This window comes from Sphingomonas sp. 7/4-4 (assembly GCF_027941955.1).
Classification (GTDB): Bacteria; Pseudomonadota; Alphaproteobacteria; order Sphingomonadales; family Sphingomonadaceae; genus Sphingomonas.
The window spans coordinates 1,148,902-1,260,217 of the sequence record NZ_CP115960.1; the positions used below are offsets into that span (position 1 = coordinate 1,148,902).

The 111,316-nt window shown below is 64.8% G+C and carries 107 protein-coding genes, 3 tRNA genes and 17 pseudogenes (2 of these 127 running past the window's edge); 68 read left to right on the forward strand and 59 right to left on the reverse strand.

Annotated elements, in window-relative coordinates:
- Positions 1-113: the 5' portion of a TonB-dependent receptor domain-containing protein gene (locus PIB19_RS05815; RefSeq protein WP_271240041.1), read on the reverse strand. The gene continues 2,581 nt to the left of window position 1, outside the view; only the first 113 of its 2,694 coding nucleotides appear in the window; its start codon is at positions 111-113; its stop codon lies off the left edge, out of view.
- A gap of 80 nt (positions 114-193) precedes the next feature.
- Positions 194-1,777, reverse strand: coding sequence for a hypothetical protein (locus PIB19_RS05820; RefSeq protein ID WP_271240042.1), 1,584 nt, complete (start codon positions 1,775-1,777; stop codon positions 194-196).
- Positions 1,778-2,113: 336 nt separating this feature from the next.
- On the opposite strand from PIB19_RS05820, the gene PIB19_RS05825 reads away from it, so the two are divergent.
- Positions 2,114-2,845 carry an MBL fold metallo-hydrolase gene (locus PIB19_RS05825; protein ID WP_271240043.1) on the forward strand — a complete coding sequence of 244 codons (732 nt, stop codon included), beginning with the start codon at positions 2,114-2,116 and terminating at the stop codon, positions 2,843-2,845.
- 214 nt (positions 2,846-3,059) lie between these two features.
- Here PIB19_RS05825 and PIB19_RS05830 read toward each other — a convergent pair.
- From PIB19_RS05830 to PIB19_RS05845, 5 genes are all read right to left on the reverse strand, one after another.
- A tRNA-Val gene (locus tag PIB19_RS05830) sits at positions 3,060-3,134 on the reverse strand.
- 103 nt (positions 3,135-3,237) lie between these two features.
- Entirely contained in the window at positions 3,238-3,510 is a 273-nt protein-coding gene (locus PIB19_RS05835) for an HU family DNA-binding protein (RefSeq protein ID WP_056613928.1), read from the reverse strand.
- Positions 3,511-3,641: 131 nt separating this feature from the next.
- Positions 3,642-5,474, reverse strand: coding sequence for an endopeptidase La (gene lon / locus PIB19_RS05840; RefSeq protein WP_443018706.1), 1,833 nt, complete (start codon positions 5,472-5,474; stop codon positions 3,642-3,644).
- The gene (locus PIB19_RS23505; protein WP_443018707.1) at positions 5,405-6,097 is read right to left on the reverse strand and encodes an LON peptidase substrate-binding domain-containing protein; all 693 of its coding nucleotides are present in this window, start codon (positions 6,095-6,097) and stop codon (positions 5,405-5,407) included. Before PIB19_RS23505 ends, lon begins: the two co-directional genes overlap by 70 nt.
- A gap of 182 nt (positions 6,098-6,279) precedes the next feature.
- Positions 6,280-6,633, reverse strand: coding sequence for a hypothetical protein (locus PIB19_RS05845; protein ID WP_271241076.1), 354 nt, complete (start codon positions 6,631-6,633; stop codon positions 6,280-6,282).
- Here PIB19_RS05845 and PIB19_RS05850 point away from each other — a divergent pair.
- Positions 6,544-8,042: pseudogene (locus PIB19_RS05850) on the forward strand (M1 family metallopeptidase). The gene PIB19_RS05845 and the pseudogene PIB19_RS05850 sit on opposite strands and share 90 nt — an antisense overlap.
- Positions 8,042-9,136, forward strand: a complete 1,095-nt coding sequence (locus PIB19_RS05855; protein WP_271240044.1) for a hypothetical protein — start codon at positions 8,042-8,044, stop codon at positions 9,134-9,136. Before PIB19_RS05850 ends, PIB19_RS05855 begins: the two are co-directional and overlap by 1 nt.
- On the opposite strand, the gene PIB19_RS05860 is transcribed toward PIB19_RS05855, so the two are convergent.
- The 3 genes from PIB19_RS05860 to PIB19_RS05870 all read right to left on the reverse strand — a co-directional run bounded on the left by PIB19_RS05860 (position 9,137) and on the right by PIB19_RS05870 (position 11,916).
- On the reverse strand, positions 9,137-9,736 hold the full coding sequence (locus PIB19_RS05860; protein ID WP_271240045.1) for a hypothetical protein: 600 nt from the start codon (positions 9,734-9,736) through the stop codon (positions 9,137-9,139). It lies immediately after the preceding gene.
- Between the two features lie 135 nt (positions 9,737-9,871).
- Complete coding sequence (gene clpX, locus PIB19_RS05865; RefSeq protein WP_271240046.1) at positions 9,872-11,137, reverse strand: ATP-dependent Clp protease ATP-binding subunit ClpX; 1,266 nt, start codon at positions 11,135-11,137, stop codon at positions 9,872-9,874.
- A 146-nt stretch (positions 11,138-11,283) separates the two neighbouring features.
- Complete coding sequence (locus tag PIB19_RS05870; protein WP_271240047.1) at positions 11,284-11,916, reverse strand: ATP-dependent Clp protease proteolytic subunit; 633 nt, start codon at positions 11,914-11,916, stop codon at positions 11,284-11,286.
- Between the two features lie 384 nt (positions 11,917-12,300).
- Here PIB19_RS05870 and PIB19_RS05875 point away from each other — a divergent pair, with 384 nt between their 5' ends.
- The 3 genes from PIB19_RS05875 to PIB19_RS05885 all read left to right on the forward strand — a co-directional run bounded on the left by PIB19_RS05875 (position 12,301) and on the right by PIB19_RS05885 (position 14,876).
- On the forward strand, positions 12,301-12,966 hold the full coding sequence (locus PIB19_RS05875; RefSeq protein WP_271240048.1) for an NAD-dependent epimerase/dehydratase family protein: 666 nt from the start codon (positions 12,301-12,303) through the stop codon (positions 12,964-12,966).
- A gap of 38 nt (positions 12,967-13,004) precedes the next feature.
- Positions 13,005-13,328, forward strand: coding sequence for a hypothetical protein (locus PIB19_RS05880; RefSeq protein ID WP_271240049.1), 324 nt, complete (start codon positions 13,005-13,007; stop codon positions 13,326-13,328).
- Between the two features lie 234 nt (positions 13,329-13,562).
- Complete coding sequence (locus PIB19_RS05885; protein WP_271240050.1) at positions 13,563-14,876, forward strand: hypothetical protein; 1,314 nt, start codon at positions 13,563-13,565, stop codon at positions 14,874-14,876.
- Here the strand turns inward: PIB19_RS05885 and PIB19_RS05890 are convergent.
- Positions 14,837-15,769 (reverse strand): glycosyltransferase family 2 protein, encoded by a 933-nt coding sequence (locus PIB19_RS05890; RefSeq protein ID WP_271240051.1) that lies wholly within the window; start codon positions 15,767-15,769, stop codon positions 14,837-14,839. The two genes, PIB19_RS05885 and PIB19_RS05890, sit on opposite strands and share 40 nt — an antisense overlap.
- A gap of 99 nt (positions 15,770-15,868) precedes the next feature.
- On the opposite strand from PIB19_RS05890, the gene PIB19_RS05895 reads away from it, so the two are divergent.
- Positions 15,869-16,459, forward strand: a complete 591-nt coding sequence (locus PIB19_RS05895; protein ID WP_271240052.1) for a DUF4328 domain-containing protein — start codon at positions 15,869-15,871, stop codon at positions 16,457-16,459.
- Between the two features lie 71 nt (positions 16,460-16,530).
- Here the strand turns inward: PIB19_RS05895 and tig are convergent, their stop codons facing one another.
- Positions 16,531-18,180, reverse strand: coding sequence for a trigger factor (gene tig, locus PIB19_RS05900; protein WP_271240053.1), 1,650 nt, complete (start codon positions 18,178-18,180; stop codon positions 16,531-16,533).
- A 266-nt stretch (positions 18,181-18,446) separates the two neighbouring features.
- On the opposite strand from tig, the gene PIB19_RS05905 reads away from it, so the two are divergent.
- The 3 genes from PIB19_RS05905 to PIB19_RS05915 all read left to right on the forward strand — a co-directional run bounded on the left by PIB19_RS05905 (position 18,447) and on the right by PIB19_RS05915 (position 19,827).
- Positions 18,447-19,178: a hypothetical protein gene (locus PIB19_RS05905; RefSeq protein ID WP_271240054.1), complete on the forward strand. Its 732-nt coding sequence runs from the start codon at positions 18,447-18,449 to the stop codon at positions 19,176-19,178.
- Positions 19,179-19,183: 5 nt separating this feature from the next.
- On the forward strand, positions 19,184-19,684 hold the full coding sequence (locus PIB19_RS05910; protein ID WP_271240055.1) for a hypothetical protein: 501 nt from the start codon (positions 19,184-19,186) through the stop codon (positions 19,682-19,684).
- 60 nt (positions 19,685-19,744) lie between these two features.
- Positions 19,745-19,827: transfer RNA gene (locus PIB19_RS05915), tRNA-Leu, on the forward strand.
- Between the two features lie 151 nt (positions 19,828-19,978).
- Here PIB19_RS05915 and PIB19_RS05920 read toward each other — a convergent pair.
- Positions 19,979-20,182, reverse strand: a complete 204-nt coding sequence (locus PIB19_RS05920) for a hypothetical protein (protein WP_271240056.1) — start codon at positions 20,180-20,182, stop codon at positions 19,979-19,981.
- A gap of 580 nt (positions 20,183-20,762) precedes the next feature.
- Here PIB19_RS05920 and PIB19_RS05925 point away from each other — a divergent pair.
- On the forward strand, positions 20,763-21,551 hold the full coding sequence (locus tag PIB19_RS05925; protein ID WP_271240057.1) for a hypothetical protein: 789 nt from the start codon (positions 20,763-20,765) through the stop codon (positions 21,549-21,551).
- A gap of 1 nt (position 21,552) precedes the next feature.
- Here the strand turns inward: PIB19_RS05925 and PIB19_RS05930 are convergent, their stop codons facing one another.
- From PIB19_RS05930 to PIB19_RS05945, 4 genes are all read right to left on the reverse strand, one after another.
- The gene (locus PIB19_RS05930) at positions 21,553-21,879 is read right to left on the reverse strand and encodes a hypothetical protein (protein ID WP_271240058.1); all 327 of its coding nucleotides are present in this window, start codon (positions 21,877-21,879) and stop codon (positions 21,553-21,555) included.
- Positions 21,880-22,076: 197 nt separating this feature from the next.
- Positions 22,077-22,445 carry a DCL family protein gene (locus PIB19_RS05935; protein WP_271240059.1) on the reverse strand — a complete coding sequence of 123 codons (369 nt, stop codon included), beginning with the start codon at positions 22,443-22,445 and terminating at the stop codon, positions 22,077-22,079.
- A complete protein-coding gene (locus PIB19_RS05940; protein WP_271240060.1) occupies positions 22,408-25,023 on the reverse strand; it encodes a DEAD/DEAH box helicase in 2,616 nt (871 codons plus the stop codon). The genes PIB19_RS05935 and PIB19_RS05940 overlap by 38 nt, the downstream gene beginning before the upstream one ends.
- Positions 25,020-25,943: a HamA C-terminal domain-containing protein gene (locus PIB19_RS05945; RefSeq protein WP_271240061.1), complete on the reverse strand. Its 924-nt coding sequence runs from the start codon at positions 25,941-25,943 to the stop codon at positions 25,020-25,022. Before PIB19_RS05945 ends, PIB19_RS05940 begins: the two co-directional genes overlap by 4 nt.
- Here PIB19_RS05945 and PIB19_RS05950 point away from each other — a divergent pair.
- Both PIB19_RS05950 and PIB19_RS05955 read left to right on the forward strand, forming a co-directional pair.
- Entirely contained in the window at positions 25,899-26,774 is an 876-nt protein-coding gene (locus tag PIB19_RS05950) for a tyrosine-type recombinase/integrase (protein WP_271240062.1), read from the forward strand. The genes PIB19_RS05945 and PIB19_RS05950 overlap by 45 nt on opposite strands.
- Before the next feature lie 248 nt (positions 26,775-27,022).
- Entirely contained in the window at positions 27,023-27,238 is a 216-nt protein-coding gene (locus tag PIB19_RS05955; RefSeq protein ID WP_271240063.1) for a hypothetical protein, read from the forward strand.
- A 19-nt stretch (positions 27,239-27,257) separates the two neighbouring features.
- Here the strand turns inward: PIB19_RS05955 and PIB19_RS05960 are convergent, their stop codons facing one another.
- The 4 genes from PIB19_RS05960 to PIB19_RS05975 all read right to left on the reverse strand — a co-directional run bounded on the left by PIB19_RS05960 (position 27,258) and on the right by PIB19_RS05975 (position 31,087).
- Positions 27,258-27,764 (reverse strand): hypothetical protein, encoded by a 507-nt coding sequence (locus PIB19_RS05960; protein WP_271240064.1) that lies wholly within the window; start codon positions 27,762-27,764, stop codon positions 27,258-27,260.
- Positions 27,765-28,775 carry a MobQ family relaxase gene (gene mobQ / locus PIB19_RS05965; protein WP_271240065.1) on the reverse strand — a complete coding sequence of 337 codons (1,011 nt, stop codon included), beginning with the start codon at positions 28,773-28,775 and terminating at the stop codon, positions 27,765-27,767.
- A 273-nt stretch (positions 28,776-29,048) separates the two neighbouring features.
- The gene (locus tag PIB19_RS05970) at positions 29,049-29,624 is read right to left on the reverse strand and encodes a hypothetical protein (protein ID WP_271240066.1); all 576 of its coding nucleotides are present in this window, start codon (positions 29,622-29,624) and stop codon (positions 29,049-29,051) included.
- Positions 29,621-31,087 (reverse strand): type IV secretory system conjugative DNA transfer family protein, encoded by a 1,467-nt coding sequence (locus PIB19_RS05975; RefSeq protein WP_271240067.1) that lies wholly within the window; start codon positions 31,085-31,087, stop codon positions 29,621-29,623. Before PIB19_RS05975 ends, PIB19_RS05970 begins: the two co-directional genes overlap by 4 nt.
- A gap of 122 nt (positions 31,088-31,209) precedes the next feature.
- Between PIB19_RS05975 and PIB19_RS05980 the strand changes: the two genes are divergently transcribed.
- The 3 genes from PIB19_RS05980 to PIB19_RS05990 all read left to right on the forward strand — a co-directional run bounded on the left by PIB19_RS05980 (position 31,210) and on the right by PIB19_RS05990 (position 35,089).
- Complete coding sequence (locus tag PIB19_RS05980; RefSeq protein WP_271240068.1) at positions 31,210-31,518, forward strand: hypothetical protein; 309 nt, start codon at positions 31,210-31,212, stop codon at positions 31,516-31,518.
- 30 nt (positions 31,519-31,548) lie between these two features.
- A complete protein-coding gene (locus PIB19_RS05985; protein ID WP_271240069.1) occupies positions 31,549-32,244 on the forward strand; it encodes a hypothetical protein in 696 nt (231 codons plus the stop codon).
- 868 nt (positions 32,245-33,112) lie between these two features.
- Positions 33,113-35,089, forward strand: a complete 1,977-nt coding sequence (locus PIB19_RS05990; RefSeq protein WP_271240070.1) for a hypothetical protein — start codon at positions 33,113-33,115, stop codon at positions 35,087-35,089.
- Positions 35,090-35,348: 259 nt separating this feature from the next.
- Here the strand turns inward: PIB19_RS05990 and PIB19_RS05995 are convergent, their stop codons facing one another.
- Genes PIB19_RS05995 through PIB19_RS22835 form a run of 3 tightly spaced genes read right to left on the reverse strand, consistent with a single transcriptional unit; the run spans position 35,349 to position 36,893 of the window.
- Complete coding sequence (locus tag PIB19_RS05995; protein WP_271240071.1) at positions 35,349-35,714, reverse strand: hypothetical protein; 366 nt, start codon at positions 35,712-35,714, stop codon at positions 35,349-35,351.
- A complete protein-coding gene (locus tag PIB19_RS06000) occupies positions 35,711-36,424 on the reverse strand; it encodes a hypothetical protein (RefSeq protein ID WP_271240072.1) in 714 nt (237 codons plus the stop codon). Before PIB19_RS06000 ends, PIB19_RS05995 begins: the two co-directional genes overlap by 4 nt.
- Positions 36,425-36,473: 49 nt before the next feature.
- Complete coding sequence (locus PIB19_RS22835) at positions 36,474-36,893, reverse strand: TrbC/VirB2 family protein (protein WP_336297266.1); 420 nt, start codon at positions 36,891-36,893, stop codon at positions 36,474-36,476.
- Between the two features lie 243 nt (positions 36,894-37,136).
- Between PIB19_RS22835 and PIB19_RS06010 the strand changes: the two genes are divergently transcribed.
- The 8 genes from PIB19_RS06010 (at position 37,137) to PIB19_RS06045 (ending at position 43,581) form a co-directional block, all read left to right on the forward strand.
- Complete coding sequence (locus PIB19_RS06010) at positions 37,137-37,319, forward strand: hypothetical protein (RefSeq protein ID WP_271238682.1); 183 nt, start codon at positions 37,137-37,139, stop codon at positions 37,317-37,319.
- A 54-nt stretch (positions 37,320-37,373) separates the two neighbouring features.
- Positions 37,374-38,075 (forward strand): hypothetical protein, encoded by a 702-nt coding sequence (locus PIB19_RS06015; RefSeq protein WP_271240073.1) that lies wholly within the window; start codon positions 37,374-37,376, stop codon positions 38,073-38,075.
- Entirely contained in the window at positions 38,069-40,201 is a 2,133-nt protein-coding gene (locus tag PIB19_RS06020) for an RHS repeat domain-containing protein (protein WP_271240074.1), read from the forward strand. Before PIB19_RS06015 ends, PIB19_RS06020 begins: the two co-directional genes overlap by 7 nt.
- Positions 40,202-40,278: 77 nt before the next feature.
- Complete coding sequence (locus PIB19_RS06025; RefSeq protein ID WP_271240925.1) at positions 40,279-41,460, forward strand: RHS repeat-associated core domain-containing protein; 1,182 nt, start codon at positions 40,279-40,281, stop codon at positions 41,458-41,460.
- 13 nt (positions 41,461-41,473) lie between these two features.
- A complete protein-coding gene (locus PIB19_RS06030) occupies positions 41,474-42,091 on the forward strand; it encodes a tetratricopeptide repeat protein (RefSeq protein ID WP_271240075.1) in 618 nt (205 codons plus the stop codon).
- Between the two features lie 100 nt (positions 42,092-42,191).
- Positions 42,192-42,374, forward strand: a complete 183-nt coding sequence (locus PIB19_RS06035) for a hypothetical protein (RefSeq protein WP_271240076.1) — start codon at positions 42,192-42,194, stop codon at positions 42,372-42,374.
- A gap of 371 nt (positions 42,375-42,745) precedes the next feature.
- Complete coding sequence (locus PIB19_RS06040; RefSeq protein WP_271240077.1) at positions 42,746-43,279, forward strand: antirestriction protein ArdA; 534 nt, start codon at positions 42,746-42,748, stop codon at positions 43,277-43,279.
- 2 nt (positions 43,280-43,281) lie between these two features.
- Positions 43,282-43,581 (forward strand): hypothetical protein, encoded by a 300-nt coding sequence (locus tag PIB19_RS06045; RefSeq protein WP_271240078.1) that lies wholly within the window; start codon positions 43,282-43,284, stop codon positions 43,579-43,581.
- A gap of 84 nt (positions 43,582-43,665) precedes the next feature.
- Here the strand turns inward: PIB19_RS06045 and PIB19_RS06050 are convergent, their stop codons facing one another.
- Positions 43,666-44,061: a GNAT family N-acetyltransferase gene (locus PIB19_RS06050; protein WP_271240079.1), complete on the reverse strand. Its 396-nt coding sequence runs from the start codon at positions 44,059-44,061 to the stop codon at positions 43,666-43,668.
- 110 nt (positions 44,062-44,171) lie between these two features.
- Complete coding sequence (locus tag PIB19_RS06055) at positions 44,172-44,456, reverse strand: type II toxin-antitoxin system TacA family antitoxin (RefSeq protein WP_271240080.1); 285 nt, start codon at positions 44,454-44,456, stop codon at positions 44,172-44,174.
- Between the two features lie 156 nt (positions 44,457-44,612).
- On the opposite strand from PIB19_RS06055, the gene PIB19_RS06060 reads away from it, so the two are divergent.
- The 3 genes from PIB19_RS06060 to PIB19_RS23510 all read left to right on the forward strand — a co-directional run bounded on the left by PIB19_RS06060 (position 44,613) and on the right by PIB19_RS23510 (position 46,375).
- Positions 44,613-45,443: a hypothetical protein gene (locus tag PIB19_RS06060; RefSeq protein ID WP_271240081.1), complete on the forward strand. Its 831-nt coding sequence runs from the start codon at positions 44,613-44,615 to the stop codon at positions 45,441-45,443.
- A 359-nt stretch (positions 45,444-45,802) separates the two neighbouring features.
- Positions 45,803-45,988, forward strand: a complete 186-nt coding sequence (locus tag PIB19_RS06065; protein ID WP_271240082.1) for a hypothetical protein — start codon at positions 45,803-45,805, stop codon at positions 45,986-45,988.
- Positions 45,989-46,021: 33 nt separating this feature from the next.
- The gene (locus PIB19_RS23510) at positions 46,022-46,375 is read left to right on the forward strand and encodes a DUF6894 family protein (protein ID WP_443018708.1); all 354 of its coding nucleotides are present in this window, start codon (positions 46,022-46,024) and stop codon (positions 46,373-46,375) included.
- Here the strand turns inward: PIB19_RS23510 and PIB19_RS06070 are convergent.
- A complete protein-coding gene (locus PIB19_RS06070; RefSeq protein ID WP_271240083.1) occupies positions 46,311-46,928 on the reverse strand; it encodes a peptidylprolyl isomerase in 618 nt (205 codons plus the stop codon). The genes PIB19_RS23510 and PIB19_RS06070 overlap by 65 nt on opposite strands.
- A gap of 1 nt (position 46,929) precedes the next feature.
- Positions 46,930-47,265 (reverse strand): metalloregulator ArsR/SmtB family transcription factor, encoded by a 336-nt coding sequence (locus tag PIB19_RS06075; RefSeq protein WP_271240084.1) that lies wholly within the window; start codon positions 47,263-47,265, stop codon positions 46,930-46,932.
- Between the two features lie 85 nt (positions 47,266-47,350).
- Here PIB19_RS06075 and PIB19_RS06080 point away from each other — a divergent pair, with 85 nt between their 5' ends.
- Together PIB19_RS06080 and PIB19_RS06085 are read left to right on the forward strand one after the other, a co-directional pair.
- The gene (locus PIB19_RS06080; protein ID WP_271240085.1) at positions 47,351-48,247 is read left to right on the forward strand and encodes an acyl-CoA desaturase; all 897 of its coding nucleotides are present in this window, start codon (positions 47,351-47,353) and stop codon (positions 48,245-48,247) included.
- Entirely contained in the window at positions 48,241-48,666 is a 426-nt protein-coding gene (locus PIB19_RS06085; protein ID WP_271240086.1) for a hypothetical protein, read from the forward strand. The genes PIB19_RS06080 and PIB19_RS06085 overlap by 7 nt, the downstream gene beginning before the upstream one ends.
- On the opposite strand, the gene gatB is transcribed toward PIB19_RS06085, so the two are convergent.
- The 4 genes and pseudogenes from gatB to PIB19_RS06105 form a co-directional block, all read right to left on the reverse strand.
- Complete coding sequence (gatB, locus tag PIB19_RS06090; RefSeq protein WP_271240087.1) at positions 48,644-50,143, reverse strand: Asp-tRNA(Asn)/Glu-tRNA(Gln) amidotransferase subunit GatB; 1,500 nt, start codon at positions 50,141-50,143, stop codon at positions 48,644-48,646. The genes PIB19_RS06085 and gatB overlap by 23 nt on opposite strands.
- Before the next feature lie 88 nt (positions 50,144-50,231).
- Positions 50,232-51,715, reverse strand: a pseudogene (gene gatA / locus PIB19_RS06095) (Asp-tRNA(Asn)/Glu-tRNA(Gln) amidotransferase subunit GatA).
- Positions 51,712-51,999, reverse strand: a complete 288-nt coding sequence (gatC, locus tag PIB19_RS06100) for an Asp-tRNA(Asn)/Glu-tRNA(Gln) amidotransferase subunit GatC (RefSeq protein WP_056614001.1) — start codon at positions 51,997-51,999, stop codon at positions 51,712-51,714. The pseudogene gatA and the gene gatC overlap by 4 nt, the downstream one beginning before the upstream one ends.
- Before the next feature lie 42 nt (positions 52,000-52,041).
- Positions 52,042-53,826, reverse strand: a complete 1,785-nt coding sequence (locus PIB19_RS06105) for a DUF4153 domain-containing protein (RefSeq protein ID WP_271240088.1) — start codon at positions 53,824-53,826, stop codon at positions 52,042-52,044.
- A gap of 229 nt (positions 53,827-54,055) precedes the next feature.
- Here PIB19_RS06105 and PIB19_RS06110 point away from each other — a divergent pair.
- From PIB19_RS06110 to PIB19_RS06125, 4 genes and pseudogenes are all read left to right on the forward strand, one after another.
- Positions 54,056-55,158: pseudogene (locus PIB19_RS06110) on the forward strand (DUF3089 domain-containing protein).
- Positions 55,159-55,267: 109 nt separating this feature from the next.
- Positions 55,268-55,732: a Holliday junction resolvase RuvX gene (ruvX, locus tag PIB19_RS06115; protein ID WP_271240089.1), complete on the forward strand. Its 465-nt coding sequence runs from the start codon at positions 55,268-55,270 to the stop codon at positions 55,730-55,732.
- Between the two features lie 143 nt (positions 55,733-55,875).
- On the forward strand, positions 55,876-56,865 hold the full coding sequence (locus PIB19_RS06120; RefSeq protein WP_056614012.1) for an aspartate carbamoyltransferase catalytic subunit: 990 nt from the start codon (positions 55,876-55,878) through the stop codon (positions 56,863-56,865).
- Positions 56,862-58,082, forward strand: a complete 1,221-nt coding sequence (locus PIB19_RS06125) for a dihydroorotase (RefSeq protein WP_271240090.1) — start codon at positions 56,862-56,864, stop codon at positions 58,080-58,082. Before PIB19_RS06120 ends, PIB19_RS06125 begins: the two co-directional genes overlap by 4 nt.
- A gap of 156 nt (positions 58,083-58,238) precedes the next feature.
- On the opposite strand, the gene PIB19_RS06130 is transcribed toward PIB19_RS06125, so the two are convergent.
- From PIB19_RS06130 to PIB19_RS06145, 4 genes are all read right to left on the reverse strand, one after another.
- Entirely contained in the window at positions 58,239-58,769 is a 531-nt protein-coding gene (locus PIB19_RS06130; protein WP_271240091.1) for a hypothetical protein, read from the reverse strand.
- 227 nt (positions 58,770-58,996) lie between these two features.
- Positions 58,997-60,376, reverse strand: a complete 1,380-nt coding sequence (locus tag PIB19_RS06135) for an SPOR domain-containing protein (RefSeq protein ID WP_271240092.1) — start codon at positions 60,374-60,376, stop codon at positions 58,997-58,999.
- 11 nt (positions 60,377-60,387) lie between these two features.
- Positions 60,388-61,020, reverse strand: coding sequence for a hypothetical protein (locus PIB19_RS06140; RefSeq protein ID WP_336297267.1), 633 nt, complete (start codon positions 61,018-61,020; stop codon positions 60,388-60,390).
- A 10-nt stretch (positions 61,021-61,030) separates the two neighbouring features.
- Positions 61,031-61,744 (reverse strand): ParA family protein, encoded by a 714-nt coding sequence (locus PIB19_RS06145; protein ID WP_271240093.1) that lies wholly within the window; start codon positions 61,742-61,744, stop codon positions 61,031-61,033.
- A 175-nt stretch (positions 61,745-61,919) separates the two neighbouring features.
- Between PIB19_RS06145 and PIB19_RS06150 the strand changes: the two genes are divergently transcribed.
- The 3 genes and pseudogenes from PIB19_RS06150 to PIB19_RS06160 form a co-directional block, all read left to right on the forward strand.
- Complete coding sequence (locus PIB19_RS06150) at positions 61,920-62,861, forward strand: SPOR domain-containing protein (protein ID WP_271240094.1); 942 nt, start codon at positions 61,920-61,922, stop codon at positions 62,859-62,861.
- A 56-nt stretch (positions 62,862-62,917) separates the two neighbouring features.
- The gene (locus PIB19_RS06155) at positions 62,918-63,748 is read left to right on the forward strand and encodes a MipA/OmpV family protein (protein ID WP_271240095.1); all 831 of its coding nucleotides are present in this window, start codon (positions 62,918-62,920) and stop codon (positions 63,746-63,748) included.
- Between the two features lie 25 nt (positions 63,749-63,773).
- Positions 63,774-64,076: pseudogene (locus PIB19_RS06160) on the forward strand (VOC family protein); the annotation flags it as partial.
- Between the two features lie 153 nt (positions 64,077-64,229).
- On the opposite strand, the gene PIB19_RS06165 reads toward PIB19_RS06160, so the two are convergent.
- Both PIB19_RS06165 and PIB19_RS06170 read right to left on the reverse strand, forming a co-directional pair.
- Complete coding sequence (locus PIB19_RS06165; protein WP_271240096.1) at positions 64,230-64,556, reverse strand: DMT family transporter; 327 nt, start codon at positions 64,554-64,556, stop codon at positions 64,230-64,232.
- The gene (locus PIB19_RS06170; protein ID WP_271240097.1) at positions 64,553-65,197 is read right to left on the reverse strand and encodes an FMN-dependent NADH-azoreductase; all 645 of its coding nucleotides are present in this window, start codon (positions 65,195-65,197) and stop codon (positions 64,553-64,555) included. The genes PIB19_RS06165 and PIB19_RS06170 overlap by 4 nt, the downstream gene beginning before the upstream one ends.
- A gap of 98 nt (positions 65,198-65,295) precedes the next feature.
- On the opposite strand from PIB19_RS06170, the pseudogene PIB19_RS23515 reads away from it, so the two are divergent.
- The 11 genes and pseudogenes from PIB19_RS23515 to PIB19_RS06220 form a co-directional block, all read left to right on the forward strand.
- Positions 65,296-65,424, forward strand: a pseudogene (locus PIB19_RS23515) (helix-turn-helix domain-containing protein); the annotation flags it as partial.
- Between the two features lie 181 nt (positions 65,425-65,605).
- Positions 65,606-66,124 carry a LysR substrate-binding domain-containing protein gene (locus PIB19_RS06175; protein ID WP_271240098.1) on the forward strand — a complete coding sequence of 173 codons (519 nt, stop codon included), beginning with the start codon at positions 65,606-65,608 and terminating at the stop codon, positions 66,122-66,124.
- A gap of 99 nt (positions 66,125-66,223) precedes the next feature.
- A pseudogene (gene trpD, locus PIB19_RS06180) lies at positions 66,224-67,217 on the forward strand (anthranilate phosphoribosyltransferase).
- Positions 67,214-67,983: pseudogene (gene trpC, locus PIB19_RS06185) on the forward strand (indole-3-glycerol phosphate synthase TrpC). The pseudogenes trpD and trpC overlap by 4 nt, the downstream one beginning before the upstream one ends.
- Positions 67,980-68,462, forward strand: a complete 483-nt coding sequence (gene moaC / locus PIB19_RS06190) for a cyclic pyranopterin monophosphate synthase MoaC (RefSeq protein WP_271240100.1) — start codon at positions 67,980-67,982, stop codon at positions 68,460-68,462. The pseudogene trpC and the gene moaC overlap by 4 nt, the downstream one beginning before the upstream one ends.
- Before the next feature lie 81 nt (positions 68,463-68,543).
- Positions 68,544-69,497 (forward strand): PilZ domain-containing protein, encoded by a 954-nt coding sequence (locus tag PIB19_RS06195; protein ID WP_271240101.1) that lies wholly within the window; start codon positions 68,544-68,546, stop codon positions 69,495-69,497.
- Positions 69,498-69,572: 75 nt separating this feature from the next.
- Entirely contained in the window at positions 69,573-69,926 is a 354-nt protein-coding gene (locus PIB19_RS06200) for a hypothetical protein (RefSeq protein ID WP_271240102.1), read from the forward strand.
- Complete coding sequence (locus PIB19_RS06205) at positions 69,923-71,134, forward strand: molybdopterin molybdotransferase MoeA (protein WP_271240103.1); 1,212 nt, start codon at positions 69,923-69,925, stop codon at positions 71,132-71,134. Before PIB19_RS06200 ends, PIB19_RS06205 begins: the two co-directional genes overlap by 4 nt.
- Positions 71,135-71,190: 56 nt before the next feature.
- The gene (gene lexA, locus PIB19_RS06210) at positions 71,191-71,868 is read left to right on the forward strand and encodes a transcriptional repressor LexA (protein WP_271240104.1); all 678 of its coding nucleotides are present in this window, start codon (positions 71,191-71,193) and stop codon (positions 71,866-71,868) included.
- A gap of 127 nt (positions 71,869-71,995) precedes the next feature.
- The gene (locus PIB19_RS06215; protein ID WP_271240105.1) at positions 71,996-73,069 is read left to right on the forward strand and encodes a helix-turn-helix transcriptional regulator; all 1,074 of its coding nucleotides are present in this window, start codon (positions 71,996-71,998) and stop codon (positions 73,067-73,069) included.
- 95 nt (positions 73,070-73,164) lie between these two features.
- Complete coding sequence (locus PIB19_RS06220) at positions 73,165-73,608, forward strand: hypothetical protein (protein ID WP_271240106.1); 444 nt, start codon at positions 73,165-73,167, stop codon at positions 73,606-73,608.
- A gap of 258 nt (positions 73,609-73,866) precedes the next feature.
- Here the strand turns inward: PIB19_RS06220 and PIB19_RS06225 are convergent, their stop codons facing one another.
- A complete protein-coding gene (locus PIB19_RS06225) occupies positions 73,867-75,996 on the reverse strand; it encodes a ComEC/Rec2 family competence protein (protein WP_271240107.1) in 2,130 nt (709 codons plus the stop codon).
- Positions 75,997-76,075: 79 nt separating this feature from the next.
- On the opposite strand from PIB19_RS06225, the pseudogene gltX reads away from it, so the two are divergent.
- Both gltX and PIB19_RS06235 read left to right on the forward strand, forming a co-directional pair.
- A pseudogene (gltX, locus tag PIB19_RS06230) lies at positions 76,076-77,504 on the forward strand (glutamate--tRNA ligase).
- 26 nt (positions 77,505-77,530) lie between these two features.
- Positions 77,531-78,814: a citrate synthase gene (locus PIB19_RS06235; RefSeq protein ID WP_271240108.1), complete on the forward strand. Its 1,284-nt coding sequence runs from the start codon at positions 77,531-77,533 to the stop codon at positions 78,812-78,814.
- Here PIB19_RS06235 and PIB19_RS06240 read toward each other — a convergent pair.
- Positions 78,790-79,693 (reverse strand): annotated as a pseudogene (locus tag PIB19_RS06240) (LysR substrate-binding domain-containing protein). The gene PIB19_RS06235 and the pseudogene PIB19_RS06240 sit on opposite strands and share 25 nt — an antisense overlap.
- 151 nt (positions 79,694-79,844) lie before the next feature.
- Between PIB19_RS06240 and PIB19_RS06245 the strand changes: the two are divergent.
- Positions 79,845-80,183 carry a hypothetical protein gene (locus tag PIB19_RS06245; RefSeq protein WP_271240109.1) on the forward strand — a complete coding sequence of 113 codons (339 nt, stop codon included), beginning with the start codon at positions 79,845-79,847 and terminating at the stop codon, positions 80,181-80,183.
- A 40-nt stretch (positions 80,184-80,223) separates the two neighbouring features.
- Here PIB19_RS06245 and PIB19_RS22840 read toward each other — a convergent pair whose 3' ends face one another.
- The 7 genes and pseudogenes from PIB19_RS22840 to PIB19_RS06275 form a co-directional block, all read right to left on the reverse strand.
- Complete coding sequence (locus PIB19_RS22840; RefSeq protein WP_336297268.1) at positions 80,224-80,862, reverse strand: sensor histidine kinase; 639 nt, start codon at positions 80,860-80,862, stop codon at positions 80,224-80,226.
- Between the two features lie 172 nt (positions 80,863-81,034).
- A pseudogene (locus PIB19_RS22845) lies at positions 81,035-81,622 on the reverse strand (PAS domain-containing protein); the annotation flags it as partial.
- Positions 81,534-82,736, reverse strand: coding sequence for a DUF2336 domain-containing protein (locus PIB19_RS06255; RefSeq protein WP_271240110.1), 1,203 nt, complete (start codon positions 82,734-82,736; stop codon positions 81,534-81,536). The gene PIB19_RS06255 and the pseudogene PIB19_RS22845, both read right to left, overlap by 89 nt.
- Positions 82,737-82,771: 35 nt before the next feature.
- A complete protein-coding gene (locus tag PIB19_RS06260) occupies positions 82,772-83,812 on the reverse strand; it encodes a hypothetical protein (RefSeq protein ID WP_271240111.1) in 1,041 nt (346 codons plus the stop codon).
- Entirely contained in the window at positions 83,788-83,946 is a 159-nt protein-coding gene (locus tag PIB19_RS06265) for a hypothetical protein (protein WP_271240112.1), read from the reverse strand. The genes PIB19_RS06260 and PIB19_RS06265 overlap by 25 nt, the downstream gene beginning before the upstream one ends.
- A 36-nt stretch (positions 83,947-83,982) precedes the next feature.
- Positions 83,983-85,179 (reverse strand): exo-beta-N-acetylmuramidase NamZ family protein, encoded by a 1,197-nt coding sequence (locus tag PIB19_RS06270; protein WP_271240113.1) that lies wholly within the window; start codon positions 85,177-85,179, stop codon positions 83,983-83,985.
- Positions 85,176-85,715 (reverse strand): DOMON-like domain-containing protein, encoded by a 540-nt coding sequence (locus PIB19_RS06275; protein WP_271240114.1) that lies wholly within the window; start codon positions 85,713-85,715, stop codon positions 85,176-85,178. The genes PIB19_RS06270 and PIB19_RS06275 overlap by 4 nt, the downstream gene beginning before the upstream one ends.
- Positions 85,716-85,747: 32 nt before the next feature.
- Here PIB19_RS06275 and tyrS point away from each other — a divergent pair, with 32 nt between their 5' ends.
- The gene (gene tyrS / locus PIB19_RS06280; protein WP_271240115.1) at positions 85,748-86,974 is read left to right on the forward strand and encodes a tyrosine--tRNA ligase; all 1,227 of its coding nucleotides are present in this window, start codon (positions 85,748-85,750) and stop codon (positions 86,972-86,974) included.
- A 99-nt stretch (positions 86,975-87,073) separates the two neighbouring features.
- On the forward strand, positions 87,074-87,397 hold the full coding sequence (locus PIB19_RS06285) for a PilZ domain-containing protein (RefSeq protein ID WP_271240116.1): 324 nt from the start codon (positions 87,074-87,076) through the stop codon (positions 87,395-87,397).
- A 1-nt stretch (position 87,398) separates the two neighbouring features.
- Here PIB19_RS06285 and recG read toward each other — a convergent pair.
- Positions 87,399-89,458, reverse strand: a pseudogene (gene recG, locus PIB19_RS06290) (ATP-dependent DNA helicase RecG).
- A gap of 71 nt (positions 89,459-89,529) precedes the next feature.
- On the opposite strand from recG, the gene PIB19_RS06295 reads away from it, so the two are divergent.
- Both PIB19_RS06295 and mfd read left to right on the forward strand, forming a co-directional pair.
- Positions 89,530-89,796, forward strand: a complete 267-nt coding sequence (locus PIB19_RS06295; RefSeq protein WP_271240117.1) for an FAD assembly factor SdhE — start codon at positions 89,530-89,532, stop codon at positions 89,794-89,796.
- A gap of 97 nt (positions 89,797-89,893) precedes the next feature.
- Positions 89,894-93,351: pseudogene (mfd, locus tag PIB19_RS06300) on the forward strand (transcription-repair coupling factor).
- Between the two features lie 21 nt (positions 93,352-93,372).
- On the opposite strand, the gene PIB19_RS06305 reads toward mfd, so the two are convergent.
- From PIB19_RS06305 to PIB19_RS22860, 4 genes and pseudogenes are all read right to left on the reverse strand, one after another.
- Positions 93,373-93,516, reverse strand: a complete 144-nt coding sequence (locus PIB19_RS06305; protein ID WP_271240118.1) for a hypothetical protein — start codon at positions 93,514-93,516, stop codon at positions 93,373-93,375.
- On the reverse strand, positions 93,492-93,773 hold the full coding sequence (locus PIB19_RS06310) for a hypothetical protein (protein ID WP_271240119.1): 282 nt from the start codon (positions 93,771-93,773) through the stop codon (positions 93,492-93,494). The genes PIB19_RS06305 and PIB19_RS06310 overlap by 25 nt, the downstream gene beginning before the upstream one ends.
- A pseudogene (locus PIB19_RS23520) lies at positions 93,770-94,473 on the reverse strand (EAL domain-containing protein). Before PIB19_RS23520 ends, PIB19_RS06310 begins: the two are co-directional and overlap by 4 nt.
- Positions 94,431-95,072 carry a GGDEF domain-containing protein gene (locus PIB19_RS22860; RefSeq protein WP_336297270.1) on the reverse strand — a complete coding sequence of 214 codons (642 nt, stop codon included), beginning with the start codon at positions 95,070-95,072 and terminating at the stop codon, positions 94,431-94,433. Before PIB19_RS22860 ends, PIB19_RS23520 begins: the two are co-directional and overlap by 43 nt.
- 113 nt (positions 95,073-95,185) lie before the next feature.
- Between PIB19_RS22860 and PIB19_RS22865 the strand changes: the two genes are divergently transcribed.
- From PIB19_RS22865 to PIB19_RS06340, 7 genes are all read left to right on the forward strand, one after another.
- Complete coding sequence (locus tag PIB19_RS22865; RefSeq protein ID WP_336297271.1) at positions 95,186-95,437, forward strand: hypothetical protein; 252 nt, start codon at positions 95,186-95,188, stop codon at positions 95,435-95,437.
- A gap of 9 nt (positions 95,438-95,446) precedes the next feature.
- Positions 95,447-95,770 (forward strand): hypothetical protein, encoded by a 324-nt coding sequence (locus PIB19_RS22870; protein WP_336297272.1) that lies wholly within the window; start codon positions 95,447-95,449, stop codon positions 95,768-95,770.
- A 61-nt stretch (positions 95,771-95,831) separates the two neighbouring features.
- Complete coding sequence (gene moaA / locus PIB19_RS06320; RefSeq protein ID WP_271240120.1) at positions 95,832-96,845, forward strand: GTP 3',8-cyclase MoaA; 1,014 nt, start codon at positions 95,832-95,834, stop codon at positions 96,843-96,845.
- The gene (locus PIB19_RS06325; RefSeq protein WP_271240121.1) at positions 96,842-97,609 is read left to right on the forward strand and encodes an NAD kinase; all 768 of its coding nucleotides are present in this window, start codon (positions 96,842-96,844) and stop codon (positions 97,607-97,609) included. Before moaA ends, PIB19_RS06325 begins: the two co-directional genes overlap by 4 nt.
- Before the next feature lie 75 nt (positions 97,610-97,684).
- A tRNA-Asn gene (locus PIB19_RS06330) sits at positions 97,685-97,759 on the forward strand.
- Positions 97,760-97,801: 42 nt separating this feature from the next.
- A complete protein-coding gene (locus PIB19_RS06335; protein WP_271240122.1) occupies positions 97,802-98,053 on the forward strand; it encodes an AbrB/MazE/SpoVT family DNA-binding domain-containing protein in 252 nt (83 codons plus the stop codon).
- Complete coding sequence (locus tag PIB19_RS06340) at positions 98,050-98,451, forward strand: type II toxin-antitoxin system VapC family toxin (protein WP_271240123.1); 402 nt, start codon at positions 98,050-98,052, stop codon at positions 98,449-98,451. Before PIB19_RS06335 ends, PIB19_RS06340 begins: the two co-directional genes overlap by 4 nt.
- On the opposite strand, the gene PIB19_RS06345 is transcribed toward PIB19_RS06340, so the two are convergent.
- Positions 98,448-98,771 carry a KTSC domain-containing protein gene (locus PIB19_RS06345; RefSeq protein WP_271240124.1) on the reverse strand — a complete coding sequence of 108 codons (324 nt, stop codon included), beginning with the start codon at positions 98,769-98,771 and terminating at the stop codon, positions 98,448-98,450. The genes PIB19_RS06340 and PIB19_RS06345 overlap by 4 nt on opposite strands.
- Between PIB19_RS06345 and PIB19_RS06350 the strand changes: the two are divergent.
- From PIB19_RS06350 to PIB19_RS06360, 3 genes and pseudogenes are all read left to right on the forward strand, one after another.
- Positions 98,721-99,735: pseudogene (locus PIB19_RS06350) on the forward strand (adenosine deaminase). The gene PIB19_RS06345 and the pseudogene PIB19_RS06350 overlap by 51 nt on opposite strands.
- Before the next feature lie 34 nt (positions 99,736-99,769).
- Positions 99,770-100,369: a phosphoribosyltransferase gene (locus PIB19_RS06355; protein ID WP_336297273.1), complete on the forward strand. Its 600-nt coding sequence runs from the start codon at positions 99,770-99,772 to the stop codon at positions 100,367-100,369.
- Between the two features lie 95 nt (positions 100,370-100,464).
- On the forward strand, positions 100,465-100,977 hold the full coding sequence (locus PIB19_RS06360; protein WP_156404839.1) for a CC0125/CC1285 family lipoprotein: 513 nt from the start codon (positions 100,465-100,467) through the stop codon (positions 100,975-100,977).
- Between the two features lie 149 nt (positions 100,978-101,126).
- Here the strand turns inward: PIB19_RS06360 and secA are convergent.
- The 3 genes and pseudogenes from secA to PIB19_RS06375 all read right to left on the reverse strand — a co-directional run bounded on the left by secA (position 101,127) and on the right by PIB19_RS06375 (position 105,442).
- Positions 101,127-103,872: pseudogene (secA, locus tag PIB19_RS06365) on the reverse strand (preprotein translocase subunit SecA).
- A gap of 113 nt (positions 103,873-103,985) precedes the next feature.
- Complete coding sequence (locus PIB19_RS06370) at positions 103,986-104,246, reverse strand: hypothetical protein (RefSeq protein WP_271240125.1); 261 nt, start codon at positions 104,244-104,246, stop codon at positions 103,986-103,988.
- Positions 104,247-104,803: 557 nt separating this feature from the next.
- Entirely contained in the window at positions 104,804-105,442 is a 639-nt protein-coding gene (locus tag PIB19_RS06375) for a TonB family protein (protein WP_271240126.1), read from the reverse strand.
- Positions 105,443-105,514: 72 nt separating this feature from the next.
- Between PIB19_RS06375 and argJ the strand changes: the two are divergent.
- From argJ to PIB19_RS06390, 3 genes and pseudogenes are all read left to right on the forward strand, one after another.
- Positions 105,515-106,734, forward strand: a pseudogene (gene argJ, locus PIB19_RS06380) (bifunctional glutamate N-acetyltransferase/amino-acid acetyltransferase ArgJ).
- Between the two features lie 204 nt (positions 106,735-106,938).
- A pseudogene (locus PIB19_RS23525) lies at positions 106,939-107,041 on the forward strand (SEC-C metal-binding domain-containing protein); the annotation flags it as partial.
- Between the two features lie 78 nt (positions 107,042-107,119).
- On the forward strand, positions 107,120-107,584 hold the full coding sequence (locus PIB19_RS06390; RefSeq protein ID WP_271240128.1) for a GFA family protein: 465 nt from the start codon (positions 107,120-107,122) through the stop codon (positions 107,582-107,584).
- Here PIB19_RS06390 and PIB19_RS06395 read toward each other — a convergent pair.
- Positions 107,526-109,460: a TonB-dependent receptor gene (locus PIB19_RS06395; RefSeq protein WP_271240129.1), complete on the reverse strand. Its 1,935-nt coding sequence runs from the start codon at positions 109,458-109,460 to the stop codon at positions 107,526-107,528. The genes PIB19_RS06390 and PIB19_RS06395 overlap by 59 nt on opposite strands.
- 141 nt (positions 109,461-109,601) lie before the next feature.
- Between PIB19_RS06395 and PIB19_RS06400 the strand changes: the two genes are divergently transcribed.
- Entirely contained in the window at positions 109,602-110,432 is an 831-nt protein-coding gene (locus PIB19_RS06400; protein WP_271240130.1) for a LytTR family DNA-binding domain-containing protein, read from the forward strand.
- Here the strand turns inward: PIB19_RS06400 and mobA are convergent.
- The gene (mobA, locus tag PIB19_RS06405) at positions 110,429-110,944 is read right to left on the reverse strand and encodes a molybdenum cofactor guanylyltransferase (protein ID WP_271240131.1); all 516 of its coding nucleotides are present in this window, start codon (positions 110,942-110,944) and stop codon (positions 110,429-110,431) included. The two genes, PIB19_RS06400 and mobA, sit on opposite strands and share 4 nt — an antisense overlap.
- Positions 110,944-111,316 carry the 3' portion of a uroporphyrinogen-III C-methyltransferase gene (gene cobA, locus PIB19_RS06410; protein ID WP_271240132.1) on the reverse strand. Its footprint extends 407 nt past the window's final position, so 373 of the gene's 780 nt are visible here — the last part of the coding sequence; its start codon lies beyond the right edge, outside the window — the gene reads right to left on this strand; it ends in the stop codon at positions 110,944-110,946. Before cobA ends, mobA begins: the two co-directional genes overlap by 1 nt.

A 111,316-nucleotide genomic window follows, 5' to 3' on the forward strand; every position in this document is an offset into this window, starting at 1 on the left:
GCGCCTGATCCGCTGGCCGGGTCTGCCGGCGTCGATTGCGCGCGTGCGACGGCCGGCGCGACGAGCGCCGTCGAGAGAACCAGCAGCCGGGCGAGCCGAAGCGGCTTCATCATTGCAATATCCCCATCTTCATATCGGAAAGGGGCGGGACACCAGCCGGAGCCAGGTCCCGCCCCAAACATGCATTCGTGCGTCAGGTGGTCGGGATCGAAGTGCAGTTCCCGCTGTTTCCGGTGCCGAACGAGAGCGTGGCGCTGTTGCAGGTCCAGCCCTGGAACCACGTATCGGTCGCTCGCGCTGCGCCGACGAACGTCGTGGCATCGAAGAACGCGCTCAGCGTGCTCGCGTTGAAGGCCGCCACCGCGGCTTCATTGGCGCCGTTGAGGAAGCCGCCGGTGAGCGTCGGAGTGAAGGCGTCGTTGTTGCCGTTGGCGCCGCTGCCGAACACGCCTTGGACGTCGGTGGCGGTCACGCCGTTCGCACCCAGGTACTTGGTCGCCGCGCACTGCATCACCACCGACCGGAAGATCGGAGGACCGGCCTCGTCGGTGGCTGCGTTGGCTGCCTGGATCGTATTGGCGCGGCTGATGCGCAGGCATGGGAGTTCGGGGCTCACCACCACCGAGTTCACCAGCGTGTAATCGGTGCCGCCGCGCAGCAGGATCGCGGCGAGATCGGCACCGGTGGTCGAGCGCTGGATGAAGGTAGCGTTCGAGACGCGGGTGTTCTGGCGCGGAGTCTGCCCGTCGAAGGCGTTGTCGGTATCCGCCTCGATCATCGCATCGCCGATGCCCGCCCGCTGCGCCGCAATGACATATTGCGCGTTCAGCTTCACGCCGGTGTCGGAGTCGAGATTGTCGTCCTCGGCGCCGACCGAAATGAAGTACTTCAGGTTGACGTTGCCGCCGAAGAACTCCGCGCCGTCGTCCGAGCTGTTGAACGACATGATGTGATCGAGCTGGGTGCCGGTGCCGACACCTTCGGTGGTAAGCGACTGGAGCTCGGCATCGGCCGAGAGGACATAACCCGAATAGCGGATCTGCACATAGCTGAGGCGGCCGCTGTTATCGGTATTGGTCGCGCCGCCATACAGCGCCGGATCCACCGCGCCTTCGGTCTGGCGCTCGCAGCCGACGGTACCCGGCGTCGCGCCCGGTGCGGCGCAATCGGTGATCTGCGCGCGACCCATCAGCACTACGCCGCCCCACTGACCCGACGAGGTGTCGGTGTTGAGGCCGAGGATGTTGTCACGGCTGGTGAAGATGATCGGCGTAGTGGCGGTGCCGACCGCATTGATCTTGTTGCCGCGATTGACCGCGAGCCACGACACGCCGGTGCCGCCGAACACGATTGCACCGGGCTCGATGCTCAGCGTCACGCTTCGCTCGCCGGCGACTGCCGTGGCGCCGAGATCAGTGCCGACATCGACGCGGCCGCCGAGGCGATAGAGCAAGCCCGCGACCTTCGGGAGGTTGACGCTCGCGTTGATCCGCGCAGGCAGCGTGCAGACGCGCCATGTGCCCGTCGGGCCGGTGATGGTGCCCGAGTCGGTCAGCCCCTGCGGATCCGCGATCGTCGGGCAACCTGTGGCCGGCGTCACCAGCGCGGTGCCGGGCGTCGGAGTGGGGGTCGGCACCGGCGTCGGCGTCGGATTGTTGATGATGACGTTCCCGCCGGTCCCGGGCGAAGCGATGTCGTTGGCGCCGTCACAGGCCGAGAGCGCGAGTCCCGCGCAGCTGGTCATCAGGATAAGGCTGAGGCGTTGGAAGCGGGCCATAAAGTCTCCGTTCCGGCGGAATGCCGGGTTGCGCGTGTGTGCGAATGGACGGGATCGACTCGGTTCCCCCTGCCGATCACGAACGCTGCGCTAGGAGGCTTGCGTGACTCGTCCGCGAGAGTTTGAAGACTCTCGCGCGACAGTCGAATGACAATCAGGTTACGATGTTGCAGGTCCGCAACGAGCATGACCCCGCGAGCCCGAGGCGAAATCCTGCCTTGCCGCGCCCCCTGGATCGACGCGCCATGAGCCAGGCTAATGGCTCTCGCGAGAAATGGTGGTTTGCGCCGCCGTCCCTGCCGCGGTCATTTCGCCGACGCAAAGGGAGATTATGACATGTCCATTCAAGCCGTGCTTGCCGTCATGCTGCTGTCGTCGTCGGCACCCGCACAACAGGCCGACGATCCGCTGCTTCGCCCGATCGCTCCCGAAAGCGCCGCGAAATGGCTGGGGCCGGAGGCGCCGATCCGTGTGTTCGGCAATTTCTATCTGGTCGGCTTCGAGGGGCTCAATGTCGGACTGATCGACACCGGTGCCGGGCTGATCCTGATCGACGGTGCCGTGCCGCAGGGCGTTCGGGCGATCGAGGCGAACATCCGCAAGCTCGGCTTCCGGGTCGAGGATGTGAAATACATCCTGAGCACCGAGCCGCATTACGATCACGCCGGCGGCATCGCGGCGCTCGCGCGCGACAGCGGGGCGACGGTGGTGGCGGGCGCGGCGGCCGCGACGGTGCTGCGCGGCGGCACCGATCCGTCGGACGCGCAGGTCAGCTGGCTCGCACCCTTCCCTGCCGTATCGCGGTTGCGCACCGTTCGCGACGGCGAGCGGCTCCGGCTTGGCGGAGTAACGATCACCGCCCGCGCCACGTCCGGTCACACTCGGGGAGCACGAGCTGGACATGGCGAAGCTGCGAAGGCCGCCAGTGCCGCACGATCGTCTTCGCCGCGAGCCTCAATCCCGCAGCGCCGCCGGCCTATCGCTTTTCCGATCCCGACCATGGCTGGCTGGTCGCGTCGTTCCGCCGGTCGTTCGCCGCGATGCGCCGCATGCCCTGCGACATCCTGATCACTGCGCACCCGAGCCAGTCGGGGGAGCCGAGAAACGCCGGCGCTTCGCCCAGGGGTCGAAACCCAATCCCTTCATCGATCCGGACGCGTGCCGGGCTTATGCGCAGGATTTCGCGGCGGCGCTCGACGAACGGCTGGCGCAGGAGCGCGCGCCGGGGATCAAATAGCCACGAAAAAGCCCGCCGATCGTGCGACCGGCGGGCTTCTCTACATGGTGGGCGCGGCAAGGATTGAACTTGCGACCCCTGCGGTGTGAACACAGTGCTCTACCACTGAGCTACGCGCCCTTTCGCCCTGGGTCCTGGAACCCTTCGGCGGAAACGGGAAGCGGGCCTTTAGGCGGTGCGGGGTGCGCTTGTCCAGCCCCCAAGGCCCTGCTTTCCCGTCGGATCAGTTGACCGAATCCTTGAGGCCCTTGCCGGCCTTGAACTTGGGCTGGTTCGACGCCTTGATCGTCATCTCCTCGCCGGTGCGCGGGTTGCGGCCGGTCGACGCCTTGCGCTTGCTGACCGAGAAGGTGCCGAAGCCGACGAGGCGCACTTCGTCGCCCTTCTTGAGCGAAGTCGAGATCGCATCGAACACCGCTTCGACGGCCTTGGTGGCGTCGCCCTTGCCGAGGCCGGAGGTCTCAGCGACCGTCCCGATCAGCTCTTGCTTGTTCATGCTGGTGGATTCCCCTGAGTGAGTGCATCGAAAAATGAGTCGCGGCGGCAAGCCGAGCGCGCCAGTCAGCACGCGACCGCCGCCGCTGTCAAACCCTCAGCGGCGGATTTTGCCGCAAAAGTTACGCGTCCTCAATGATGAACGGCGTCGCCGATCCCGGGCACATGCGCCGGCGGCTGGGCCGCCAGCTCATCGGCATCGGTCCAGTCGATGGCCGTGAGCGGCTCGGTCAAAGCGAGCCGCAGCACTTCGTCGACATGGATGACCGGAATGATTTCCAGCCCCTCGCGGATGTTGGCGGGGATCTCGACGAGGTCCTTCTCGTTCTCGCCCGGGATCAGCACCGTCTTGATGCCGCCGCGCAGCGCCGCGAGCAGTTTCTCCTTGAGCCCGCCGATCGGCAGCACCCGGCCGCGCAACGTGACCTCGCCGGTCATGGCGATGTCCTTGCGTACCGGAACCCCGGTCATGGTCGATACGATCGCAGTGACCAGACCGATGCCCGCCGACGGACCGTCCTTGGGAACCGCGCCTTCGGGCAAGTGGACGTGCACATCCTTACGCTGGAACAGGCTCGGCTTGATGCCATAGGTGGGCGCACGCGCGCGAACGAAGCTGAACGCCGTCTCCACGCTCTCCTTCATCACATCGCCCAGCTTGCCGGTCGTCTTGATCGCGCCCTTGCCCTGAACGGTGACGCTCTCGATCGTCAGCAGTTCGCCGCCCACTTCGGTCCAGGCGAGACCGGTGACCGCACCGATCTGGTGCTCCTCCTCCGACAGGCCGTGGCGATATTTCTGCACCCCGGCATATTCGTGAAGATTTTCGGGGGTGATGGTGACGCTGGTCTCCTTGCCCTCGAGAATCTTCCGCAGCGCCTTGCGCGCCAGCCTGGCGATCTCGCGCTCGAGCGTGCGGACGCCTGCCTCGCGCGTGTATTTCTGGATCAGCTCGCGCAGCCCCTCGTGCGTCAGGGTGAACTCGCCTTCCTTCAGCCCGTGCGCCTCGATCTGCTTCTCGATCAGATGCCGTTCGGCGATTTCGAGCTTCTCGTCCTCGGTATAGCCTTCGAGCCGGATGATCTCCATGCGGTCGAGCAGCGGCTGCGGCAGGTTGAGCGAGTTCGCCGTGCACACGAACATCACGTCCGAGAGATCGATGTCGATCTCCAGATAATGGTCGTTGAACTTGTTGTTCTGCTCGGGGTCGAGCACCTCGAGCAGTGCCGAGGCGGGATCGCCGCGGAAGTCCTGGCCGAGCTTGTCGATCTCGTCGAGCAGGAACAGCGGGTTCGAGGCACCGGCCTTGCGCAGGTTCGTCACGATCTTGCCGGGCAGCGAGCCGATATAGGTGCGGCGATGGCCGCGAATCTCGGCCTCGTCGCGCACGCCGCCCAGCGACTGACGGATGAACTCGCGACCGGTCGCCTTGGCGATCGACTTGCCGAGCGAGGTCTTGCCCACGCCGGGAGGCCCGACGAGGCACAGGATCGGCCCCTTCAACTTGTTGGTGCGCGCCTGCACCGCGAGATATTCGACGATGCGGTCCTTGACCTTCTCGAGCGCATAATGATCGCCGTTGAGGACGGCCTCGGCTTCGACCAGATCCTTTTTGAGCTTGGACTTCTTGCCCCAGGGCAGGCCCAGCAGCACGTCGAGATAGTTGCGCACGACGGTCGCCTCGGCGCTCATCGGCGCCATGGTCTTGAGCTTCTTGAGCTCGGCGGTCGCCTTGGTCCGCGCTTCCTTCGAGAGCTTGAGCGTCGCGATCTTCTGGGTGAGCTCGGCGATCTCGTCGCCGTCGCCCTCGTCGCCTTCATTGCCCAGCTCGCGCTGGATCGCCTTCAACTGCTCGTTGAGATAATATTCGCGCTGGGTCTTCTCCATCTGCCGCTTCACGCGGCTGCGGATCTTCTTCTCGACCTGCAGCACGCCGAGCTCGCCCTCCATGAAGGCGAACACCATTTCGAGGCGCTTCCGGGGTCCTTCTCGACCAGCAGCGACTGCTTGTCGGCGACCTTGACCGCGATGTTGGCGGCGACCGCGTCGGCGAGGCGCGAGGGATCGTCGAGCTCGGCGAGCTGGACCGCGGTCTCGGCGGGCAGCTTGCGGTTGAGCTTGGCGTAATTCTCGAACTGATCGACCACCGAGCGCATCAGGGCCTGGAGCTCGGCGCTCAGATTGTCGGGCGTGATCTTGCTCACCTTCTCGCCCAATTCGGCGGCAGCGCTTTCCAGCTGCGTGTCGCCTTCGTCGACCGGGTTCACGGTCGCGGTTAGGAAAGGCCCGGATTCGTCGACCGTCTCGAGCGTGCCGCGCTCCTTGCCCGCGACGAGCACGCGCACGGTGCCGTCGGGAAGCTTGAGCAGCTGGAGCACTTCTGCCGAGACGCCGGTGTCGTACAGGTCTTCACGGCCGGGATCATCCTCGGCGGGATCGAGCTGCGCGACGAGGAAAATCTCCTTGTCGTCGGCCATCGCGGCTTCGAGCGCGGCGACCGACTTGTCGCGGCCCACGAACAGCGGCACGATCATGTGCGGGAAGACGACAATGTCGCGAAGCGGCAGGACGGGATAGGACTGCTTCATGGATACTCCTGGGCCCGAGCGGCCCTCACATTCCACTATATATGGTGCCTGCGCCAGCCGCATCAATCGTCGTCCATTGATTGGCTGTGGACTGTCGTTTCCGGCGATGCGCCGACCCGCTGAAACGGCGCGACGTGGCGCGTGCGGGCGCATTGGCTATATCCGTCCCCGACAACCCGATTTTACGCTCGCGACGGCGGATGCGCCGTCGAGCGCGCCTGATGGAGAGACCTATCCGCATTCGCCTGCTGCTCGCCGCTTCCGCCCTTGCGCTGACCGCCTCGCCTGTCCTCGCGCAGATCAAGCCGGGCGAACCGCCGATCACCGAAATCACCAAGACTTCGGGCGGCCCGATCGATCCCGAACGTGCGGCGCTGCGGCTCGAGCATGTCGACCTCGCGATCGAAGTGTTTCCCGATACGCAGACGCTGCAGGGCGTCGCCACGCTGACGCTTGCCACTTCGGCGCCGCAGCGCCGCCTGCTGATCGATCTCGACAAGAATTTGCCGGTGAGCGCGATCAGCGTGGACGGGCAACCGCTGGCCCGCACCAGCTGGTCCAATCCCGAAGGCCGGCTGACCATCGCCCTTCCCGCGACGCTCGCGGCGGGAGGCCGGGCAATGGTCAGGATCACGTATGGCGGCACGCCGCACGTCGCGGTGCGCGCGCCGTGGGACGACGGCATCGTCTGGTCGAAAACCCCGAAGGCAAACCCTGGATCGCGACGACCGCCGAGGGCTATGGCTGCGACCTGTTCTGGCCGTGCCTCGATTTCCCGGCCGGCGAGCCGGCGAAGGTCGACCTCCACATCACCGTGCCCAAGGGCCTGTCGGCGCCATCCAACGGCGTGCTGCAAAAGGTCGATACGCTTCCCGACGGCCGCACGACCTGGCATTGGCATGCGCGCAGCCCGAACCCGTATTCGGTGGTGCTCAACGTCGCGCCCTATGTCGAGATCAAGGGCATCTACAAGAGCCGCTTCGGCGGGACGATCCCGCTATATTACTGGCATCTGCCCGGCCGCGAGGTGAAGGCCAAGGGCCTGTTCGCTGAATTCGCGCCGACGCTCGATTTCTTCGAGGCCAATGTCGGCCCCTATCCCTGGTCCGACGAGAAACTGGGCGTGGTCGAGACCCCGCATCTCGGCATGGAGCACCAGACGATCAACGCGTACGGCAACAACTACGCCAAGGACGCGACCGGCTTCGACTGGCTGTTCCAGCACGAGCTCGCCCACGAATGGTTCGGCAACCAGATGTCGGCGGCCAACTGGGACGATTACTGGCTCCACGAAGGCTATGCCCAGTACATGCAGCCGCTCTACGGCCGCTGGCGGGAGGGCGAGGCGCGCTATGCGGTGATGATGGAGAAGTTCCGCAACCAGATCGAGAACAAGGCACCGATCGTCTCCGGCCGGATCATGACCGAGGAAGAGGTCTATGAGGAGGAGAAAGGCGGCCCCGGCGGCGACATCTACGTCAAGGGTGCCTGGGTGCTCCACACGCTGCGCAACACGATCGGCGACAAGGCCTTCTGGGAAGTCACGCGCTGGCTGGTCTATGGCCGGCCCGACCCGAAGCCGGGCAATTTCCAGCCGCGCTTCGCCACCACGCCCGAATATATCGCCATCGTCAATCAGGTGACCGGCAAGGATATGGCCTGGTTCTTCCATGTCTATCTGTATCAGGCGGCGCTTCCCGAGCTGATCGAGACGCGCGAAGGCGACCGGCTCACGCTCCACTGGAAGACACCCGGAAACAGGCCCTTCCCGCTTCCGGTCGAGGTGCAGATCGACGACAAGGTCGAGACTGTGGCGATGACCGGCGGCACCGGAAGCATAGCCGTGCCGGCGGAGGCGCATGTGATCGTCGATCCCGCCTCGCGCATCCTGAAGCGCTCCGAAGCGGTCGAGGCCGCGCAGCGTGAACCGCGCCGCAGCGAGTGATGACGAGACTCCGGCTCTTCGCCGCCGCCTTGGTTGCGTTGGCGTTCCCGGCCACCGCCTCCGCGCAGCTTTATGAGGGCAAGGCCGGCAGCGCCCCGATCATAGTCGAGCTCGACACCGGCGATGGCGCGCCGAGCGGCCGCTATTTCTATCGCAGCACTCGCCTCGATATCGCACTCGACGGCGAGCGAGACGCGGACGTGCTCAAGCTGAGCGCACGGCTTACCGGCGACAGCCTCGTTCTGAGGCGTTCGGGCAGTGGCTGGGCGGGAACGCTGACCACCGCCAAGGGCAAGGCGCTTCCGGTCTCGCTCACGCCGGCCGTGCCTCCCGCCGCGCCGGCCGGCGCTCCCACGAATCTCGATGGCTATGATCGCATGCAGCTCGCGGGGCTGCGTCTCGAACCCGGCCCCGCCGAGCGCATCGGTACGCGCACGATCCGCTGGTACACCGAGCGTCGGTCTGGAACCCGGCTGTTCCGCATCGAAGGCGGATATGCCGCCGCGGCGCTCCACAAGATCAACGCCGCACTGACGGTGACGCAGTGGGAGCATGTTCGCAACTGGTTCGGCTGCCCGGGCTATGAGGGCGGCGCGGGCATCGATTCGGACGAGGCCGGGCCGGTCTATCTCGATGATTCCTGGGTCAGCTATCCATGGCTGACGAGTTGGGGCTGCGCGGGCGCGGCGCATCCCGATTTCGGAGTGCAGGGCGTCATTTTTGACGCGCGGACCGGCAGCGAGGTCAAGCTCGATGATCTGCTGCACTTCGGAAAGACGCCGCCGCCCGAGCGGTCGGACGCCTGGTACGCCTACCGCGGCGCGGCTTTCGCTACAGGATTGGTAGCGCTGCTCAAGCGCTATCATCCCGCGCAGATGGCGGCCCCGAAAGACGACGGCTGCAGCTATGACGACTCGGATGTGTGGAGCTTCCCTCAGGCCTGGTTCACGCCGGACGGCTTGTTCGTCGCGGCTTATTTCGCGCGTGTCGCGCGCGCCTGCGACGCTCCCGAATGGGCAGTGATCCCGTGGCGAGCGCTGAACGGTCCGGCCGCGCGGCGCCCTACCGCACGGCCTGCGCTTCGACCCCGGTGATCAGACCGGGCGGAGGACCCTCGCCAGGACGTAGGCGAAGGCGATCTGCCACGGCGTGTATATCTTGAGCGGCTGGATGATGTCGCTGGCGGACGAATCCCCGGTCGCACCGGTGGTGAGATACAGATACAGGCAGAAGCTGCCGACGGCGCCGAGCAGTACGGTGCCGAATGCCTCGAAGGTGAGGCTCGAGCCCTTGCGGACCAGCCCGAAGATCGCGCAGAGCAGAAGCGCGCCGCCGCCGCCCACGGCACCGCCGACGAACCCGCGCAGGAAACCCACTTCGTCGCCGCGCATGCCGCTGACGGTCATCAGCGCGACATAGTGCATCAGCGTGAAGCCGAGGAAGAACACCAATGCCTTGACCGCGAACCGGTGCTGCCGCTCGCGCCAGACGAAAGGCAGGCCGAACAGCGGCGTTATCCAGACCGCGCCGTTGTCGATGTGGAAATAGACCACCAACGCCAGGCCAATTGCGTACAGGACATGCCCAAGTACCAGCCATTTGAAGGTTTCGAGCGCGGCCGGGTTGAGCGCCAGATCGAACGGCGAACGATACTCGCGAGGATCTTCGTCATCGAGGATGGCTACATCGGACATACGTCACCTCTCCATCTCTTCTCCTGCGGAGATGGTGCGCCTTGCGGACGAGTCGGTCAAACAAAAGCGGCCGGAAAGGTATCTTTCCGGCCGCTTGTGCAGTGTTTTGGCAACAGAAGTTCAGGCGGCGCGCTCCTATGCGGCGCTGCCGGTCTTTTCCTTCTTGGCGTAGATGCGGACCGGGTCCTTGCGGCCCTCGACCACGTCCTTGTCGATCATCACCTCATCGACGCCGTCCATTCCGGGCAGGTCGAACATCGTGTCGAGCAGGATCGCCTCGAGGATCGAGCGGAGCCCGCGCGCGCCGGTCTTGCGATCGATCGCCTTCCTGGCGACCGCGACGAGCGCATCGTCGTTGAAGCCGAGCTTCACGCCCTCCATCTCGAACAGCTTCTGATACTGCTTGACCAGCGCGTTCTTCGGCTCGGTCAAGATCTTGACCAAGGCGTCGATGTCGAGGTCCTCGAGCGTCGCGATCACCGGCAGGCGGCCGACGAACTCGGGGATCAGGCCGAACTTGAGCAGATCCTCGGGCTCGGTCTGGCGCAGCACTTCACCCGTGCGCCGCTCTTCCGGCGCGGCGACATAGGCGCCGAAGCCGATCGACTTGCCCTGCAGGCGATCGCCGATGATCTTCTCGAGCCCCGAGAACGCGCCGCCGCAGATGAACAGGATGTTGGTCGTGTCGACCTGGAGGAATTCCTGCTGCGGATGCTTGCGGCCGCCCTGCGGGGGAACCGAGGCAGTCGTGCCTTCCATCAGCTTGAGCAAAGCCTGCTGGACGCCCTCGCCCGAAACGTCGCGGGTGATCGAAGGATTCTCGGCCTTGCGGCTGATCTTGTCGATCTCGTCGATATAGACGATCCCGCGCTGCGCCCGCTCGACATTATAATCGGAGGCCTGGAGCAGCTTGAGGATGATGTTCTCGACATCCTCGCCGACATAGCCGGCTTCGGTGAGCGTCGTCGCATCGGCCATGGTGAACGGCACGTCGAGGATGCGCGCCAGCGTCTGGGCCAGCAGCGTCTTGCCGCAGCCGGTGGGGCCGACGAGCAGGATGTTCGACTTGGCGAGCTCGACATCGGCACCCTTGGCGCCGTGGTTGAGCCGCTTGTAATGGTTGTGCACCGCGACCGAGAGCACGCGCTTGGCCTGCTTCTGCCCGATCACATAATCGTCGAGCACGTCGCAGATTTCCTGCGGCGTCGGGACGCCACCGTCCTTCTTCGAGACAAGTGCCGACTTGGTCTCTTCGCGGATGATGTCGTTGCAGAGCTCGACGCACTCGTCGCAGATGAACACGGTCGGTCCGGCGATGAGCTTGCGCACCTCGTGCTGCGACTTGCCGCAGAACGAGCAGTAGAGCGTGCTCTTGGAGTCGCCGCCGCTGAGCTTGGTCATTCAATCCATCCTTTACGCGCCGGACGCGTAGCCACTACCCGCCATCCTACACGCGGGTTCCCGTCCGGCAATCCATAATCCGCCCACAGCAAGCGGTTGTCGCCGCCCGAAGGCTTTCGCCCGCGGACGGCTATAACTCAATAATCTTAAGCAGCTGCTGCGTCGTCAGTCGGCTGCGGCCGCTTATCGTATACCTCGTCCACCACGCCGAACGCCTTGGCCTCATCGGCCTCGAAGAAGCTGTCACGGTCCATGACCTGCTCGATCCGTTCGAGCGGCTGGCCAGTATACTGAGCATAGAGCGCATTCATCCGCGCGCGAATACGGAGAATCTCCTTAGCCTGGATCTCGATGTCCGAGGCCATGCCTTGCGCGCCGCCCGAGGGCTGGTGCAGCATGATGCGGGCATTGGTCAGCGCGACACGGAGGCCCGGCTCGCCCGATGCGAGCAGGAAGCTGCCCATCGACGCCGCCTGACCGATGCACACCGTGCCGACGCGTGGACGGATATATTGCATGGTGTCGTGGATCGCCATGCCGGCGGTGACCACGCCGCCCGGCGAGTTGATGTACATCCAGATGTCCTTCTTCGGGTTCTCGGACTCGAGGAAGAGCAGCTGGGCAGTGATCAGCGAGGCCATATGGTCCTCGACGCCGCCGGTCACGAAGATGATGCGCTCGCGCAGCAGGCGCGAGAAGATGTCGAAGCTGCGCTCGCCGCGGCTCGACTGTTCGATAACGATGGGAACGAGACCGCCGGTAACGGGATCAATGGTCATCTGACCGGAAAGCGGATGCATGCGGGATTTTCTCTTGGATGGTTGCCCAGACGCCCAACATCGGCGCTCGGCTCGCGCGGCGCAAGGGGGCAACGCGGTAAACCACCGATGGGGCCTGCCTGACACGCCAGCTTGACACGGTTGACACGAAACGGGCTTTTTCCGGCTGTCGTTGACACGCTTCCTCTCCTGCATCCCGTTGTCACGCGTAACCGACGTGCCTGATACGCGCCGGCTATGCCCCTATGAGGCGACACGTACGCGACAGCCGTTTGCCCTCGAAGGCGGTTGCGACCTCGTGGCATCACACGCCGACGCAAGCGGGACCGCAGCACGCCAAATCCTACATTGCAAGGTAGCCCTGCCGCGCCCACATCGTTTCGCATGAGCAAGGTTCTAGTCACCGGCGGCTCCGGCTTCGTCGGCAGCCATGTGATCCTGCAGCTGCTGGCCGCGGGACACGAAGTCCGCACCACGGTGCGCAGCCTGTCGCGCGAAGCCGAGGTGCGCGCGACGCTCGCCGCGGCGGGCGCGGATGCCGGCGACCGCCTATCCTTCTTCGCCGCCGATCTGGAAAAGGACGATGGCTGGGCCGAGGCAGTGGCGGGCTGCGACTATGTCCATCATGTCGCCTCGCCCTTCCCGCCTGCCCAACCCAGGGACGAGCAGGAACTGATCCGGCCGGCGCGCGAAGGCACCTTGCGGGTGCTGCGCGCGGCCCGTGACGCGGGCGTGAAGCAGATCGTGGTCACTTCGTCCTTCGCGGCGGTGGGTTATGGCCATGGCCAGCGCGACACGCCCTATACCGAGGCGGACTGGACCGATCCGGACGGCCCGGCGGTGCAGCCCTATATGAAATCCAAGACGCTCGCCGAGCGCGCGGCGTGGGATTTCATCGCCCGCGAAGGCAACGGCATGGAGCTGGCGGTGGTCAATCCGGTCGGCATCTTCGGCCCGGCGCTGAACGGCGACCTTTCGACTTCGATCTTCCTCGTGAAGACGATGATCGAAGGGAAGATGCCGGGCACCCCCGGCTCTATCTGGGCGTAGTCGATGTTCGCGACGTCGCCGATCTCCACTTGCGCGCGATGACTGATCCGGCGGCCGCGGGCGAACGCTTCCTCGCCGTCGCGGGCGAGGCGATGTCGTTCTACCAGATGGCAGCGGTGCTGCGCGAGCGAATGGGAGCCGCCGCTGCGAAGGTGCCGAAGCGTCAGCTACCCGACTGGCTGATCCGCCTGCTTGCGATCTTCAATCCGCTGGCCCGCGAAGCGGTGCCCCGGCTGGGGATCAAGGCAAATGCGAGCAACGAGAAAGCGCGCCGCGTGCTGGGTTGGACGCCGCGATCGAACGAGGAAGCGATCGTCGCCAGCGGCGAGAGCCTGATCGCGCTGGGCCTGATCGGGCGCTAAACCTTACCGACATTCGACTAACTTGCCTCCCCTCCCTTCTAGGGAGGGGCTGAGGTGGGTGCGCGCGTCTGCGCGCCTGAAAGAATCTCTGACTTCGCAGCAAAATGGCACCGGCTGGGGCATCGAGCCCCAGCCGGTGCCACCACCCCTGACCCCTCCCTAAGAGGGAGGGGAAGAATGGAATATCGGACACGCGCTAAGGCATTTTCCATCCTCTCCCGCTATCGAGGCGCGATGGGGACGAGAGCCACGATTTCGGATGAGCGGCGTTTCGCGCTGTGGCTGCTGCTCGGCGGGCTGGCGCTCAGGCTGCTGCTCCTCCAGGTTCGGGATGGCGGACTGACCGCCTTCTATGGCGGCGGCGAGGCCACGCGGATCGCACTCGCGCTCGCGCGCACCGGCACCTTCGCCGACGCCTATTATGAAGGCTATGGGCCGACCGCGCATCTGCTGCCGATCCTGCCCGGCATCGCGGGCTTCCTCTTCTGGCTGTTCGGGCCGCTGAGCGTCCCGGCCAACCTGGCATTGCTCGGCTGGTCGCTGCTCCAGACCTTCGCGAGCTATTGGCTGCTGCGCCGACTATTCCAGCGCCTCGGGATGGATGCGACGGCGATCCGCTGGGGGCTCGCTTTGCTCTGCCTGGTGCCGGTGTTTCAGCCGCAGGAGACGATCGACTTTCGCTATTGGGAGGGGGCCGCGGCAGTGACGCTCGCCGCGATCAGCCTAAATCTGCTGCTAGCGCTCGACGAACGCACGCACATCGGCTGGCGCGCCCTGCTGCTCCCGGCAGCACTCGCCGCATTGACCTTCTTCGTCAGCCCCGCCGCCGGGCTCGGCATCTATGCCTGCTGGGGATTGTTCGCGCTGCGCCGGCTCGGCCTGGCCAAGGCGCTCCAGTTCGGCGGGTTGTGCGCGGCCGCGCTCGCATTGCTGGTGGTGCCCTGGGCGATGCGCAACGCCGTGATGGTCGGCGAGCCGGTGCCGCTGCGCAGCAATTTCGGACTGGAAATCGCGATCGCCAATCACCCCGCCGCCGTTTCCGGCGATAGGCCCGCTGAGACCTTCGCCGAGCGGCTGGTGGCGATACACCCCTATCACGGCCGCGCGGCACGCATTGAACTCGCCCGCGAGGGAGGCGAGATCGCTTATGCGCGGCACCTCGGCACCGAGACCAAGGCGTGGATCGCCGCGCACCCGCTCGACTTCGCACGGCTCAGCGCGCGCCATCTCCACCAGTTCTTCTTCCCTTCGCCGTGGCAGTTCTACTTCAGCAGCCGGGAGGAATTGCGCACGCCCCGCGCGATCCTGCTGTCGCTGGTGAGTCTGTTCGGGCTGCTCGGGCTCGGCGCCGCGATCTATCGGCGCCAACGCGGCTATGGCTGGCTCGCAATCTATATCGCCGGCGCGGCTTTGCCCTATGCAATCGTCCAGCCGATCCCGCGTTATTCCTATCTCGTCTACGGGATGCTCGCCTTCCTCGCGGTGGAGGCGCTGCTGCGCGCCGGGCGCTATGTTGTCGGCAAGGTCGGCCCCGGCACCGCCAGATAGGCCAGCCGCCGCATCTCGCGGCGCCCGCGCACCACGGTGTCGAGGATCAATCCGGTGAACAGGTTGAGGAAGGCGAGGATCATCAGCCCGGTGGCGAGGAGCGCGGTCGGGAAGCGCGGCACCAGGCCGGTCTGCAGATAGGTGATCGCCAGCGGCACCGCGAGCAGCACCGACATCATCGCGAACACCGTGGCGATGAAGCCGAAGAACAGCATCGGCCGCTCGATCCGGTAGAGCACCGCGATCGTCTTCGCGATCCGGTATCCGTCACGCCAGGTGTTGAGCTTCGACGCCGACCCCTCGGGCCGTGCGAAATAGCGTGCCTCCACCTCCCCGACCGGCATCTTGAGTTCGAGCGCGTGGACGCTGATCTCGGTCTCGATCTCGAACCCGGACGAGAGCACCGGAAAGCTCTTGACGAAGCGGCGTGAGAACACCCGATAGCCCGAGAAGATATCGGTGAAGCTGCGCCCAAACAATTGCGCCAAAAGTCCGGTCATCGCGCGATTGCCGAGGACATGGCCGCGGCGATAGGCCTCCGCCGCTTCATGCACGCGAGTGCCGACGATCATGTCGAGCCCCTCCTGCACCAGCCGATCGACCATCGCCGGCGCGACGCTCGCGTCATAGGTCGCGTCGCCATCGGCCATCACATAGATGTCGGCATCGACATCGGCGAACATCCGCCGGACGACATTACCCTTGCCCTGCATCCGCTCGCTGCGGACGATCGCGCCCGCCGCGCGCGCCACCTCGATCGTGCGATCGCGGCTGTTATTGTCGTAGACGTAGATGGTGGCACCCGAAAACGCTTCGCGGAACCCGGCGATCGTCTGCGCGATCGCGGCTTCTTCGTTGTAGCAGGGCAGAAGGACTGCGATTCTGGCGTTCATTGTCCCGCCATAGGGCTGCGATCGGCACCGTTCGACATATTTGTTCTTTGACTTTCCCCCATCCCCGCAGCGATCATTCGGCATCGCAAGGGGAAAGCAATGGGAATACGCGATCTTCGGATCCTGACGCTGATCGTCGCCATGATGGTGGCGATCGAAGCACTTTCAACGCCGATCATATTGCTGGCCGCAGAGCTGTTTCCCGACGGCTATGTGGAAAATGTGGTCCCAATCGCCACGCAGGTCGATCTCGCAGTAACGGTGTTCACACTGCTGACCTACGCCGTTTTCGGCCGCTGGATCTATGTGGCGGGCAGGAACCTGGTCGAAGCGGGATACCAGGATCTGGAATTCACCCCGGGATCGCGAATCTGGTGGTTCGCGGTGCCCTTCGCCAACCTGGTGAAGCCGTATCAGGGCATGCGCGAGCTGTGGAACGCAAGCCATGGCGAGAGCGACTATACGATCGGCAACGGGCTGGTCGGGGCATGGTGGGCGCTCTGGCTCGGCCATGGCTTCCTTGCCACCATCCTGCGGGTCTCTGCGGGGACGGACGCCGGCGCCGGACCGTTTTGGCTTCAGTCCGCCGCCGATATCGCCGTCGCGGTCGTCGCGATCGTCATGCTCCGCCGCATCGCCGAGGCGCAGACCAAGCTCGGCACCGGGGAGCTGGCCGAAGTCTTCGCCTGAGCTGAAAAAGCAAGGCCCGCCGCTCCGGTGAGAGAGCGGCGGGCCCGATGCTTTTACCGAGGCAGAAAGGCTCAGTCGGCCTTCTTCTTCGCCGGAGCCTTCTTCGCCGCCGGCTTGGCCGGAGCCTCCGCCTTCTCGGCCTTGGCGGCGGGCGCCTTCTTGGTCGCGGCCTTCTTCACCGGCTCGGCCTCGACGAGTTCGTCGCCGGGCGCGGCGGGCTCGATATCGGCCTTCTCGACCTTTTTCGGCTTGGCTGCAGCCTTCTTCGCCGGCTCCTCGGCCTTGGCGTCGTCAGCCTTGGCTTCCTTTGCGGGCTTCTTGGCGGCGGCCTTCTTGGCCTTGGGCTTGTGATTGTCGTGATCGTGGGTGTGCGTGCCGGTGTCGAAGCCCTCGTCGCTCTCGATCGCGGCTTCCAGCTCTTCGCGAGTCACTTCGCGGTCGCTGACCTCGGCCTTGTCGAACAGGAAGTCGACGACCTTGTCCTCGAACAAGGGCGCGCGCAGCTGGGCGGCCGCCATCGGCTCCTGCTGGACATACTGCATGAAGCGCTGGCGATCCTCCGGGCCGTATTGCTGCGCGGCCTGCGCGATCAGGCGGCTCATTTCCTGCTGCGAGACCTCGACGCCGTTGGCGGTGCCGATCTCGGAGAGGAGCAGGCCCAGACGCACGCGGCGCTCGGCGATCTTGAAGTAATCGTCGCGCTCGCTCTCGAGCTCGGCGAGCGCGGCGGCCGGATCGGGCTCGTGCTCGGTCTCGTGGACGAGCTGGTGCCAGATCTGCTGGAACTCGGCGTCGACCATCGACGGCGGCACCGGGAAATCATGGCCGGCGGCGAGCTGATCGAGCAGCTTGCGCTTCATATAGGTGCGGGTCAGGCCGTTGAGCTGCTGCTCGATCTGGCCCTTGAGGAGCCCCTTGAGCTGCTCGAGATCCTGCAGGCCGAGCTGCTTGGCGAAATCGTCGTCGATCTTCGTCTCGCCGGCGGTCTTCACCGCGGTGATCTTGAGGTCGAAGGTCGCGGGCTTGCCGGCGAGATCCTTCGAGCCGTAATCCTCCGGGAAGGTGACGTTGATCGTCTTCTCGTCGCCGGTCTTCACGCCGACCAGCTGGTCCTCGAAGCCCGGGATCAGGCGGCCCGAGCCGATCTCGACCGACATGCCCTCGCCGGTGCCGCCCTCGAAGGCGACGCCGTCGGCGGTCTTGCCGACGAAATCCATGGTGACCTGGTCGCCGGTCGCGGCCTTGTGCTTGGCCGGGGCGTCGTCCCAGCCCTTCTGGTTGCTGGCGAGCTCCTTGAGCTGTGCGTCGACCGCGGCGTCGTCGGCCGGAACGGTCAGGCGCTCGAGCTTGAGGCCCTCGATCGACGGCGTCGGCACGTCGGGAAGCACTTCGAGCTCGACCTTGATCTCAGCGTCCTTGCCGGGGGCATATTCGCCCTCGAGGCTCACCGCAGGCTGCATCGCCGGGCGGAGCTTATGGTCGACGAGCAGCTTCTGCACGCCTTCCTGGATCGAATTGTTGAGCGCGTCCTGCGCGAGCGCCTCGCCATGCATCTTGCGCACGAGGTTAGCGGGGACCTTGCCGGGGCGGAAACCGGGCATGCGGACCTGCGGGGCGACCCGCTTCACTTCGGCATCGACCTTCTTGTCGATGTCCTTGGCGGTGATCTTGAGCGTGTAAGCCCGCTTCAGGCCCTCGTTCAACGTCTCGACAGTCTGCATCAGTTCAAGCTTCCAAAAAGAATGAGATCGCGGCGCCGGGACGCTGATCAAGAGCGACGGTGCCTGGTGCGGGCGAAGGGACTCGAACCCCCACACCTTTCGATACCAGAACCTAAATCCACTCTATATACGACATATTAACTATTTAATCGTATGATCTCAACTAGTTCCATCTATCGCCATCCAAGCCAGCCTGGACACAGTCCAGACACAGCCACACATGGACCTAGCCGCCGAAGCGGCGCTCATAACGAAGGGAGCTGCCCATGACCAGCCATGAAATGTTCGGAGGAAAGGTGCAGCTTTACCGTCGAGGCAACGTGTGGTGGCGGGCCGCCCGCGTTGGCGGCAAGCGCTTCCGCGAGAGCACCGGTCACACCCGGCTCGACTTGGCCGAGCATGTCACCGAGGAGTGGTATCTCGACCTGCGCGGCAAGCTGCGGAATGGCGAGCTTGAGCCGGACGAGCGGACCTTCCACTCTGCCGCCGAGGAATATGTTCGCGAGATGCGGGTGCTCACCATCGGCATGCGCAGCGAAAAATATGTCGAGTACCTCGAACTACGCCTGAATTGCCATATCCTGCCTTACTTCGGCGCAATGGGCCTCTCGAAGATCACCAAGAGCGTCAGCCAATCCTATCTGGTGAAGCGCATCGAGGAGACAATCGCCAAAACCGGCCAGCGTCCCGCGCGGAGCACTCTGCTGCAAGAGATCGTTCATGTTCGGCAGATTCTGAAATTCTCCGAGGGCAAGGGCTGGATACCCTATGTGCCCAGCCTTTCCTCCGAGCTGCTGAAAAAACCAAGACCAGCAGGCGCGCATGGTTCTCGCCCGAAGAGTACGATCAGCTTCACAAGGCTACCCGTCGCCGCATCACCAAAGGAACGCGCCGGGGATGGAAGACCCATTATGAGGATTTGCACGATTATGTGCTGTTTCAGGCAAACACCGGCCTACGGCCCGACGAAGCAGCCAATCTCGAAATCCGCGATGTAAAGATCGTGTACGACTACGAAACCAAGGAAACGATCTTGGATATCGACGTGCGCGGCAAGACCGGCGTCGGCTACTGCAAGAGCACGGCCAACGCCGTTTATCCGTTCCAGTGCCTACGCGACCGGCGCATGGGCGAGCTTCGGATCGACAACCCCGGCATGCCACAGGAGGAGTTGGAGGCTCTATTCCGTCACACCAAACTTTTCCGCCCCTTCAAACGCGAGCTTTTCAACAAAATCCTTCGCGAAGAGGGCTTGAAGCAGGACCGCGATGGCCAGCCACGCACGGCTTACAGCCTTCGCCACACCTATATTTGCTTCCGGTTGATGGACCGGGCCAACGTTCATCAGATCGCCAACAACTGCCGCACCAGCGTCGAGATGATTGAGATGCACTATGCCGCGCATATTCGCGACCGCCTCCTGGCATCGGAAATCAATACTCGCCGCCCCCGTGCAGCAAGGAAAGGCAAGAAGCAAACCCCCGGCGAACAGCCGACCACGTAATCCACACGCCTACGATTTGCTTGCTAGCATCCCCTGCCCCGCTATAGGCTGCCCGACTTCGCGGCTATGGCGGAATTGGTAGACGCACTTGGTTTAGGTCCAAGCGGGCAACCGTGGGGGTTCGAGTCCCTCTAGCCGCACCATCCCTACTTTTGGTGCATGAAGATGCACCCACGGCGGGTCTAGAGCAGGAAGCTGCGCGCCCCGCCGTGCGCGAAGGACGGCCTGGAGAGGCCGCCCGGTGGTCAATAGTCGCACCGAAGGGGCGCGACCATCGCAAACCAACGAAACCGACTACCGCCTTTCAATCGCGGGGTTCGTCGCCCCGCACTTCTCGCATTCGACCAACTCGGCCTTGGGGCCGGTCACATAGATCTTGCCTTTGAAGCCGTCCCATTCGGCACCCCAGCGGTTCCAATCGTCGGACCACTGCCGAATGCCGCCCGTCGCGCCGCATCCGGCGCAGGTCAGGTCATAATGGTCCCATTCGCGGCTCATGCCGCCACCATAGCCGCCGGGTGATCGGCGGCAAGCGCCGGGGCGCTAACCCTTCCGTCGCTGGTTGAGCGCGCGCAGCGTGCGGCGACGCCAGCGCATCACGGTAATCCGCTCTTGAATGGCCGCAGCCATTCGGTTGATGATTCCGCAATGATGACAGTGGCAGCAATCCCAAGTGCAATGATCGTGGTCATCGTTTCCTCCTTCGCGCCGCGCGGAATGCGCGACGGTCAGGGAGCCAAGAGGCTGACCGGCCAAGCAGATCGGTCACAGGCCCCGCCCCGAAGGGGATGGTGCTGCACGCAGGAAGCTCATCGCCTTGACCGGTCGGCGCGGTCAGCCAGTGAACCGCCCAACCGTCCTCGCCTTTCCGTGCGCCGAAGGGGAAACGAGCCCACGGGCCATTGCCGGGCCAAATGCCCCGCCATTAGGGAAATATTAACCAAATTTTAGCGGTTTTCCGTGTATCCTTGACGCTGGTTCACCCGTGCGCGAGAAATCTATAGTCGCCAACATTACAGTTTCATCGGACGATCATGCGGCGCAGCCGGATGACCCGGAGGCTAGCCTCCGCGCCGAATTGCTCGGCCAGATCGTCGCGGCGCAGTTCGATCTTGAAGCCGTAGTAGCCGAACTGTCCCGCACTGGCGGCAATCCCGGCGACGCCCAGAACCAGCTTCAATTCCTGAGCAGCTTGCAGCGCACGGTTGGCACCGCCAACCCGGTTGCCCTGGCGCAGATGCGCAGTGAGATCGCCGCGACCGTCAGCGCCGCCCAAGCCGTGGCAGCGCAGGGCCGTACCGCTGCATCGCCGGATGACAAGACCGCCGATCTTGCCGAGACGACCGCGAACACCCGTCGCACCATCGGCGACATCAGCGAGAAGCTGTTCGAGCGCAAAGTGCTCGATCCGTACCTCACCTTCGCCTCACCCGAGGACGAAGCCGAGTTCCGCCGCCGCGAAGCTGAGCGCCAAGAATATGTCCGCCGCGAACTGGCCAAGGGCACACCGGAGGGCGCGCTCAACGCTTCAAACGCCGCCGTCGCCCAGCTTGAAGACGCTCGCGATCACGGAGCTGACCGCAGCCCCGATTTCGATACCCTCCTCAGTAGCGCGACTGTGGCGCGCGACCAGCAACGCGCCGCGATAACGAACGCCGGCGTCTCCACATCGACGAACAATCAGGAAGCCACGAACACTCCGCAGCCGACGTCCTCGGCCAACTCGTCAACGGAACTCGATGATGTGGCGGCCACGCTGCTTGCCGCTGGCGTGTCCCTACCCACGATGAACAGTGCACCGCTCAATGCTCATGGCCTGAGCGACGTGGCGTCACTCGGACCGGCAACTACGTCGCGAACCGTCTAGGTCAGAGCATCCCTAGCCGGATGCAGTCGGCCCGCGTCCGTTGAAAGTAGCCATCGTCGCGCAACATCTTGTCGCCTTCGACATAACCGTTCCGTGTGATGTCGGCGGCGACACGGTCGCTGGAATAGCCAAGCCGCACACTCATTGCCTGCGCCGCGTTATAAGCCCGCCGCGCCGCCTCTCGCAGAGCGACGTCATTTTGATGGTTGGGATTGTAGCGGGGATCGCCCACGGCAACTGTGTTCGCCGTAAAACACCGGAGCGCGTAGCTATAGGCCCGCTGGTTAGGATCGGCTTGCTGAGCTTGGACGCCAGCAGGCAGGACCAAGCAGGTAGCTCCAAGATAAATCGACAAATTACGCACGACATGAGCCCTCCCAACGGGCTCAGAATCTGCCACCGTGCAACATTTTGGGCAATTTTGTTGCAGGAATGAATATTTAAAATCAGTGACTTAGATTGGAGAAGGCTTTGTCAGCCTTTCGCCCAAATTCCGTCGCTCAACAGACGGAGGACGAGCAGCGATCATCCACTAACCGGCCTTACGTTCCCGTACACGCAGGCCCTGTGCGCAAATTTCTCAGTGCTGCCATCTGTGCGGTTTACCCAGAAGCACTTTGTACCGAAATCGGCGGTCCGGACGCTGAACCCAGCTATGCCGCATCCAATTTTTTCATCGCCCTCGGGATGGCGATTGAGGGCAGCCACTAAAACCTTTGAATCCGCCGCATCCACCTTGTCGCCCACGTCATATTTGTGAAGCATCGTATTCAAGTAAGCGACTGCGTCACCTTTCTTGGCGAAGTGTAGGTCACCTAAGATAAATGGCTTCGCTGGCATGAACACCCCTCCCGTATCAAGAACTCTGCGATGTATTTTGACCAGATTGATCACTCACAATTAGCTTTTCGCGAATTTCACGGACGATGATAGCTGGAATATCCATGGCTTCAAATTGAGCATCCCGCTCAGTGACCCATTGCAGACAGCCTTCTTTGGTAAGATCGTCCCTAGCTATTTTCTCATATAGCGTCACCGCGCTCATACGGGATAAGCCAAGTTCCATCAGCGACAGCAAAGTACGCGTGGAAACGCCAAACTCCAGCTGTGTCCCGATGTCGAGGTCGTTGTCGATCAGATCTTCGCGGCCAATCTCTCGCAGATGGACTTGGAGGATATCCATGTATGCCGAGAGATATTTCGGGGCTCGAAAGCGAGCGATCTGCTCGACCAGCTCCATCGTTTGTCGGATAAGCGTGGGCAGGACGTAAGGGCGGCTATGTGTCCGATGGTAGTCGATGTTTTTTCTTATCATCGCTGCGAGGGAAAACCCCTTCAGCCACTGCACGACAATCAAAGCGTGGAGTGGAATCAAACCATCCGGCATAAATGCGGGATAGAGATGCTCGTTAATCCGGCGCATGATTGTCACAAAGCGATCGTAGCTGTCTTGGCTTTCAACCGGCGCAGGTATCAAGTTTTCGACTTCGTTTTTATACGCGCGAAACGCATCCAGCAAACTTTGAAGGCCCAGAGCGCTCACGCCGGGATGTCGTTCTGCAGTCTCCGAACCGATCTCGATCTTGCCTGCCAGCGCGGCTAGTTGCTTTTCGATCTTCGCAATGGTGGCGGAATTGTGTCGCTTTGCGAAACTCGCCTGCGCGATAGAACCCAGCCGCAAGTAAGTGGCCAAAAGATACGCCCCAACCTGTTCATATTGGCCGGTGTCGGCCAGTTCGGGCAACGGCGTATCTGCGCGTCTTTCCAAGTAATCGGCCATGCCGTCACCCGTTTCCAGGACCGCATCGCTCTCACGTTTAATCGGATATCGCGAACGAACAGGGACGCCGTTGGGCCATGCCGTGGTGTCGTCCGGATCAACGCAAACAATGTTGCCCTGAAATTCATTTCCCCATCGCCCAGCTCGACCGGCAAGGTTCCAGAAATCATGAGGCTCCATTGGGTGCCCGATCCCTTTGCGCGGACCGCGCACGACGATTGTTCGGCAGGATAAATTGACACCCTCGATCAAGGTCGAAGTGCATACGAGAAAGCGAATTTTCCCGCTGCGGAAAAGACGTTCAACCTCCTGCCGGATCAAAGAGGGCATGTTGCCATAGTGAAAGGCCACGCCCTGTTGAACGAGCGATGCCAGCGCAAAATTGGGATGGACGCCTTTCCGCGCCAGATCGGCGAGTTCGAGGAGTTCCTTGTCCGTACCATCGATCGGTGGAATCAACTGTGCGATCAAAGCAGCGACATCTTCGGCGTCGCCTGCCCGATTGGCATAGACCAGTGTGCCGCCACGCTCGCCAACCGCTGCGGCGATAAAAGCAAGTTTCTTGGTAAGAGTACCGGGCGAGCTACCTAGCTGCAACACGCCGATGGGCTGTGAAGTGCCCCCTTGGCGCATTGAAAGATTCCAGAATTTGGGCTTGCGCGGCACCTGCTCGGCAACGATCAAATTTTGGATGACCGTAGGAGAGTCGCTATCAACAGCGGCGGTCTTCGCGGTGCTGGGGGCGTCGGCCAACAACTCTTCAGGGTTCTGCGTGGCCGGACTGATAAACACGACCTTGAGATTGGTGTTCGCGCGTTCGAGCCGCTCAATGGCATCCTGCAGGATTACGCCCCGCTGATTGTCTCCAATCTTGTGGGCCTCATCGACGATCAGCAAGTCAACAAGAACATCATCACCCAAAGCATTTGCCAAGAGGTGGAGACGCTCTTGCGTGAAAACGAGGACGAGCTTGTTCCCGCCCGCCCTCGCAGCGTCATATTTCTCCCGAAGAGGGATAGAAGAAACCTCGATCTCGGCTCCCTTGCCGAGCAGCAACGCCAGGTTCGTTTCGATCTCTGAAACGAGCGCGCGTGTTGGCGCGAGATAGACTGAAACGCACGTGTCAGCCGAGCGCATGTGATTGATCAACCACTGCAAAACGAGGAAGGTTTTGCCTGAGGCGGTCGGCGCGGATGCGGACAGCCAATTATTGCTGTTCGCGTTATCCCAAAAGCGCTGCTGGAAGTCGTTGACCTGCAGCCAGCTCCCACTTGATTCCACGAGTACCGAATGATCCAATTGGCGACGCTGGACCTCCATCCGCAGGCCCAGTCCCAGCCGCCCCTCTAGATCGCTCTCCAGCAATTGCCGGTCATTTGCCAGCGCCACAGCCCGGAAGTTGGTAAGCTTGTCGAGAAGAACGGCCCCTGCATCTTTCACCGGCTGCGTGTTCGCCAACGTGACCGCGCCTGTGGCGATGCGAAGAGCTACTTCCTGATGCGGGCGAGCCTCAGATCGCGCTAAAATACTGCCCGCAAATAGCAGGCGATGCCAATCGATTTCCTTCGCGTCTTCATCCGGCTCCGCTGCTAGGTTGTCGAGTTCTGTCCTGACAATGCGGCGCGTAAGCACATCAACATCACCCTTGATGCCCTCATCCATCAACCATGCGGTCAAATCGTTGAGGCTCATTCGGTAAGCCCCATTGCCTTGAGGAAAGCCTGCCGAAAGCCATCCGCCGACGGAAGCGGGATGCAGAGCAATTCGATTTCGATTTGATCTAGTTTCTCTTCGGCGAGCCGTGTGCCTATGCGCGCTTTCAGCTTTTCGAGTTCCTCCCGAGCTGCCTTGGCGATCTCGTCCGCTACCCCCTTGGTGCCGTCCCCAGGATAGAAAGCTGCGTCGAAACCGATAAGGGCAATCCCGCAATACTGCACACGCTTTGACTGCTTGGAATCTTTGTTAAAATACTGCTTGAGAGCCGCCGTTAGAGTCGGATCACTCAGATCGGCCTTATCACTTAGCAGGATCAAATCCTGCTCGCGCTCCGCGGCCTCGTGGTCGGGCTCAATCAAGAAGGGCGCGATAGAAGCAAGGCACTCTTTGATTCCCTCGCTGGCATCTTTGTAAATTTTGGATTCGCCCCAGAAAAGCTTCAGAATCCCGTCGTCAGTCACCCCTGCATAAACCCCGTCTGCACCGTGATAATGCACCCGGGTGTCCGTCTTAAGGTCCATTTTGCAGAGGATTTGCGGAAGCTTCAGGAAGCGCTCGGCCAGCAAAAACAATAGCATTTCACCGCCTTCGCCCGTCCGCGCGAGATCGGTGAAGGAGCGCTTAGCCTGCTCATGCAGTGCGGCGACTGCTTCATTGCTCTTATATTTTTCGTCGCGCTCCTTGGCCGCGGCCATCTTTGAGCGGGGTATTGCGTAGCTGGTCACCGCGTTGCGCATGAACTCAGCAAGCCGATGAGGCTGGATACGCCCGTTACCGTCCACCGTTAGACAATGACAATGAATCTTGACGAGATGACCATCTAGAACGACATCGCGCTCGACGAGTTCAAGGTGAACTTCGAGCGCCTCCGGGTCGCCGGTGAGTGCGGCATTCAAATCTTCTGCGGTGATCTCAGACAGGTCGCCCCCAATCTTATCGTGGCCGGCTCCGGACCGGTTGCCATATTCTATGCAATTCGGCGGGCCGTGTCCCAGAGGTATTTTATAAGGCTAATATCGCGCCGCTTTCCGCGAGATTGCGCCTGCCCGTCTCCCGAACTCCGGCAAAGCATCGCCTTCAGATCGAAAATTTATGCTCGCAACCCTATTGCCCATAATGTTGCACGGGAGCGCGCGGTGCCTCGGGACCACGGTACAGATTGGCAAATCTACGACAGTAATGGGCGACGAAAATATCTCAGCGCTGGCGAACGCGAACGCTTTTTGGGTCAGATCGACAGCTTAGCTGCGGATCGGCGGGCGCTCTGTCTCGTCCTGGCCTACACCGGCTGCCGTGTCTCAGAAGCGCTCGCGATCACCCGCCATCATATTGACGCTGATCGGTGCGCTATTACCTTCCGCACGTTGAAACGACGCAAGATCGTGTTTCGCGCCGTCCCGATTCCACGGCCGCTTTGTGACCTGCTGTTGGCGCTCGCCACAAATCATGATGGCCGTATCTGGCCGATTCATCGTGCAACAGTTTGGCGATGTATCCGCGAGATCACGGAACAGTTGCGCATTGCCGGACCAATGGCGTGTCCGCGCGGCCTGCGGCATGGATTCGGCATTCACGCAGTCAGCAACAACGTGCCGCCCAATCTAATCCAACGATGGATGGGGCATGCCTCACCCACGACGACGGCGATCTATCTCGACGCCGTTGGTGCCGAGGAGCGCAACTTCGCGAACCGAATGTGGCCCGCCCCACTGCGCCGCCACGATTAAAGGCCTTCGTTCTCCATCCATCGGCTTGAACAGCACCACGCACGGCTTCTTGTGTGGTCGTTTTGGCACTGGCCCGCACCGGGTCAAGTCAGTGCGCTTCCGCGCCCGGCACAAGGCCGGGGCTTGTGCAGCTTCTCCCTGTCGGGCGCGCGTCCCGCGCGGACTGGACCCGGCGCTCGATAGCCAGCGCGCGCCTCTCCCCACGAAGCCGCGGCGTGGTGCCGCAGCCCAACCAAAGGGAGACCATCATGACCAAGCAGACCAACAGCAACGCAACCAAACCCACCCATCGCCTCTATCGCGTCGAGGGCACCGGCAAATCCGCCAAATGGACCGAGATCGGCGCGGCCTGGCCGAACAAGGATGGCGAAGGCTTCTCGATCACCTGCGGCGCGGTGCCGCTGCAAGGCCGTATCGTGATGCGCAAGGTCAAAGCTCGCGCACCGAAGCAGGAAGCGGCATAGCTGCCGACGCCGCCGCGCCTCATCCGCGCGGCGGCGTTTCCATCCCGGCACGCCGGATGGCGGTGACGACTGGCCCATCCGGCAACGTGGCCCAGACCTGCGCGGCATATTCGAGGACGACCAGCACGGTGCCTTCGGCGATGCGGCGCGCCAGCTCGTCGAGGCCGCGTCCTTCCAGCACGAATTGCCGCGTGCCGAAGTCGAACGACACGAAGCGGTCGCCGATATACTCCACCGCTTGCAGGCTGGGGTAACTCAGGCCCCAGCCCTGCCAGAGGCCGGAGCGCGCCTCGAATCGGCGCAGCCCCAGCATCAGCGACGGGCGTGACCGCCCGCGCTGAAGCAGCCACGGCTTGTAAGTCGTGAGATCGTGCGACGGGGCGGTGTCGTCCAGCGCCGCATCGGCGGGTGGCGGCGGCGACGCGGCCGGTTGGCCGGGTGCCGCCCCGCGCGGCTGCTCGAACATCGCGCGCCAGTTGCCCGTTTTGTTTGGATCAGGTTCCCAGCCCCCTCCATGCGTGCTCATCTAGCGCTCCCTTTCCGGGGCGGGCGGCTCGCGCTGCGGCTCTTCGCGCGCCGGGGCCAGCCGCTCGATCTGCCGGTCGAACCAGTCATGGAAGCGCTGGAAGGTCTGCGCCGCCTCGACCGCAAAGGGCGCTTGCTCGAAGCGCCCGAGCGCTTCCTTGGCGCGCTCCTCGACGCCGCGATAGAAGCGGGCGTATTGGAACTGCCCGAACCGCTCCTGCATCACCCCGCGCAGTTCCTTCAGGTGGAACGCCAGCCGCAATGCGGGTTCGGGCAGGCGCGACAGGCCGCGCTCCAAATAAGAGCGCCGGTCGATGCGTTCCGCCGACCCGGCGCGCTCGAGCGCGGCATTGGCGGTCACCTCCCAGCTTTCGCGAACCCGATCATAATAGGCGATGCTGTTCCAGCTATCGGGGTTGCTTTCGACCATCACGGTCCGCCCGTCCGCATGGGTGCGACCCGTCGGGTCCGGCACCCAGTCGTGGCGAACCTTATTGCCAAACCCATCGGCATCCATGGGGCGCATCGTCAGCATGACATGCGCGTGCGGCTGGTCGAGCCCGTCGCTCGCCGTTTTGTTATGCCAGCACACATCGGCGATCATGCCGAGATCGACGAAGTTGCGCTTCACGAAATCCCGCACGAGCGAGATCCGCTGCGCCGGATCGAGCTCGCGCGGAATCATGATGCGGACCTCGCGCGCGGTCTGGCTGTCCTTCCTGCGCTCGCGCCGGTCGGCCATGTTCCATAACGCTTCCCGGTCGAGCCTTCGTGCCCATGCCGGGGCATTGTCGGGCAACATGATTTCCTTGTGCACGACGCCGCCCTTGCGAGTGTAATCGTGGGTAATGCCTTGGCGATCGTCGCGTAGTTTTTCGCCGGAGCGATAAGCGGCGGCAGCGACCGGGCTCTGGTTGGCCGAGCGCTTAATCTGCGTCACCCGCATGCTATACAGTGCCATCGGGCACCCCTGTAGGCCTTCGTTAGCCCATCGTTTATTGTTGCGAATCATTCTCAAAAGAAGGAAGTTCCGCGGAACAGTGCACAGCTACGTTGACCACCAGAAGTTGTGGTCAACGTGCACTCCTGCGGAAGGCTTTTTGAGCATTCAGAATGCGTAACGATGGTTAACAAATTGCCGCCAAGCTCTTGAAACAGACTGTTTCCTAGAGCTTGACAACGAACCGGCGAGGCCGGTCGGTTGGGTCCGCTCCGGGGCCGGACCGGACGCGGCAGGGGTGATGCCGATTGGCGAAATGCAACCCCAGATGGTGGTTGGCCGGGGTCATTTGCGGGTGGCCTCGATGGCGTCCCAGCTATGGGCTGGGAGGATACCGTAAGCGCTTTTCAGGTCCGGCACCGGCATGGCGGGCCGGGTCACGGCGACGCGCACCGGCTCCGTTTGCGGGGTCGCTTTCCGGGTCCGGGCGCGGGGTGACTTCGCTCCGCCGGCGCGCTTCACCAGCGCCATGATGCCGGCGACGATCGCGGCGAGGATGCCACCGACCACGACGACGCCACCCAGCGCCGCGCCGCTGCCCGCTTGCATGGTGCCACTCTCGGCGATGGCGAACCCGCCGACGACCAGCACTGCGATTAGCGCGGCCACGAGGCGCGGCATCGGCGAGCGGGCCGCCTTCGGCTCGCCCATGCTGTCCCATGCCTTTTGCCAGCGGCGATACTGGTTCATCGTGTTCTGGGCCTTCACCGTCCACATCAGGCCGATGATTGCGCCGACCCCGACCACGATGGCGCCGGGGTGCTGGACCCACGCATAGATAGCGAAGCCGCACAGCCCCATGATCGGCGCGGATACCAACGGATGCCCGATGAAACGGACGCGGGTGGGAGGCTCCCTCATTGCGCAAACTCCACATAGCGGGACGGGCCACCGGACGCGGCAAAGCGCTTGCCTGCCTGCACCCAAAGCGCGCCGACCCTGTTTCCATTGGCGGGGCCGCCGGTCTTCAGCCCGCTGGCGAAGAACCCGGCCGGTACGATGTCATCGACCGTTTCGCTGTAGCCTTGGCTGGTGCCCTGGCTGCTGCCGTGGCCACGGTTGCGCGACCAGCCATCGTTGCCGCTCTCCGAGCCGTTGCGACCCCAGCTCGGGTCCATCGACCAGCCGAACCCGCCGACATGGCCCATGAAATTGCTGTCACTGGCCTCGCGCGACCAGCCTGAGCCCTCATTCATCGCACTGCCGTAGCTGGTGTTGGTGCCTTCGCTCTCAGAGTACGAAGCGCGTCGCTGGACCGCCTTGCCGATGGTCTGCGATGCCCAGGCGTTGGTCGTGACGCACGAATTGGCGCAGAAGATGCGCACACCCATGTTCGCAATCAGGTGATGCGCGCGGTCATGGGCATTGGGGCCGCCCAGTTTGGCATACAGACCCGGCAAGGATTGCGTCAGCGCGATCGTCGAACACAGCGACGAGCGCGACAACGCCAGAAACTCGCCATACCGGCTGGTCACGACCTCCTGAAACTCGTCGATGTAGAAGAACACCAGCCGTTCGCGCTGACTTGGATCGAGCGCATTGCGACTCAGCACTTCGGTCTGCGCCGCATCGATGAACAGCATCTGCCCGATCAGGCCATCCTCGCCGTGGGTCGCCCTGGGCATGTCGAGTACGATGATCGCGCCGTGGAAGCACAGCGCGGGCACGATGTTGGTCTCGCCGCAAAACGCCTCGCCGAGCCAGCCGTGGTTCAGCCGGTCGAGCATAGTGAAACCTGCGACGATCGAGCCGCGTAGCTTGCCGTCCATTTGGGCATACTCGCGCCAGAATTCCATCAACCGTTCACCGGTCGCATTGTCCATGCCTTCGGCCGCCGCAGTCATCACTGCGAAGAAGAAGGACTCACGTTGCCAAGCTTCGCTTTGCATCTGCTCCAGCGAGGTCGGCGCGCTACGTGCGAAGGCCAAGATGTCACGCAGCCGCAGCGTTCCGGTGGCGAGGTAGACCGACGGCAGCGTATTGCGCAGCACGCGCTTCAGCTCGTCGAGCCAGAAGGCTTCGCCGTCACCACCGCGCAAGGCGCTCGCGTTGCGGATGATCTCGACATAGCGCATGACCTCCTCGATCACGCTGTTGATCCCGCGCGGGCCGTAGCGCGCAAGCGCATAGGCCAGGACATTGAATGCGCCGTTGCGTCCATTCCACCGGATGATAGAACCGCCACGGCCCGCCTTCTGCAGGATGGCGCAAACTTCATCCGCTTCTGAGGGCTTGGCGCAGGCGATGACGCCGCCAGCCCCGAGTTTGGCCAGCCCGGTAAGTGCGTTGTGGCCAGGGCCGCTGGTTTTTCCGCCGCCCGTCACGCCGGTGACAAAAAATTCTGCGTAAAATCGCGGACGGTCGCCGCGTCGCCGTTGCCGAGGTCCAGCACCGGCACATCGAGTATGTTCTGTGCCATGAGAATTCTCCCTCAGCGTTCCATGCCTTGGTCGCGTTCGTTGCCGTGGATGTCGCGGTCGCCATGTTCGGCCTGCCGCGATGCGTTCGATGGTCCAAAGTGGCGCTGGAACCAGCCAAGCCCTTCGCCGGGGGATTTCTCCCCGGCGCGCCGATGGTGATATTCTGCGAACGCGGCGTGACGATCTTGCCGTATGTCGGCTCTTCGACCACGCGCTGTCGTATGTCGGCGACGGCGGCACCCAAGGCCCGAAACAAGCTACTCATCGAAGGTCGCCGCACAGGCGTTGCAAAGGTGACGGCACCGCAGGAAGTTTTGGATCCGCACAGCCGCTAGCCGCGTCAGCACATCAGCAGCCGCCGCCATATGGCCGAGCCTGCGCAGCATCTTCGCGCCGCGCGCCGCGCGCTTGAACGGCGTTTCGTCGATAAGATTGGAACGAAAATCATCACTGCCGCAGTTCGGGCACATGATGATCCGGCTGACCTCTGGCGCACTATCGCCGTGCGCATGGGCGTACCGGGCGCTCATTGGGCATACCCGCAAGCCGGGCATTTCCAGCCCCGGAAATGGTTCACCGCCTCCACACCGGCCCAGACCAGCAATGCGCTGACGGCATGGGCTGGCCGCCCGGCCTGCTTGGCTGCCAGCGCACCGCCCGCGATCTGGTCGAACGGCACATTCTCAAATTTTTGCGACACGCAGGGCGTCCCGCACCGCTTGCATTGGCACATGGTTGTTTCTCCGCTATCGATGGATTTGCTTCCGGCTGATCGCATCAGCCGAAGGGAACGTGACGAGGCGTTGCACCGCCCCGTCACGCCGCCACGCTCAGCTCCGCTTGGAGTCGAGGATGGCCCTGATGATTTCGATGATGATGTGCATCAGCATGATCGCATTCCTTCCGAATTGCCGACCTCACTGCGAGGCCGGTGCGGAAGAAGTGCGGGAGACGTTGTTTTCAGGAAAGAAAACGGCCGAAAACGGCCGAAAACGACCTTAATCGATGGAGGTTTGGGTGGCGGCTCAGCGGTCTCGCACACGAGCACGCGGGGCAAGTGACAAGGCGTGGTCAACAGCTTCTTCGACCGCCATCAAATCGGGAAATTCCAAGACCCCGTCATTGCCAAATCCAAGAAGTTTCGTGACCTTCTCCACGGCCTCTTGTTCGCTCTCGTTCCGCGCACTCCCATCAACATAGGAGAGGGCATAGTGATGATCGGTTTCGTCATCACTCCAGTATTCCGTAAGGCACACATTGGCGATGGTCGGACTTACACCACATCGTGTGGCCAACTCCGACAATTTGCTTAAAACCCAAGTCTCACCACTGAAAAATGCTCTCGTGTTTCCCATAACAGCCAAAATTGGTTCATCTATATTTCCTCATATCTCCATCGAACTGTCCAGCAGAATGAGTGGCGACAGAGCAATCTTCCCGGAACCGTCACAATTCCCTACAGGGTAAGCTGCGTCTTTGGGTGGGAGGTTTATGGAGCAGTGACGAAAGGTTCGAGACCGCTCCCGTGTTCGCCGGATTATCCGATCGACGGCAATTATTCCGACCTTCTCGCATGGCATCTGTTCTATTGGGGAACTCGGCCCGATGGGAACACGACCGTAAACGGTAAGCCATGGGATAGGAACGAATTTCGCCTGAAAGCCTTCGCCGCCAATGCGCAAGATACGGCGAGAACCAGTCTCAATCATTGGCTTGGCGCCAGAAGCGCCCCGGAAGCGACCGGAGGCAATGGTCTAGTTAAAAAGGCTCTCTTTGGAGCGAGATCGAGCATTCGACGCTTGGGCTAAAGACCTAGATGAGGCTTGTGAACGATCGTCGAGAGGACGGAACAAGAGAACAAGGAAATTCCCGGACCCGCCACCTGTCGTATCGCCTACGGCGTCCATCCCCCGGCCCACCGCGCATTTCATGGGGCGCGATGATGAGCGCGATGCGCTCGCCCATATCCTCGCATCGGAAAGCTCATCCGCCACCTTGATCCTGGGTGGCCCCGGCATCGGCAAGACCGAGCTGACCAAGGCCATCGCCCATCATCCCGATGTCGCCGCCCGCTTTGGTGGCCACCGCTATTTCGTCGAGCTTGAAAACGAGCACTCAGCGCGGGACATGCAGGCCGCCATCATCCGCGCGCTCGGCTGCGATCCGCAATATGGCTTTCAGGCGGCCCTTAGCACCCTGCAGGGTAAGCAATCCTTGCTGATCCTCGATAACCTCGAAACCCCATGGCTGTCGCACGACCAGCGGCACGCGACCGAGCAAGTGCTGGCCGATCTTGCTGCAATTCCCGGCGTCGCAATTCTAGCTTCTTTCCGGGGGCGGGATGCAGTCGGAGGTCTCCGCTGGGTGGAGCATCCTTTGACAGAATTGCCGCGAACTGACGCTATCCAGCTTTTCGCCTTGATCGCCGGCCAGTGGGCGTTGGCCGATCCTGATCTCGGCAATTTTACCTATACGTTGGGCGGCATTCCGCTTGCCATCGAGTTCGTCGCGCGGCGAGCTTATGGTCGGTCCAGTTTGGCAGCGCTCTGGAAGGAGTGGGAGCGGATAGGTGTCAAGCTGGCAGAACATCCCGACTTCGACGCAGGGCGGCTGACCTCGGTGCCCCATTCAATCGAACTGTCTCTGCAATCGGAACGAATAACACCCCCGGCCTTACGCCTGTTCTACATCTTAGGAAATCTGCCCGATGGCCTTGCCCATGAAGACCGTGACGCTCTGATTGGTGAAGCCGCCTTCGATGCCGAAGAACGACTTTACCGTGCAGGCCTGGTCATCGAGCGAGCCGGGCGTATCGTTTTGCTCCCGCCTGTTCGGGATCATGCCCTGCGACGCACCCAGTCGTCCTGCGAAGACGATACGACATGGATCAAGCACTTTATTGGCTTGGTCCGACGTCTCGGAGAAACCATAGGCACGATGCGCGGTGACGGTGCGTTGCCGCGCCTCTCCTCGGAGTACGATAATATCGAGGCCGCCTTTCGAGCGGCGATTGACTATGATCTATATGATGAAGCCATGGCCGCGTTACGAGGCTTTGCTAACTATGCTCATCTCGCAGGGGCTTCCACAACCATCTTCAGCGATTATGCGCCGCTTTGCCATGCAAGAGGCGACATACTTGGTGAAGCTCAGTGCTTAAGCGGCATGGGGGACCAGCATCTTGGCGGCTGGGACCTCAAATCCGCTCGGGAAGCCTTTGAACGCGCGCTTCCCTTTACGAAGAGGTGGGTGATATGGCCGGTGAGGCGTATTGCCGGAGAAGTCTTGGCTATACGTTCTCTGACGATCCCGCAAAGCGGGATGCTGCGTTTGAACATTCGCTTGCGCTATCTCGGCAGATCGAAGATGCGCTGGGTGAAGCTCATTGTATCCTGGAATTCGCCGTTTTCGCGACCTTCCGCTCGGACGACGATGCGGCCCAAGGCCACTTTAGCGAAGCGCTGTCCCTCTACAGGCAAGCGGACTATGCACTCGGACAAGCAAATTGTCTCGATGGCCTTGGTGAAATCGCACTTCGCCGTTCTGATCCCGAGGCGGCACGCGCGGTCTTTAAGGAAGCCCTCCGCCTTTTTGAGATCGTCGGGAACAGAGGTGTGGTGGGTTCCTACGCAGAAAGACTGTGCGAGCTCTGAACGATTTGCGACGAGCTATTTCTACCGAGAGTTTCGCTCAATGCTGTTGCGCGCCGCCGGCACCCAGGGCGGCAGCACGGACCAGATGCGCCCAGCTTCCGATAGGTGGTGCCGCGTTGAGACTCGGCGGATCGTATTGTCGTCGCTGGGCAGCGTCGGGGATAGGTTCCGCCACTGCGCATGCCACGCCTCGGCAAATGCCTCCTCGGCCGGGGCCGCGCCGGATGCCGCTAGCTCCTGTCCCCGGCGATAGACCCGCTCTTGCAGCGCTTGGGAAAGGCTCATTTCCTCTTCGAGCTTTCCCATCGTTTCCGGGGTCAGTCTGCCTGCTTCAGTTTCGCGCATGACCCATTGCATGGTTTGGCTATAAGCCCCGCTCTGGGCGATGAACTCGTCCGCCAGCGCCTTGTCGGCAAGGTCATCGCTCGCGATGATATAGTCGATCCAAGCGACACTGCGCTCTTCTTCCGACACTCGCCATCTCCTGATCGCGCGCTGCATGGCCGTTCCCTTCAGGGAGTGTTTTGGTCGGGAGCGGTTTTACGGAAGACGTAATACTCTTCGGTCAACTTCGACGCAGGCTTTCCATCCTGGAACGAAGCAAAATCGTCATGGATATAGTCTCGGCTCTCCACGAGAGTACGTGGATGGGCAACCAGTTGCCCCGTGGTTGGGTCGTTGGTGAACCCGACATGCTGCTCGCTGCCGTCCGTTTTGAGCGTGCCTTGCGCGATGAGATCCAGCATCGGTCGGATGGCGTTCAACGCTATCGGGCCGATTTCCGCACCGAACCTGAGTGGCCGGGTCAGCATCGGATAGAGCAGCGATCCGAGACTCATGGGCGTGGCGAAGAACCCATCCGCCCCGGCGGAGTTCACCCCGCATACATTGCCCGCCCAGTTATAGATCGGCCCCCACTCATGCCGTGCCGGATCGTGACGTCGAAGGCAAAACAAGGGCCAGCGACGAAGCCCGATGAAAATTGCTTGGTGAAGACCCGCTGGACGGTGCCTTCGGTTGCGAAAAGATGATGGGCGTATGCCCCGTGCCAATCGAATGTACCGGCCTTGACCTCGGCAAGGTCGATGCCCTCTTCAGGGTAGGTAAACTCCGAATAGCCGAGGCTAAGCACCTTTTCGCCAATCGACGGGATGTCGAATGACAAGGGCGAAATGAGTGTCTGGATCTCCCCGCCATATTGTGGGGAAGCGAACACCACATCCGTTGGAGAAGCCCCGTCGATCTTGCGCAACGGCCACAACGTCAAGTGCATCACGTCATTTTCAAGGCGGTGGTGGAGGACATAGAGAGCATGGCCGTCGCTCAGATCGTGCGCGCCCTCCGGCCTGCCGCGATTGATCTTGTGCGCAAAGCGCGGATCGCGAGCCATGATCTGCTCAATATTGTGGGTGGCAGTCACCATGAAATGGAGCTTGCCGGTCGTGAATGCCGTTCCGATGGGAAAGAGCCGCCCGTGGACGCCGATAAAGAGCGGCATCACCCCTTGCGAGATCGGATGGCCCCACGCTGGAAGTTCCCATTCCCGGTCCTCCGGCGAGTTCCGGTATTCTCTTGGATTCATGCGCATGGGGATAGGAATGGTTCCTCACCATCGACTGGGGAAAGAGCAAGCCCTGTCACTTCGGCACCGCGGCGCCAGCATAGGGATCGTAGTCGGCCGGACGTTGCGGGCGCGTGTTCAACCGCGACAGGTCGGCAGGGAGCGGTGGCGAAGAGGCGAGGACCGACGCGCTCCCGCCGCCCGCGAGGTCTCGCAGGCCAGCCACGATGCCCGGTGCCCCGAAGAGGACGAAACACCCAACGATGACGGTTACGGCCCGGCGGAGATCGACGCGCCCGCTGAGTGCCATGAACCCTACGCTTGCGACGGATATTACGGCAACGGTGGTTGCGACCGTTCCGAGCAGCGTTCCTTCCAGCCATTGCACGGCACGCAAGATCACACTCGATCCGGCCGGATCGTCCAAAGAAGCCGTGTAGGCCCAGCTTGTCACCGGGAGCCGCGAAAGCGCTGCGGAGAAGGCATAGTTCAGCACAAGACGTTCGTGCGCCGGACCTTCCGGCGGGGCAAGCGCAGTTTCAATACTAACCGTGCACGAACCGGATTTAGGCGTTGCGCCTTATGCCAAGTTACGCTCTCATTGTAATCGAAACAAAAGCGATTCGCCCCGGGCGCAGGCGAACATTCCCATTATTGCGATTACAGGCTTTGCGGTTAATCGAAGGGGGTCGGTATGCGTATCTTGCGCCTGGGCATTGTTTTGGCGTCCTGCGGTTTCGTGACCGCACAAGCAGGCGCCTCCGAGACGATCACCTACACCTATGACGCCAAGGGCCGGCTCATCAAGGCCGAGCGATCGGGCGCAGTGAACAACGGCGTGAAGTACGAATACACGCACGACAAGGCGAACAACCGCCGCAACCTCAAGGTCACCGGCTCGCCCAACCCACCGCCGCCCTGATCGATTGCTCACCGCAGGCCGCGGTACCATTCGATCTATGAAGGGGATTTCGTGATGGGTTCTTTCCACTCGCGACGCGTTGCGCTGCTGCTTTCGACCATTCTGGCTGCGGGAATCGGTTTTCCGGCATTTGCACAAACGGGGTCACCGCACCCCAATCTTGACGCAAACGGAGTCGATCTAACCACCGGGCAACATCAACTCGAACTGAAGGTCGCTTCACTCGGCTCCGGCTCGACGGAATTGCCGCTGATCATTTATACCGGCGAAAGCGACAACTGGTCGAACATTACCCTGTACAAGGAGCTGAACAGCGGCGGCACCCGCTACAGCGTCGTCCTTGGGCCGAGTTATGACAACTTCATCCTCGGCAATCCTCAATCGATTCGCGGCACCGGTGCAACGCTGACCGACAACTGGGAGTCAGCAACATACAAGACCCTGGACGGTACGGTCATCGAATTTAGCAACCCGTTAGGCTTCGGCGGCGGCACATCGAACTTATGCGATTCGAACAATACCAATTACTGCCACCTCCTGCCGATCAGCATCACGCGCAAAAACGGCATGGCAGTAAATCTGCAATGGGAGATCGAAAGCCAATGCGCAGACGTGCCCTTAGGTGAGCCTGGACGTGATTGCACGCACACCTGGCGCCTCTCCTCGGTGAGCAACGCGTCAGGGGAGATCATCTGGACGTACGTGGGGGTGCCGTGGGCTCCCCGAGTTGGTTCCGTCGTACCAGCGCAGTGCTGAAGAATGGCGCGACGACCGTCGGCACTGTTACCTATGGCACTCCGTCCGGTGGCGTCTACACGGTCACCACGCCGGGCGGGAAGACATGGCGCATCACGGGCTCCGAGGCGATTACCGCGCTCCGCAAGCCCGGCGCTACAAGCGACACGCTGACGGTGAGCCGCGATGCAAACGGCAAGGCCAACTCGGTCACTCGCGACGGCATCACGACGGCATACAACTACTCGGTCTCGGGTAATACCGCGACGATGGTGGTGACGGATGCCCAGTCGCACGCCACCACGATAGTCTCGGATATCGCCAAGTTCCGCCCGACCGCCATTACAGATGCCTTGGGCAAAACGACCTCGTTCAGCTACGACAGCCTTGGGCGGCCCACCGAGGTCACTTATCCTGAAGGCGACAAAATTCAGTATGGCTATGACGGCCGGGGCAACCTAACCGAGACCCGCCGCAAGGCGAAGCCGGCATCGGGGTTGCCAGACATCACCACGACCGCAAGCTATCCCGCAAGCTGCACAACGCCTTCGTGCAACGAACCCGACACAACCACAGACGAGCGCGGCGGTGTTACCAACTACGGTTATGACGGAAACACTGGGTTGATCACCAGCGTGACCTCGCCCGCACCCACTCCCGGCGCCAATCGACCCCAAACGCGATACAGCTACACTGCCACGGGAGTCTCGCTGCTGACTGGCGTGTCGCAGTGCCAGACAGGTGTGGCTCCCGGCTGCGTTGGCACAACTGATGAAGTCAAAGTTGCGGTCGGCTATGACGCTAATCTCAATGTAACGAGCACGACCATCGCTGCCGGAGACAACAGCCTTGCGGCGACCACTACCCAGAGCTGGGACCCCGCCGGTAATCTGCTGACAGTCGACGGCCCCCTGCCTGGTAGTGAAGATACCGTCACCTATCGCTACGACGCTGATCGCCAGCGCGTTGGCGCAATCTCACCCGACCCGGACGGTGCAGGTTCGGCGAAACGCCGAGCCGCTCGTACAACGTACAACAGCATTGGGCAGCCCACCGTCGCCGAGCTCGGCAATGTCAACGGGACCAGCGATTCCGATTGGGCGACGTTCGCGTCGGCGCAACAAGAGACCTCGGCCTACGACGCAAACGGTTTCAAGACCAGCGACACGGTCACAGGTAGCGGCGGCACCTATCAGGTGACGCAGTACAGCTACGATGCAGTCGGCCGGCTCGACTGCACCGCGCTCAGAATGAACACCGCTACCTGGGGGAGCCTTCCGGGTGCTTGTTCGCCAGCGACGGCAGGAGCGGCGGGCCCCGATCGAATTACTCGTAACACCTATGATCCGGTCGGCAGGATCACCACGGTTCAGACTGCCTATGGCACTGCCGACCAGTCCGACGAGGTGACGGCCGGCTATACCAGCAATGGCCAGCTCGCCAGCGTCACCGATGCCGAGGGCAACAAGACCAGCTACGAATATGACGGCTTCGACCGGCCGTCGATCACGCGCTATCCGGTAACGACGGTAGCCGCGGGTGCGAGCTCGACCACCGATTACGAGCAGCTCGGTTACGACGCGGCGAGCAACGTCACCAGCCGGCGCCTGCGCGACGGGCAGAGCATCGGCTACAGCTACGACAATCTGAACCGCCTGACCTTCACCGACCTGCCGAACGGCGCGGTTGACGAACAGGATATCACCTACGGCTATGACCTTCTCGGGCGCCTGAAATCAGCTTCCAAGAACCCCTTGAATCAGACGCTTTTTTCGTACGACGCGCTCGGGCGCAAGACCACCGAGAGCAACTATTACTATTCGCTCGGCTCCACATATGATCTGGCTGGCCGGCGGACGCGCATGACGTGGAACGACGGGTTTTATGTCACCTATGACCATTATGTCACGGGCGAGGTGACCGAGATTCGTGAAAATAGCACGACTCCCGGCGTCCTCGTGCTCGCGGACTACAGCTACGACGATCTCGGCCGCCGGACGGGCATAACACGTGGCAATGGCACGACCACGAACTACAGCTATGATGCCGTTTCGCGGCTTGCCTCGCTGACCCAGGATCTGGGGGCAGCGCCTATGATTTTACCCATGGCTTCACGTATAATCCGGCGGGGCAGATCGCGAGCGTGACCCGCTCGAATGACACATATGCCTGGGGCGGTCACTACAACGTGGATCGGCCATATGCCGTCAACGGCTTGAACCAGATGACCTCCGCAGGCGCGGCCAGCCTCGGCTATGACGGACGCGGAAACCTGACGAGTTCGGGCGGGCAAACCTATCAGTACACGGTCACCAACCGGCTCTGGAACGCACCCGGTCTGACCTCGCTCTTCGCAGACTCGCTCGAGCGGCTCGACTATATCTCGGCGACGACGACGCTGTTCGGCCATGACGGGCCGGACATGATCGGGGAATATTCCTATCCCGCAACCGGTTATACGATCCTTCGTCGCTACGTCTACGGACCAGGCGCGGACGAGCCGCTGGTCTGGTACGAGGGATCGGGGACGGGCGACCGGCGCTGGCTGCACGCCGACGAGCGCGGCTCAGTGGTGGCGGTAAGCGACGGCTCGGGCAACGCGCTCGCGGTGAACCGCTACGACGAATACGGCATCCCGGCGTCGACCAACATCGGCCGCTTCCAGTATACCGGCCAGGCATGGCTGCCCGAACTCGGCATGTATTACTACAAGGCCCGCATCTACTCGCCGACGTTGGGCCGGTTCATGCAGACCGACCCGATCGGATATGGCGATGGAATGAACTTGTACAATTATGTCGCGAGCGATCCAATCAACCATGTCGACCCGACGGGCCTTGAATGCGAAATCAGCGCCGAGGGTGTTGGAAACGCCGATTGCGAACTCAACGTAAAAGGCAAAGCTAGAGCGGATGCTCCGGCGTTTGGTGGGTTTAGTGGGACTGGCGGATCGAGCGCAGGGGCGGGTTACAGCGGCGGCCCGACCCCCGGTGGTGGAGACACCGGCGCTGATGTCATAGATCCGGTGGGAATAACCCTGACCGCACCATACGATCCCGGTAGCGTTCCAAGATGGAAGCAAATTTGTATTGCTCTTATGCTATGGTGCGGTGACACCCAGTCAGGTGGTTCTCCAACGGACAATCCAGAGGCACCAACTGAACGGCCAGCGCCAAAACAGCAGGAGCGGCCAGCACCGGAGGCGACGCCAAGCCCGGGGGCGACACCCACGCCCACGCCAAAGCTACCGCCGCGCGTGCCTGGCATGCCGCTTTTGATTATTCCAAATTGGATGTTGGACCCGTGCTCTCCCATAAACCCTGTTAGATCTAGCAAATGCGGGCCTATAATCGCCAGCGTGACAGAGGGGCGGCCAACTTACAGCGCTCATTGGAAACCGATCTAAAGAGCTATAAATTATGACAAGCAAATCGCCTCTAGGTGAAAATTTGACACGTGAATGGAGTGAGGATCCTTATGCGGCGGAGCTTTGGGATAGCCTCAAGCAAATGGAAGTTGATCCTGCCGCAGGACTAAGCACGCTTCATGAACTGAGTGAGGCTGGCTCTCCATTGAGCATGATGCATTTGGGCCACATCTATCTAACGGGTCAATTTGGTGTTACTAAAAACGTTGGATCTGGCGAAGATTGGCTAAAGCGTTCCGCGGATAGCGGCTCGATAGAAGGCCGCTATCGGCTAGCGAAGCACCTATTGGTTTCAGGAAAGCAAAACGAATCAATGTATCATTTTGATGCATTGGTCGATGATGGATATTCTCCGGCCATGTTCGCCGTGGGTTATGAATACTATGAAGGTAAACACTTGGCGCGCGATTTTGCAAAATCACTTCTGTATCTTGAAAAAGGTCGAGCTTCTGGGAATCTACATGCCGGAGTTTTGCTGTCTCACATTCTTATCAAACATCGAAAAAACGTTTTTGCTCGGGCCCGTGGGATTTGGCTGAGGGTAAAGGCTATAGTTCCTATGATATACTATATTACCAATAAGCCAAAGAGTGATCGCGTTCGTAGGTAATAGATACACTTTAATTTGTACGCGTACCTAGTTGGATTCCGGGAATTCCGAGCACACTATACCTAATTGCAAGACACACGCGATTTGATAGGCTGCGGAGATGGCAGGGCTGGCGCGCGTCGTGGTTCCCGAGGTTGCGCATCACGTGACCCAGCGGGGCAACCGGCGGCAGCCGGTGTTCTTCGAGGATGAGGATTATTCCGCATATATCGAACTGGTGTCGGCAGCCTGCCGCCAGCGCGACGTGTTCCGGCGCTCGATCAGAGCAGCCCACCTATGCTGAAGGCGGATACGATGTTTCGAGCCAGGCGATTCGTCGAGAATGGCCGCGTGAGCTATTGGAGCGGACTTATATATGCTGCGAACGGCGAGGCTGAGCATTTCACTATTTGACTGAATGGCGTTACCTTCGGCCCGCGCTCTAGGCGCTGTGCGCCCGGAGCCTGTAGTCTCCGCCATCTGGTGACGATCACTAACGCTGGAGGCTGGGGCGCTGCCCCCAGCGCGCTGCGAAGCGCCTTCCGCCCAGCTTCCTTCATTGCATTCCGTGCAGCCGGTTCCCCGCGAAGCCGCTTACTCCGCTTGCCCCCGATGCTCGCCGCATGGGCAGGGTTTCAGATCGCACCTGAAACCCAAATCCACAGGAGTTAAGTCATGGGAGCAACCACCACCGAGAACCTTCAACCCCGCATCTATGTGGCCTGCCTCGCGGCCTACAATAGCGGTTATCTGCATGGCGCGTGGATCGACGCCGCGCAGGAGGCATGGACCATCTGGGATGCCGTGAAAGACATGCTGACCGCATCGCCCATCGCGGGCGCGGAGGAATGGGCCATTCATGATTACGAGGGCTTCGGAGAAGTCCGCATTGAGGAATATACCGGCTTTGAGCGCGTGAGCGACTTGGCGTGCTTTATCGCTGAGCATGGTGAGATCGGTTCGGCGCTGCTGGACCATTTCAGCGGAGACATCGAGGAGGCGCGCGAGGCGATGGCCGACCGCTACCTTGGCGCGCACGACAGCCTTGCCGACTATGTGCAGGAGCTAACCGAGGAAAGCACCGCCATTCCCCATGCGCTGCGCTACTACGTCGATTGGCAGGCGATGGCGCGCGATGCGCAAATGAGCGGCGACCTGTTCACCGTTACCGCCGCGTGGGACGTGGTGCATGTGTTCGCGGGGTGCTGACCATGGAACAGCAATCCCAAACCTATCGCTTTGCATGGCGAGGCATCGAGATCGAGGCGACCTACACGCCCCGGAAATGGGGCGTCATCGCCCATCTGGAAATCCGCAGCATCACGTCGGAGCGCGCGCCGCTGCCCATCACCGAAACCGGCTACCGTTCGCATTTCCACCAGCCCGGCACCATCGAAGCGCATGGCGGCGATGTGATGGCTCAGGTCACGGCGTGGCTGGATGAGGAAGCCGCCAAGCCCGCATGGCTCGCCTATGTCGAGGCCAGTAGGCAGGGTGATTTGTTCGCGTGAGGTAAGCGAGGCTTTCAGCAGCAGCACTTATGTGTGAATGTTTGCAGCGCGAATGATCACTTATTTGTGTTCTTCGCTGCCCGCTTAGGGCGCATCGCCAAAGCCGCTGGCGGCAAGGTCGATCATACGCACAGCCATGCTGCGAGCTGGATCGAACGGCAAATCTTCAAATCCGAAACCACGGTAGAAGGCCCGCACATCGTCATCCAGCGGATGGGTCAGCACGCAGAAACACCCGATCTCCTTGGAAAGTCGCATCGCGGTGGTAAGCGCGAAGAACATCAGCGAGCGCGCATAGCCCCGGCCTTGATGCTGGCGATCGACAGCGAGCTGCCCGAGCAGCAGCGCCGGAATCGGATCAGGCCGGTTACGCTGATCCGCCTTGGCGAGAAAGGCGCGCTCGATCTGCGCCGCCGACAGGCTGACATAGCCGACGACATGGCCGGTGACAGGATCGCACACCACATTGGTGCGCGACACGCCTGCTTCCTGATTGCGCCATGCGTGGCGACGGAACCATTGATTGAGCGATTCGCGTCCGCAGTCGAAGCTATCCCGGTTGTCGTCGGCAGCGAGTGGGCGCGGCGGTGTTAGTCCTGCCATGCCGGGCGCGTCGCAGAGAGTTTGCGCAGCGCCGGGATTTCCTTGGCAGGAGCATTGACCCAACCTTCAAACTTACCCCAATCATCGGCAGGGATCGTGACCAGCCGGTGGTCCAGCACATCCTGTTCCGCTGCCTCCAGCGCCTTGCGCCGGATGAAATCGCTAAGGTTGGTGCGCGCGTGATCCGCCGCCGTTTCCAGCAGCACGCGTTCCGCCGGGCTGACCCGGACACTCAACACAGCAGGTGATGCAGTAGCCATAACGAACCTCATTTCGTGTATGACATTAGCATACAAGGTGGTAGTCGTCAATCAGAATAGGTGTGTCGCTAGGTGGTCACGGCTTTCGGCCATCGGAGCGAAATATCTTGCCTCGACGATTCTGTCGGAAATGTACGGGTCACGAAACGCCAATTTTCTGAGTTACCAATGGATGACCAAATTCGCGAATGGGAGGCTTTTGAAAAAGCGCATCCGATCATCGTCGAAAACAGACTGACAGAACCCCATCCCATCATTTGGCAAACCGCCAAGCGAATAGGCTTTGCCTTCGATCCTTCGATACCGACTCCGCCAACCGATGATCGGTGGTTTAATATCGACGTGTCACCGGAGCGTGCAGAACGCGCGCTCTGCATTGCGAACGCCTTCGTCAAAGCATGCGAGCTACGCGGATTTGCACTGCGCCCTTGTGCATCCGCCGGACCTGACGGTGCCATTGCGGTGCTCATTGACGGAAGCTCCATTCCCATTCGTTTGCTCGAACAAGGCCATCCCTCCCCTCACCTCTCCCTGGAAGCGTCGGGCACATGGAATGATCGCATGAGCCGCCCACTCACGAAAAGGCTCAATTCCATCCTTCTTACTCTCCGGAAAATGGTGGCCCGGTCACAAGCATGGCAGCGCGAGCAGGAAAGGTACGAGCATCACATGGCAGAGCTGCACCGCACCCGCGATGAGCTGCGGGTGCAGGTGGAAGCAGAACAAAAGGCGGTCGATCAACTCCTCTTGGAAGCCGAGAACTGGAAACAGGCGCAATCCATCCGAGCCTACATCACAGCCGTCGAAGCCACACCCGCACGTCGGGGAAAGCGCAAGGAGCGCGCCGCATGGGTGACATGGGCGCACGCACAAGCGGATCGTCTTGATCCTCTATGCAAATCGTTGCCGTCAGTGCTGGATATTCCACGCTGGCGCTACCGTGAACTCCACCATTGCGAAGTCCTCAATGAGGACGGATCCATAGAGCGGATTTGCTAGGCAGATAACAGCGCGGGCGAGAGCACATCGCAGTCGGTAAGCACCGGCCATGGCGCAATGCCGAGGCAACCAATGAACTATCGTGAGGCAGGAAACACGCCGCCGTGCTGGCGGCGAGAAATTGTGGCCACGGACACAGTTTCGGACACAGACACAAAAACTGCCGACGTATCAATTTGATTTTAAATGTGAATTTTTCAGGTTGACGGGAACCTAAATCTGGCGCGTCTACCAGTTCCGCCACGCCCGCAGGGGCACCGCCGGTCGGCGGGCTCTATAGCAGTCATGGGTCCCGGGGCAAGCCGCGAAGCAACTTGCTTGGCCCCGCCGACGTTCAGCACGGGAAAAGGAGATACTTCATGCCCGTCGAGCCGCCGATTCCCGCCCAGCCCGAGCCCGCGCCGTCCGAAAATCCGGGCGCGCCGCAGCCGGCTCAGCCGACCACGCCGCCGCCCGAATACAACCCGCCTGCCCCCGATATCGATGTTCCGGCGCCCCAGCCCGGCGGCGATCCGAACATCGCCCCCGGGCAACCGATGGCCTGAGGCCGCGTTGACCCGTCGAGAGAGGCAGGGTCGATGGCGCATTACTATCTGAACCTGATCGACGGCCATGGCTTTACCCCCGATCGCGAGGGCGAGGACTTTCCCGATCTGGATGCCGCGCGCGAACGGGCCAAGGAAGGCGTACGCTCGATCTTGAGCGACGAAATCAAATCGGCCGGGCTGATCAACTTGCGGGGGCGAGATCGATGTTGCCGATCAACAGGGGTCCGTCGTCACGACGCTGCCCTTCCGCGACGCAGTCGAACTCAGGCTGGACGATTCGCCGCAGGGGCGAGAAGGCACGTGATCGAAGCGGCCAAGGTCAGCCCGCAGGAAGCCGCCGTACCGTCAGCACCTTCACCGGCGCCTCCGGAACCTCGCCTTTGAAGCTGCCCTGCAGCGTTTTGGTGGGCGAAGTCGGCGCGTCGAAGATCTTGAGGATTACGTCCATCCCCTCGGTCACGCGCCCAAAGGCGGCATAGCCGAGATTGTCGCCCGGCTTGCTCGGATCGGCATCGAACGAAGGCTGATCGCCGACCATGATCGTGAACTCGCCGCGCGCGCTGCCCGGCGCGAGCCGCGGCATCGACAGCGTGCCGTCGAGATGCTTGATGCTGGTCTCGCTGGTCGGCTCGTGCTTGATCGGCGGCAGTATCTTCGCGGGCGCGTTCTGCACGCCGAGCTGGACGAACCCGAAATGGTCCGCGACCTTGACGGTGCGATAGAAGACGATCCCGTCGAGGCGCTTCTGATCGACATAGCGCAGGAAATTGCGCGCAGTGATCGGCGCCTTGTCGGCATAGACTTCGACGACGACGCGGCCCGCGCTCGTCTCCAGCACCACGCGCGGATTGGTCGCGGGCGCCGGCGCGGCGGTCTGAGCGGCGGCAGGAAGCGCCAGCATGCCGGCCAGCAGCGCGAAAACCAGTCCCCGGATCATCTCACGCCTCCCCTGCCTCATCCTTCACCGCATCCTTCGCCCTGGCCAGTTTGGCGCTTTCGGCCTTGAGCGGCTTCGACACCGGACAGACCTCCTGCAGATAGCCGTTCAGCGCATTGGCGAGATTGGCCTCGACCAGCCGGTAATGCACATATTGCCCGCGCTTCTCGCTGGCCACCAGCCCGGCATTTTCGAGCACCGAGAGATGCTGCGATACCGCCGGTTTGGAGATCTCGAACCGCGCCGCGATCTCGCCGGCAGTCAGCTCGGCATGGCTCAGATAAGCGAGAATCTTCCGTCGGACGGTAGAGGACAGGGCTTCGAAGACGCGTTGCATACCCGGTAATTTAAGTGATTGCTTCATTGCTTTCCAGTCCGAATCTAGTAATTAGGTAATTCCTTAATTACCTGCGAGTCGCGACATGCATGATCCTCACGCGGTAAACAGCCTCATCGAGACGCCCGGAGCCGATCCGGTGGAGGGGCAGGTGCGCTGGAGCCCGATGCTGTCGATCTGGAATGGCGGCATGGCGGGCGGCGCGATCCTGCTCGGACCCCTCACCTTTTCGCCCGGCGCGCTCATCGTGTTCGTCCTGACCACGGGGGCGACGCTCCTGCTCGGCCATTCGGTCGGCTTCCATCGGCGCCTGATCCATCGCAGCTTCGAATGCCCGCTCTGGCTTGAGCGGGTCCTCGTCTGGTTCGGTACGATCGTCGGGATGAGCGGCCCGCACGGCATCATCCGCACCCATGACCTGCGCGACTGGGCCCAGCGCCAGCACAGCTGCCATCCCTATCTCAGCCACCGGCACCCGATGCTCAAGGACGCGTGGTGGCAGATGCACTGCCGGCTGGAGCTCGCGCATCCGCCCGCCTTCGATCTCGGCCGCGCGGGCAGCGACCGTGTCTACCGCTTCCTCGAAGCGACGTGGATGGTGCAGCAATTGCCGGTCGCGGCATTGCTGTTCTGGGCGGGCGGCTGGGGATTCGTCGTCTGGGGCGTCTGCGCGCGCGTCGCGATCTCGGTGCACGGGCATTGGTTCGTCGGGCATCTGGCGCACACAAAAGGCCCACAGCATTGGCTGGTCGAAGGCGCCGGCGTGCAGGCGCACGACGTTCCCTGGGCCGGCTTCGTCACGATGGGCGAGGCGTGGCACAACAACCACCACGCCTTCCCCGGCTCGGCGCGCATCGGTCTCTACCCGGGACAGAGCGATCTGGGGTTCGTGTTCATCCGGCTGCTGGAGCACGTGGGGCTGGCATGGAACGTACGGACGCCCGCGACGCTGCCCCGCCGCAGCGAGCTACAGCCATGCTGACCGAACAACGGCATGCGGGATGCGGCACGCAGACCGCGGCGCTGTTCTGCGGGAGCTGGGCCGCGGCCGCATTGTTCACTTGCTGGTTCATCGCGACGATGGGTCTTTGGGGCCTGATCGCCTTCCTGCCCGCTTTGGCGCTGATCGCGACCGTCGCACTGGTGCCCGGGCTTCTGCTTTACTGGTTGGCGGTCCAGATGCGGCTGGCGAATGGGTGGACCGCCACCATAGCCGGGTTGGTGGCCGGCGAAGCGGTCCTGTTCTTCGGCTGTGGCGAGCTACCGACCATGGCGCCGTTCCCGGTCGATACGCTATTGTTCGGCGCCGCCGGAATGGTCGGCGGCTTCGTGTTCTGGCGCAACGTGCGCCGCGAGACGAATGCGCCGGACGAGCCGGTCAGCCCGCCAGTGCCTTCTTGAGCAGCTCGTTGACCACTGCGGGATTGGCCTTGCCGCCCATCGCCTTCATCGTCTGGCCGACGAAGAAGCCGAACAGGGCCTCCTTGCCGCCGCGATACTGCTCGAGCTGGCCCGGATTCTTCGCCAGCACCTCGGCGATCACCGCTTCGATCGCGCCGGTGTCACTGGTCTGCTTGAGCCCGCGATCCTCGACGATCTTCGGCGCGCTGTCGCCGGTTTCGAGCATGATCTCGAACACCTGCTTGGCGAGCGGGCCCGAGATCGTGCCGTCGGCAACCAACGCGAGCAACTCGGCGCCCTGGACGGGGCTGACCGGGCTTTCGTCCAGTTCCTTGCCGAGGCGGTTTAGCGCGCCATAGAGATCCGAGATCAGCCAGTTGGCCGCGGGGCGCGCGACTTCCTGCTCGCCCTTGGCCTGGACCCGCGCCGATTCGGCCAGCAGCGCCTCGAACCAGCGCGCGGTCTCGGCATCGGCGGTCAGCACCGCCGCGTTATACGCGCTCAGCCCGAGATCACTCTCGTAGCGGCGGCGCTTGGCGTCGGGCAACTCGGGCAGGCTCGCCTTGCATGCGTCGAGGAACGCATCGTCGAGCACCAAGGGCAGCAGGTCCGGATCGGGGAAATAGCGATAGTCGTGCGCGTCTTCCTTCGAGCGCATCGAGCGGGTCTCGCCGCGATCGGGATCGAACAGGCGGGTTTCCTGAACGATGCGTCCGCCGCTCTCGAGCGTCTCGACCTGACGCCGCGCCTCATATTCGATCGCCGCCATCACGAAACGGACGGAATTGACGTTCTTGGTCTCGGTCCGCGTGCCGAGCTCGCCGCCCGGCTTGCGCACGCTGACATTGACGTCGGCGCGCATCGAGCCTTCTTCCATGTTGCCGTCGCACGAGCCGACATATCTCAGGATCGAGCGCAGCTTCTTGACGTAAGCTCCTGCTTCGGCAGGTGAACGCATGTCCGGACGGCTGACGATCTCCATCAGCGCGACGCCCGCGCGATTGAGGTCGACATAGGAGCGCGTCGGATGCTGGTCGTGCATCAGCTTGCCGGCATCCTGCTCGATATGGATGCGCTCGATCCCGATTTCCTTGGTGAAGGCTTCGGGGTCCTTCTCGTCGAGGCTGATCTCGATCCGGCCCTCGCCGACGATCGGGTGGTAGAGCTGGCTGATCTGATAGCCCTGCGGCAGATCGGCGTAGAAATAGTTCTTCCGGTCGAACCGCGAATATTTGTTGATCACCGCACCCAGCGCCATGCCGGTGCGCACCGCCTGGCGGATGCACTCCTTGTTCGGCGTCGGCAGCATGCCGGGCATGGCGGCGTCGATCAGCGACACCTGGCTGTTGGGCTCGGCGCCGAACTCGGTCGCCGCGCCCGAGAAGAGCTTGGCGTTGGAGGTCACCTGCGCATGGACCTCGAGGCCGATCACGACCTCCCACTCGCCGGTGTCGCCCTGAATACGAAATTCGCTCATCTTACTTCTTCCGTTCGGGCTGAGCCTGTCGAAGCCCAGCCCTCGATCGCAAGTACGCCCTTCGACAAGCTCAGGGCGAACGGATGTGTCACCACCAGCTCTCCGGCCGCGCCGTGAACCCGGCGCGCTGCTCGATCGCCAGCCCTGCGTCGAGCACGCCTTGCTCGTCGAGCGGCTTGCCGATGATCTGGAGGCCCAGCGGCAGCCCGCTTTTGTCGAGCCCGCCCGGCACCGACATCGCCGGCAACCCTGCGAGCGAGCTCGGCACGGTGAAGACGTCGTTGAGGTACATCGCCAGTGGATCGGCCGATTTCTCGCCCAGCGCGAACGCAGCGCTCGGCGCGGTCGGGGTCAGCAGCAAGTCGCAGTACGTCCACGCATTCTCGAAGTCGCGCGCGATCAGCGTCCGCACCTTCTGCGCCTGCGTGTAATAAGCGTCGTAGAAGCCCGCCGAAAGCACGTACGTGCCGATCAGGATGCGGCGCTTGACCTCGTCGCCGAAGCCGGCGGCGCGCGTCGCGGCGTACATGTCCTGGAGGTTCTGCCCTCGGCCAGCTCGCGCAGGCCGTAGCGCACGCCGTCATAGCGCGCGAGGTTCGACGAGGCCTCGGCCGGCGCGATGATGTAATAAGCGGGCAGCGCGTACTTCGTGTGCGGGAGCGATACCTCGACGACTTCGGCGCCGGCGTCCTTCAACCAGTCGATGCCCTGCTGCCAGAGCGCCTCGATCTCGGCCGGCATGCCGTCGACGCGATATTCCTTGGGAATGCCGATCTTCTTGCCGCGCAGGCTTCCGGAGAGATTCGCCTCCCATTTCGGCACCGCCAGCTCGAGCGACGTCGAATCCTTGGGATCGAACCCGGCCATGCTCTCGAGCAGGATCGCGCAATCCTGCACCGAGCGCGCCATCGGCCCGGCCTGGTCGAGCGACGAGGCGAAGGCGACCACGCCCCAGCGCGAGCAGCGGCCATAGGTCGGCTTGATGCCCGAAATGCCGGTGAACGCCGCCGGCTGGCGGATCGAGCCGCCGGTATCGGTGCCGGTAGCGCCCGGCACGACCCGCGCCGCGATCGCCGCGGACGACCCGCCCGAGGAGCCGCCGGGCGCCAGCGAGGCATTGTCGCCGCCGCCGCGCCGCCACGGCGAGATCACGTTGCCGAAGTACGAGGTCTCGTTGGACGAGCCCATCGCGAACTGGTCCATGTTGAGCTTGCCGAGCATGCCCGCGCCCGCGTCCCACAGCCGCTGCGACACGGTCGATTCATAGACCGGCTTGAAGCCTTCGAGGATGTGGCTCGCCGCCGTGGTCTGCACGCCCTTCGTCGCGAACAGGTCCTTCATGCCGATCGGCACGCCGGCCAGCGGCTTGAGCGTCTCGCCCGCCGCGCGCGCGGCATCGGCTTCCTTGGCGGCGGCGATGGCATGGTCGGGGGTCTCGACGATGAACGCGTTGAGCGCCTTCGCCTTGCTCACCTTGACGACGAACGCGTCGGCGACTTCGCGCGCCGAGAAACTGCCCATGCGGACGCCGTCGCGCAGCTGCGCGATGCCGAGATCGGTGATGTCGGTCATTCGACCACCTTCGGCACGGTGAAGAAGCCGTGCTCGCCCTGCGGCGCGTTCTGGAGGACGGCGTCGCGCTGCTGGCCCTCGGTCACCACGTCTTCCCGAAGCCGGAGCGTGTTGGGGATCACGGCGGTCATCGGCTCGACCGAGGACGTGTCGACCTCGCCCAATTGCTCGATCCAGCCGAGGATGTTGTTGAGCTCTGGCGCAAGGCGCTCGGCATCGGCATCGCTGATCGCGATCCGGGCGAGGCTGGCCACCTTCTTCACGGTTGCTGTGTCTACGGACATGAGGGCGCGACTAACAGCCGCGCCCCCGGCCTTCAAGCGCTGCTATTCGAATGCTTCGCCAACCGGCACGCCTCCGACGAACGCCTGTCGTCGCTGGACCGGGCGTATTTCGATACCGCCCGCGGCATAGCCCTTCGCACGCGCCGCTTTTTCAAGCTGGGAGTTTGCCGTCTGCGGCCAGGTGGCAGGTCCCCATTTGCCGTTCGCCAACGCATACCTGGCCTCGACGCGGCAATAATCGATCACTCCGAAAGCACGGATATCCTCATGCCGGGCAACCGGGCGCGTCGACGAGGGCTTGAAGCAGACATCTTTGAAAAGCAGTGCCTCGGTCCCGATGAAGACCAGGGTGCAGGTGAAACCACCGGTACATGCCGCGCTGGCACTGATCTGATCGCGCAGTTCGGGCGGAAGTTGCGCCCCCTTGGGCAGTATCCGCAACCTCTTTGTCAGCTCCTCGCGAAGCCGGATGCGCGTGTCGCCGTGCTCGACCACCCAGCGATTGGGTGCCTTGGCCACTTCGATCGCTCTCGCGCGGAAAAGCGGGTTGCCCGACGCGGCCAGCCGTTGAAGTGCAGCCCTTCCGGGCTTGCCGAAATCGAAGGCGAGCGCAGCCCAGTCAAACTTCGCCGACGGCGTCCTGCCCGATTCGAGCCGCGCGAGCTGGTCGCGCGTCGAGATCGCATTGAAGCTCACCAGCGGCGTCGCAAGCACCAAAGCCACGCCGCACACCACGAAGGCCAGCACCAGGTTGAGCGGCCGTATCCGCGCAGCCCAGTCCAACCGTCCGCGTATCAAGGCATAAAGATAGGCCCCGCCCCACAGGCAGGCGAGCGCGACGAACACGATTGCCCAGAGCCGCTGGGGAGTGAAGCCATATTGCCCGGTGCGCAGCGAAATCGCGATCGTGGCGAGCACCGCCAGCGGCAACATCACCGCCGCCAGCCCCATCGCGCCATAGCGCAGCAGCGGGAAGCGCCGCTCCTGATCGGGCGCATTGCCGATCACTGCGTTGGCGAGGACCAATGCGCCGGCGACGCAGAACAGCAGGATCGGCGTGGTCGACTTGGTCGCCTCCCACAATGCGTTCAGTCCGGTGAAGGGCAAAGCCAGCACGAACAGCACCAGCCCCACCGCGAGCACCGGCGCCAGCACCGCGAGCACCATCGCCACCACGCGCTGGAGCAGCCGCACCACGCCGTCATGCTCGCGCAGCAGGCCCAGCGCCGCCCCGAAGGCGAGCCCGATCAGCGAACGCCAGAACCAGTCCTTTTCGAGCAGTTCCTTGAGGAAATCGATCTTGATCAGATCGAACAGCAGCGCCAGCAGCCACGCCAGCGCGAAGACGATTCCGACGAACACCCAGCATGCGAACCACAAAACGACGTTGGTCCAGGCATGGTCGTGCACCGATTCGTACGGGAAGCGCCGGGCGCCTTCATCACGCGCCGCCTGGAACAGGGGTGCCGCGACCGCCACTGCGAGTAACAGGCTCACCATCCGCCAGCCTTCGCCGACGCTCCAGTCCTCGGGCGTGCCGTTCCACGCCACCACCAGCGCGCCGACCAACGCGAGCGCCGCCGCGAACAGCAGCGACCACCACCAAAGCCGCCGCTCGAGCGTGAATCCGGCCAGCCCCGCGACGAATACCACGCCGGTCACCGAGCTGGCCTGCAGCGTCGTCAGGTTGTTGTGAAAGCCGGGGCCGAGAATGCAATGCACCACGAATCCGGCGACGAGCCCCAATCCCGCCAGGATCAACGGCCGCGCCGCCCAGCCGTTCTCCGGTACCGGCCCCTCGCCTGCGATGGCTTCATCCCCCTGCATTGCCGATCTCCGATTTGTTGAAGCGCGTGATCTGGCGCAAGCCGCCCGCCGCGGCATGATCAAAGGCTGAGCTTTTCCTGAGCAGCGCCAATCTGTCCCCGTTTCGCCGCCGGAACATCCCCTGCCCCGATGGTTACGTCAACGCAGTTGCATCCGGCACAAGCGTGCGCCACGGGAACGCGATTGCAACGCGTCGGTTTATGTTGCACCGCACAATGGAGAGTGCGTTTTGGCCCGGAAGTTCCTGTATGTCGTCGCAGTCCTGATCGTGCTCGCGCTCGCCGCCGCCTTTGCCTATCGCTTCTACGGCGTTCAGCTGATGCGCCAGTTCATGGTGCCATCGGGCCAAGCCGTTGCGCTGCCGCCGCCCGATCGCGCCGCTTATGCCCGTGCCGACATGTGGATCGCCCGCCCCGACAAGCCGGGTAATCCCGCGCTCTGGACACCCGAGGGCTTCAAGCCCGCGGAGAAGCCCGAAGCGGCGGTGTTCTTCGTCCACCCGACTTCGTTCCTCGACACCGCGACGTGGAACGCCCCGCTCGACAATGCCGATGCCAACAGCCGTGCAGCCTTGTTCCTGCGCGGCCAGGCGAGCGCGTTCAATTCGGTCGGCGCAATCTGGGCGCCGCGCTATCGCCAGGCGACCTTCGGCGCCTTCCTCACCAACAAGGCGGCCGCGCAGCAGGCGCTCGACTTCGCCTATCGCGACGTCCTCGCCGCGTTCGACGAGTTCGTGAAGGAAGCCGGCGACCGCCCGATCCTCCTCGCCGGCCACAGCCAGGGCGCGCTCCATCTCTCGCGCCTGCTCGTCGATCGCGTCGCCGGCACGCCGCTCGCGAAGCGCGTGATTGCGGCCTATGTCGTCGGCTGGCCGGTCTCGATCACCGCGGACCTGCCCAAGATGGGGCTGCCCGCCTGCTCGCGTCCCGACGAGGCGGGCTGCATTCTCTCGTGGCAGAGCTTCTCCGAGCCCGCTGATCCCTCATTGATCCTCGACACGTTCGACGCGACCACCGGCTTCACTGGCAAGCCCCGCGCGGGAACGCCGATGATCTGCACCAACCCGCTCACCGGCAAGCCCGGCGGTTCCGCCCCGGCGGAGGCCAATCTCGGCACGCTGATCCCCGACATGAACTTTCAGTCGGCGAAGCTCGTCACCGGGCGGGTCCCCGCGCGCTGCGACGGCCGCGGCTTCGTCACGATCGGCCGCACGCCCCCGATTTCGGCCAGTACGTCCTGCCCGGCAACAATTACCACGTGTTCGACTACAGCCTGTTCTGGGCGAACGTGCGCCAGGATGCCGAGCGCCGGCTGGCGGCGTACAAGTCCTGATCCGTCACCCCGGCGAACGCCGGGGCCCAGAGTTTCTCATTCCCGCCGGTCCTGCTTGGCTCTGGGTCCCGGCTTTCGCCGGGATGACGGAAACGCTAGAGGAGCCCGCGTGATCACCACTGCCTCCGCCGAATTCCGCGCCGCGCTGCCCGCCGGCGGGCGCCTGCTCGGGCTCGATGTCGGCACCAAGACGATCGGCACTGCGCTCTGCGACGCCGGCTGGAGTTTCGCCAGCCCCGCTTCACTGATCCGCCGCACCAAATTCACCAAGGACAAGGCCGCGCTTGCCGGACTGATCGCGCAACAGCAGGTCAAGGGCCTCGTCATCGGCTTGCCGCTCAACCTCGACGGCACCGACAGTCCCCGCACCCAATCCACCCGCGCCTTCGCGCGCAATCTCGACGACATGGCCCTCCCCATCCTGCTCTGGGACGAGCGCTGGTCGACCGTCGCTGTGGAGCGCACGCTGATCGAGCAGGATTTCAGCCGCGCCCGCCGCGCCGAGATGATCGACAACATGGCAGCAGCGCATATCCTTCAGGCCGCGATCGACGCGCTGGTGAACGTGGCTTAGTCGCCGCTACCCGCAAATTTCCATCCGGCGTCATAATATACCGCACGCTGACCTCCGCTCCCTGATTGTTTCAGACGGGAAACGTTCCGACTGGTTCAAGACGGCTTGCCCGTGGTGCGGTCCCCGGCTAACCCGCCCTTTTAATGCAAGCTTCCGATCACAGCCCCGCGGCGCAGCTTCCCGGCCGCGCCGCCTTCCCGCACCGGCATCTGACCGGCATCGCGGGACTCCAGCCCCACGAGATCGTCTTCCTGCTCGACGAGGCCGAGCAATGGGTCGAGGCGAACCGCACCCGCGCCAAGAGCGACAAGCGCCTCGAAGGCCTCACCCAGATCAATGCCTTTTTCGAGAATTCGACGCGGACCCTGCTCTCGTTCGAGATCGCCGGAAAGCGGCTCGGCGCCGATGTCGTCAACATGCACGCTGCGCAGTCGAGCGTGAAGAAGGGCGAGACGCTGATCGACACCGCGGTGACATTGAACGCGATGCGCGCCGATGTGATCGTCATCCGCCACATGAGCTCGGGCGCAGTCGATCTGATCGCCGAGAAGGTCGATTGCCCGGTGCTCAATGCCGGCGACGGCTGGCACGAACACCCCACCCAGGCGCTGCTCGACGCACTCACCATCCGCCGCCGCCGCGGCAGCGTCGCCGGCCAGCGCGTGGTGATCTGCGGCGACATCCTCCACAGCCGGGTCGCGCGCTCGAACATGCTGGCGCTGACCGCATTGGCCGCCGAGGTCCGGGTCGTCGCTCCCTCGACGCTGATGCCGGCGGCGATCGAGCGGATGTACGTCCAGCCCTTCACCGATTTCGACGCCGCGCTGGAAGGCGCCGACGTGGTGATGATGCTCCGCGTCCAGAACGAACGGATGGCCGGCGGCTACATCCCCTCCACCCGCGAATTCCACATGCGCTACGGCCTCACGCCCGAGCGGCTGGCCCGCGCCAAGCCTGATGCTTTGGTGATGCATCCGGGCCCGATGAACCGCGGTGTCGAGATCGAATCCTCGGTCGCCGATCACCCGACCCGCAGCGCGATCACCGAACAGGTCGAGATGGGCGTGGCGGTGCGCATGGCCTGCCTCGACGTGCTCACCCGCAGCGAGCGCGGCGTGGAGGGCTGGGCATGAAGACCGTCTTCCAAAACGCACAACTCGTCTGCCCGATTGGCGGTGTCTCCCGTGGCGATCTTCTCGTCGAAGGTGACGCGATCGTCGCGGTCGGCAACTTCGATGTGCCCGCGGATGCCGAACGGGTCGACCTCGCCGGCAAGACGCTCGCCCCCGCGCTGATCGATCTCGGCGTATTCGCGGTCGATCAGGCCGCCTGCCGCGCCGGCGGCATCGCCCGCGTCGGGCTGATGCCCGATCAGTCGCCGGTGCTCGACGATCCCGGCATCATCCGCCGCGCCGCGCTCTCGGGCAAACCCGCGCTCTGGGTCCACCCGCTCGCCGCGGCGACCCGCGCTCTCGAAGGCCATGATCTCGGCGAGATGGCGATCAACGCCTCGGCCGGTGCCCGCGCCGTCGCCACCGGGCGCGGCTGGATCGCCTCGGCGGCGACGATGCGCAAGGTGCTCGCTTATGCCCGCGACATCGGCGTGGTGGTGGTCGCGCATGCCGAGGATGGCGGCCTCACCGACGGCACCGTCGCGACCGAGGGCGAGACCGCCACGCGCCACGGCCTCCCCGCCGCCCCCGCCATCGCCGAGGCGCTCGCAGTGGCGCGCGACCTGATGCTTGCCGAGGAAACGCAGGCGCGCATTCATTTCCGCCAGGTCACCACCGCCGCCGCCTTCGACCTGATCCGCACCGCCAAGCGCCGCGGCGTGCGCGTCACCTGCGGGATCACGCCTGCGCATCTCCTGCTCTCGGACATCGCGATGAGCGACTTCCGCACCTTCGCCCGGCTCTCGCCCCCATTGCGCGACGAAAGCGACCGTCAGGCGGCGCTGGCGGCGGTCAAGGACGGCACGATCGACGTGATCGCATCGGGCCACGATCCCCGCGGCCCCGAGGCCAAGCGCCTGCCCTTCGTCGACGCCGAGCCCGGCATGTCGGGCGCGGAAACCCTGCTCGCATTGTCGCTGGGGCTGGTCCGCGACGGGCTGATCCCGATCGAGCGCCTGTTCGCATTGCTCGCCGCGAATCCCGCGAAGATCCTCGGCCTGAAGACCGGCACGCTCGAGCCCGGCACCCCCGCCGACCTCATCGTCCTCGATCCCGGCACGCCGTGGCAGATCGAAGCCGAACGCATGGTCGCCCGCGCCGGCAACACTCCGTTCGATCGCCTGCCGGTCCAGGGCAAGGTGCTGAGCCTGTTCAAGGGCGGCACGCTGGTCGAATAGGAGACGCGAATGCGGGGGCTCATCTTCGATACGCTGTTCGACTTCCTGCCCTGGAAGGTGCAGCTGGCACTGCTCGCCGGCTTCATTCTGATCGTCGTCGCCGTCGTGTTCTGGGCGACACGCGCCTAGTTCAAATTTGGTCGTGATCAAATCAGATCACGTAATCAGATCGTATTTCGGTTTGCAGCCGGGTTCACGCTTATTCCATTCCGGAATCACTCTCAGTCGGCGCTTGCCCCAATAGCTCAGGTCCATGGAAATCCTGACGGGGACACCTTGCCGGGTGAAGATTACCTGATCTCCCCTGTGATCAGTACCGGTATAACAATATCGCCAGCCCTTGTTCTTCAGCGCATCCCGGATTTTGTAGACCGCATACTGATCCCTGTCGTGCCACAGGGTCAGCTCGTAAAAGCCGCCGCCCCCGCGCCCGCCGGCCAGATCGACTGCGGCTTCATAGGGGCCCTGACCCAACAGCATCACTGCATGCCGGCGGCAACGCACGCGGATGGCATCGGGATTGAAGCAGGCGTCAAAGCCGTTGCGCTGCGCATCGGCCATGCTGCCGCTGACGGGAAGACCGCCGAACGAGAGCATCGGCGGAGCGGGACGATCCGGATCGCACCCGGCACACAGCATCAGGGCCGATAAAATCGCTGTGCGGCGTATCAAGTCGATGGGCAGCATCTGGACGGGTGGCAATCGACAGCCTTGATCCGCCGCCGGAGAAGTTGTCGCACCATGGATTGTTCCGCTTGCTGGACCGCTTGCAGAATGTCTCACCGTTTTTCGCGATGCAAGCCGGCCAATGGCGCCCAATCCTCCCCCGCTTAGCAGGGGAGGATTGAAGATCTCCACAAACGAAAAAGGCCGGAGCGTGAGCCCCGGCCTTTTCGTGACGAAACTGGTTCGGCTCAGCGGGCGGCGACTTGCGCGCGTCCGTTGCCCTTGACCCAGGCGGCAAGGCTGTCGCCGGCGCCGACGCGGACGAAGCAGGAACTGCCGCTGGCGCGTACCTGACTGCAGAGCGAGGCGGCACCTGCGCGGTCGAAGCCGCCGACCGACAGGCGATAGAAATTACCCGCCGCGGTCGAGAACTTGACGCCCTGCGGGGTTTCGCCGCGGAGCGCGGGAACACGGCTGGCATGCCGCGCCCAGCCGTCGCGGGCGACTTCGGCGTTCGCATAGGCGCCGAGCTGGACATAGTAATTGCCGGGCTTGGCCTTCACGGCGGCGACAGGCGACGCGGCGGGAGCCGAAGCTTTGGCGACGCGAACCGGCGCCTTGGCGGCGACGGGCGCGGGCGCCCGCTCTGCGACGCGGATCTGCTGGACCACTTCGGCGCGCGGGCCGAACACGACCTGCGGACCGGTGCCGGCGACCTGTTGCGGTTCGGGCTGCACTTCCGGCGCGGGCGCGGGTGCAGGTGCGGCGGCGACTTCGACAGGCGCTTCGGCGACGGCCTGCTCCGCGCCCTGCGGCACGCCGGGCATATAGGCATCGACCGGATCGGCCGGAGCGACTGCCGCCACGGCGACATTTGGCTGCTGCGAAAGCGCGAGCGCAACCGGCTGGCCGCCGTCCTGCACCGGCACCACGTTCAGCAGCGACGCGACCTGGTCATAGGCGTTGGTCGGCCGCGAGAAGCGCGCCCATTCCATCATCCGCTCCTGAAGCTTGTCCGGAGCGACGTCCATCGCCGCGATCTCGTTGGCCTGCTTCCAGCGGCCGGCGAGCGCGAGGCTGAGCGCGAGGTTCTGGCGGGTCTTGGCGGTGGCGGTCGCTTCGCGCGCCGCCGGGCCGAGGATGTCGATCGCAGTCACCGGATCGCCGGCGAGCGCGAAAGCGAGCCCGCGGTCGCTTGCGGGAATCTTGTCGCCGCTGGCCTGCAGCGTGGTGCGCGCGCCCTGCCAGTCGCCCTGCGCGATCTTGGCGAGGACGAGGTTGAGCGCGACGCGGCCGTCGGCCGGATCGAGCGTCAGCGCGTCGGTGAGCGCCTGCGAAGCCGAAGTGAAGCGGCCCGCGAGCAGATAGGCCTGGCCCAGCAGCGCGCGATAATCGGCGTTGGTCGGATCGTTGGCGACCGCGGCTTCGGCGTGCTGCACGGCGTCGCCGCCCTTGCGCTTCGCAATCGCCTTCTCCGCCGCTTTGGCTTCCACTTCCGCCTTTTTGGCGTTGGCGCCCGAAGTCGCGAAGGCCGAGCTGGTGAAGCCCTGCGTCGCGATACCGGTCACCGCCACGCCGCCCAGCACGAGCGCCGAGAGGCCGAACTTGATCATCTTACGGCTGTTCATGGTCATGTCCTTCACCCACGGTTCGTGGCGGGTTCGATCTGGCCGGCAAGGGTGTCGATGCCCTCGAGTGTTTCGAGAAACTGGTCGAGCGCCTGCGTCACCAGCTGCTGCGCCGAGCGGCAGGTGATCGCCGAAGCGAGGCGGAGCTTGAGATGGCGCTCCTGGTCGAGACGCAGCGTGAACGCGGCCTTGGCCTTTTTCGAAGCGACTTCGCGCACCACCCGGGCGAGCGTGCCTTCCGGAACTTCCGGCACATGCTTGAGCACCGGCTCGCGCTTCATCTTGCGCGCGGGCACCATCAGCGGCGCGTAATCGACTTCGGCCTCGACGGCATATTCCGCGGGCGCGAATTCGGGTTCCGGCTCAGGCGCATGGGCCGGCGCGGCGAGCTGCTCGTCGAGCGCCTCGAGCTGGCGGAGCACGGCGGGCTTGGGTGCCTCGATCGCCTCGTCGACCGGGGCGACATAGGGCATCTGCACCGGCGCCTGCTGGAAGTCGTGGCCCATGTCGTTCCAGCCGAGATCTTCCTGCGGTCCCGTGTTCATCTGCAGGAAGCCCTGCGGACGCATTGCCGGACGCGCCTGACCCTTGCGGGCGAGGAGACTGGAGGAGAGCGAAGCGAGGGGTTTGGAGGTGCCGATCATCGCCGCCTCCTCAGCCGACCACGCGGCGGCCGAAGCCACCTGCGCGAGGCGCCTGACCGAACTGGCTCGGCTGCGCCGGCGGCGCGAACACGGTGCGGCGGAAATTCTTCTCGAGCCGGTCGAAGATATAGGCCCAGAGCCCGGCGACCTCACCGGCGGACTTGCCGCGCGGATCGGTTTCCATGACGGTGCGGCCGTCGATCATCGACGCCGCGAAATCGGTGCGGTGGTGCAGCGTGATCGGCGCGACGGTGCCGTGCTGCGACAATGCGACCGCGGCTTCCGAAGTGATCCGGGCCTTGGGCGTCGCGCCGTTGACCACGAAGATCAGCGGCTTGCCGGCGCGTTCGCACAGATCGACCGTGGCGCCGACGGCACGCAGATCGTGTGGGGACGGACGCGTCGGGATGACGATCAGTTCGGCGACCTGGATCACGCTCTGGATCGCCATGGTGATGGCGGGAGGCGTGTCGATCACCGCCATGCGGAAACCCTGCTGGCGCAGGACCTCGAGATCCGCCGCGAGCCGCGCGACCGTGGTCTGGGCGAACGCCGGATACTCCGTGTCGCGCTCGTTCCACCAATCGGAGAGCGAACCCTGAGGGTCGATATCGATGAGAACGACAGGCCCGTGGCCAGCCAGCTGTGCCTGCACCGCAAGGTGACCGGACAGCGTGGTCTTGCCAGACCCACCCTTCTGCGATGCCATCGCTAGAACGCGCATGAACCCCTCGGAAACTCGGTATTACGGAGGACCTGATGCCATGCCGGTCAATAAGAAGCGGTTAACGCGTTCCGCCTTGGTACGGTCTTGGTTTCCCGGCCGGTAAGGATATCTTTGCCTGTGGGTAGTTAAGTGGCATTCATCTCTTTTCATGGGGTGGTGGAGCGTGCTCGGAATGAAGTCTCTGTGGATGGCCGCCGTCGCGGGTGCCCTGCTGCTGGTGGCACCGGCCTGCGCGCAGGAAGACCCGGTCAGGGCCGGCGTCGATGCCTATGAGCGCGGTGATTATCGCACCGCGGTCGAGAAATGGCGCCCCGCTGCCGACCAGGGCAATGCCGACGCGCAGTTCAACATGGGCCAGGCCTATAAGCTCGGCCGCGGCGTCGCAGTCGATCTCAAGGCGGCCGAGGCCTGGTATCGCAAGGCCGCGCTGCAGGGGCATGAACAGGCCGAGGGCTATTACGGCCTCGCTCTATTCGAGAACGGCAAGCGCGCAGATGCGGTCCCCTGGCTCCAGCGCGCTGTCGGCCGCGGCGATGCGCGCGCGCAGTACATCCTCGGCATCATGCTGTTCAATGGCGACGGCGTGGCGAAGGACTGGGTCCGCGCCTATGCGCTGATGGTCCGCGCCTCCTCGACCGGGCTCGACGCCGCGGTCAAGGCGCGTGCGCAGATGGACCAATATATGCCGCTGGGCGATCGCCAGCAGGGCCTCGCCCTCTCGCGCAAGTACGAAGACGAATTCAACAAGGGTGGCCGTCCGCTGCCGCCGGTCGAGGTCGCGGAGAATAATCGCCCCGTCCCGCCCGCCGTCACGCGTCCGGCGCCGCGCACCACGCCGCCCGCCCCTGCTCCGGCACGCGCCACCCCTGCTCCGGTGCGCGCCACGCCGGCGCCTGCGCAGGATGGCGGCTGGCGCGTTCAGCTCGGCGCGTTCGGCGATCCGGGCAATGCGCGAAAGCTGTGGAGCCAAATGAGCGGACGCTTCCCCGGCCGCCAGCCTTACTTCGTCAAGACGGGCGCGCTCACCAGGCTTCTCGTCGGCCCCTTCGCCTCGCGTGCGGCCGCCGCCGGTGCCTGTGGCAGCGTCAAACCCTGCGTTCCGGTCGCCCGCTGAGTGGAGGGAATTGCTTCGCGCCCGCAACAAAGTCGTCTGAGGCGCGTTTCGCGCCTATGATCAAAGCCCTGCTGGCGACAGCTGCCGCCCCCATTTTTCTCTTCGCCACCGGCGCAACCGCCCAGAATGCTCCAGAGGAACCGGCGTCCGCGCCGGAGACCAGCGTGGACAAGGAGCCGATCAAGGTCCGCCTCTCGCTGGGCCCGCAGCTGCGACCGCGCTTCCCGGGCTCGGACGAGATGTTCCTGCTTCCCTTCTACGACGTCTCGATCACGCGCGGCGACAAGCCGTTCGAATATGAGTCGGCGGATCAGGGCGTCTCTTTCTCGCTGATCAAGAGCACAGGGTTCGCGTTCGGCCCCGTGGTCCAGCTCGAGGGGAGCCGGCGGCGCAATGAGACCGATCTGCCGATCGACGAAGTGGGAACGAGCGTCGAGGCGGGCGGCTTCGTCGATGTCTGGCTGGGCTCTTCGATCCGCGCGCGCGGTGAGCTGCGGAAAGGCGTGACCGGCCATAAGGGCCTGGTGAGCGACGTGATGCTCGATTACGTCGCACGCGACGGCGACAAATGGCTGTTCTCGGTCGGGCCGCGCTTCTCTCTCGCCGATCGCAAATATCAGGAAGCTTATTTCGGCGTGACCCCCGCGGTTAGCGCGCGGACCGGCCTGCCCGTCTACGCGCCCGACGGCGGCGTGCATTCGGTCGGCGCCGCTGCCACGACGCTCTACCAGCTCGATCGGCACTGGGGGCTGTACGGCTATGCCAAATATGAGCGCCTGATCGCCGATGCCGCCGATTCCCCGATCGTCCGCACGATCGGCTCGCGGAACCAGTTTTCGGGCGGCGTGGCGCTGACCTTCACTTTCGACACGGGGATCCGGCGTTGAGGCGAGGAGTTCTGTCATGGAAGCAATGGAACTGCACCGCGGCCGGCTGATCGACCATGTCCAGCTGGTGGTGCGCGACCTCGCCGCCAGCCGGCGCTTCTACGAAGCCGTGTTCGACGTGCTCGGCATCCCCATCGGCGGCAGCGCAGACGATTATTTCTGGGCGGACGAATTGTTCGTCTCGTCCGCCGACAGCGAGGCTGCGCAGGGCAAGCTCACCGGCCGCCACCACCTCGCCTTCCAGGCGAAGGACAATGCGACGGTCGAGGCGTTCCACCGCGCCGGCCTCGCCGCCGGCGGCACCGACAACGGCCCACCGGGCGAACGCCCCTATCACCCCGGCTATTATGCCGCCTTCCTCCTCGATCCCGACGGCAACAATATCGAGGCGGTGTTCCACGGGGCCCATGCGCGCAGCAGTGAATCGGTGAAGATCACGTTCGGGGGTGAGGCGTGGTTCGGGACCGAAGCGACGGCGCGCTCAACTGGTCAGCTTGATTCCGGCGATCCCGACCAGCGTGACGAGCGCGAACAGGATACGCGTGCCCATGACCGGCTCGCCGAGCAGGACCATGCCCAGGACGAGCGACCCTATCGCACCGATGCCGGTCCAGACGACATAAGCGGTGCCCAGCGGCAGGACGCGGAGCGCGCTCGACAGCAGGAAGATGAAGGCGCCGAGCAGAACCAGCGAGAGAATCGCCCAACCGGGCTGCGTCATCCCCTCCGATCGCTTGGTCGCGTAGGCCCAGGCCACGTCGAGCACGCCCGAGACCGCGAGCATGATCCAGGCCGCGCCGAGGCTCATGACGCCGTCCGATGCGCACCGACCCTCGCATCGAGCGTAGCGCGCGCGGCGGTCACGGACCGTTCCCGGAGGCCCGGGTCGCCCGCCGTCGCGCCGGCACGCACGATTTCCGGATCGCCGAGCCCGATGAACCGGAACGCCTCGCGCAGATACCCGCTCGCCAGGTCCGGCCGGCCCCAGCTGGGGCCTTCCGAATAGTCGCCGGCGCTCGCCAGCACGATCGTGAACGGCCGCGACGACAGCAGGGGCCGGTATCCGGTCTGCGGGTCGAAGGCGAAGCTCAGCCCCGGCTGGGTTATCAGGTCGATCCAATGCTTGAGCTTGTAGGGAATGCCGAAATTCCACATCGGCGTCGACAGAACGAGGCTGTCGGCTGCCCGAACCCGCTCGACCAGCCCCCTCACCTTCTCCCAGCTACGCGCCTCTCCACTGTCGAGATCGCGCCCGGCAAGCACTGCATATTTGGCCGATAGCAATGCGCCGTCGAGGTCGGGAAGCGGCTCTTCCCAGAGGCGCAGCCGGTCGACCCGGAGCGCCGGCTCGGCGTCGCGAAGTCGGTCGACGAAATACTCCGCGAGCACGGTCGAAACCGATGCCACGCCCCGTGGCGAAGCCTCGATATGCAACAGATTTCGCGCCATGACCCTGATCCTCCTGCCGTAATGGCGTCGTATCTAATGCGCACGGTTGCGAATGCTGCTTGCATTTCGGCGAGAGATATTCGCATCTGTGCGACAGCATGGATCCCGATCTCGACGATCTGCGTCTCGTCGCCGCGCTGGCGCAGGAAAAGGGCGTCCGGCACGCCGCCCGCCTGCTCGGCACGCACGTCGCCACGATATACCGGCGGCTGCAGGCGCTGGAACAACGGCTGGGGCTACCCCTGTTCGAACGGGTCGACGGCGACTTCCATCCGACGCCTGCGGGTGCCGAATTGATCGCTGCTGCTACAGACGTGTCGGATAGGCTGGGCGTGCTCCAGCGGCGCCTCGCGGCCGATCGCGGACGGCTGGTCGGCGGCCTTTCGATCACGACGACCGATCTCGCTCATGGCGCTCGTGGCCGAAGCTATGCAGCCATTCCAGGCAGCGCATCCCGAGGTGCAGCTCCACCTCATCGTGTCGAACGCGATGGCGGATATGGCGCGGCACGATGCCGATGTCGCGATCCGGCCCACGGCCACGCCACCCGAGGCGCTGATCGGCCGCCGTGTCGCGCCGGTCCAGTTCGCGATATATGCGGCAACGGCGAAGACGCCCGAACGCTGGATCGCGCTCGACGAGAGCATGTCGGACGCCCGCTCCCGGCACTGGCTGGCACGCCATGTCGACGCCCCGGCGCTGCGCGTGAACAGCATGTGGGCGGCAGCGGAGGCCTGCGCCGCCGGGCTTGGCTGGGCGCTGCTGCCGGACTATCTCGCGCGGCGCTTCCCGCTGGTTCCCATAAAGCCGCCGGTCGCGGAGCTCGAATCCGCGATATGGATGCTGTTTCATCCGGACCACCGCGCCACGCCGCGCGTGCGCTATTTCGTGCGCGAAGTCGGCCAGGCGCTCCAGCGGGCGTTGTAGGACGGGCTGACCCCTCCTCGCAATCCCGCGCAGCCCAGCTTGCCCGCGCGCCAGCAGGATTTGCTCGACTCGCAGCCGCTCCGCCGGGATAGAGGCGGCGTGACGACCTTCACCCGCCTCCCCGATCCCGTCTCGCCGCTGTCGCGAGAAACTGCCGCGCTGGCGTTCGCCGACATTCTCGACGGGAACGTGCCCGAGCAGGCGATCGAAGCCTTCCTGATCGCGCTCAGCATTCGCGGCGAGACCAGCATCGAAATCGCCGAGGCCGCACGGGCGATGCGCGACCGGCTGATCCCGATCACCGCTCCCGAGGGCGCGATCGACGTCTGCGGCACCGGCGGCGACGGCCACCACACGCTCAACGTATCGACTGCGGTCAGCCTCGTGGTCGCGGCGTGCGGCGTCCCCGTCGCCAAGCACGGCAATCGCGCCGCCTCGTCCAAGGCGGGCGCCGCCGACACGCTCGAGGCACTGGGCCTCAATCTCGATCGCGCCGCCGCGCGCGCCGAGGAGAGCCTGCACGAGCTCGGCATCGCTTTCCTCTTCGCCCAGCATCACCATCCGGCCCTGGCGCGGATCGGCCCCTGCGCCGCCGGATCGGCCGGCGCACGATCTTCAACCTGATGGGCCCGCTCGCCAATCCGGCGCACGTCACCCGCCAGCTGATCGGCATCGCCCGCCCCGATTACGCACCGATCTATGCCGAGGCACTCACTCAGTTGGGTTCGGAGGCGGCCGCCGTCATTTCGGGCGAGGAGAGCCTCGACGAGCTTTCCACGGCGGGTGCGAGCATCGTCGTCAATGTCGGCCGCGCGAACCTGCCCACGCGGATCACGCCCGAGGATGCGGGGCTCCCCGCCACCCGCTCGCGGCGATCCGCGGCGGCGATCCCGAATATAACGCGCTCGCGCTGCGCCGGCTGCTGCTCGGCGAGACCGGCGCCTATCGCGACGCCGTCCTGCTCAATGCCGCCGCCGCATTGATGGTCGCCGGGCACGCCGACAATCTCGTCGACGGCGTCGAAGAAGCCGCCGAGGCGATCGACGGCGGGCTTGCCAATGCGCTGCTCGATTGCTGGATCGCCTTCGCATGAGCACGATCCTCGACAAGATCCTCGAAACCAAGCGCAGCGAAGTCGCCGCGCGCCGCGTCGCGCCCATCGCTTACGTCGATCCTCGCCGCCGCGCGGCTTCAAGGCTGCGCTCGACGCGAAGGTCGCCGCCGGCGGCTATGGCCTGATCGCCGAGATCAAGAAGGCGAGCCCTTCCAAGGGCCTGATCCGCCCCGATTTCGATCCCCCGGCGCACGCCCGTGCCTATCAGGCCGGCGGCGCCGCCTGCCTCTCGGTGCTCACCGACCAGGAATATTTCCAGGGCCATGAGGACTATCTGATCGCCGCCCGCGCCGCCTGCGATCTGCCGGTGATCCGCAAGGATTTCATGGTCGATCCCTGGCAAGTCGCGGAGTCCCGCGGCATCGGCGCCGACGCGATCCTGATCATCGTCGCCGCGCTCGACGACGGCGCGATGGCCGAGATCGAGGCCGCGGCGATCGAGCTCGGCATGGACGTGCTGGTCGAAGTCCACGATGCCGACGAGCTCGAACGCGCGCTCCGCCTCAAGTCGCAGTTGATCGGCGTCAACAACCGTAATCTGAAGACTTTCGAAGTCGATCTTCAGAAAACCTATGAACTCGTTCGCCGCGCGCCGAAGGATTGTACCTTCGTCGCCGAGAGCGGCCTCACCAGCCGTGGCGATCTCGATGCGATGGCCGAACACGACATCCGCTGCTTCCTGATCGGTGAATCGCTGATGCGTCAGGAAGACGTGGAAGCCGCGACGCGGGCGCTGGTGGGATGAGCGACCTCACGCATCTCGACGAAACCGGCGCCGCACGCATGGTCGACGTCGCCGGCAAGCCCGTCACTGCGCGCGAAGCCGTCGCCACCGGCCGCATCACCATGTCCGCGGAAGCAGCCGCGGCGATCCGGGCGGGCAGCATGAAGAAAGGCGACGTCCTCGCCACCGCGCGGATCGCCGGGATCATGGCCGCCAAGAAGACCGCCGAGCTGATCCCGCTCTGCCACCCGCTGCCGCTCACGCGTGTCGCAGTCGATCTCGCCCCCGACGAGACCGGCGTCACCGTCACCGCTACTGCCGCGACCGAGGGCAAGACCGGCGTCGAGATGGAAGCACTCACTGCCGCCAGCGTCGCATTGCTCACGCTCTACGACATGGCCAAGGCGCTCGATAAGGCGATGGTGATCGGCGACATCCGCCTGCTCTCGAAGACCGGAGGCCAATCGGGCGACTGGGCCGCCTCCGCCGACCGCAATTAGGGATTCTACAACCGCGTCTCTTAACCCCCTTTCAACCCGTTTCAGCAATGTCGCCCCACGGACCGGGGTGGAAAAACAGAAATGATTCAGGCCCTCAGGTCCGCGACCGTCTTCTCGCTTTCCGCAGATCCGCCCCGCGCCGTGCTCGGCGAGCCGGACGCGCAGGCTGCCTTCGACGCAGCGTTCCTCGTCAGCGATTGCGAACGCTTCCCCTGCTCGCTCGAGCGGCTGTCGTCCGCGGGTGCGACGCTCCAGCTCGGTGCCCAGCTCGCGCAGGACGAGCCGATGCGTCTCGAAATGGCGAGCGGTCAGTCGGTTACCGGCAAGATCGACTGGTGCGCCAACGGCGAGGCCGGTTTCGTCTTCGACGAGCCCGTCGACATCATCGGCACTCTTGCGCGCACGCTCGCCAGCCTTCCCGCCGAGCGCCGGGCCATGCCGCGCGTCGAGATCCGCCAGCTCGTCTCGATCCGCAGCGGCAGCAAGATCGAGCATGCGCGGACGCGCAACATCTCGCAGGGCGGGGTCGGCATCGACACGAAGCTCGAACTCGCCGTCGGCGATCCGGTGCAGCTTACCTTCGATGCGCTTCGCCCGCTCGACGGCACCGTCCGCTGGGCGCAGGACGGCCAGGCCGGCATCGCGTTCGACGAGGGCCTTGGCTGGCAGACGCTGATGCCGTGGTTCCGCCACCTCCAGCGCGCGCATCCCGGCGGCGAGCGCGCCCCGCTCGACGGCGCCGGCGAGGGAATGATCCCCGACAAGCACGCCATCCGGCTCGATGCGCCGGCCAGCATCCGCGAAGGGGTGCGCTGGTGGAATGCGCGCGTCCGCGGCATCACTGCGCATCTCGTCGAGCTCGAGACCCGCGCCGCTTTTGCGACCGGCGCCCAGCTCTGGGTCTCGCTCCCCGAGATCGGCGGCGGCCCGGCAAGCGTGATCGAAGTCGCGCACAACCGCATCCTGTGCGAGTTCCGCCTGCCGCTCCGCCCCCGCGACCTGACGCTCGTCACCGGCGGCAAAGCTCCGGGCTGAGGATATTTAGAGGAGTCGACACCCGTAACTCCGGAATCTAGGCTGGCATCTCTTCCGCCATCATGAAGATTGCCGATGCCCCGCTTCCTTGCCGTCTACACCATGAAGCCCGAAGACCTGGCGCGCTTCCGTAGCATGCCCAAGAGCGAGCAGGACGCAGTCGATGCTGCCGGCCTGCAGCAATGGGCGGACTGGGAGGAGAGAAATGCCGCATCCTTCCCCGATCGCGGCGGCATGGTCGGCAAGACCCGGCGCGTCACCAAGGACGGCATTGCCGACGCCGTGAACCCTTTCTGCGGCTACATCATCGTCGAGGCCGACACCATCGACGCTGCCGCCCGACTGTTCGAGAACCACCCGCATTTCGCGATCTTCCCCGGAGACGGCGTGGATATCATGCCCTTCCTCACCGACCCCGCGCCGACTTGAACTTCCCGGCACACGCTTTGACCACGCCCGCACTCCTCCCCGTCGCCGAAGCCCAGTCGCGGCTATTCGCGCTGGCCTCTCCTGCCGCCATCGAGCGCGTGCCCCTGGCCGCAGCCGCCGGCCGCTGGGTGGCAAGCGACGTCCACGCGCTGCGCACACAGCCGAGCGCCGATCTCTCGGCAATGGACGGTTACGCGATCCGCTTCGCCGACCTCCCCGGCCCTTGGCGGGTGATCGGCGAGAGCGCCGCCGGCCGCGCCTTTGCCGGCGCCGTCGAGCCCGGCGAAGCCGTGCGCATCTTCACCGGCGCGCCGCTGCCGTCGGGCGCCGACACCGTGATGGTACAGGAAGAGGCTGCGCGCGACGGTGCGGCGCTGATCCTCACCGGCGAAGGCCCCGGCACGCCGGCCCGCAACGTCCGCCGCCGCGGGCTCGACTTCACCGAGGGCAATCTCCTCCTTCGGAGCGGCGATCGTCTCACGCCGGCCCGGCTCGCCCTCACCGGCACCGCAGGGCACGGGGCGCTCGACGTTCGCCGGAAAATCCGCGTTGCGATCGCCGCGACCGGTGACGAACTCGTGCCTCCCGGCACTCCGGTCGGCGAGGCGCAGCTTCCCGAGACCAATCGGCTGATGCTCGCGGCCCAGCTCGCCGATCTCCCCGTCGAGCTGGTCGACCTCGGCATCCTCCCCGATCGCCGCGATGCGCTCGAATCCGCGTTCCGGAGCCTGGACGCCGATCTGCTGGTCACCAGCGGTGGCGCATCGGTGGGCGATCACGATCTCGTCCGGCCCGCGCTCGAGGCCGCCGGCGCGACGATCGACTTCTGGAAGATCGCGCTTCGCCCGGGCAAGCCGATGATGGCCGGCAGGCTCCGCGGCGCGATGGTCCTCGGCCTGCCCGGCAACCCGGTTTCGGCCTTCGTCACGGCCATGCTGTTCGTCCGCCCGCTCATCGCTTTCCTATCGGGAGCCCGCGATCCCCTGCCCGTCACCCGCACTGCGATCCTCGGCGAACCGCTCGCCGCGAACGGCGAACGCACCGATTATCTGCGCGCCGAGATCAGCGGCGGTCGGGCGCGCGCATCGACGATCCAGGACAGCTCGATGCTCGGCACCCTCGCCCGCGCCGGCTGCCTGATCGTCCGCGAACCCCATGCCCCCGCGGCCAAGGCGGGCGACTCGGTGGAAATCCTCGACATCGCTTGACAAGCTTGCGGAACATTGCGTAAACGTTCCCAGTCTGTTCTGGACAGGAGGATTGCATGCTCACGCGCAAGCAGCACGAGCTCATCTGCTTCATTGCCGATCGTTTGGCCGAGACCGGCGTTTCGCCGTCGTTCGAGGAAATGAAGGACGCGCTCGACCTCAAATCCAAGTCGGGAGTGCACCGCCTGATCAGCGCACTCGAGGAACGCGAGTTCATCCGTCGCCTCCCCAATCGTGCCCGTGCGCTCGAAGTGCTCCGCATGCCCGAGCGCGGCGGCGACACCAAGAAGCCCGCCGCGGCCAAAGTTGACAAATCGAGCTCGACTCCCGCAACTTTGCCGAGGCCGGCCAACGACGTGGTCGAGATCCCGCTCCACGGTCGCATCGCCGCGGGTACCCCGATCGAGGCGCTCGAAGGCGCGACGATGCTTCCCGTCCCCGCCGCGTTGTTAGGCGCGGGCGAGCATTATGCGCTTGAGGTCGCCGGCGATTCCATGGTCGAGGCCGGCATTCTCGACGGCGATTATGCGCTGATCCGCCGTACCGAAGTCGCGCGCGACGGCGAGATCGTGGTCGCCTTGATCGACGATGCCGAGGCGACGCTCAAATATTTCCGCAAGGAAGGCGCGATGATCCGCCTCGATCCAGCCAATCGCGATTACAGCGCCCAGCGTTACCGCCCCGATCAGGTGCGCGTGCAGGGCCGGCTGGCGGGGCTGCTGCGGCGCTATTGATCCGCGAGCCGCCTTCGGTTTCATACGCTGGCGATCGCAATAGGGCGGGGACGAATTTACTGCTACGGTAACGGGCCGGTGAGCCGGAGCGATACTGTCCATGCCGAACCCGAGCGAAGCGGCCATCTTGCCTGTGATCGACGGCATTTATGCCGCCGCGTGCGACTTCGCCGCGTGGCCGGCCTTGCTGGAGCAGCTTGCCGACCTGCTCGGCGCGCGTGACGCAGCTTTCGGCACGATGAGCCCGACGGGCATTGCCTGGCTGGAGGCGCCGCGCACCGACCCGGACTTCCTCGGTCGTTACGCGGACTATCATGCCGAGGATCTGGTATGGCACGCCATTGCCGCGTCCGGGGTGGGCAGCGTGGTAACCGACGAGATGGTCGGCGATGCAGCGGATCTTCACACCGGCGCCTATTACAATGAGTGGTCGCTGCCGCAGGGATATCGCACCAAGCTTGGCGGGCTGGTGTTGGACGAGGAGGGCTGGCAGACGATGATCGTGCTGCCCGGGCACGATCGCTATTCGGCGGAGCAGGTCCGGCTCCTGAAACTCCTTTCACCGCATCTTCGCCGTGCGATGCAGATCCATATGCGCCTGACCGAGAGCCGGCTCGATGACGAAGTCTCGACGCGCGTCCTCGACCGACTGGCAAGCGGCGCCCTGCTGGTGGACGGAAACCGGCGGCTGCTGTTCGCCAATCGCGCGGCCGAGGCACTGTTCCAGCCAGGAGGCGGACTCGCGTTGTCGGGCGGACAATTGACGGCGACCGGGCGCACCGAGCAGGCGGCGCTCGACGCAGCGATCGCGCGGTGCGCCCGCCAGGCGCCTGCCGATAGCGGCGCCGATCTCGATTTGCGTTGCGAAGGTGCGCCCCGCCAGCTCCGCGTGATCCCGCTGCGGCGATCGGTGCCGCTGGTTTCGCCGGGTGTGCCGGTGGCATTGCTGATCGAGGCAGCCGACCGATCGGACGAGGCGGTCACGGCCCGGCTGCGCCTGCACTACGGCCTCACGCCCGCCGAGGCCGCCTTCGCAGTCGAGATCGCCAAGGGGGACGGCAAACGCGCGGCGGCGGCACGGCGCGGCATCTCTTATACTACGGCACGAACCCATCTTTCGCGCGTCTTCGACAAGACGGGGGTCAGGCGGCAAGGCGAGCTGGTCCGCCTCATTCTCGGCCGCGACCCATCCGATTCCTGACCAAGGCTTGATCCACCCGCATCGGACGATCGTCCGATGCGGGACGCCTTGGGTAACGATATGCCGGATCGGCAAAGCCGCAGGAGCATGACTGGATGAGCGTATCCGTTGTCGAGGGGACGGTGACCGAAGCGGTCAAGACCCGGACCAAGCCCTTCGCCCGTTATCGCGTGCTCACCATCGCTCGCCGCGACGGAGGCATGGAACAGATCAAGGGGCCCGTGGCGGCGAGCGCGATCGGTGAACACCTGGTCCCCGGCGCCGAAGGCCGCTTCTATCTGTTCAGGGCGATCGACCATGGCGGCGTCCACGGCATCCGCCTGGGCGACGGCACCGAAATCTATGCCTATCCGGGCAACAACATCCGGCTCTTCGTCCTGGTGATCATCATCGCAATCGCCTGGATCGCAGTCAGCGTGCTGAACGACAAGCTGCCGCTGCTCGCCGTGGGAATGATCGTGTTGGGTGCCGTAGGCGTAATCCTCACCAGCAAGAGCAAGAGCGAGACCAGGCGGCAGTTCGAATCCGACCGGTCCTGAACGGGCCGGGTTCGACGCGAGCGATCAGGCTGCCCCGCCGCTTGAACGCGTTCGCAATCCAGTGGTCCGGCATGTTCAGATCGCACACTTGCAATGTAGGATTTCGTCTGCTTGCCTCAGCAAGCCGGAACCCCGGCCGCTCTTTGACCTGGTCGACACCCTGCAGCTTCGAAAACGCACGCAAGAAAGTTGCGAGACTCAGCGCGTTTCCGCCAACTGAGTCAATTTAAGCCCCAACCGCCTTCGCAGGGCCGCGGCTTAACGAGTCGCTCGCCGGTCGCCTACCGGGCGCGCCGCAAATGGCGGCTGCACCGTCAGTGGGTTCAGCCAGGGATGCGTTCCCCCACCGCGAACCGTGCGTATTCTCGCGTCGGCGAAGGTGATCGCCACTCCGCCGGTCTTCGCCAGTGTATCGCGGTCGAGCCTTAGCCAGCGCGGTATGCAGCCGGGCGGCAGCCGTCGGTCGCTCACCACGACGTCCGTCGCCTTGCACAAGGCGATCATCTCGGCCCACGGCACCATATAGCCGCTCCGCGTCGCGAGCACGCGCCAGCGCCGCGCGCCCGAACGCACCTCGACCAGGCACAGATCGGGGCTGCATCGCGCGTCGGGCGCTTCGGAGAGCAAGGCGAGTTCTTCCTCCGCGCCGCTATTCTCGCCGAGCATCGAGCGCGTGTAATCGCCGGCACGATCGCGCAGCAGCGCCATCGCACCGTCCGACGTCCGGATCGCCAGGTGCCGGCCGTCGCCTGTGACGAGCAGGTCCGGCGCCGGCGTCAGCAATGCCCAGCCCAGCCCGACCGCGAATGGGGCCAGGCCTCCCCAGCGCACCCGCGTCCGCCACAAGGCTACCCACAAGCCGCCCGCGACGATCAGCGCATAGGCTCCGCCCGGCATCGCCGGCAGCGCGGCAACCGCTCCGGGCGCCGACGCAGTGACATGCGCCAGCCACAGCAACAGATCGAGCGCCCGCGCGGTGAGCCACCAGACGGGCGCGCCGATCCCCGCCATGTCGAGCGCCAGCGCCAGCGCCTCGAGCGGCATGATCACGAAGGTGGTCAGCGGGATCGCGACGATATTGGCGAGCGCGCCATAGATGCCCGCTTTGTGGAAATGGAACAGGCCGATCGGCATCAGCGCGAGCTCGACGGCGACGCCGGTAAGCAGCAGCGAGCCGAGCCCGCGCAGCAACCGCCGTCCCCTTCCTTCCTCGCGCCGCCGGAACCAGCCGCGCACCCGCGGGCTTTCGTGGAGCGCGACGATCGCAGTCACCGCCGCGAAGCTGAGCTGGAAGCTGGGCCCGGCGAGCGACTCAGGCCATAGCAGCAACACGATGAACGCACCGGCCGCCACCAGCCGCAGCGTGATCGCCTCACGTCCCAGGCTCAAGGCGAGCAGCACCAGCAACGCCGCCACGCATGACCGGATCGTCGGCACCTCGGCGCCGGTGAGCAGGGTATAGCCGACCGCTGCCAGCGCTCCCGCCCCCGCCGCGACCAGCGGCAACCGCCAGCGCAGCGCGAGGGTCGGGCTGAGCGCCAGCAGCCGGAGGACCAGCAGCATCGCCGCGGCGGTGACCGCAGTGACGTGCAGTCCGCTCACCGAAAGCAGGTGTGCGAGCCCCGAGCGCCGCATCGCCTCCGAATCCTCTTCCGCAATCGCGCCCTGGTCCCCGGTCGCCAGCGCGCTCGCGATCCCGCCTCCGCTCCCGGCAATACGCGACTGGATGTGGCCCGATAGCCGCGCGCGCAGATCGGCGCCTGGCGCGACGCCAGGCGTCACCACCTCGACGGGCGCAAACCCCTTCCCTGTGGCGCCCAGCCCGCTGAACCAGGCGACGCGTGCGAAATCATAGGCTCCCGGCACCGCCGCGGTCGGCGGCGGCATCAGCCGCGCCCGTAATTTGATGACCGCACCCCGCGTGAGACTCGCCGGCGCGTCGGCCGTGGCGAGATTGACGCGGACCCTGGGCGGCAGATCGGCATGCCCGATCGGCGAGAGCGTCACCCTGACCACGTCGCGCGCGGGCAATTGCTCGACCCGCTCGACACGTCCCGCGAACACCGCCAGTGCGGGCCGCGCCAGCACCGGTGCCGCGACGCGCTCTGCCCGCCACCAGATCAGCACACAGCCGGCCGCCAGCGCGAGCCCGGCGATCGCGATCGCCCGCGGCGCCCTGCCCCCACCCGGCAACACTATCGCCGCGAGCGCCAGCGCCAGGCTGCCCAGGATGAAACCGATCCAGCGGGCGGTGTCGGGAAGCACGAACCAGGCGGTGATCCCCGCCCCCAGCATCACCGGCAGCCAGAGCACGAGCTGCTCACGCTCGATCTCCAGCCAACGCTCGATGCGGGCAGCGCCATGGCGAAGCGCCGCCCTCGCCCCCATTTGAAGGGCGGGCAACCCCGTGCTAGGGGCCTCGGCGGCTGAGCTGGCCATCGATTTTCATGTCTGGGAGCACGCGCGGTTGAGCGCAACATCTGATACCGGCAGCAAGCCTGTCGTCACCCGTTTCGCGCCGTCGCCCACCGGGTTCCTCCATATCGGCGGCGCTCGTACGGCGCTGTTCAACCTGCTGTTCGCCCGCCATCACGGCGGCAAGTTCCTGCTGCGCATCGAGGATACCGATCGCGCGCGCTCGACCGAACCGGCAATCGCCGCGATCCTCGACGGAATGCGCTGGCTCGACCTCGATTGGGACGGCGACGAGGTCTATCAATTCTCGCGGGCCGCCCGCCACGCCGAAGTCGCGCATGAAATGCTCGCGGGCGGCCACGCCTACAAATGCTTCGCCACCGCCGAGGAACTCGAGGCGATGCGCGCCGGACAGCGCGCGAACAAGCAGCCCTTGCGCTATGACGGGCGCTGGCGTGATCGCGATGCGAGCGAGGCTCCCGAGGGCGCGCCCTTCGTGATCCGCCTCAAGGCGCCACGCGAAGGCAGCGTGACGATAGACGACCGGGTCCAGGGTTCGGTCACCGTCAACAATAGCGAGCTCGACGACATGGTCCTGCTCCGCTCGGACGGCACGCCGACCTATATGCTCGCGGTGGTGGTCGACGATCACGACATGGGCGTCACCCATATCATCCGCGGCGACGACCATCTCAACAACGCCTTCCGCCAATTGCCGATCTATCGGGCGATGGGCTGGGAAGAGCCGAGCTACGCGCACATCCCGCTGATCCACGGTGCCGACGGCGCCAAGCTCTCGAAGCGCCACGGTGCGCTGGGGGTGGATGCCTATCGCGACGAGCTCGGCTTGCTCCCGGAAGCCGTGTCCAACTATCTCCTCCGCCTCGGCTGGGGTCATGGCGACGACGAGATCATCAGCCGCGAGCAGGCGATCGAGTGGTTCGATCTCGCGGGCGTCGGCAAGAGCCCCTCGCGCTTCGACCTCAAGAAGCTCGAGAACCTCAACGGCCATTATATCCGCGCCTCGGACGACGCCCGCCTCGCCGAGCTGGTCGCGAAGCGGCTACCGTTCGAAATCACCGAAGCGCAATCGACGCTCCTCACTGCGGCGATGCCTTCGCTCAAGCCCCGTGCCGCGAGATCTCAATGAGATCGCCGAGGGCGCGATGTTCCTTTTCCGGACACGTCCCCTCGATCTCGACGAGGGCGCGGCTGCACTGCTGGAGGGCGACGCCCCTGCACTCCTCGCTGCAGTGCACACTTCGCTTGACGCGGCCGGAAGCTGGGATACGGAGGCCCTCGAAGCGGCGGTACGCACCGTCGCCGACGATGCGGGGGTCAAGCTCGGCGCCGTCGCGCAGCCTCTGCGCGCAGCACTTACCGGGCGACGCACCTCTCCGGGCATCTTCGACGTTCTGGCATTGCTGGGGCGGGAGGAAAGCCTGGCCCGCATCGCCGATCAAATGACCAAGCCCGCCTGATCCGGGCTAGAGCAAGGACGACGTTTATGAGCGACACCGCGAAGCTTCAGGTTCCGGGCAAGGACGTTGAATACCCGATCCTCACGGGCAGCGTCGGCCCGGACGTCGTCGACATCCGCAAGCTCTATGGCCAGACGGGGATGTTCACCTACGATCCCGGCTTCACTTCGACTGCGTCCTGCGAGTCGGGCCTGACCTATATCGATGGCGACGAGGGCGTATTGCTCCATCGCGGCTATCCGATCGGCCAGCTCGCCGAGCATTCGAGCTTCATGGAAGTGGCCTATCTGCTGCTGAACGGCGAACTGCCCGGCAAGGACGAGCTGGCCGGCTTCAACAACACGATCACCCGCCACACCATGCTGCACGAGCAGCTCGCGACCTTCTATCGCGGCTTCCGTCGCGATGCGCACCCGATGGCGGTGATGTGCGGCGTCGCCGGTGCGCTCTCGGCCTTCTATCACGATTCGACCGACATCACCGATCCCAAGCAGCGCATGATCGCGTCGCACCGGCTGATCGCCAAGATGCCGACGATCGCGGCGATGGCGTACAAGTACAGCGTCGGCCAGCCGTTCCTCTACCCGGACAACAGCCTCTCCTACACCGGCAATTTCCTGCGGATGACCTTCGGTGTTCCGGCTGAAGAGTATGTGGTGAACCCGGTGGTGGAAAAGGCGCTCGACCGCATCTTCATCCTGCACGCCGATCACGAGCAGAACGCCTCGACCTCGACCGTGCGCCTCGCCGGTTCGTCGGGTGCCAATCCGTTCGCCTGCATCGCGGCCGGCATCGCCTGCCTGTGGGGCCCGGCGCATGGCGGCGCCAACGAGGCCGCGCTCAACATGCTCCATGAGATCGGCCGTCCCGAGCGCATCCCCGAGTTCATCGCGCGCGCCAAGGACAAGAACGATCCGTTCCGCCTGATGGGCTTCGGCCACCGCGTGTACAAGAATTACGATCCGCGCGCGACGGTGATGCAGAAGACCGTGCGCGAAGTGTTCAAGGAGCTGAACGTCTCCGATCCCGTGTTCGAGGTCGCGCTCCAGCTCGAGGAAATGGCGCTCAAGGATCCGTACTTCATCGAGAAGAAGCTGTTCCCGAACGTCGATTTCTATTCGGGCGTGATCCTTTCGGCGATCGGCTTCCCGACGACGATGTTCACTGCGCTCTTCGCGCTCGCCCGCACCGTCGGCTGGGTGGCACAGTGGAACGAGATGATCTCGGATCCCGAGCAGAAGATCGGCCGCCCGCGCCAGCTCTACACCGGCCCCGTCCAGCGCGACTACGTCCCGGTCGACAAGCGCTGACCCTCGACGCCCCTCCCTCCCGGGAGGGGAATTTGCTCGCTTATCCAGTCGCGAAACGCCGTCATCGCCGGGCCCGGCGTTCGCGATTTGAGCCAGGTCAGCCAATAGCGCCCCGTCGCCACTTCCAGCGCGAAAGGCCGCACCAGCGCGCCACCGTCCCAGCATCGAGGCGGGCGCCAGCGCCACCCCCACGCCCTGCATCGCCGCTTCGGCCATCGCCAGCGACGAATCGAACACCGGCCCCTTGAGCGTAGGCGCGGCGACTCCGGCAGCCTCGAACCAGCGCCCCCATTCATCGGCACGATACGAGCGTAACAGCGGCATTCCCAACAGGTCGCGCGGTTCGCCGAGTTCCCGCGCAATCGCCGGCGTACAGAGTGGGGTCAGCCGAGCCTCCATCAACGGCACCGCCTCGGTTGCATGCCACGCCCCATCGCCGAAGCGGATCGCGAAATCGAGTCCTTCGCCGGCCAGATCGACTCGGTTGTTGTTGGTGAACAGCCGCAAATCGATCCGCGGATGCGCTGCGCGGAACGCGGGCAGGCGCGGCAACAGCCAGCCGGTCGCGAAGGTCCCTACCGCCGCCACCGACAGCAACTGTGTGGCCTCGCCGCTGGCGATCCCCTCGACCAGTTCGGCCATGCGATCGAAGCTCTCGGCGAGCACCGGCAGGAGCGCCACGCCCTCGTCTGTAAGCGCCAGCCCGCGCGGCAGCCGCCGGAATAATTGCACGCCCAGCCGCGTCTCCAGCGCCTTCACCTGATGGCTCACCGCGGCCTGCGTCACGCACAATTCGATCGCGGCACGAGTGAAAGAGAGGTGCCGCGCGGAGGCCTCGAACGCGCGCAGGGCATTGAGCGGCAAATGCGGGCGGACCATCGCATTCGCATAAGCTTTCCTAATGGCCGAAGCCAGTTTTCAGGTGGAAAGCGCTCTGAATCTGTACCGCAGACTACAAAGTGATTCAGCAAAGCGAAGCCTGGCGAATCCTATCCTCCTTTCACTGCGGGAGAATTGACAGGAGAGCATGATGAAGATTGTCAGGATCATCGCCGCCGCCGCGCTCGCGTTCACGGGCGTCGCCGGGGCCACTACTGCCGCCAGCGCGGCACCGGTTACCCTGGTCGCCGCCAGCGCCGCCGTGCAGGATTATGGCTACGGCTATCGCGACGACCGACGCTATCGCGATGACAGGCGCTATCGCGATGACAGGCGCTATCGCGGCGACCGTAATCGCTGGGATCGCAATCGTTGGGATCGGGGTCGTGGCTATGACCGCGGACGCTATTATCGCGGGCACCGCTCGCATCGCGCCTGCTGGAACGAGTGGCGCCACGGTCATCGCGTGACGGTCTGCCGCCGTCGCTAAATTGAGGACGGGGCGCCTGCCGTAAAAGCGGGCGCCCCACTCACTTCCGCAAGGGAAGCTTGAACACGAACCGCGCGCCCATTCCCGGCGCGCTGTCCACTGTCAGGTCTCCGCCCATCGCCCGGGCGAGTCGCCGGGCGATATAGAGTCCCAGACCCGATCCGCCGGGCTCGCTGTCGTCGACGCGGCCGAATTTCTCGAAGATCCGCGCATGATCCTCCGGCGCGATGCCCTTGCCTTGATCCGCGACGATCACGCAGCCCATATTGCCTTCGCGCTCGAGCCGGATCCACACCATCGCGCCCGGCGGCGAATAGCGCACCGCGTTGCCGATCAGATTGACCATCACCTGCAGCGCGCGGCGGAACTCGCCGGTCACCGGCAACGCGTCGTCCGTCGCAGGCTTGTCGATCCGCACCTCGGATTGCGCGGCACGCACCCCGAGCAACCCCGCCGCGCGCCGCGCTACGTCGGCAAGGTCGATCGGTTCGATCAGAATCGCGAAATCCTCGCGCTCGATCGCCTGGAGATCGACCAGATCCTCGACCAACCCGAGCAGATGCCGCCCGGCATTGGCGATGTCGCTGGCATATTCGGCATAATCGGGTTTGAGCGGTCCCTCCAGCTGCGCACTGATGCTGTCGGCATTGGCGATGATCTTGCCGAGCGGCCCCCGCAACGCGCGATCCAGCCGCTGGCTGAACAGAATCGGGAAAGCCTCCGAATGCCGCGGCAGGCGCCGGCAAGGGCGTATCCGGGCCCGCCTCGGGCGGCGGCGGCGCATCGAGCATGTGCGCCCCGCCGACGAAACCGGCGAAACGCCCGCCCGGATCGCTGCGCGGAGCAGCCGCGAGCCGCGCCATCCGCCCGGTCCCGCGAATCTCCGCCTTCTGCCCGTCGAACTGCGCCTGCGCCGCCACCGCGTCGAGGATCGGCAGATTGCCACTCTCGTCCTGCTCGAGGCGGAACAGACGCGTCAGCGGCTGGCCGAGCATCTCGCTCGATTCGAAACCATAACGCTCGCCCGCTTCGATCGAGAGGAAGGTGATGCGCAGCGACGCGTCGGTCTCCCACAGCCAGTCGGCAGCCGATCGGAAGAAGTCGCCGTCGCGTTCGAGCTCGCTGCCGATCGCGCGCCAGGCCGGCCGCTGGCGCCACCCGCTGACTTCGAGCCGGACGCCGCCGTCCTCGGGCTCGGCGCGGACCCACAGATCGAGATCGTCCTCGCCGTCCCCGGCGACGACGTTGCGCGAGATCGCGATGCCCAGCCGCTGCGAAAGTCGCGCGAGCGTGGCGATCTGCGGCACCGCGAGCGGCGCGCCCTGCTCCCCGCCGGCGCGCAGATTGAGTTCAGCCAGACGCGCCTCGGCGTCGATCAGCCGTCCCTCGCGGTCGAGCCGCCCGTACGACACGGGGATCGAGCGATCGATCGCGTTCATGCCGCCCCCCGGTGCGGGCCAGCGCCAGCAGCGCCGCGCGATAGTCCGGATCGAGCCGCAGCGGCGCGATCGCATCACGCGCATCGTCGCTCGCAATGGCAAGGATCGCATCGAGCCGGTCGGCAAAGCGCTCGACGTCACGGCGCGGATCGGCCTCGCACAAAGCGAAGCCGACATGGGCGATCGCCTCGCGCCCCAGATCGAGCGCACGGAGCGCCAGCCAGAGTCGCTCGGCACCCGATTCGAGCACGATCTCGCGGGCAAGCGCGTAGCTCACCCCTAGGGCGTGGGCGAGCAATGCGATGAACAGCACGATGCGTCGATCGCCCAGCGCCTCGACCAGCATCCGCGGCAGTTCGTCGGGCTGGGCGTCGATTGCCGCGGCAAAGCGCATCGCCGCGCCCTCCAGCCGATCGCCTTCGTCATAAGCGGCGAGGCTGCGTTGCGCGGCGTCGGACAGCGCCCGGTCGAGCACTGGCAACGCGCCGTCGGCGACCTCGCCAACACGCTCCCGCAGCGCCGCCGCTACCCACCAGACCAGTCGGCAATGCAGCTCGGCTGGCAGGTCGGTCTGAGTCAAATGTTCCGCGTCGGGATCGCCGCGCCGCCGGCTTTCGGCGATCAGCACCGCCATCGCGCCGCTGGCGAGCGCGCGATCCGGGTGCTGGACGAATCGATTGACCAGGCTGGGACGCTCGGGATTGTCGGGCGCGTTGAGCGGCAGCGCCGCCGCGATCGCGTCCTGGCGCACCCGCGCGATCAGCTCGGTCATCAGCGCGGGATCGCGCAACAGGCCGGAATCGAACAGCCGGTCGCAGACGCTCGCCTCGGTTCGCAGCATCGCCGCGGAAAGCCGCGCTTCGCCGCGCTCGCTCAGCAGCCGTGCGCCATTCTCGCGAATCTCGGCCTCCACGGTCTCCACCAATGCGCGCAGCAGCAGCGACAACGACGCCCGCGTGCGCTCGTCGAGCCGTGCCTCGTCGGGCAGGAAGAAGTCATGGATCGCCACCGCCAGCCCATCATGGGCGCGCGTCTCCGCAGCCGCCGCGCGCGCGAGCAGCTCGGGAGCGCCGCTGGTGGCGCCGTGGGTTATGTCGACGGGGTTATCCGACATCGACCTCTGACTAGCGGAATGTGATTAAAGCGAAGCTAAGCTTTTTCGCGCGTGCCCTCAACCGCGGCCGCCAGCGTTATGAAAGCATAAAGCGCCGCTGCGCCTAGACCGAACTGGATCAGCCCGGCCAACGCGAACGGCGTCAGCAACAGCAGGTGCGCCGACGGGCTCGCCCACCAGCGCCGGTGCCGCGAAGGTGCGCGCTCGATCAGGAACTGCATCGCGAGCGCCACTGCCGCCAGCACCAGCGGCGTGGTCGTATCGAGCCGCATGCGCTCCATCCAGCCGCAGCCAAGCGCGACGCCGCCGAACAGGGCCAGCAGCGTCCATTCGATCGCCCTTGCCCGCCGCTCCTCGCCGCGCAGGGCGGCCATCGCGCCGCTCGTCGCGAACGTGGCTGCCGAAAGAAGCGAGGCAATCAGTCCCGGGCCCTCCCAATCATACGCGATCGCAGTGAAGCTCAGCAAAGCGAGTACGCCCGCCACGCCGATCAGCGCCCAACCGGGCACGTTGCGCGAAACCAGTTCGGGCAGCACCATCCGCGCGATGCGCGTGAACACCCAGCGATCGGCCCAGTCGGTCCGCCGCTCGGTCAGTGCCGCCATGATCCCGGTATTGCGCGCGGCAAGGCCCTCGGCGCTATGTTCGACGGCATGACCGCTGCGCAGCCAACTCGCGGTCAGTGGAACATGATCGGCGCCCGATTGCGCGGCGACGCGCAGCAACGCCGACTGGAAGTCGTAATCGTCCGGCATCTGCGCGATCTGCTTGAGTTGGCCGATCGAGATCCGCGCCACTCCCGCCCAGCAATCGCGCATGTCGAGCCGCTCGATCGCTGCGGGCGAATCGGCATCGTCGGTGACGAGCAATGCCTCGGGGCCTTCATTGCCCATCCGGTCCATCACCGGATCGGTGGTGACCAGCCCGTCGGCCATCACCAGCACCCGCGCTTCTTCGCCGATCTTTTCGGCGGCTTCCTCGGCCGAGCGGACGATCTCGACGAAGAGATCGCGCCGGCTCGCGCGGCTCACTGCGGAGAGCAAGGCCGGGGTCATCTTGCCGACCGCCACCAGCACGTGCTGCGCGCCTGCGCCGAGAGCAGCCGCACCTGATATTCGAGCAGCGTCATGCCGCCAAAAGGCAGCGTCGCGACGAGCGTACCCGGCCGGTCGCTCGCCTCCTCGATCGCAAAAATCAGCCCCGCCAGCATGGTGCGGTCGTTAAGCCCTCGTCCTGCCTTACGCAATCAATACAGCAGGAACGGCCGCCGCACCTCGGCCCAGGCCGCCTCGTCGGGCAACGTGATCGCGTCGAGATCGCCCGCCGCGGCACCGGCATCGTCGACCCATTCGCGTAAGGCAGCGCCGCCGTTGATCACATCGATCGCGAGCTTGTCGAAGACATATTCGTACGGGAAATCGCGCCACAGGTCATAGTCCGAATAAAGCGCCCGGATCGCCTTGAAGCCCAAAGCCTGCACCCGCCACGGCCGGAACGCCGCGTGATCGTAGACCGGCCCCTCGGCATGAATGAACACGCCCGAGCAGGGCTGACCGACATGCTTGTGGAACGTCGGCTGGAACCAGATGTCACGGAGCGTGCACCCGGCCAGCCAGTCCGGCGCCAGTCTACGCATTTCAGCGATAATTGCGCGCGAATCCACGTCGGGAGCGCCGAACAGCTCCAACGGCCGGGTCGTCCCCCGCCCCTCGGACAAATTGGTGCCCTCGAGCATCACCGTCCCGGCATAGGCCCGCGCCATGTTCACATTCGCGGCATTGGGACTCGGATTGATCCACGGCCTCTCCGGCGGCCAGCCGAACCCCGGCTCCGCCTCGGGCTGCCATCCCTCCATCGCGATTACGGTATAATCCACGTCGAGGCCGAATTGCTGGATGAACCACGCCCCCATCTCGCCCAGCGTCATCCCGTGCCGCATCGGCATCGGTCCGGCGCCCACGAAGCTTTCCCAACCGGGCAGCAAAGTCAGGCCCTCGATCGGTCGCCCCGCGGGGTTGGGCCGATCGAGCACCCAGACTTCTTTCCCATGCTGCGCTGCGGCCTCGAGCACGTAGAGCAATGTGGTCACGAACGTGTAGATTCGGCAGCCGACGTCCTGCAGATCGATCAGGATGACGTCGAACGTCCCCATCGACTGCCCCGTCGGCCGCCGCACTTCGCCGTAGAGGCTGAACACGGGCATGCCATAGGTCGGATCGGTATAATCCGGCGATTCCATCATATTGTCCTGGAGATCGCCGCGCACGCCGTGCTGCGGCCCGAACACCGCCGAGACGTTGAGCCCCGTCGCCACCAGCGCGTCGAGCGAATGCGTCAGATCCGCGGTGACCGAAGCCGGATGCGCGAGCAATGCGACGCGCTTGCCTTCGAGGGGCTTGCGGAGTTCAGGGTCGGCGAGCAGCCGATCGATGCCGAATTTCATGCGCGCATCGCTGCCGGGACTTCGAAGGCGAAGCAAGCCTCATGGTGGAAATCGGGCTTCCCCGGCGGGTGCGCGAGCGACCAGAAGGAGCGCTTGCCGCCCGCTTCCTCGATCACTGCAGTGACGCCGACACACCAGTCGCCATCGGGCAGGCCGGACAGGTCCACCGCCGCGCGCATCTCGCCGCCCCACCATTCGATCGCCGGAGTGATCAACGGCATATCGGTCATGAATGCGCGATATGCCTTGAAGCGATACGCTGCCCACTCTCCGGATGGCGAGAAATTGAACTCGTAATAGCCGTCGCCTTCTTCCGGCCGAATGAACAGCTCGAAGCAGGTGTGCTTCCACAGTTCTTCTGCGCGGCGCGCCTGGGCCGGCTCGGGCGTGATCAGATCGTCGGTCCCATCCACGCGATATTCGATCAGCCATCGTCCGTCGCCGCCGCACGCGAGCATCACGTCGATGCCGCGCACCGATATTGGCGCGAAATCGGGATGCGGCACCAGCGTCCCATTGCCCAATCCTCTCCCCAACGTCCTTCCTCCATGCTAGGCGGCGCGGCATCATGACCGAATACCAGTCCGATCTGCTCCGCCTGCTCTCTTCGCGCGGCTATATCCACCAGGTCACCGACCCTCAGGGGCTGGATGCCCTTGCCGCGCGCCAGGTCGTTCCCGGCTATATCGGCTTCGACCCGACCGCGCCGTCGCTCCACGTCGGCAGCCTCGTCCAGATCATGCTGCTCCGCCGGCTCCAGCAAGCGGGCCACAAGCCCATCGTCCTCATGGGCGGCGGCACCGGCAAGGTCGGCGACCCCAGCTTCAAGGACGAGGCCCGCAAGCTGATGACGGTCGATACCATCGCCAGCAACATAGCCTCGATCAAGACAGTGTTCGAGAACTTCCTGACCTTCGGCGACGGCCCCATCGACGCAGTGATGGTCGACAATGCCGAATGGCTCGACGCGCTCGAATATCTGCCGTTCCTGCGCGACTATGGCCAGCATTTCTCGGTCAACCGGATGCTGAGCTTCGACTCGGTCAAGCTGCGGCTTGAGCGCGAGCAGTCGCTGTCGTTCCTCGAATTCAACTATATGATCCTCCAGGCCTACGACTTCCTCGAGCTGTCGCGCCGTTCCGCCTGCCGCCTGCAGATGGGCGGCTCGGACCAATGGGGGAACATCGTCAACGGCATCGAATTGTCGCGCCGAGTCGACGGCACCGAAGTGTACGGCGTCACCACTCCGCTGATCACCACGGCGGATGGCGGCAAGATGGGCAAGACCATGTCGGGCGCAGTGTGGCTCAATCCCGAGCAACTCTCGCATTACGATTACTGGCAGTTCTGGCGGAACACCGACGATCGCGACGTCGGCCGGTTCCTGCGTCTGTTCACCGATCTGCCGCTCGACGAGATCGTCCGTCTGGAGGCGCTCGAAGGCGCCGAGATCAACGAAGCCAAGAAGATCCTCGCCAACGAAGCGACGGCGATGTGCCGCGGTCCCGCCGCCGCACACGAAGCCGCCGAAACCGCGCGCCGCACCTTCGAGGAAGGCACTGCCGGCGAGGCGCTGCCGAGCTTCGCGGTGCCTGAGGGCAGCATCAACATCGTCGATGCGCTGATCGGTCTCGGGCTATGCCCCTCCAAGGGTGAAGCCCGGCGGAAAATCGCCGAGGGTGCGATCAAGATCGACGACCAACCGGTCGGCGATCCGACAGCGATGGTCGCGGTGATCGGGCAAGTGAAGGTCAGCTTCGGCAAGAAGCGCCACGGACTTCTGGTCCCGGCCTGAAATCGGCGCGTAAGTGTATGTTAAGCAGCTTCGTTTGAACGGAATTCACGCGAGAGCGATATCAGGGGAGCCGTACCTCAAGGTTTGAGCGAGGCGCCCGTGAGTTTTAGCATCGGCAATCTGGCCATCGCCGACGACCGGCAGACAATGCGCGACGACGTGCATTATCGTGCGCGCGCGTTCGGCCCCGATGCGCGCCAGCTCACGTTCCTGATCGTCAACATCTCGCCGCATGGACTGATGGCGCGCTGCGACACGCCGTTCGAAACCGGTGATCGCCTTCGCGTCGTTCTTCCCGGTGCGGGAACCGTCGTCGCCGAAGTCCGCTGGTGGCTCGGCGGCCGCCTCGGCTGCCAGTTCGATCCGGCGATCGATCTCGCGAGCTATTACGAGCTCATCGCCACGATGGTGAAGGGCAAATAGCCTAACCCGCCCGCAGCAATGCTACCGCGGCATCGCGCTCGAACAGATAGAGCGCCGTCCGCGCCGCCTCCCCCGCGGCGTCTTCAAGCTCCGATCCTGATCGACCAGCAGGCGCGCGTCGGCGTTGGCCGCGACCATCAACACCTGCATCATCTCGGGCGTGGCCAGCCGGAACTGCGCCTCGCCGGATTGCCGCGTGCCGAGCAATTCGCCGCCGCCGCGCAGCTCGAGATCGCGCTCGGCGATCAGGAAGCCGTCATTGGTGTCGCGCATCAGCGCCAGCCGGGCGCGCGAGGTTTCGCTGAGCCCGGCCCCACGGAGCAACACGCAATGCGACTTGCCCCCGCCACGTCCCACCCGCCCGCGCAATTGGTGCAACTGCGCCAGACCGAAGCGGTCGGCATGCTCGATCACGATCAGCGTGGCATTGGGCACGTCGACGCCGACCTCGATCACCGTCGTCGCGACCAGCACGCCGATCTCGCCGCCCGCGAACCGCGCCATCACCGCGTCCTTCTCCGGGCCTTTCATCCGTCCGTGGACCAGCCCGACCTTGTCGCCGAAACGCGCCCGCAGCTGCGCCGCGCGCGCCTCGGCCGCGGCGAGATCGACTTTCTCGCTTTCCTCGACCAGCGGGCACACCCAATAGGCCTGCTTGCCCGAACCGAGATGCCGCCCCAGCGCCTCGACGATCTCGGCCAGCCGATCCTCGGAGATCACGCTGGTCTCGATCGGCTCGCGGCCGGGCGGCATTTCGTCGAGCCGGCTCACATCCATCTCGCCATGCGTCGCGAGCTGGAGCGTTCGCGGGATCGGCGTCGCAGTCATGACGAGGAGATGCGGCGGCACCTGCGCCTTGGACTGGAGCATCAGCCGCTCGGCGACTCCGAAGCGATGCTGCTCGTCGACCACCACGAGCCCGAGATCCTTGTAGCGTACGCCTTCCTGAAAGATCGCATGCGTGCCGACCAATATGTCGATCGATCCGTCGGCGAGTCCCATCAAGGTCGCCTCGCGCGCCTTGCCTTTGTCGCGACCGGTGAGGACCGCGACTCTTACATCCAGCCCTGAGAGCATGCGGGTAAGTGTCTCGAAATGCTGGCGCGCGAGAATCTCTGTCGGCGCCAGCATCGCCCCCTGCGCGCCTGCCTCAGCGGCAATCAACAGCGCCATCGTCGCGACCAGGGTCTTGCCCGATCCGACATCGCCCTGCAGCAGCCGCAGCATCGGCTGAGTTTGCGCCATGTCGCCTTCGATCTCACGGATCGTCCGCGATTGCGCCCCCGTCGGCGTGTAGGGGAGTTGCAGATTGTCGCGCAGCCGGCCGTCGCCCGCCAGTGGCCGTCCCCGCTTGGCCCGTGCCTCGCCGCGCACCAGCATCAATGCGAGCTGGTTGGCGAAGATCTCGTCATAAGCGAGCCGCTCGCGCGCCTTGGCGTCGGAGGGATCGGCATGGATCGCCACCAGCGCCTCACGCCAGCCCGGCCAGCCCTTCTGCGCCTTGAGGCTCGGCTCGATCCATTCGGGCAGCTCGGGCGCACGCTCCAATGCCTGCGCCGCCAGCGCCGCGATCCGCTTCGACGTGATGCCTTCGGAACAGGGATAGACCGCCTCGCGCCCCACCGACTGCGCCTCATCGGGTGCGAGCACGAGATCGGGGTGGACGATCTGCAACTCCTGCCCATAGGTTTCGAGCTTGCCCGAGACGAAGCGCGGCTCGTTCAAGGGCAGCAGCTTCTTCGCCCAGCCCGAATTGCCGCCGAAGAATACCAGGCTGACGTAATTTCCTTTGGCATCCACCGCCTGCACCCGCGCCGGCGCCCGCGCGCTGCCGCCGAAGCGATAGCTCACCGCAGTCAGCGTGATCGCAATGATCCGCCCCGCATCGGCGGCGTCGAGCTCCTCGCGCGGCACCCGATCGATGAACCCGGTCGGCAGATGGAAGGCGACGTCCACCGCGCGCGCCAGCCCGAGCCGTTCCAACGGCTTGGCCAGCCCAGGGCCGATGCCCTTCAGCGCGGTGACTTCCGCGAACAGTGGATTGAGAATGTCGGGCCGCATGTCTATCTCCGCCCTACACCGAAGCCGACGGTCGCTCAAAGCGCCGCCGGCCGATTTGCGTTGGAGATCCTGTGGAACGCGAACACCGCCTCAAGCGCCTGCGCTTCCGCGCCTGGCATCGCGGCGTCAAGGAAGCCGATCTGCTGATCGGCGGCTTCTTCGACATGCATGCCGAACGCTGGGACGATGCCGAGATCGAACTGTTCGAGGCTTTGCTCGAGGAACAGGATGTCGACATCATGGCGTGGGCGATGGGAACCGCTGCCGTCCCCGCGCGCTACGAGGGCACGATAATGAACGCCCTCAAGACACTGAACTACGTGCCGATTTCCCGTTAGCCGTCACCCCGGCGAAAGCCGGGGCCCAGAGTCTCCAGCGACGACCGCCGTGGCTCTGGATCCCGGCTTCCGCCGGGATGACGAAGAAGAAGAGCGAATGCCCGACCTGAAGAAAATCCTCTCCGCCACGCGCCCGCTCACCCTTTCGGGCACTCCTACCGGCTTCCTGCCCTGGATGCTGGCCGATCTCGCGCGTGCCGGCGGCACCGCAGTGTTCGTCGCCCCGGACGAGGCGGCGATGCGCGCGATCGCCTCCACCGCCCCCTTCTTCGCGCCCGAGCTCGACATTCTCAGCTATCCGGCGTGGGACTGCCTCCCCTATGACCGCGCCAGCCCGACCCTGCGCGTCATGTCCGAGCGGCTCGCGACGCTCCACGCGCTCCAGACCAAATCCGAAAAGCCGCGGCTGATCGTCACCACGGTCAACGCCGCGACTCAGCGTACACTCACGCCATTCCGCATCCGCCAGCTCGTCGCGCGCCTCGCTCCCGGCGAGCGGATCGGTCTCGACAAGCTTTCGACGCTGCTTCAGGCCAATGGCTATGTCCGTGTCGATACGGTCAACGATTCCGGCGAATTCGCTGTCCGCGGCGGTCTGGTCGACCTGTTCCCCAGCGGCGCCGAGCAGGCGCTGCGCCTCGATTTCTTCGGCGACGAGATCGAATCGGTCCGCACCTTTTCGCCCGAGGATCAGCGCACCACCGGACGCGTCGATGGCTTCGTCCTGCTTCCCGCCTCCGAGGCTTTGCTGGACGAGGAGTCGATCAAGCGCTTCCGCACGCGCTATCGCGAGAAGTTCGGCGCCACCGCTACCGGCGATCCGCTCTATCAGGCGATCAGCGACGGTCGCCGCCTCGCCGGAATGGAACATTGGCTGCCCTTGTTCGAAGAGCGGCTCCAGACGCTGTTCGATCATTTGCCCGACGAGGCCGTGCTCGTGCGCGACTCGGCCACCGGCGGCGCCGGCGAGCAGCGTTTCGAGGCGATCGCCGATTATCAGGAGAACCGCGTCCGCGCCGAGAGCGCGGCACCCGGCAGCTATCGCCCTCTCGCCACAGACACGCTCTATTTGTCACCCGACGAATGGGCCAAGGCGCTCGATCACGGCCCCGTCCATATCGCCACGCCGTTCCACGAGCCCGAATCGGCCACGGTGCTCGACTTCAACGTAGATGGCCCGCGCGATTTCGCGCCCGAGCGCGCCGCCGGGAGCAACGTCTACGAAGCCGTCGTTGCCCATCTCGCCAAGGCCCAGAAAAGCGGCCGCAAGCCCATCCTCGCCAGCTATTCGAACGGCGCGCGCGAGCGACTCTCGGGGCTGCTCGGCGATCACGGCCTCAAGGCGGCCCGCAACGCCGACAGCTGGCAGCAAGCCCTTGGCGCCGCCGACAAGGGCGTGGCCCTCATCGTCCTGCCGCTCGACCACGGCTTCACCACACCGGACGTCGCCGTGCTCACCGAGCAGGACATGCTCGGCGACCGCCTCGTCCGCCGCTCGAAGCGGCGCAAGAATACGGATGCGTTTCTCCAGGAGCTCGCCACGCTCTCGCCGGGCGATCTCGTCGTGCATATCGAGCACGGCATCGGCCGCTACGAGGGACTGACCCAGATCCCCGTCCAGAAGGCGCCGCACGACTGCGTCGCGCTCTCTTATGCCGGCGGCGACAAGCTCTACGTCCCCGTCGAGAATCTCGAAGTCCTGACCCGCTACGGCGCAGGCGAGGAAGGCGCGACGCTAGACCGGCTCGGCGGTGAGGCATGGCAGCGCCGCAAGAGCCGGATGAAAGAGCGGATCCGCGAGATCGCGGGCGAGCTCATCGCCACCGCCGCCAAGCGCGCCACGCGCCCCGCCGAAGTCGCCGAGCCCGATCATGGCGGCTATCCCGCCTTCGTCGATCGCTTCCCTTATGAGGAAACCGACGACCAGGACCGCGCGATCAACGACGTGCTCGAGGATCTCGCCGCGGGTCGCCCGATGGACCGGCTCATCGTCGGCGATGTCGGCTTCGGCAAGACCGAGGTCGCGCTGCGTGCCGCCTTCGTCGCGGCGATGGCGGGGATGCAGGTCGCGGTGGTCTGCCCGACCACTCTCCTCGCCCGTCAGCATCACCGCAATTTCCTGGAGCGCTTCCAGGGCTTCCCGATCGAGATCGGCCGCCTCTCCCGCCTCGTCCCCGCCGCCGAGGCCAAGGCCGTCAAGGAAGGCATCACCGAGGGCAAGATCGACGTGGTGATCGGCACGCATGCGATCCTCGCCAAGGAATCGACTTCAAGCGCCTCGGCCTCGTCATCGTCGACGAGGAGCAGCGCTTCGGCGTCACGCACAAGGAACGGCTGAAGGCGATGAAGGCGGATGTCCACGTCCTCACCCTCACGGCCACCCCGATCCCGCGGACGCTCCAGATGGCGATGAGCGGCCTGCGCGAGCTCTCGGTGATCCAGACCCCGCCGGTCGATCGCCTCGCGGTGCGCACCTATGTCATGCCGTGGGACCCGGTCGTCCTGCGCGAGGCGCTGCTGCGCGAGCATTATCGCGGCGGCCAGGCCTATTTCGTCACCCCGCGCATCTCGGACATTCCCGATATCGAGAAGTTCCTGCGCGAGGACGTGCCCGAGATCAGCTACGTCATAGCGCACGGCCAGATGGCGCCGACCGAGGTCGAGGAGCGGATGTCGGCCTTCTACGACCGCCGCTACGACTTGCTCGTCTCGACCACGATCATCGAATCCGGACTCGACATCCCGTCGGCGAACACGCTGATCGTCAACCGCGCCGACAAGTTCGGCCTTGCGCAGCTTTACCAGATCCGCGGTCGCGTCGGCCGCGCCAAGACCCGCGCCTATGCCTATCTCACCACCCCTCCCGAGCGGCAGATGACAGAGGCCGCGGACAAGCGCCTGAAAGTCCTCTCCGATCTCGAATCGCTGGGCGCCGGGTTCCAGCTCGCCAGCCACGATCTCGACATCCGCGGCGCGGGCAATCTGCTCGGCGACGAGCAATCGGGGCACATCAAGGAAGTCGGCTATGAACTCTACCAGTCGATGCTGGAGGAGGCGATCATGGATGCCAAGGCTGGCGGCCTGCGCGACGAAATCCGTCCCAAGGACCTGTCGCCCTCGATCACCGTCGACGCGCCGATCATGATCCCCGAGGATTATATCCCCGATCTCGATTTGCGCATGGGCCTCTATCGCCGCCTCAACGATGTCGAGGATAAACAGGGTATCGAGGAATTCGCCGCCGAGCTGATCGATCGCTTCGGCAAGTTGCCCGAGCCGACCGACAATCTGCTCCGCCTGATCGAGGCCAAGCTCAACGCCAAGAAAGCCTGCATCGCCAAGATCGATGTCGGCCCGAGGGGCGCGCTCGTCACCTTCTTCGACGACAAGTTCCCCAATGTCGCGGGCCTGCTCGCTTATGTCGACAAGCTCGGCGAAACTGCGAGGCTGCGCCCCGACATGAAGCTGGTCATCACCCGCGCCTGGGCGAATCCCTCCGCGCGGCTCCACGGCGCGCTGCAATTGTCGCGAGGGCTGGCGAAAGCGGCGGGCTGAAGCTGGTCCCTCTCGATCAGCTCAGGCGCCGCGACCGATCACGATCGCGATGTCTTCCTCGCCCTCCAGCGCCTCGGCGTCGAACTTCTCGCGCGTCATGTCGAACGCGCCGGTCAGCCCTTCGACGACCCAGCCGCCCATCACCAGCGTGCCGTCGGGATCCACATTCCCGGCATAATCGACGCTATGGGTCCAGCCCCGGTCCCGTCATACTGCTTGGTGAAGCTGAGGCTCGCGCCGTCGCGCTGGCCGTTCACCATCGCGCGCCGAATGCCGCCGCTGGCCTCATCGGGCTCGCTGATCGTGCCCGTCACTGCGCCGCGTAGTTCCTCGAGCAACGCGATGAAGCCGTTGTCCTGATAATCCTGATCAGCCGAGTAACGGCCGTACCAGACGCCGGTCACGTCCTGCGGATCGCTCATCCCTGCACCAGATTGGCGAGCGCGGGCACGTCGAGCGGCTCGGCGCAGAGATAACCCTGGAAATACTGGCACCCTTCCTTCGCCAGCAGGTCCAGCTGCGCCTCGGTCTCCACGCCTTCGGCGACCACCGCCAGCCCCAGCGAGCGCGCCATGTCGATCACGCCGCGCACCACCACGCGGTCACGGTGCGCTCCGGTGATGTCGTGGCTCAGCCTCTTGTCGATCTTGAGATAGTCAAGCGGCAGCGCCTTCAGATACGCGAGGCTCGAATAACCGGTGCCGAAATCGTCGATCGCGACCCGGCAGCCCGCCGCGCGAAGTTGCGAAAGCAACCGCGCCGCCTCGGTCAGATCCGCCATGATCCCGCTCTCGGTGATCTCCACGGTCAGGCGCGAGCGGGAAACCCGCTGACGTCGACTCGCCCGAGCAGGCTGTCGGCAAATCCGGCGCGCGCGATATCGGCGGCCGTCACGTTGATCGACAGCCGCAGGTCGCCGAGCTTGCTGGGCCATTGCGACGCACCCGTCAGCGCCCGCCGCTGGACATGATCGCTGAGCTGCGCCTCCAGCCCTGCGCGCTGGGCCGCGAGAAACAAGGTCTCGGCGCCGATCTCGCCAAGTTGCGGATGGTGCCAGCGCGCCAGCGCCTCGACTCCGATCACCTGCCCCGAGGCGATCGCCACCTGCGGCTGATAGCGCACGCCGATCTCGCTGCGCTCGAGCGCGCGATGCAGATCGTTGGCGAGTTCCTCGATCGGCGGGGCATTCGGCTCCGCCGGTACTGCGTCGCCGAGCAGCGCCTCGCTGGCGCGCCGCAAAGGGTTCCTGCCGAATCGCCGCCGACGCTCGTCACGCTCACCATCCGCGCGCCGAGATGCGCGATCTCGCCGCCCGCCACGAAGGGCCGGCTCAGCACCTCTTCCAGCCGCGCCTCGGCCTCGACCAGGCGCGTTGCGTCTGCATCGTGGCTCGCGACGAGGAACTCCGATCCGCCGATCCGCGCGACGATCGCCTCGCGTCCCAGCAGTTCGCGCGCCACTTCCGCGACCCTGCGCGAAACGCCGCGCAACAGCGCGTCGCCCGCCTCGCGGCCATAAGCGGTGTTGACCGTCTCGAACCGGTTGAGCGCGATCAGGATCGCCCCGATCGGCTTGCCTTCCACCAGCTCGCGATCGATCCAGCGCCGCGCGCTGTTGGCGTCCCGCGCGCCGGTGAGCGCATCGCGCACTGCGACACTGGCATCCGGCGCGATCCCGAGCGCCTCCACCAAAGCGTGCAGCGCTCCGCTCTTCGAGATCATATTGGAGATGCTGCACCACGCGCCCCACGCCGCTCAGATCGTGCGCGAAGGCAGTCGAGCCCTGGTGCTTGTCCAGCCGCGTCAGCGCCGATTTGACCAGGCTGCGATCGTCCTTGTCGAGTCTCCGCATCACCGAGAGCAATCCCGGCGCCTCGCTCAGGCCGAGCAGGTTGGCCAGCCCGGGGGTGAGCTGCAGCGATCGCATCTCGGGATCGAACCGCCATCCCAGCGGCTCGGCGGCACCGGTCCCCTGCCCGCTCGACCGCGCCAGCCGCTCGACATGGCGCTGGGCGAAGCGGATCGCGTGCGCCATCGCCGCCGACGACATCGGGCTGCCGAGGAAATGCGTCGCCCCGGCATCGTAGAAATGCCGCATGCGGACCGTGTCGCTCTGCGAGACGAGGATCAGCATCGCGCCGCCATGCGCCTCGATCACCCGGGCCAGCGCCTTCGTGGCGTCGAGTCCTTCGCTCATCGCCCCGCGCGCATCGATCACCGCGACGTTGGCGCCACTCGCGAGGAAGCGCTGCTCCAGCCCGTCAGGCCGCCGCGCCGCGACCACGCGCCAGCCGCCGCCCGCCGCGGCTGCCGCCACTTCGTCGCGCTGTCGGAAGGAGAGCACGAACACCGGCGTGTCGGTGGCGGTGGCGGGGTCGGCGATCGTGAAATTGTCATCCATTCGCCCCTCGATAGCGTGAACCTGTGCCCGCCGCCATCGCAAGGGTTGTTTGGCCACGCGCAAGGCCTTACCCCGGCATCATGGCAAGCGCCCTCGCCACCCGCGACCAGAAATTGGTGGACCGCCACGGCCGGGCGATCACCTATCTGCGCGTCTCGGTCACCGATCGCTGCGATCTCCGCTGCCGCTATTGCATGGCCGAGGAGATGACCTTCCTGCCCCGCGCGGAATTGCTCAGCCTCGAGGAAATCGCGCTGATCGCCGAGCGCTTCATCGCGCGCGGGGTGCGGAAGATCCGGCTGTCGGGCGGCGAGCCGCTGGTGCGCCGCGACATGATCGAGCTGGCGCATCGCCTCGGCCGGCAGGTCGGCGGCGCGCTCGACGAGCTCACCCTCACCACCAACGGCACGCGCCTCGCGCAGCATGCCGGGGAACTGTTCGCTGCGGGCATGCGCCGGATCAACGTCAGCCTCGACAGTCGCGATGCCGATCGTTTCCGCTACATCACGCGCCACGGCGACGTCGCCAAGGTGCTGGGCGGGATCGCAGCGGCGAAGACGGCGGGCCTGCGCGTCAAGATCAACATGGTCGCCTTGAAGGGTCTCAACGAAGACGAGATCGCACCGATGCTCGCCTGGGCCGGCGAACGGGGCCACGATCTGACGCTGATCGAGACGATGCCGCTCGGTCATATCGACGAGGACCGCGCCGATCGCTTCCTGCCGCTCCCGCGTGTCCTCGCCGATCTGCGCGACCGATTCGATCTCGAGCCCGACGATCATCAGTCCGGTGGCCCCGCGCGCTATTGGCGCCTCGGCGGTACCGATACGCGGCTCGGCCTGATCTCGCCGCTGACCGGCAATTTCTGCGCGACCTGCAACCGCGTCCGCCTCTCGACCGACGGCAAGCTCCACATGTGCCTCGGCCATGAGGATTCGGTCGATCTGCGCGAGGCGATCCGCACGGGCGGGCTCGCCGAAGTCGATACGCGCATCAGCGAAGCGCTCGACCTCAAGCCCGCCGCGCACGATTTCCACATCGCTCCGGGTTCGGCGCCCGCCGTCGCGCGCCACATGAGCGTCACCGGCGGATGATCGCACGCGCGCTCGTCGCTTCGCCGACGCCTCCCGCGCAAGTCGCGGCCGAGGAGCTCCGCACGGCGTATGATTGGGTTCCCCTCGACCAGGCCGAGCAGGTCGTGGCGCTCGGCGGCGACGGCTTCATGCTCCAGACGCTCCACGCGATGCTCGAACGCCGCCGGATCCTTCCCGTGTTCGGGATGAATCTCGGCACGATCGGCTTTCTGATGAACGACTGGCGGCTGGAAGGCCTCGAAGAGCGCCTGGCCCGCGCCAAGCCGTTCCGCGTCTCGCCGCTCACCATGACGGCGACCACAGTTGACGGCGAACAGTGCGTGCTTCCCGCGATCAACGAAGTCTCCTTGCTCCGCGAAACGCGCCAGACCGCCAAGCTCGAAGTCACCATCAACGATCGCGTCGTGCTCGAAGAGTTGATCGCCGACGGCATGCTCGTCGCGACCCCCGCAGGCTCGACTGCGTACAATCTCTCCGCCAACGGCCCGATCCTGCCGCTCGGCTCGGCGCTGCTCGCGCTCACGCCGATCAGCCCGTTCCGGCCGCGGCGCTGGCGCGGGGCGATCCTCCCCGAAAAGACCCGCATCGGCATCAGGGTGCTCGAGGCCGACAAGCGCCCGGTCAGTGCCGTCGCCGATCAACGCGAGGTCCGGGAAGTCGCCCGCGTCGATGTCGCGATCGACCATATGCGCGACCTCACTTTGCTCTTCGATCCCGAGCATGCGCTGGACGACCGCATAACGATGGAACAATTCATCGCCTGAGCCTCTTGCCATGTCGGAAAACCCGCTGCTATAGGCGCGCCTCCGCAGCGGCCACGGCCGCCAAGAAGACGGTTTTCCCCGGTAGCTCAGCGGTAGAGCGTTCGACTGTTAATCGAATGGTCGCCTGTTCGAATCAGGCCCGGGGAGCCACTTCCACTTGGCAGTAAGGCACAATCGCCTTACATTATCCGCATGAGCAAACTGACCGTCACCGCCAAGGGTCAAGTGACGCTGCGCAAAGATTTGCTGCAGCATCTAGGTGTACGACCAGGCCAGCAGATCGATGTCGAGAAGCTGCCCGATGGCCGGATCGAGGTTCGGGCAGTCTCCGCGAGGCACGACATCAGTGAGGTTTTCGGCTTGCTGAAGCGCCGCCATGGGCCCGTGCTGTCGATCGAGGAGATCGCTGCCGCAACGATCCAGGGCTGGTCGGGCGAGAAATGAAGCTCACGGCCGACACCAATGTCCTTATCCGGGCCGTGGTTGCGGACGATCTCGAACAGGCTGCGCTCGCGCAACAAGCCTTGGCCGACGCGGAACTGATCGCCGTTCCGGTTTCGGTGTTCTGCGAGTTCGTCTGGGTGCTGACGCGAAGCTATAAGCTTCCAACGCCTTCCATTGCCGAAGCGATCCGACGGCTTACGCGAAGCGCGAATGTGGTCACGCACCAGCCGGCTGTCGATGCCGGATTGGCGATGTTGGAGGCGGGTGGCGATTTCGCCGACGGCGTGATCGCGTTCGAGGGCGCTTGGTTGGGGGCGGACACATTCGTGACCTTCGATCGGCGGGCAGGGAAATTGGTTGAGGAACTGGGAGGCGCGGTACATCTGCTTCAATGCTAAGGTCGCGGCATTCTGATGAAGCGGAAATGATCGCGGATCTTCCGATTGAAATATCTGCCCTTTGAGAATGCCGCGCGCATTTCCTGAACGATGCCGGGCGGGACCTCGTGATAGCTGTAGCGCCTGCCGTTCACGAAGGTGACTTCGAGCCGCTGCGCGTCCTCGTCATATTTCCATCCGCGGATCACGCTTGAAGGCATGATGTCCCAACGCGGGCGGCACGCCTGTGCTCCCTTGCGCCCCTCTCCCACCCCTGCGATGCTCGCCCGATGAGCGATCTCGACGTCTTCATTACCGGTCTGCCCAAGGCCGAGTTGCATCTCCACATCGAAGGCAGCCTCGAACCCGAGCAGATGTTCGAATTCGCCCGCCGCAATCAGGTCGCGATTCCTTCGCCTCGGTCGAAGAAGTGCGCGCCGCCTATGATTTCTCGAACCTGCAGGATTTCCTCGACATCTATTATGCCGGCGCCGAGGTGCTGCGCACCGAGGAGGATTTCCGCGATCTCGCGCTCGCTTATTTCGATCGCGCCGCCGCGGATGGGGTCGTCCATGCCGAGATCTTCTTCGATCCGCAGACCCACACGCATCGCGGCATCCCGTTCGGCGTGGTCGCCAACGGGCTGCTCGCGGGCATGGCCGAAGCCGAGAAGCGCCATGACCTCACTTCGAAGCTGATCCTGTGCTTCCTGCGTCACCTCGATGAGGAAGACGCGTTCAAGACGCTCAGCCAGGCCCAGCCGTGGATCGATCGGATCGACGCGGTGGGGCTCGATTCGTCCGAGATCGGCCATCCCCCTCCAAGTTCGAGCGTGTGTTCGCGGCCGCCGCAGCGATGGGGCTCAAGCGCGTCGCGCATGCCGGCGAGGAAGGCCCGCCCGAATATGTCCATGAGGCACTCGACCTGCTTCATGTCGACCGGCTCGATCACGGCAATCGCAGCCTCGAGGATCCGGCCCTCGTCACGCGTCTCGCCCGCTCGGGCATGACTCTCACCGTCTGCCCGCTCTCCAACGTCAAGCTCTGCAACGTCGCCTCGATTGACGCCCACCCGATCGACCGGATGCTGCGCCTCGGGCTGCGCGCTACGATCAATTCGGACGATCCGGCTTATTTCGGCGGCTATGTCGGCGCCAATTACCGCGCGGTGGCGGAAGGCCGCGGACTTGACCGCGACGATCTCGTCACGCTGGCGCGCAACAGCTTTCTCGGCTCCTTCCTGCCCGACGACGCCGTTGCCATGCACCTCGCCGCACTCGACGCCTATGTGGAGGCGCATTCATGAGCGAGATCGTCTTCTCTCCTACAGCCATGACGACATGGTCGAGGGTATCGAGGCGCTTGCCGCCGCGATGGAGGCCGAGGGCTGGCGCCCTGCCCTGCTCGTCGGGGTCGGCCGCGGCGGGCTGACGCCGGGCGTGTACCTTTCGCATCGCATGGATATCCAACTCGTCTCGATCGACCATTCGGCCGGCATCGCCTCGTTCGGCGCCGCACTCGTCGCCGTCCTCGCCGAACGCACCCGCGCCGGAGACCAGCTTCTCTTCGTCGAGGACATCAACGACAGCGGCCGCACGATCGGCGCGATCCGCGCCGCGCTCGCCGTGCAGGGCGCGATCGGCGAAAATATCCGCTTCGCCGTGCTGATCGACAACATCGTCTCCGCCCAGCGCGTCGATTATCGCCACCGCATGATCGACCGGAGCGTGACCAAGGACTGGTTCATTTTCCCTGGGAAGCGATGGCGCCGCGCGCGAAGCTCGCCGAGGAAGCGATGGAAGTTCCGGAGCGGATCGCCTGAGAATCGTTCAGCCTCCGTCAATCGCCCAAGGCGCACGATTCATCGTGTCTTCGCACGGGAGCCTTTCCTGTCCCGTGCGCGTTCGACTCGCGATCGGCATCCCCGCCCCTCGCCGTAACTACCGGAGGAACCATGCTAAATAGCATAACCAGACGCCCGCGCATTCTGGCGCTGGCAGCAGCGCTTGCGGGCAGCGCCGCGCTCGCGGGCTGCATGACCGCGACTCCCTATCAGCCCGCCACCGCCTCGTCGCGGCTGGGCTTCTCCGACGAGCAGATCGAGAGCAATCGTTTCCGCGTCAGCTTCGCGGGCAACAGCCTCACCTCGCGCGAGACGGTCGAGCGCTATCTGCTCTACCGGGCCGCCGAACTCACCGTGCAGCGCGGCTTCGACCATTTCATCCTCGTCACGCGCGACACCGAGACCAAGACCGATACCTATCGCACGCCGGGCGCCTTTTACGGACCCGGCCCGTGGGGCTATTGGAGCCCGTCATGGCGCTTCTATCGCGGGCCGCGCTGGGGCTGGCGCAGCTACGATCCGTTCTGGGACGACCCCTTCTGGCGCGACCGCGACTGGGATTATCGCACCGTCCGCCAATATGAGGCGACGGCCGAGATCGTGACCGGCCGCGGCCCGAAGCCGAGCACCAATGTCCGCGCCTTCGATGCGCGCGAAGTGCTCGACCGTCTCGGCCCCCAGATCAAGATGCCCGAAACGCGCTGATTGCCGAATCCTCCCTCGCGCAAGCGGGGAGGTGGCATGCGCAGCATGACGGAGGGGCCTCTCCCCAGACGACGTCGCCTGCGGCCAAGCCCCCACCACCACTTCGTGGTCCCCCTCCCCCGCTAAAGCGAGGGAGGATTTTTTATGCCTTACGCTGTCAGTGCGCCGTGGCAGTGCTTGTACTTGAGCCCTGATCCGCACGGGCATGGCGCGTTGCGGCTGACCAGTCCTTCCCATTGCGCCGGATCGGTGCCGAGATCCTCGCCCGAAGGCTGGGGGATGCCCAGCGGCGGCAATTGGTTGAACACCAAACCCGCCGCGCCGCCGTCATAATCGCCGGTATTGTCCAGCCCGGTCAGCGGATCGATGTGCGTGGTCAGGAAGTCGGGCAGCTCGGGCAGGTCCTGCGGCGGCGCCATGCGGAACTGCGCGAAGGCGAGCGTGCGGGTCACGTCCTCGCGGATGTTCGCGAGCATCCGCTCGAACATCGCGAACGCCTCGTGCTTATACTCGTTGATCGGCGTCTTCTGCGCGTAGGCGCGCAGATGCACGACCTGACGCAGCGCATCGAGCATCGCGAGATGCTCCTTCCAGTGATGATCGAGATTCTGGAGCAGGATCGACTTCTCGATGCTCGTCCACGTCTCCGGATCGAGCTCGGCCGCCTTGGAGTTTACATGCTCGTCGGCCATCTCGCGGATGCGCTCTTCGACCAATTCGGGCCCGATCGCTTCCTCGACGCGGATCCAGTCCTCGATCGGCGCCTCGATCGCGAGCATCGAGGAGACCTTCTCCTTCAGCCCGGCAACGTCCCACTGTTCGGGATAGCTATTGGGCGGGCACGCCTCGCCGACGATCGAATTGACCGTCTCGAGCCGCATGTCGGTCACCACTTCGCCTACCGTGTCGGCATCCATGATGTCGGCACGCTGCTCGTAGATGACCTTGCGCTGATCGTTCATCACGTCGTCATATTCGACGACCTGCTTGCGGATGTCGTAGTTGCGCGCCTCGACCTTCTTCTGCGCGGTCTCGATCGCCTTCGACAGCCACTTGCTGCCGATCGCCTCGCCGTCCTCGATATTGTTGCGCATCATCTTGGCGAACAAGGTGTTCGAACCGAAGATGCGCAGCAGATCGTCGTCGAGGCTCAGATAGAAGCGGCTGAGGCCGGGATCGCCCTGGCGGCCCGAACGGCCGCGCAGCTGGTTGTCGATGCGGCGGCTCTCGTGGCGCTCGGTGCCGAGCACGAACAGCCCGCCCGCCTCGATCACGCGCGCCTTTTCGGCGGCGATCTCGGCCTTGATCTGCTCGATCGCGGCATCGCGCTGCGGGCCTTCCTCCATGCCCTCCAGCTCGTCGTGGAGGCGGAATTCGAGGTTGCCGCCCAGCTGGATGTCGGTGCCGCGGCCCGCCATGTTGGTCGCGATGGTGACAGCGCCCAGCCGCCCCGCCTGCGCGACGATGCCCGCTTCCAGCTCGTGGTGGCGCGCGTTCAGAACGGCGTGCTCGACGCCCTCCTTCTTGAGGAATTCGGAGAGCAATTCGCTCTTCTCGATCGAGACGGTGCCGACCAGCACCGGCTGGCCCTTGGCCGAATGCTCACGAATCTTCTTCGCGATCGCACCGAACTTCTCTTCGGTGGTCTTGTAGAATTCGTCTTCCTCGTCGGCCCGGGCAACCGGCAGATTGGTCGGGATGGTGACGACGTTCATCTTGTAGATGTCGTAGAATTCCGCCGCCTCGGTCGCCGCGGTGCCGGTCATGCCCGAGAGCTTGGGGTACATGCGGAAATAGTTCTGGAAGGTGATCGAGGCGAGCGTCTGGTTCTCGGGCTCGATCTGGACGCCTTCCTTGGCTTCCACTGCCTGGTGCAGACCATCGGACCAGCGCCGCCCATCCATCATGCGGCCGGTAAACTCATCGATGATGATGACCTTGTCTTCCTTCACGATGTAATCGATGTCGCGCTTGAACATCACGTTCGCGCGCAGCGCCTGGTTGAGGTGGTGGACCACCTGGGTGTTCTCGAAATCATAGAGATTGGCGCCGACGAGCAACCCGGCATCCTCGAGCATCCGCTCGACCTTCTCGGTGCCGTCCTCGGTCAGCACCACCGTGCGCTGCTTCTCGTCCTTCTCATAGTCGAACGGCACGAGCTGCGTCACGATCGCATCGACGCCCATATAGAGCTCGCTGCGATCATCGGTGGGGCCCGAGATGATCAGCGGCGTGCGCGCCTCGTCGATCAGCACCGAGATCGACTTCGTCGACGATCGCCATGGAGAAGGGCCGCTGCACCATCGATGCGCGGTCGTACTTCATGTTGTCGCGCAGATAATCGAAGCCGAACTCGTTGTTCGTGCCGTAGGTGATGTCCGCGGCATAAGCGTCGCGGCGCTCCTGGTCGGTCAGGTTCGGGATGATCACCCCGGTGGTGAGGCCGAGAAAGCCATAGACCTGCGCCATCCACTCGGCGTCGCGCTTGGCGAGATAGTCGTTGACGGTGATGACGTGGACGCCCTCGCCCGGCAGCGCGTTGAGATAGGTCGCCAGCGTGGCGACCAGCGTCTTGCCTTCGCCGGTGCGCATCTCGGCGATCTCGCCGCGATGGAGCACGATGCCGCCGATCATCTGGACGTCATAGTGCCGCTGGCCGAGCGTGCGCTTGGCCGCCTCGCGCACCGTGGCGAAGGCTTCGGGGAGGATACTGTCGAGCTTCTCGCCGTTCGCCAGCCGCTCGCGGAAGAGTAATGTCTGGTTGGCGAGGGTCGCGTCGTCCATCGCCGAGATGGCAGATTCGAACGCGTTGATCTTCTGGACGATCGCCCCGAGCGATTTGACGTAGCGTTCGTTCGAGGAGCCGAAAAGGGTCTTGGCCAGGCCGCCGAGCATCGTGAATTCCTGTCGTATTTGATGGTGATCGGGCGGGCGCAGCCGGTCTTCCGGGCACCCGCGTCATGCGAAAACGAAAAAAGGCGGCCCGCCTCAGCGCGCCGCGCAGCGCCTCATTCGAGCCGACGCTCGAAGGGCAGATAGGTTGTGGGAAGCGGCGCGCTTTCGCTTTGCGGCCATGCGATGTCCCGCGTCTCGATGCGCCGCGGCGCCGGAACGGCAGGGATCGTCTGCTGCGAGCGGTTCACCGCCGCCTCTGCCGCCTGCGCCGCCTGGACCAATGCCACGCCCTGCACCTGACGCACGACGCGATCGCCCGAACCGTTGCCGGTCAGGCTCGCGAGCAGCGCAGTGAGGAGAAGCAGCAGGTTCAATTCGGCTCTCTCAGCAAGAGGCAGCGACATAGTGTGCCGGGTGCCGTTCGTCTAATCAAAATGCTCCGCTCGCTCGACGTTCGCGCTGCGGGGGTTCCGATCGCGCCGCGGACTCGTTTGGTTGACTCGTTGACTCGATAACGTGTTTCCGGGGCGGAAGCGGCGGGTTCGCGACAGGTTCACGCCGGCGAAGCGACAGTGAAGCGTCACCGACGCGCCAGGCACGCGACACCGAGGCGACACGTACGCGGCACCCAAGCGGCACCCACGCCTCCGGTTCGCGCCGACCACGCGCCAACTTGGCGACACGAACGCGACACCTGCGCGACATCCGCGCAACACCGTGTGATGAAAGGAGAGTCCGCCGTTCGCTCATTAGGGAACGAAAGCAGATCAAATCCTACCTTGCCAGTTCTTCGTAAATTGACGAGCAGCGGATGCCAAAGTCCAGACAGCGCCGTGAGGAGAAGCAGCAGACTCAATGCGACTCTCTACAGGGCAGAAGGTTGCGACATAGTGCGCCGCTCGCCGCCGATCGCCCGAGATGTTCGGTTCCCCTACTTCGCCCGCGCCTGCTCGAACGTCACCAAGGCCATACGGGTGTCGAATACAGGTCCCCCTTTGATGCCTTCTGTCGGCGCCGGTGCCTGCAACATCACTTGCTCACACGCCGCCTTGTCGATGGCGACATTACCGCTGGTCGCTTCCACCCGGCACGAATCCGGCTTGCCCGACTTCGTGAAATGCACCCGCGCCAACGCCGGTTTGACATATCCCGCCGGCAGCTTGGCCACCTCAACGACGAGGTCGATCCCCGGAACATCCTGCGGGTTCGGATTGTTCGGCATTTCCCACCCGAACTTGCTCGAAAAAGTGGCGCGGATCGGGTTTCCTGCCGCGTCACGAGCCGGGCTGAACCTGGCACGCGCCAGGAGAAGAGCGCAACTATACTGATCCAGCTCCGCAAATCCCGAAGTCCAGGTGATGTGGCAGCTATCCGGTTTCCCCGTCGTATCGATCGTCAGGGTGAAATGTACTTTGCCAGATTTGCGCTTCGCGACTGCTTTGGGCGGGTAATCAGCGCTCGTCACCCAACTGCCCGGTGCGCTCTTTAGCCGCAACGGAGTCGCCAGCGCGCCCTTCGGCACCTCGGCGGCTTGCAGAAACCCTATCGCCGCCAATAGCATCCACCCCATTTGTCACTCTCCATTGCTCTCCCATGATGGCCTCGCATTGCGTGGCGAAGCAAGCACTGTATGGCTGGTTTTATGGAACGCTCTCCCCTCGCACTCCCCTTCCCTGATCTTCCCGCCATCGCCGGCGTCACAACGCGCATCGCCCGCGCGCGATACAAGACGTGGGATCGCTGCGATCTGACCTTCGTCACGCTCGACGAAGGGACCAATGTCGCCGGGGTGCTCACCCGGAGCCGTTGTCCCTCGCCCGAGGTTGAATGGTGCCGCAAGGCGCTGGTGCTGGGACAGGCGCGCGCGCTGGTGGTGAATGCCGGCAACTCGAACGCCTTCACCGGCGATCGCGGCCGTGCCGCGGTGGAGAACCTCGCCGCGCGCACCGCGCAGCATCTCGGCTGCGATCCTTCCGACGTGTTCCTCGCCTCGACCGGAGTGATCGGCGTGCCCTTGCCGATCGACAAGAGCGAGGCCGGCCTCGCTGCCGCCTTCACTGCCGAGCCGTGCAGTTGGGAGGCCGCCGCCGAGACGATCATGACCACCGACACCTTCGCCAAGGCGGCAGTGACGACTGCGGTGGTCGACGGGCGTACGGTAAACTTGGTCGGCATCATCAAGGGTTCGGGGATGATCGCACCCGACATGGCGACGATGCTCGGCTTCGTCTTCACCGACGCCGCAGTTGCGCCCGAGTTTCTGCAACATGCGCTAAATAGCGCGAATACCAAAACTTTCTCCTGCATCACCGTCGACGGCGACACTTCGACCAGCGACACGATCCTCGCTTTCGCCACCGGCAAGGCCGGCAATGCGCCCCTCGCGGGCCAGGATTCCCCGGCGCCGATGCCTTCCGTGCCGCGCTTGCCGATCTCTGCCACCAACTCGCCTTGCTCGTCGTCCGCGACGGTGAAGGCGCGCAGAAATTGATCGAGATCACCGTGGAGGGTGCCGAGTCCGATCGCAGCGCCCACCGCATCGCCATGTCGATCGCCAATTCGCCGCTGGTGAAGACGGCGATCGCCGGCGAGGATGCCAATTGGGGTCGCGTGGTCATGGCGGTCGGCAAGGCTGGCGAACCCGCCGAGCGCGACCGGCTCGCGATCCGCTTCGGCACCACACAAGTCGCGCGCGACGGGCTGGCGGTCGCGGGATATGACGAGGCCCCGGTCGCCGCGCACCTCAAGGGCCGCGAGATCGAGATCGGCGTCGATCTCGGCCTTGGCGAAGGCCACGCCACGGTGTGGACCTGCGATCTGACGCATGGCTATATCTCGATCAACGCCGATTATCGGAGCTGAGTGCTTGCCTTTCGGCGCGCGCCTGTCATGCAGCACGCGCCGCCATATCGGGCGGCTGACAACAGGAGGCTGATATGGCACGCAAAACCCACCGCGATGACCTCCCCTGCTTTCGAGGTCACGAGTAAGCGCCGCAAGGGCTATCCCTCCGAAACGCATGTGAAGCGCGGGCTGCGCTTCGTCCACGGCGATGTCGAGCTGGTCGAAAAGCTCGGACGCAATGATCCCTGCCCCTGCGGATCCGGAAAGAGCTTTCAAGCGCTGTTGCCTGCATTCGGGACGGTTTCGACGGGGCCGAGCGGCATGATTACTGGCGAGACTAGATGATGAGCCCGGTCCGGCCACCGTGCCGGACCGGGCTGAAACGCACGCGAAGGGGATGGCGATGGAAGGCGGGTGTCTTTGCGGCGCGGTGCGGTATCGACTGGCGTCGGAGCCGTATGACGGCGGCTGGTGCCACTGCCGCACCTGCCAGCTCAACTCCGGCAGCCCGGCCATGGCATTCGCCACCGTGCCGGTCGACGACTTCGTCTTCACGCAAGGAGCCGAACTGGTCGGCAAGGTCGCATCGAGCGATTTCGGGCATCGCCGCTTCTGCACCCGGTGCGGCACGCCCTTTCTGATGCAGGTCGATCACCAGCCCGAGACCGTCGACTTCAGCATCGCAACGCTCGACACCCCGGACGCAGTGATCCCGGGCTTCCACATCTTCTATGCCAGCCGCATCGACTGGGCGGAGGCAGGCGACGACCTCCCCGCCACGACCGTTTCCGGCCGGATACGCGGGGGCTCTAACACTCAGATCTCCCCGTCAATGTCAGCGTCAGCACCCGCTTGTTGTTGGTCGTGAAGAGCCCGGAATTGCTCGCATTCCATACGACCTTGTCGAACAGATTGGTCACCCGCGCGCGCACCGTCACCGGCTTGCCGTCGATCTCGAAGCGGTGGCGCAGCCCGGCCTGGAAGGTAGCGTAGCTCGGCAGCACCGCGCTGTTGGCGCGATTGGCATAGCGTTCGCCGCGGAAAGTGACACCGCCATCGAGCGTCAGCCCCTCGATCCCCGGTACCCGCCAAGTCAGATTGGCGAGTGCGATCTTGTCCGGACGGCCGATCGGGTGTGCGCCGATCGCACCGCTGTCGACCAGTTCGCCGCTGATCTCCGCGTCGAGATACGTCGCGCCCAGCACCGCGCTCAGCCGATCGGTGATCGGCCCCGCCAGCGAAAGCTCGACGCCGCGATGCCGCACCTCGCCGACATAGCCATAGATGCCGTCGGCGGTGAGGCCCGGGAGCGGCTTGGAAATGTCGAACAGCCCCGCGATCAGCGAAGGCCCGCCCGGGATCACATATTTGACCCCCAGCTCGGCTTGGCGCGAGATCGCTGCGGGCAGCACCTCGCCGCGGTTGACGGCATTGCCGGGGGCGACGCCCGCTTCCTCGAGCCCGCGGGCATAGCTGGCGAACGCAGTCAGCTGCGAAGTGATTCCGCCGGTAAGCGAGCCGCTGTAGAGCCACGGCCGCGATGTCTCGCGCCGCTCGGTGCCGTCGAGCGCGCGCACCGTCTTGGTATATTCGGCGCGCTGGACGTCGGCGCGCAGTTCGGCGGCGCTGCCGATCGACAGACGATAGCCGATCCCGCCCGCATATTGGCGCACCGTGTCGCGCTTGCGGCGGGGATCGATTTCGAAATCGGGACGCGGTATCGCCACCGGCGCATCGACATCGGGATAGAGGACGGTCGGCAGCGCCGTGCCGGGGCTGGTCCGCGCCCGGCTGTCGCGCAGCCGCGCCATCGCGATCAGGCGGTGGTTCAGCGCGCCTGTGGTGAAACTCTTCGCCGCAGTGACTTCGCCCGAGATCGACTGGAAGCGCTCGTCGCCGAACGCCTGCGAGATCGCTTCGGCCGGCCCGCCATCCGCCGGGAAGAGGATCAGGTTGAAGTAGGTCCGCTGATCGTCGACTCGCGACAGGAAGCCCGATGCACCGAACCGCCAGCCGCTTCCTGCCTCGACATCGGCGATCAGCCCCGCCTGCGTCGACTCGGTGCGCTGCTCCATCCAAGGCTGCGAGCGTTCGGGCCCCAGCACGATTCTCGGAGGCGGCATATCGTCCTCCGTGGCGAACACCGTATCGCCGCCGCGCTCATACCAGGTCCGGCCGTAGATCGCGGTGAGCTTCACGCCCGGCAGCGGCGACCAGTGCGGGACGATCCCTGCCGCGAAGAAATCGCCGCCGGTGCCGTCGGTATAATCCTGCAGGAAATTGAGCCTGACGTTTCCGACGATCCCGAAGCGATCGTCCTGCGTCGCGGTGGAGAAGCGCGCATCGAATACGGGGCCCCCGCCGCCCAGCCAGCCCGCTTCGATCCGAGCCTGCTTGCCCGGCGCGGCCTCGTGCAGATCATATTGCACCACGCCTGACGGTGCCGCGAAATCGGTGCGCAGGCCGTTTGCGCCGACCCGGATCGCGGCCCCATCGATCAGCGTCAGCGACAGCCCAGTCGCGCGGACGAAATAATGGTCCTCGATCCGGTAATTGCCGGCGCTCTGCAGATCGAAGCCGCGCACCTCGGCTTCGCTGTACAGGCCGACATCCTCGAGCCCGACGCGGCGCCCGAACGCATCGTCGGCGGCGCGGACGACGTCGCTTCCCTGCGGCGCCGGAACCTGCTGGGCAAAGGCCTGGGGAGCGGCAAGCAAAGACAGACAACAGAGTGAAATACGCATCGTCTACAGTCCTTTTCGTTTGCCCCACGGCCGACCGGATGCCGCCTGTTGCGGGCTCTCCGGGAGCGAATTGGGACGAACGTCACACAGGCGTGACGAACGGATGTTCGCGCGCGCGCATGCACGCGCTATCGTGTGGGCATGGCGACGAGGCCCCGTGAGTCGATTTCTGACCTTCGTATCCCCGGCAGCGGCGCCGCCTTGCTGGCCGGTCTGGCGTTCCTGCTCGGCTATGGCGCGCGCGCCGGCGAAAGCGCGCCTGCCCCGCGCCCGGGCATGCACAATTCCGAGGGCGATCTCACGGTCACGCTGATCTGGGGCTCGTTGATCGCTCTGGGATGGATGTTTCGCGACCGGATCCGCGAGATGATGCTGGGGCCGCAGCGCTCGCGCCTGTTGCTGGTCGCGCTCGCCTTCGTGCCCGTGGCGATCGTCGATGCGCTTTCGACCCAGATTCTCGGCACCCCGGTCGATCAGGGCTGCGGGCTTCCGCCCGGCCCGGATTTCTCCGGGTTCCTGCCGCGCGTGGCGATGCTCGGCACTACGATGCTGCTGGTGCTGCTGACCTGGGAGCAACATCTCGCCCGTCTGGCGCGTGCACCGCGATTCGAGCCAAGCTTCGCTTCGCCTCCGCCCGCCGCTCCCGGCGAGTGGCTCGATTTCCCAGAATCGCCTTTGCTCCGCGTCCGCGCCGATGATGTCGTGCTGATCCGCTCGGCGGGCAATTACAGCGAGATCGTCGCGCATGGCCGCGCGCATCTCGTCCGCGCGACGCTCAGCGAATTATCCGATCGGCTTGCGCCGCAAGGCTTTGTCCGCGTCCACCGCCAGACGGTGATCAACGCGCGCAACGTCCGTCAGGTCTGCCGCGACGGCGCCGGCCGAGCGCTGATCCATCTCGCCTGCGGCAACACGGTGCCCGTCGGCCGCCGCTATATGGACGCAATCGACGCGCTGACGCGCAGGATCTAGGCGGCCAGAGCCGACAGATCGGCGCGCGTGTTGATGTTGACCAGCGCGAGCCGCGCATCGGGCACGCGGATCGCGCCGGTATGCGCGATCCAGCCGCCGATCGCGCGATGCCCCCGCTCCAGATGCGCATCGAGCGCCGACCCGAGCCGCGTCGGCCAGAAGCCGATCGCATGCTGCGACAACAGCACCCGCGCCTCGCTTCCCTCGAGCATGGCCCGCAGGTTGCCCGGCAAAGGATGGACATCGACAGGCACGCACAGCACGGCATCGAACCCGGGGTAATGCAACGCCGCGTTGAGCCCGCCCAGCGGCCCCGCATCGGCACCAGGCCGATCCGGTAGCGAAGCAAGTCCCGACCACTCCCGCCCGCAAACGACCAGATCGTCCACTTGCCCGCGCAGCGCCTCGACGCAATGCGCGATCAGGCAGCGCCCTTCGTGCACCGCCAATACCTTGTCGCTGCCGAACCGCCGCGACTTGCCGCCGGCGAGGATCGCGCCGAGCACCCGCATCAGCGGTGCGCCTGTGCCGCGATCTGCGCGATCTCGGCCGCGTCGTTCTGGCGGACCGCTTCGCCGACGAGGATCAGGGTCGGCTTGTTTTCGGCCACCGTCTGCACCGCCAGCGGCAGCAGATCGAGCCGAGTGCGCAGGCAACGTTCGGTGGCCAGACTGACGTCGCAGGCGATCAGCACCGGCGTCTTCGGATCGAGCCCGTGCGCGATCAGGTTGCGGCTGATATCGTTCGCTGCCGATCGCCCCATGTAGAAGGCGGTGGTGCAGGCCGGATCGGCAAGCTGCGCCCAGTCGAGATCGAGCGGCTCGCCGGCGCGGGCATGCGCGGTGACGAACTGCACCCGCCGCGCAAGTCCACGCAGCGACAGC

Excerpts from the sequence above, each read along its gene's own strand:
- PIB19_RS06355 (WP_336297273.1), top strand. The coding sequence starts at position 99,770 with ATGGTCGAGGGTATCGAGGCGCTTGCCGCCGCGATGGAGGCCGAGGGC.
- PIB19_RS05960 (WP_271240064.1), bottom strand. The coding sequence starts at position 27,764 with ATGAGCACGCATGGAGGGGGCTGGGAACCTGATCCAAACAAAACGGGC.
- PIB19_RS06225 (WP_271240107.1), bottom strand. The coding sequence starts at position 75,996 with ATGGGGGCGAGGGCGGCGCTTCGCCATGGCGCTGCCCGCATCGAGCGT.
- PIB19_RS05985 (WP_271240069.1), top strand. The coding sequence starts at position 31,549 with ATGGCCGAGCCTGCGCAGCATCTTCGCGCCGCGCGCCGCGCGCTTGAA.
- mobQ (WP_271240065.1), bottom strand. The coding sequence starts at position 28,775 with ATGATTCGCAACAATAAACGATGGGCTAACGAAGGCCTACAGGGGTGC.
- PIB19_RS05820 (WP_271240042.1), bottom strand. The coding sequence starts at position 1,777 with ATGGCCCGCTTCCAACGCCTCAGCCTTATCCTGATGACCAGCTGCGCG.
- PIB19_RS06270 (WP_271240113.1), bottom strand. The coding sequence starts at position 85,179 with ATGAAATTCGGCATCGATCGGCTGCTCGCCGACCCTGAACTCCGCAAG.
- PIB19_RS05875 (WP_271240048.1), top strand. The coding sequence starts at position 12,301 with ATGAGCAAGGTTCTAGTCACCGGCGGCTCCGGCTTCGTCGGCAGCCAT.
- tig (WP_271240053.1), bottom strand. The coding sequence starts at position 18,180 with ATGCAGACTGTCGAGACGTTGAACGAGGGCCTGAAGCGGGCTTACACG.
- PIB19_RS05990 (WP_271240070.1), top strand. The coding sequence starts at position 33,113 with ATGGGGCGCGATGATGAGCGCGATGCGCTCGCCCATATCCTCGCATCG.
- PIB19_RS06025 (WP_271240925.1), top strand. The coding sequence starts at position 40,279 with ATGACCTCCGCAGGCGCGGCCAGCCTCGGCTATGACGGACGCGGAAAC.
- PIB19_RS06175 (WP_271240098.1), top strand. The coding sequence starts at position 65,606 with ATGGCGCTCGTGGCCGAAGCTATGCAGCCATTCCAGGCAGCGCATCCC.
- lon (WP_443018706.1), bottom strand. The coding sequence starts at position 5,474 with ATGGTGTTCGCCTTCATGGAGGGCGAGCTCGGCGTGCTGCAGGTCGAG.
- PIB19_RS06015 (WP_271240073.1), top strand. The coding sequence starts at position 37,374 with ATGGGTTCTTTCCACTCGCGACGCGTTGCGCTGCTGCTTTCGACCATT.
- PIB19_RS06140 (WP_336297267.1), bottom strand. The coding sequence starts at position 61,020 with ATGATCGGCACCTCCAAACCCCTCGCTTCGCTCTCCTCCAGTCTCCTC.
- PIB19_RS06060 (WP_271240081.1), top strand. The coding sequence starts at position 44,613 with ATGGATGACCAAATTCGCGAATGGGAGGCTTTTGAAAAAGCGCATCCG.
- PIB19_RS06395 (WP_271240129.1), bottom strand. The coding sequence starts at position 109,460 with ATGCGTATTTCACTCTGTTGTCTGTCTTTGCTTGCCGCTCCCCAGGCC.
- PIB19_RS05940 (WP_271240060.1), bottom strand. The coding sequence starts at position 25,023 with ATGAGCCTCAACGATTTGACCGCATGGTTGATGGATGAGGGCATCAAG.
- PIB19_RS06165 (WP_271240096.1), bottom strand. The coding sequence starts at position 64,556 with ATGAGCCTCGGCGCGGCCTGGATCATGCTCGCGGTCTCGGGCGTGCTC.
- PIB19_RS06065 (WP_271240082.1), top strand. The coding sequence starts at position 45,803 with ATGCCCGTCGAGCCGCCGATTCCCGCCCAGCCCGAGCCCGCGCCGTCC.
- PIB19_RS05885 (WP_271240050.1), top strand. The coding sequence starts at position 13,563 with ATGGGGACGAGAGCCACGATTTCGGATGAGCGGCGTTTCGCGCTGTGG.
- PIB19_RS06075 (WP_271240084.1), bottom strand. The coding sequence starts at position 47,265 with ATGCAACGCGTCTTCGAAGCCCTGTCCTCTACCGTCCGACGGAAGATT.
- PIB19_RS06055 (WP_271240080.1), bottom strand. The coding sequence starts at position 44,456 with ATGAGGTTCGTTATGGCTACTGCATCACCTGCTGTGTTGAGTGTCCGG.
- PIB19_RS06335 (WP_271240122.1), top strand. The coding sequence starts at position 97,802 with ATGAGCAAACTGACCGTCACCGCCAAGGGTCAAGTGACGCTGCGCAAA.
- PIB19_RS06125 (WP_271240090.1), top strand. The coding sequence starts at position 56,862 with ATGAAGACCGTCTTCCAAAACGCACAACTCGTCTGCCCGATTGGCGGT.
- PIB19_RS05895 (WP_271240052.1), top strand. The coding sequence starts at position 15,869 with ATGGGAATACGCGATCTTCGGATCCTGACGCTGATCGTCGCCATGATG.
- PIB19_RS06220 (WP_271240106.1), top strand. The coding sequence starts at position 73,165 with ATGAGCGTATCCGTTGTCGAGGGGACGGTGACCGAAGCGGTCAAGACC.
- mobA (WP_271240131.1), bottom strand. The coding sequence starts at position 110,944 with ATGCGGGTGCTCGGCGCGATCCTCGCCGGCGGCAAGTCGCGGCGGTTC.
- PIB19_RS06195 (WP_271240101.1), top strand. The coding sequence starts at position 68,544 with ATGATTCAGGCCCTCAGGTCCGCGACCGTCTTCTCGCTTTCCGCAGAT.
- PIB19_RS05955 (WP_271240063.1), top strand. The coding sequence starts at position 27,023 with ATGACCAAGCAGACCAACAGCAACGCAACCAAACCCACCCATCGCCTC.
- gatC (WP_056614001.1), bottom strand. The coding sequence starts at position 51,999 with ATGTCCGTAGACACAGCAACCGTGAAGAAGGTGGCCAGCCTCGCCCGG.
- PIB19_RS06170 (WP_271240097.1), bottom strand. The coding sequence starts at position 65,197 with ATGGCGCGAAATCTGTTGCATATCGAGGCTTCGCCACGGGGCGTGGCA.
- PIB19_RS05890 (WP_271240051.1), bottom strand. The coding sequence starts at position 15,769 with ATGAACGCCAGAATCGCAGTCCTTCTGCCCTGCTACAACGAAGAAGCC.
- gatB (WP_271240087.1), bottom strand. The coding sequence starts at position 50,143 with ATGAGCGAATTTCGTATTCAGGGCGACACCGGCGAGTGGGAGGTCGTG.
- PIB19_RS06360 (WP_156404839.1), top strand. The coding sequence starts at position 100,465 with ATGACCGCGACTCCCTATCAGCCCGCCACCGCCTCGTCGCGGCTGGGC.
- PIB19_RS05835 (WP_056613928.1), bottom strand. The coding sequence starts at position 3,510 with ATGAACAAGCAAGAGCTGATCGGGACGGTCGCTGAGACCTCCGGCCTC.
- PIB19_RS23505 (WP_443018707.1), bottom strand. The coding sequence starts at position 6,097 with ATGAAGCAGTCCTATCCCGTCCTGCCGCTTCGCGACATTGTCGTCTTC.
- PIB19_RS05870 (WP_271240047.1), bottom strand. The coding sequence starts at position 11,916 with ATGACCATTGATCCCGTTACCGGCGGTCTCGTTCCCATCGTTATCGAA.
- PIB19_RS06390 (WP_271240128.1), top strand. The coding sequence starts at position 107,120 with ATGGAAGGCGGGTGTCTTTGCGGCGCGGTGCGGTATCGACTGGCGTCG.
- PIB19_RS06085 (WP_271240086.1), top strand. The coding sequence starts at position 48,241 with ATGCTGACCGAACAACGGCATGCGGGATGCGGCACGCAGACCGCGGCG.
- PIB19_RS06150 (WP_271240094.1), top strand. The coding sequence starts at position 61,920 with ATGAAGTCTCTGTGGATGGCCGCCGTCGCGGGTGCCCTGCTGCTGGTG.
- PIB19_RS06200 (WP_271240102.1), top strand. The coding sequence starts at position 69,573 with ATGCCCCGCTTCCTTGCCGTCTACACCATGAAGCCCGAAGACCTGGCG.
- PIB19_RS22860 (WP_336297270.1), bottom strand. The coding sequence starts at position 95,072 with ATGATCTCGAAGAGCGGAGCGCTGCACGCTTTGGTGGAGGCGCTCGGG.
- PIB19_RS06145 (WP_271240093.1), bottom strand. The coding sequence starts at position 61,744 with ATGCGCGTTCTAGCGATGGCATCGCAGAAGGGTGGGTCTGGCAAGACC.
- PIB19_RS05860 (WP_271240045.1), bottom strand. The coding sequence starts at position 9,736 with ATGTCCGATGTAGCCATCCTCGATGACGAAGATCCTCGCGAGTATCGT.
- PIB19_RS05855 (WP_271240044.1), top strand. The coding sequence starts at position 8,042 with ATGACGAGACTCCGGCTCTTCGCCGCCGCCTTGGTTGCGTTGGCGTTC.
- PIB19_RS06155 (WP_271240095.1), top strand. The coding sequence starts at position 62,918 with ATGATCAAAGCCCTGCTGGCGACAGCTGCCGCCCCCATTTTTCTCTTC.
- PIB19_RS06235 (WP_271240108.1), top strand. The coding sequence starts at position 77,531 with ATGAGCGACACCGCGAAGCTTCAGGTTCCGGGCAAGGACGTTGAATAC.
- PIB19_RS06375 (WP_271240126.1), bottom strand. The coding sequence starts at position 105,442 with ATGGGGTGGATGCTATTGGCGGCGATAGGGTTTCTGCAAGCCGCCGAG.
- PIB19_RS06345 (WP_271240124.1), bottom strand. The coding sequence starts at position 98,771 with ATGCAACTCGGCCTTGGGCAGACCGGTAATGAAGACGTCGAGATCGCT.
- PIB19_RS05905 (WP_271240054.1), top strand. The coding sequence starts at position 18,447 with ATGACCAGCCATGAAATGTTCGGAGGAAAGGTGCAGCTTTACCGTCGA.
- clpX (WP_271240046.1), bottom strand. The coding sequence starts at position 11,137 with ATGACCAAGCTCAGCGGCGGCGACTCCAAGAGCACGCTCTACTGCTCG.
- PIB19_RS05825 (WP_271240043.1), top strand. The coding sequence starts at position 2,114 with ATGTCCATTCAAGCCGTGCTTGCCGTCATGCTGCTGTCGTCGTCGGCA.
- PIB19_RS05920 (WP_271240056.1), bottom strand. The coding sequence starts at position 20,182 with ATGAGCCGCGAATGGGACCATTATGACCTGACCTGCGCCGGATGCGGC.
- PIB19_RS06265 (WP_271240112.1), bottom strand. The coding sequence starts at position 83,946 with ATGCTGGCGGGGCTGATTTTTGCGATCGAGGAGGCGAGCGACCGGCCG.
- PIB19_RS06030 (WP_271240075.1), top strand. The coding sequence starts at position 41,474 with ATGACAAGCAAATCGCCTCTAGGTGAAAATTTGACACGTGAATGGAGT.
- PIB19_RS06255 (WP_271240110.1), bottom strand. The coding sequence starts at position 82,736 with ATGTCGGATAACCCCGTCGACATAACCCACGGCGCCACCAGCGGCGCT.
- tyrS (WP_271240115.1), top strand. The coding sequence starts at position 85,748 with ATGACCGAATACCAGTCCGATCTGCTCCGCCTGCTCTCTTCGCGCGGC.
- PIB19_RS06310 (WP_271240119.1), bottom strand. The coding sequence starts at position 93,773 with ATGAGCGATCCGCAGGACGTGACCGGCGTCTGGTACGGCCGTTACTCG.
- PIB19_RS23510 (WP_443018708.1), top strand. The coding sequence starts at position 46,022 with ATGGCGCATTACTATCTGAACCTGATCGACGGCCATGGCTTTACCCCC.
- PIB19_RS06245 (WP_271240109.1), top strand. The coding sequence starts at position 79,845 with ATGAAGATTGTCAGGATCATCGCCGCCGCCGCGCTCGCGTTCACGGGC.
- PIB19_RS06105 (WP_271240088.1), bottom strand. The coding sequence starts at position 53,826 with ATGCAGGGGGATGAAGCCATCGCAGGCGAGGGGCCGGTACCGGAGAAC.
- PIB19_RS06000 (WP_271240072.1), bottom strand. The coding sequence starts at position 36,424 with ATGCGCATGAATCCAAGAGAATACCGGAACTCGCCGGAGGACCGGGAA.
- PIB19_RS06035 (WP_271240076.1), top strand. The coding sequence starts at position 42,192 with ATGGCAGGGCTGGCGCGCGTCGTGGTTCCCGAGGTTGCGCATCACGTG.
- lexA (WP_271240104.1), top strand. The coding sequence starts at position 71,191 with ATGCTCACGCGCAAGCAGCACGAGCTCATCTGCTTCATTGCCGATCGT.
- PIB19_RS05970 (WP_271240066.1), bottom strand. The coding sequence starts at position 29,624 with ATGAGGGAGCCTCCCACCCGCGTCCGTTTCATCGGGCATCCGTTGGTA.
- moaC (WP_271240100.1), top strand. The coding sequence starts at position 67,980 with ATGAGCGACCTCACGCATCTCGACGAAACCGGCGCCGCACGCATGGTC.
- PIB19_RS06325 (WP_271240121.1), top strand. The coding sequence starts at position 96,842 with ATGATCGCACGCGCGCTCGTCGCTTCGCCGACGCCTCCCGCGCAAGTC.
- PIB19_RS06130 (WP_271240091.1), bottom strand. The coding sequence starts at position 58,769 with ATGCTGCCCATCGACTTGATACGCCGCACAGCGATTTTATCGGCCCTG.
- PIB19_RS06120 (WP_056614012.1), top strand. The coding sequence starts at position 55,876 with ATGCAAGCTTCCGATCACAGCCCCGCGGCGCAGCTTCCCGGCCGCGCC.
- PIB19_RS06070 (WP_271240083.1), bottom strand. The coding sequence starts at position 46,928 with ATGATCCGGGGACTGGTTTTCGCGCTGCTGGCCGGCATGCTGGCGCTT.
- PIB19_RS06080 (WP_271240085.1), top strand. The coding sequence starts at position 47,351 with ATGCATGATCCTCACGCGGTAAACAGCCTCATCGAGACGCCCGGAGCC.
- PIB19_RS06135 (WP_271240092.1), bottom strand. The coding sequence starts at position 60,376 with ATGAACAGCCGTAAGATGATCAAGTTCGGCCTCTCGGCGCTCGTGCTG.
- PIB19_RS06400 (WP_271240130.1), top strand. The coding sequence starts at position 109,602 with ATGGCGACGAGGCCCCGTGAGTCGATTTCTGACCTTCGTATCCCCGGC.
- PIB19_RS06340 (WP_271240123.1), top strand. The coding sequence starts at position 98,050 with ATGAAGCTCACGGCCGACACCAATGTCCTTATCCGGGCCGTGGTTGCG.
- PIB19_RS06040 (WP_271240077.1), top strand. The coding sequence starts at position 42,746 with ATGGGAGCAACCACCACCGAGAACCTTCAACCCCGCATCTATGTGGCC.
- PIB19_RS05880 (WP_271240049.1), top strand. The coding sequence starts at position 13,005 with ATGACTGATCCGGCGGCCGCGGGCGAACGCTTCCTCGCCGTCGCGGGC.
- PIB19_RS22870 (WP_336297272.1), top strand. The coding sequence starts at position 95,447 with ATGCGGACCGTGTCGCTCTGCGAGACGAGGATCAGCATCGCGCCGCCA.
- PIB19_RS06045 (WP_271240078.1), top strand. The coding sequence starts at position 43,282 with ATGGAACAGCAATCCCAAACCTATCGCTTTGCATGGCGAGGCATCGAG.
- moaA (WP_271240120.1), top strand. The coding sequence starts at position 95,832 with ATGGCAAGCGCCCTCGCCACCCGCGACCAGAAATTGGTGGACCGCCAC.